Genomic DNA, 115,343 nt, shown 5'->3' with positions numbered 1-115,343 from the left:
TATTGAACCACATTAATATATTGATGCAGGAGGATGTAAACTTAGCATCTTCATTGCTGATAAGGTATTCCAAGATACTGCGCTATCAACTGGATGGCAGCAAAAACAGCAAGGTAAGCATAGCGGAGGAGGTTCAATTTCTAAAAGACTTCATTGAGATAGAAAAAGTGAGATGGGGAAATGAGCTGGCCATCAATTGTTCGTGGAAGATCGAGGATAACCATAAAGCATTTCCTCCCTTATTATTAATCACCTTTATTGAAAACGCCTTCAAGCATGTGGCCCGGGGAATTTCAGAAATGGTTTATGTAAACATAACTTTTGAGCAAATAGCTGATTCAATTTGTCTAGAGGTTGAAAACTCTAAATCAGGCATTCAACAGGAAAAAGATCCCGTTTCGGGAATAGGACTGAAAAATGTGAAAAAACGTTTGGAAATTCTTTACGGAGAGCATTACGATTTGACGATCAGGGATGCTGAAACGACTTATTATACTAAACTGGTTATCAAATTATAAGTTATAAATGTTATGGGAGAAATAGTGTCTAAACAAACAAGCAACCTGCTTTTAAAGTGCCTCATTGTGGACGACGAGCCGATCGCCATAAAAGGAGTGGCTAACTTTATTAACCAACTGGATTTCCTGGAAGTTGCAGATACCTGCACCTCTGCCATGAAAGCAACGGAGATCCTGAAAACGAAGGATATTGACTTGATGTTTCTGGATATCAATATGCCAATGCTTTCGGGACTTGAATTTTTGCAGTCTTTGGATAAATCTCCCCTTACCATCTTAACCACCGCTTACTCCGAGCACGCGCTGGAAGGCTTCCGGTTGAATGTGGTAGATTACCTGGTGAAGCCTTTGGAGTTTCAGCGCTTTTTCCAGGCAGCAAACAAGGCGCTGAGCATATTCCAATCCCGTCTCATTTTGCAAAATAGCAAGGATGGGGCGGATGCCGATATGTATATCAGGCAGGGAGACACCTTTCAGAGAATTATCTGGCAGGACATTCTATTTGTGGAAGGAATGCAGAATTACCTGAAACTGCATTTTAAAGAAAAGACCTTCATTATCCATCAAACCATGACCTCCTTAGAGGAAATGCTGCCGAAAGACGCTTTTTTCAGGATACATCAATCCTACCTGATCAATACGCATAAAATTGATGCTATTTCTGGAGGACGGGTTTTTATTGACGGCAAACAGCTCCCTATTTCACGCTACAGAAAAGAAGCGCTGCTTAAAGCGGTAGTGTACATTAAGTTGATAAGCAAATGAGCAGTGGCCCCCTCCCCCGGCAGCCGCTTTTTTCGTATTTTTGACATCATGCTTACCGATCAGGCCACCTATAACCGGAAGAGGTTCAGGAACCAAATATTTATTTTTGTTATCAAGCTGCTGGTATACCTGGGACTAACCTACTTCAGCTTCAGTCAACGCGACCTGTTTAGCAAGTACCATTGGCTGGAGCGGGCTACAAACGCCCTTTCCCTGTTCCTGGGGGCCAATCTCCTGATATCCGTCGGCTGGATCGTCACCATCTTCTGGTACCTGCAAAAGCACCGCCTGCAGAAACTGACACGCGACAACTTCGTGTTGGGTATTAACCGCATTACCTCCGTGCTGAATACGGTTTTCCTCCTGGTGGCCATGCTGATCTTTTTCGGGCAGAAATTATCCGAGCTGTTCTTCAGCCTTAGCATCGCCGCGGCGGCGCTCGCCCTGCTGTCCAAGGACTATATTACGAATATGATCAATGGCCTGATCATTATGTTCTCCGATCAACTGTCGCTCGGCGACCAGATCAAGGTGAACGAATACCGGGGCAAAGTGCTGGATATTACGCTGGTGAACGTAGTACTCCAGAATGAGGATGATGATATCGTACTGATCCCCAATTCCGTGATCTTTTCCTCTATGGTGATCAACCAAAGTAAACAGAACATCAAAAAGCTGACCATAGAGTTTGAGCTGGACTTAAAGCACCACATCTCTCCCGAGATAATAGAGAAAGAGCTGAAGACCGTGCTGCTTCCTTTTTCCAGCAACATAACAGACAGCAGCTTTTCACTGAAGATACTGGAGATAAAGAAAGATGCCGTACACTACAAGATACAGTTCCTGATGCCGCGGCCGGATAAAGAAACCGAGCGCAAAATAAAACGGCTGCTGAACAGCACTATCCTTTCCTTTTCCGGCAGGGAGGTGAATACCCACCAGGATGCGGATTAATAGCAGGTATTTAACTATAAAAACCTCCACATGAAGTTCCTTTCCCTCCAACCCTTTGTTCCTTCAGGAAGCGACTTTGAAAAATCAAAGCAGCTCTTCCTGGCATTAGGGTTCAACATCAGCTTTGAAGCCCCGGGCTATGCCGGCTTTGAGAAAGATGAATGCAGGTTCATCCTGCAGCATTATGACGCGCCCGAATTTGCGCAGAACTTTATGCTGACCGTCCGGGTGGAAAATGCCAGCGCCTTCAGAAGCTTTGTTCTGGAGCAGCAATTGCCGGAAAAGTTTGGTATCCGTGTGGGCGACGTTAAGCAACAACCTTACGGCAAAGAAGTAAATATCATAGATGTGGCAGGCGTATGCTGGCATTTTGTTGAATAGCGGCTACTCTTTCCCCTCCACCAAAAACTGCCGCAGCACGCTTAACATCGGGTAAGCGGTATTGGCATTGGTAAAAGCCACGTAGCCCATTTTCAGGTCCTTATACACCTCAAAATGGCACCTGAAATCGCCATTGTTCCCGCCATGGCCAAAAGATTTACCGAAGGGCGTTTCCCGTATCTCCAGGCTCATACCCATATAGGCAGGGATGGCCGGTTTTTCTTCCCCGGGATCATAATTGAAATCGGATTGTTTCTGCAACATGGTATGGTAGGTCTCCGCGTTCAATCCTTTTTGCTCCAGCAGGTACAGCATAAACCTGGTAAAGATACGGGCCTCCGTATGCATGGAATAAGCCATACCAGGGGATGCCGGCAATTCATCATAAACGGGGAGCATATCAAAATGCCCGTTGGCGACCATCTGTTTCAGGGAATCATTCCTCGAAAAGAACGTATGATAAAGCCCCACCGGCTGTATCACCTCCTCCTGTAAAACCTGCTCCACCTTCTTCCCGGTAATTTTTTCCACCACCATTTTCAGGTACTCAAAGCCTTCGCCGGAATAATTATATTTTGTACCGGGGGTGAACAGCAGGTTCAGTTTCCCGTCCTTATTCATCCATCGCCAGTTGGGGAAGCCGGTACGATGCGTGAGCACATGCCTGGCCGTTATCAGCTTATAACGCTCATCGTAAGCGATGTCTTCATAGGGTAAGTAGAGATAGAGCGGCTTGTCCAGGTCAATGACCCCACGCTCCGCCAGCCTCTGTACCGCAAAAGCAAACACCGGTTTGGTAACGGAAGCTGCTTCGAAAAGCGTGTGCTCGTCTACTTTCTCGCCGGTAAAAGTGTTCCGGACACCATATGTTTTATAGTACACCAATCGCCCGTCCTTTATCAGCGCAAGTGAAACGCCGGGGATCTGGTAGTACTTTTGATAGGTGGTTATAAAATGATCCACCTTACCGGCGCTGGCCGGCCCGAAATCATGGAGAACGCCTTTATCCGGGATCAGGTCCGGTACCGGGGTGCCGGCAATGGCAAGCCCGGGAGCGGGATTCATCTGCCCCGTTTTCGCCGAAATTACCAGGGGGGTAGCCTGCCCAAGCGCATACACATTTTTCCCGCTTTGGAAATAGCTATCCGGCAGGCGTATCTCGTATTCGCCACCCGGTACTTCCACGGAATAGTTGCCCATGCTATCCAGGCCGGCAGCTACCCAGCAGGCCGGGTTTTGCACCGCATGCAAACGGACCTGCCCCGGCAACGGCTCTTTCATGGGCCGGTCCCAGTTGACTTTCCCGGCAACGGTGGCCAGCTTTTCATCAGCAGGCAACAACATCACATCTCCCAGGCTGTTGGGGTTCCTGAACTTATAACCCCCTTTGCCCCAACCGGTAAAAGAAAAGCTGCCGTCTCCATCCTTGTCAAACACCAGGAAATCAAAACCCACCGATTTTCCTACCGCCATCTGCTCACCCAGGTCAATGCGCCATTCATAGTAGCGTACATGGCCCTTCCTGGCAAAGCCCACCTCCGCAATATCCCAGGAGGCGCTCCGGGCAAAGGGGTCGTACATGGCCTGGTTCGTGTTGCGCAGTTTTTTGCTGTACATAAACGAGGCCACTCCGGAACCGAAAGGCAGGTGCCGCGCGTCAATACTCAACTCCAGCCCGTCCTGGGTGTCAAAGCGGACATTTTTAGTGGTGTCTTCTATAAAATCGTTGTCCGTTACGGTAAAAGCAATATATAAAGAGCGCTCCTCCAGCCGGTAGCCCAGTTGAAAAAAGCCGCTGAAATCAGCACCATCTGCAGGGCCCGTTTCCGATATATTCGTTTTGATCTGGTATTTAACAGTTGTTTGCGGCCAGTCGGAGAGATCGCCGTCCACAGTTATTTTACCAAGGGGGTAGGCATAAGCCACTTTGCCATTATGGGCCAGCAAAGATTGGCAGAGCAGGAGACATAGTGCAAAGAGGCCAACTGGTTTTACCGGTAGTTTTAACATATACCGTTATTTAGGGGATGAATGAATATAATAATGACGGGACGAACGGCCAATAGTTGCATGACCGGGCTGATTAAATTTTTCCCTTTTGCGTAACATCTTTTCCCAATCGGAGATAAAACTCCCCCTCCGCCACCGCACCTTTGCACGCTAAAACCGCCCCCTTATGAAATATCTTGCTACCAGCTTCCTGCTGCTGATAAGCGCTGCTGCGCTGGCGCAACAACAGGACACCATCGCCCGGAAGAAGGCGCTCCGGGCCGTAGAGGTCACCGGTAAAACCCGGCTCCGCAAAGCGAAGGAACAGGCTTTTACCATCACCGCCGTGGATGCCCGGCAACTGCACAATACCACCAGCAACATCAACCAGGTGCTGAACCGTACCAGCGGTGTCCGTATCCGCGAAGAAGGCGGGCTGGGGTCTACCTACAGCTTCTCGCTCAACGGCTTTACCGGCAAACAGGTAAAGTTCTTCCTGGACGGCGTGCCCATGGACAACTTCGGCTCCTCGCTTACGCTGAACAACCTGCCGGTAAATATGGCGGAACGGATAGAAGTGTACAAAGGCGTAGTGCCCATCCACCTGGGCTCCGATGCGCTGGGCGGCGCGGTGAACGTGATCACCAACCAGCATATAAAAAAGTACCTGGACGTATCCTACAGCTACGGCTCCTTTAACACGCACCTGGCTTCGCTGAATGCGCGTCATACTACCAGCAGCGGTCTTATGATCAACGTCAGCGCCTTTCATAACTACTCCGATAACAGCTATAAAGTGAACGTAGAGATCCCTGACCCGGAAACCGGCATCTTTGGCCCGGAGCAGAAAGTGCGCCGCTTCCACGATGCCTACCGCTCTACCATGGGACAGGTGGAGCTGGGCGTGGTGAATAAAAAATATGCAGACAAGCTGCTCTTTGGCCTCATAGCCGCCGATAACCGGAAAGAGCTGCAAACCGGCATCAGCATGGACCAGGTGGCGGGCATGGCTTTCAATACCAGCCAGTCCTTCATTCCTACCTTCAAATACCGGAAGGAAAACCTGTTTACGGAAGGGCTTACGCTGGTAGCCAACGCCAACTACAGCTTTGTAAAGGCGGGCATTACAGATACCAGCTCCCGCAAATACGACTGGTATGGCAACTATACCCCCAAATCTTCCAGCAGCACCTCCGGGGAGATCTACTATAACAAAACACTGTTCCGGTTCAGGGACCGCAATGCCTTTGCCATGGCTAACCTCAGCTATGCCCTGGGGCAGCACGCCTTCAGCCTGAACCATACCTACAACCGTTTCCGCCGGCAGGGCGAAGATCCCATCAGCAAATATCCCATCCCCTTCTCGGAGCCTAATATCATCAGCAAGCATGTGTCCGGGCTGGCTTATACCTATACCGCTGCGGATAACCGCTGGAGCGCTACCGTATTCGGGAAGCTCTTCAGCCAGTCTGCCAGTACCGTAAATGCGGAATGGGGCGGATATGAGCCGTTGCAGGCCAGCTACACCAAAGCCGGTTACGGCGCGGCCGCCACTTTCCATGTATTCCCCTGGGCGCAGCTAAAAGCGTCCTATGAAAATACCTGGCGCATGCCGGAAGGGGAAGAGATGTTCGGGAACGGGCTGCTGCTGGTCAATAACCCGGCCCTGAAACCGGAGCACAGCCATAACATCAACGCGGGGCTGCTGCTGATCAAAACGCTGGGGCTGCACAGGCTGGAAGGGGAAGTGAACTACATCTACCGCAAAGCCGGCGATTTCATCCGGCTGGAATCCGATGGCCAGATCAGCCGCTACAGCAACCTGGACAGCGTGCGCACCAGCGGCGTGGAATGGACCGTGAAATATGTGTACAACAAGGCCTTCTCCTTTGAGCTGAACGGTACCTACCAGAATACGCTGAACGTAAAGGAATTTGACAAGGGCATCCGCAACTATACTTACTGGGACCGCCTGCCCAATACGCCTTACCTCTTCGGCAACCTGGACCTGGGCTACCGCTTCAGCAATGTGCTGCGCAGCGGCAATGTGCTGTCGCTGAACGCAGGCGCCACCTTCGTGGAGGAATTCTACCTCTACTGGCCCAGCCAGGGCAGCGCCGGCAGCAAGTTCATCATCCCGGAGCAGTTCACGCAGCACGCAGGCGTCACCTATTCCATGCAGAACGGGAAATACAATGTTTCCTTTGCCTGCACCAACCTGTCCGACGCCAGGGTGTATGACAACTTCAAGCTGCAAAAGCCCGGCCGCGCCTTCAATGTAAAACTCAGATATTTCCTGCATTAGTCAATACAATCCGCAACCCATGAGATCTTTATACTACCTCCCGGCACTAGTCCTTTTACTGGCAGTTACCGGCTGTTACAAACCGAAATCCTTTCCCCGCGCCACGGCAGGCAATTATATTGTTGCCCTGCGCACCAACGGTCCCAGCGGCACTTCCGACTACCTGCTGACGGTAGACGGAATAGATAATGACTCTACTGTTATTTCCGCGGCCGGCAACGGCATTGAGCAACTGGGCTGGTGCTACTTCAGCGCTACAGCCAATGCTGCTTTCAGCTTTAACTATGGATCGCCCAACATAGGCACGGCCTACGGCATCAGCGGCAGCAACGGGCTCACGGAAAAAGGCAGCTTTTCCTTTGACCGGATGGACTGCTTTGCTACTGCGGACGCCAGCTCGCTGATAGCCATCGGCGCACCCTGGGGCGGCGGCTCCTATGATTGCGAGATACATGTGGTAGATGACATTTCCGTGGGCATTGTAAAACGGAAGATCAGCCCCCTGTACCGCATGTCTGCGAATGACACCCTTAACAAATGGCCTTCTTCCATCGTCGTAAATGATGGGAAGATGTATGTTTCCTTCTACCCGCTGGAGGGCGTTTCCTGGGAAACGGCGGAAACGGACACCGCTTTTGTCAGCATCTACACCTATCCCGGCCTGGATTCTCTCACCACCATCAAGGATACCCGCACCGGCCCCATAGGCTACTACGGCAATCCTGTAAGCATGGTAAAGGCGGAGAACGGGGATATTTACACCATTTCCCCGAACTCTTACGCGGCCGGCTATACGCAGGTAACCAAACCCTCCGGCATACTTCGCATCAGGAACGGGCAACTGCAATTTGACGATAGCTATTTCTTTGATGTGGAAGCCGCTACCGGCGGGGGCAAGCTGCTCTCCGCACATTACGCGGGCAACGGCCTGCTGGTAGGGCAAATGGTGATACCGGGCGAGGATACGCAAACGAATTTATGGGGCGCCCTTACCCCCACCACGCCCATCTGCAAGCTGGTGGTAGTGGATGTCTATAACAAAACCGTAACGGATGTAAGCGGCGTGCCCCTGCACGGCGGGCAGTTCTCCACACCGGCTTTCGTGGAAGAAGGCCTGGTATACTTTTCCATTACCTCCACTGTTGCCGGCGAAGCGCGGGTGTACGTAGTAGACCCGGTAACCGCTACGGCAAAGAAGGGCGCCAAAATTGAAGGGGTAGAGCTGCCCGGGATATTCAAGGTGGCTAAATAAACGGGATGGACGGCACTTTATAATTCAGCCCGTTGGTGGTGCCGCAGGTAACGTCAATGGTCACCCCGGTTATTTTCCCGGCGCTGTCCGATGCCAGGAAAACGGCCACATTGGCGATATCTTCCATCAGGGGCAGCTTTTTAAGCATGGTGTCTTCTTCCAGTTTCCGGATGAAATCTTTGGTGGCTTCACTGGCATTGGCCAGGGCTTCCGTGAAAGGCCGGGAATCCGGCGAGCCGGCGGAACGGATGTTCACTACCCGCACGCCATGCGCACCCAGCTCCGATGCCAGGTCCCTTGAAAAGCTTTCAATAGCGCAGCAGGCCGGCCCAAACCCGCCCACCATAGGATACCCGATACCGCCGGGCGTAGCTGTAATAGAGAGGATCACGCCGGTACCCTGCTGCATCATCACCCGGCCGGCAGCCGTGGCGGTGATGAACTGGGTTTCCATGGCAATGTTTACCGGGCGTATGAAATCCGCCAGCGCCATCTCCACCAGCGGCGTATCCTGCGTGTCCTGCAGGCCAATGGCGTTGAACGATATGTCTACCTTACCTGCTTCTTCTACCACGGAGGCCATATGCCCGTTCACCGCCTTTTCATCCATTGCATCCAGGGTAGCCACCGTGGCCCTGCCCCCTGCATGGTGAATGTCATCCGCTACTTTTTGCAATGGTGCAAAGGTGCGCCCGGTAAGGAACACATGCGCGCCCGCACGGGCAAAGGCACGGGCCACCGCCCCTCCTATGGAGCCGCCAGCCCCGTAAATGACCGCAGTTTTACTGGCAAGTATCATACAACAGGTATTTTTGCAAACTTAGGTGTAAAGCGCCTGTTGGGTGGTCCGCAAAAAAGACATTTTAGGGGGGTATTCCTGCATTTTCCTATACCCCGAACGGGTAGGTTTCCGGTACTTCCGCGCCTTTGGGATGCAGGTGGAAAGGATGCAGGGCGCTGGTCTGATCCAGGTAGATAAAAGCATTGTACCGTTCTGACAGCACCGAAGGCACATAATTCCCGCTTTCCCGTTCCGGGTCATACACCACGCCAATCGCGCGATGCCCCGTGCGTTGGCGGAACACCCTGCCCGGCTCCTCTGTAAAAAGCAGGTAGCAATCACTACCGGGCTCACGATGCAGCACCTCCTCAATGCTGCCTTCCCTGGCCGGCGGCATTTCCATTTCCCGCATGGGCGCGCCCCATGCTGATCCGGCTATCACGGCGCCCTGGTAGCCGCCGAAGCCGGCCAGGTACACATTGGCCTCGCCATATTCATCCCTGGCCAACTGGCCGATGTTCACCATACCGGCGCGCGCCATATCTGTGGCCCTGGCATCGCCAATATGGGTATTGTGCGCCCACACGATCCCTTTTGCCAGGGGGCCATGGAATAACAACAGCCGCTCCAGCGTTTCCATCATATGCCGGTCCCGGATGTTCCAGCTTTCGTTGCCAAAGCCTATCATGCTGCTGTAGTACTTTTCCGCATTCACAGCTATCAGCGCGTTCTGTTCGGTATTGAAACCGGCTTCCCGGTCGCCGTCCAGGAACTGGGCCTTTAGCCGGATCTCCGTTAAAAGCGCTATCACCTCATCCCGGCAGTTATGATCGTTGAGCGAAAAGCGGGCGTATAAATGTTCGTTCTCTCCAAAAGGCTCAAAACAGGCCATGGCTTTCTTCACCGATTGCGCCGCCTGCCGGTCCTCCTTTTCCAGGTACCCCATCATGGCATGCATGGAGTCCCAGAGGCTGTACACGTCCAGCCCGTAAAAGCCTACCCTTTCCTCCACGGGCAGGTGGCTGTTGTGCTCCCTTAGCCATTCCGCCAGGGCGGCTATTTCCCAGTTGGCCCACATCCAGGCAGGCCAGCGGTCAAACGACCGCAATATGGGCCGGATGTCTGTACCGGCATCTGCATAACCTTTTACATAGCGGTTAATGCGGTAGCAATCCGGCCAGTCGCCTTCCACGGCAATGAACCGGAAACCCTTTTCCTGGATCAGCTTTTTGGAGATAGCGGTGCGCCAGGTGTAGTATTCATGGGTGCCGTGCGTGGCTTCCCCCAGCATCACGATCTTGCTGTCCGCGATATCATTCAGCAGCGGCTCCAGGCCGGCTGTGTCCGTTAAGGTATGCATAGCGTTGTTTTTAGGAACAATGCCGCAAGGATTGTACCCGGGTGCTGTCACAAAATAAAAAGGGCCGCTTTCGCGGCCCTTCCTGTTATATATCTTTTCAGACGGTTCACTTCGTTTTAGCAGCGGTAGCTGTTTTAGCTTTGGCTGTTGTTTTGGCTTTTGCATCAGCAGTTTTCTGGGTAGCTGTACCGTTGTCTTTTTTTGCCCTGGCATCCTCCTTTTTAGCCGGGAGCTTGGCCGGCGGGGGGAATTTGGATTTATCGGCAGCAGCGGTCCTTTCCTCCAGGGTCATTTGCACGGATGCTTTCAGTATCTCATCCTTCTCGTTCATGAACTGCTTCATTTTATCATTGGGCACGCGCAGGTCGTAGCTGTTATCCGGGCCGGCCATTGTTTTGGCAAAGTCCGGGTTCAGGCGGCTCAGCTCTGCCAACTCCATGTCCAGTTTCCTGGCGATCACTTCCAGGCGGTATTTGCCGGTGATGTTGAACTCCACGGTATTGAACATATCGTCCTCCGTAAGGGGAGCAGGCTCCGGTTGCGTTACTTTCGCCGCTGCAGTTACAGTAGGCTTTTTATCGTCGTCATCGCCCACGCCAAAGAAGTTATTGAAGCGGTCCAGGATGTAACCGGTGGCTATGAATTTGTACACATGGTTCCGGGATTCGGAGGGCAGGAAATATTGTATGCCCCAGAAATCGGAACGGCCGCTGGCCCTCATGGCGCGCTGTACGCCGCCGGCGCCGCAGTTGTAAGCGGCTACCACCAGCAACCAGTCGTCAAACTGCTGGTACAGCTCATTCAGGTACCTGGCTGCAGCCAGGGTGGACTTGTAGAAGTCCCTTCTCTCATCCACTCTTTTGCTCACGCTCAGGCCAAACAGGCGGGCGGTGCCGGACATGAACTGCCATGCGCCTACCGCGCCTACACGGGAACGGGCATTGGTATTGAAGCTGGATTCGATAACGGCCAGGTATTTCATTTCTTCAGGGATACCATGTTCCCGGAAGATCTTTTCGATCGTTACGAAATAGCGTTCACCCCTTTCCAGCATGATCTGCAGGTGCTGGCTGTACCGGGTAGCGTAGGTATTGATGTAGCCTGCCACCAGGTTATTGTTGATCTGCTCATATACTTTCGGGCTCCTGATGCTGGAAGGCAGGCTTTTGGCAGCCCGCTTCACCGCTGCAGAAGTGGTGGAGGTATATGATACGATGGTATCCTTGGGTAACCGCACCTTGTCACTGTTCAGGATAGCGGTATCCGGTGCTGCCACCCGGGGGGCAACCATCTCTTTAGATACCACATTGCCATCTGCCGCGGATGCACTAAGCACGCCTATTGCTGGCAACAGCAGTAGTAAAAAGACTTTCCTCATACACATTTTTATTTCAAACAATTTAATTCCTTACTGCGATCTGTTCGCAACATCTGCATAACGTGGTCCGCAACACTCAACAAATTCACTTCATCAAATTGCCTGGTGATGATCTGCACACCAAAGGGCATTCCATTTGAATGCCGCCGCAAAGGTACGGAAATTGCCGGTACTCCTGCAAGATTGGCCAGTACCGTATAAATATCCGCCAGGTACATAGCAATGGGGTCTGATGTCTTCTCCCCGATTTTAAAGGCCGTAGAGGGAACCGTTGGCATTAAAATAGCATCGTACGCTGATAGAATCTCCGATAATTTGTCCACTACCAACCGTCTCACCTGCTGTGCTTTCGTATAGTAAGCATCGTAATAACCCGCGCTCAATACAAAAGTGCCTAGTAATATACGGCGTTTTACCTCTTTCCCAAAGCCCTCGGACCTGCTTTTTTTATAAAATTCCGCCAGGTCCAGGTCCTGCTGGCCTGTTCTGTGGCCATATTTGACCCCGTCATAACGGGACAGGTTAGAAGAGGCTTCTGCCGTTGTAAGCACATAATAGGCAGGCACTACATAGTCCAGGTAGGCAAAATCCGCCGCCGTTACACTGTGGCCGGCAGCTTCCAGTTCCTCAAAAAAGCTGGTAAACGCTCCCCTCATCTCCGTATCCAGGCCCTCATGGTGCAATGCATCCTTTAAATACGCTAATTTATAGGATTTATTGTGCGACGGACGGAATTGAAAATCAGGAACTTCCTGTTGAGCTGCCGTGCTATCATAATCGTCCGGGCCTGCTATGACCTGTAATACGGCAGCCACATCCGCAATATTCCTGCCAAAAATGCCAATCTGGTCAAAAGAAGAAGCATAGGCAATGAGGCCATGCCGGGAAATACGGCCGTAGGTAGGTTTCAGCCCTACAATGCCGCAAAAATCGGCCGGCTGCCGTACGGAGCCGCCAGTATCGCTACCCAGGCTCACCTGGCACAGGCCCGCCTGTACCGCCACCGCCGATCCACCGGAGGAGCCGCCCGGTACGCGGGTGGTATCCTCGGCATTCAGCACCGGGCCAAAAGCAGAGTTCTCGTTGGTGGAGCCCATGGCAAACTCGTCGCAGTTCAGGTTACCTATAATAATGGCGTCCGCTGCCAGCAACCTTTCGATAGCCGTAGCGGAGTAAAGGGAGGTAAAGCCTTCCAGGATACGGGAGGCGGCGCTCACCTTGTGGCCTTTGTAACAGATAACATCCTTATTGCCAACGATAACGCCCGCCAGGGGGCCTAGCTGCTCCCCGTTGCGGATACGGGCATCCAGCGCAGCGGCCCTTTCCAGGGCCTCTGTTTCATATACTTCCAGGAAGGCATTCAAATGCCCTGCCCTGGCTATTTTTTCCAGGTAATAACGTACCTGGTCCGTACAGGTGGTGCTGCCGGCGTATAATGCTTCGTGAAAAGACGATATACTGCTGAATTCAGACAATGCCAAACCAGTTAATTCTTTAATGTTAAAATGCTGCAGGTACAGGTTGAACTACCTCAACAAATTAACCATCCTGAAAGTGAGTGATAACCAAATAAAGCCGGGAATTACTTCTTGGCGTCAGTAGTGGAAGGCTGTTGCTCCTTCATGCCTTCTTCTATCTCCTGGCGCACGTTGTTCTTTGCATCATTGAACTCGCGGATACCCTTGCCGAGACCACGCATTAATTCGGGAATTTTTCTCCCGCCAAACAGCAGCAATACCACCAGTGCGATCAGAATTAATTCGGTCATACCCAGGTCCTGGAACAATAAAAGAGGTGATTTTACAAAAACGGCAGTCATTTTCTCAGTTTTTAAAAGTTCAGCTAACAAAGATAGTCGATATAATCGGTTTTTCCGCCGGCCCGGCACTAGTTTAAGTAGATTTTAACCCTTGTGCCCGGCCGGCTGCTACCGGCTGAAAAAGAAGAACGGGAACCGTTAAAAACGGTCCCCGTTCACTAATTTCCCTGTATTTTATACTAAACCCTTTTTTCCTTAATACGCGCTTTCTTACCGGCGCGGCTACGCAGGTAGTACAGCTTGGCCCTTCTTACCCTACCTACCTTGTTCAATACAATTGAATCAATGTTGGGAGAGAAATAAGGGAACAGACGCTCTACACCTACCCCGTCAGATATCTTCCTTACTGTGAAAGAGGCCGTAAAACCGGTACCCTGGATCTTTACAACATCCCCCTTGAAGGACTGGATCCTTTCCTTGTTACCTTCCACAATTTTATAGTTGACGGTGACATTATCACCGGCTTTGAATTTCGGAAATTCCTTTTTTGCTGTCAGTTGCTCGTGAACAAACGAAATAGCGTTCATCTTTCAATTATTTATGGGAGGGCAAAGGTAAACAACAAAATCCAAAATCCAAAATCCAAATCCCAAAAAATCGAAATTCCAAATCCCAAAATCCAAACAGGAGTGGTGCGCCGGTAAAGCATAAGTCTCCTTTCAAAGCCTGGCCTAATTTTGGAATTTGGAATTTTATTTTTTGGGATTTCCCAACAAATCCGGCCTCCGCTGCCGGGTCCGCTCCAGGGACTGCTCATGCCGCCACTCCTCGATCTTCCGGTGGTCGCCGCTCAACAGCACATCCGGCACCTTCCAGCCCCGGTACTCCTCCGGCCGGGTGTATACCGGCGGGGCCAGCAGGTTGTCCTGGAAGGAGTCAAAAAGGGCGGAGGTCTCGTCATTCAGCACCCCCGGTATCAGCCGGCCAATGGCGTCCACCAGTACGGCAGCCGCCAGCTCCCCGCCGGACAGCACAAAATCGCCGATGGATATTTCCCGGGTAATGAAGTGCTCCCGTATCCGTTCGTCAATTCCCTTGTAATGGCCGCAGAGCAGCAGCAGGTTCCCCTTCAGGGACAGTTGGTTGGCCATGGGCTGGTTCAGGGTCTCCCCGTCCGGTGTGAGGTAGATGATCTCGTCGTAGCTTACCTGCGCCTGCAGATGCTCAATGGCCCTTACCACCGGCTCCATCATCATTACCATGCCGGCGCCGCCTCCAAACTGGTAGTCGTCCACCTGCTGGTGCTTGAAGGTAGAGAAATCCCGCAGGTTGTGCACGTGTATCTCCAGCAGCCCTTTTGCCTGGGCCCGCTTCAGGATGGAGTGGGAAAAAGGGCTTTCCAGCAGGCCGGGTTGTACGGTAATAATGTCTATGCGCATCTGAAAGCGTTTAAGATCAGCTATTTAAGTAAATATCCAGCAGTCCCTCCGGCAACTGCAGGTGCACCACCTGCGCCTTTTGGTCCACTTTTACCAGGGACTGCTCGTTAAGCGGCAGCAGGGCTTCCTTGCCCCGGATGGTCACTTTGGCCAGCACCTGCATGGGCATTTCTATCACTTCTTCGATCGTGCCCAGCACGCCCTCCTGCGCATCCTGCACGGTAAAGCCCAGGAGGGACAGCGGGGCGGAGGTGGCCGCCTGCTGCTTGAAGTCGGCTTCCCCCAGGTATACGGCCTGCTGCACCAGCTTTTGGGCCGCTTCCTTCGTATCCACACCTTCCAGCTTTACGTAAACGTGCTCATGGTCCTTTGCGCTGGTTTTCTGCACAAAATAAGGGATGAAGCTGTTCTTCCGCTCCTCCAGGAAAATGGCCTCCACCCCTTTCAGGGCGGACCTTTTTCCCAGGCTGTGCCGGAGTATCAGCTCGCCCTGCAGGCCAAAAGTGGCTACCAGCCTCCCGATGCTGAAATAATTGTTCATATGCTGTACCTGGCTGCCGCCTGGCGGCGGCTTTAAAAAAAAGGGAAATATTTGCGGACAAATATTTCCCTTCTACAGATATTTTTAAGCAAATGGCTTATGCTTCGGCATTGCCGCCTTCAGCAGGCGCATCTTCCACTCTCTTCACAATAGGCGTGATTGCTCTCGCCCGTTTGTGGGTGTCGCGGCGGGCAGCTACCTTCTGCTCGTGCTCAGCCTGCCATTGCTCAAATTTCTTGTAAGCGGTAGGTTCGTCAAACAGACCTAATTTTACCCCTCTCAACAGGTGCTTCAGGTACAGCACTCCCTTGAAAGAAAGGATTCTCCTTACCGTATCGGTAGGCTGGGCGCCTTTCTGCAACCAGCGCAGCGCTTTCTCCGTATCAATATTGATAGAAGCGGGAACGGTCAGGGGATTGTAGGTACCGATCTTCTGGATGAATTTTCCATCTCTGGGGGCGCGTGCGTCGGCCACTACAATGAAATAAAAAGGTCTTTTCTTCGCGCCATGTCTTTGTAATCTGATCTTTACTGGCATAAATAAATCGAGTTATTTTTTTGCGAGTTAAAAAATATTATAGGGGGGCAAATTTAATGCATTAATCGGGAATGTCAAAATATTTGTGCTAAAACGTTGAAACACTGATGCTAAACGTTTCCGGGTTAGCACATTTATATTACATTTAGCGGCCCAATGCTTTCAGTCCTTTTCCACCCGCCCCCATTTTGTTCATCATCTTCATCATCTGCCGCATCTGGTCAAACTGCTTCATGAACTGGTTCACGTCCTGGATCTCTTTACCGGCGCCTTTGGCAATACGCTTGCGGCGGCTGCCGTCAATCACATCCGGGTTATTGCGCTCATAGGGCGTCATGGAGCCTATCATGGCTTCTATGCCCTTGAACGCGTCGTCGCTGATGTCAATATCCTTGATGGCCTTACCTACCCCGGGTATCATGCCCATCAGGTCTTTCAGGTTACCCATCTTCTTGATCTGCTGCAACTGTTCGCGGAAGTCCTCAAAATCAAACTGATTCTGGCGGATCTTCTTTTCCAGCTTCTTGGCCTGCTCCTCGTTGAACTGCGCCTGCGCCCGCTCCACCAGGGTGGTGATATCGCCCATGCCCAGTATACGCTGGGCCATACGCTCGGGGTAGAACACGTCCAGCGTATCCAGCTTTTCGCCCATGCTCACGAACTTGATGGGCTTTTCCACGGTGTACTTGATGGTCAGCGCCGCACCACCACGGGTATCGCCGTCCAGCTTGGTAAGCACCACGCCGCTGAAGTCCAGCCGGTCGTTAAAGGCTTTGGCCGTGTTCACGGCGTCCTGGCCGGTCATGGAGTCCACTACGAACAGGATCTCGTTGGGCTTTACGGCCTGGCGGATGTTGGCCACCTCGGTCATCATCGCCTCGTCCACGGCCAGGCGGCCGGCCGTATCTATGATAATTACGTTATTCCCCTGCTGTTTGGCCTCGCGGATGGCATTTTCCGCTATCTGCACGGCATTTTTGTTCTCCGGCTCACTGTATACCGGCACATCTATCTGGCTGCCCAGCACTTTCAACTGGTCAATGGCCGCCGGGCGGTAAATATCAGCCGCTACCAGCAAAGGTTTCTTTCCTTTCTTGGTTTTGAGGTAGTTGGCCAGCTTGCCGGAAAAGGTGGTTTTACCGGAGCCCTGCAGGCCGGCTATCAGGATGATGGTAGGGGTAGCCTTCAGCTCCAGTTCCGCGGCTTCGCCGCCCATCAGGGCCGCCAGCTCGTCCTTCACGATCTTGACCATCAGTTGCCCGGGGGAGATGGCGGTGAGCACTTTTTCACCCTGGGCCTTTTCCTTTACTTTATCGGTAAATTCTTTGGCTATTTTATAGTTAACATCCGCATCTACCAGCGCGCGGCGTATTTCCTTTACAGTGCTGGCCACATTGATCTCGGATATGCGGCCTTCCCCTTTCAACTGTTTGAACGCCGATTCCAGCCTTTCTGATAATGATTCAAACATCTAAGTTGTGCTTTGTTTTTGTTACACTTCAAAGTTAAGCTATTCAGGCCTGACAGGTCACTTAAAACCTGCCGGAGCCCGCAAAAAAAATGGTGAATACCTGGATATTCACCATTTTGGAAGTGCAAATGTATAATTTTTCCACAGAAAGCAAAACGCCTCCGGGAGGGGCTGTCAGGCTAAAACCATTTAGCCTTGTCAGCTACCTAAATAATTTCTGAGCAGCTTGCTCCGGGAGGTGGTACGCAGCTTGGTAATAGCTTTGTCCTTGATCTGGCGCACCCGCTCGCGGGTCAACCCGAATTTTTCACCAATATCTTCCAGCGACATAGGATGTTCTACGGCAATACCGAAGTACAGCATGATCACATCTTTCTGGCGGTCTGTTAATGTAGAAAGTGAGCGCTCTATTTCCCGGCGCAGGGAGTCGTGATGGTCCAGCTCTTCATCGGCGCTGTTGGCGTTGGGATTTTCCAGCACATCCAGCAGGGAATTGTCTTCCCCGTCAATGAAGGGCGCGTCCATGGATACGTGGCGGGCGGCTACCCCCAGGGTGGCCTCCACTTCTTCCGTATTGATCTCCAGTATGGTAGCCAGTTCGTCCGGAGAGGGCTCGCGCTCGAACTCCTGTTCCAGTTGAGAATAGGCTTTGCTGATCTTGTTGCTCAGCCCCACCTTGTTGAGCGGCAGCCGCACAATGCGCGATTGTTCGGCCAGCGCCTGCAGGATGGACTGACGGATCCACCAAACGGCGTAAGAGATGAACTTGAACCCGCGGGTTTCATCAAAACGCTGGGCGGCTTTTATAAGGCCCAGATTACCTTCATTAATGAGATCACTGAGCGACAGGCCCTGGTTCTGATACTGTTTAGCTACGGAAACCACAAAGCGCAGGTTGGCTTTTGTGAGCTTTTCCAGTGCCCGTTGGTCACCCTGTTTGATACGGATGGCCAGGTTCACCTCTTCTTCCGGCGTAATCAGATCGACTTTTCCAATTTCCTGCAAGTACTTCTCCAGGGATTGTGACTCCCTGTTAGTAATCGACTTAGTGATCTTGAGTTGGCGCATTGACATAGAGTCGGAACAGTTACAGGTTATTAATAAAAAGTTAATTTTTTGACGAATGCCAGACAAAAATAACTTTTTTTAGATACCGCCCAAAAAAAATGTTTACTTGTTGAATCCTTTTTAAGCAAAATCGATTGACTATTCGTTAGCTGCTACCAATGGCTTCAGGGGCTTCATTTCCGGTCCAAAAGTGTCTAATTGACTCTTTATCAACGCGAATATATTACCATTTCTTATAATAGTATTGATTTTTATAAACCATCAAATAAATACATGAATTCATTAAAAAAAAACAGTAAATTATTTTGACAGAATAAATATTTTTCTATAATTGCAGCCGGATGATATTGATTTACTAATTACTATGAGCGATGTCAAAGAAAGTGCAATATGAGTTGGAATACCCGGTACGGTGCTCACCCAGTATCTTATACGAATTCCTTTCCACTCCCGCAGGCTTGCAGGAATGGTTTGCCGATAAAGTAGACTTCAGGGACAATGTTTTTTCCTTTTCCTGGAATGGTAGCACAGAGGAGGCGGAAGTGCTGGAACAGGAAGAAGAAGAGTTTATTCGTTTACGTTGGTTAAATGCCCCCAGCGGAGAATTTTTCGAATTCCGCATCCAGATATCAGAAGTTACCAATGAAACCATCCTGGTCGTGAAAGATTTTGCTGAAAAAAGAGAAATTGCAGACCAGAGCCAGCTTTGGGACTACCAGGTAAAAGACCTCTTTCACCGTATCGGCAATTAAACCAATTAATAATTAAGAATGAATAGTTAATAATAACAGGAACACTGCTGTTTCAATACAACACCGGCCTTACGACCATTATTAATTGTTCATTATTAATTACCCTGTTTGTAGCACCCGTAAAAGTGTAGCATAGCACGCCACCACTTCAGGTATTACTTTTTCCCACATTTCCAGCGCAAAAGGCCTGGCCAGCTTAATAAAGCTCCCCTGCTCCACCAGCGCTATCCATTCCTGCGGCGCCAGCGCGGCCACCGGGGTATAATTCCCGTTCTCGAAATCGTGCTGCCAGGGATCTTCCTGCCGGTATACCTGCAGGCCCGCCGCTGCCAGTTGCGCATGCCCCGCAGCCAGGGCCGGCGCATACCTTGCTTTTGCCGTACCTGCCAGGTGCAGGGTGCAACTGAAGTAATGCCCCCACCAGAACATGGTGCGGAAGGCAAACACCGCTTCCCGCTCAAAATGCCGCGGGTAATCCAGTATCACATAAGGCAATTCTTTATAACGCTCCCCCTTTGATATTTTGGCGCCCTGCTGCAGGCACCGCTCCGGGAAGGAAAACATGCCGGTAACCGCATGTGCGGCCAGTTGCTGCTGCAACTGCCCCAGCAGCTCCATCACCTTCTGTATCACACTGTTCTTGCGATAGATCCAGGCGGCATCAAAGGCTACCTGCTGTTCTTCCGGTGTAAGTAAAAAATTTTTCATATTATTAACGGTACCGTAACCGTTCCCGCTGTTCCGGCTACGGTAAATCGTAGTAAATTTGCAGACCGCGGATCAGACCTGACAGGCTTCAAAAAACCTGTCGGGCCTTTCAAAATTAATCATCTGGTAGTGAAAAAGCTCGATAAGCTCGTAATAAAAACATTCCTCGGTCCGTTCGTGGCCACCTTCTTTGTCACCTGGTTCGTACTGCTGATGCAGTTCCTGTGGAAATACATAGACGACCTGGTGGGCAAGGGGCTGGACCTCCATATTATACTGGAGCTTATCACCTATACCAGCGCCAGCCTCATTACCCTGGCCCTGCCCCTGGCAGTGCTGCTGTCTTCCATTATGACCTTCGGCAACCTGGGGGAGAGCTTTGAGCTGGTGGCGCTGAAATCGTCCGGCATATCGCTGCTGCGCTTTATCCGCCCCCTGCTCTTCGTTTGTATCGGCATCGGCATACTGGCCTTCCTTTTTGCCAACTATGTAATACCCGTAGCCAACCTTCGCGCCAAGTCCTTATTATACGATATCACCAATTCCAAACCGGCCTTTAACATTAAAGCCGGCGTGTTTTACAGCGATATACCCGGCTACACCATCAAGGTGGCCCGCAAGGAAAAAGACAACCGCACCATTCACCAGGTGATGATCTTTGACCAGACCGGGGGCGGCGGCACCGGGGCGGACAAGCTGATACTGGCGGAAAAAGGCACCATGGAGCTGTCTGCCAACAAGCGCTTCCTCTACTTTGTGCTGAATGACGGCTGGCGCTATGAAGAGCGTAACATGCGCGGGTCCAACGTACCGGGAGAGCTGATCCGCATGGGTTTCAAGGAATATAAAAAAGCATTTGACCTCAGTTCCTTTACCTTCAGCCGCCTGGATATGGACCTCTTTGCCTCCAACCAGCAGATGCTGAACATCCGCCAGTTGGACAAGGCTATTGACTCCCTGAAAAAAGAGGAAGCCCTGTTCAGCCGCACGGTGAATGCGTACGTAACCTCCCGTTACCCCTTCTTTAAATGGAAGGATACCGGCTGGCTGGCCTCCGCCCCGCCCCTGCCGGTAAAGCAGTTTATAGACGTGATCCCGCAAAAGAACCTGCGCTATGTGCTGGACCGCGCGGACCAGAGCATACGGGAAACCTCCAGCAACCTGGAAAGCACCGCCAAGGAGTATGCGGACAAGCACTCCATTATGCTGCTGCACAAGGTGGAATGGCAGCGCAAGTTCACGCTGGCCTTTGCCTGTATCGTCATGTTCCTGATTGGCGCCCCCCTGGGCTCCATTATCCGCAAAGGCGGCCTGGGCACCCCGCTGGTATTTGCCGTGATCTTTTTTGTTATATTTAATATCTTTTTCATGGTGGGGGAGAAAATGGCGCGCAAGGACGTGCTCACCACCTGGGCGGGAATGTGGCTTTCCAACATAGCGCTGATGCCTATTGCAGCTTTTTTGATCTACAAAGCCATGAATGATTCGCAATTATTCAATAAAGAGTTTTATTTTAGGATATTCCAGATCATAAAAAAGTTCTTAAAAAAGTTTAAGAAGCAACCTACAACTTAAAACGTTCTACTTTGAAAACGTTCGTTACACTGTTAAGAAGGAACGCCTGGTTCTTTCTTCCGCTACTGGTATGGATACTGGTAGGCGCTGTTTTGCAGAGCATTTTTACCCGCGAGGAGCTGTTCATGGGCATTAATCACTCATGCTGCCCGTTTGTAGATGTGTTGATGACGGGCTTTACCTACCTGGCAGACGGGATTGTTTTCGGCGCGGTGCTGCTGTACCTCCTGGTGGCCCGGAAGTTCCGTCCCTTCCTGATAGGGCTGACCACTGTACTAACGGAAACGGTTATTGTACAGGTGATGAAGCGCACCATTGACGCGCCCCGGCCTTTAGGCTATTTCCAGGACCCTTCCCTGCTGCACCTGGTAAAATGGATGCCGCCGCACTATAACCACAGCTTTCCCTCCGGCCATGCCGCCTGCGCTTTTGCGCTCTTCTGCTACCTGGCGCTGATTGACAACAACAAGAAGCGGGGCGCGTTGTTTATGGGGGTAGCCCTGGCAGCGGCCTATTCCCGCGTATACCTGGCGCAGCATTTCTTCCAGGATATTTACATTGGCAGCATTATTGGCGCTGCTACAAGTTTTGTGGTATACAGTTTGTTCGAGTACAGGAACCTCACCAAAACACCGGAGCTTTGCCCGCAGGCGGCCATGGAAGCCGAAGCAGCGCTGCTGGCAGAGGCCCAGCCGGGATAATGAAGGTTGCGTTGGTGCATGGGGGAAACGGTCCGGCAATTCGCCGGATCTGCATAATAGTTTATGGGATCGTTAAATAAATCCGGTAATTCGCCGTTAAACACCATAAGCTGTTCTACTGTTTAAACCATAAACCACGAACCTGACCCGATGAGATACCTCCCGATTGCCATAGTAGCAGGCCTCCTGTTTATTCCTTTCCTGGGATCCGTGCACCTGCTGGACCCGCTGGAAACCGGTTCGGCGGAGGCAGCACGCGAGATGCTGGCAAGCGGCAATTACTTCCTGGTACAACTGGACTTTCAGCCCGTTTATGATCAATACCCCCTGTTTATATGGATGCAGGCCGGCAGCATGGCCCTGCTGGGCGTGAGTGAGTTCGCCGCCCGCTTCCCGGCTGCCGTTACGGGTATTATTACCCTGCTTACCCTTTACGGGATCGGTAAAAGACTGGCCGGGCCCCAGTTGGGAGTGTGGTGGGCGCTGGTGCATGCCGGCTCCTGGCTGCTGCAGGCCGGGTACCGGCTGGGGCTGGCAGATACCATATTCAATTACCTGTTCCTGCTCTCCGTATACTTTGCCTACCGCACCGGCTTTTATGCCAAAGCTTCCCGTATGGCCGCGCTAAGCGGTATTTGCCTGGGGCTGGCCGTGCTGGCCAAAGGACCGGTAGCCATACTGCTGAGCCTCCTTACCCTGCTGGTATACTGGGTGGCCAGCAAGGGCAAGACCGGTATCCGGACAGGGAGCCTGGTATTAATATTATTCATAGCCTGCCTGCCCATAACGCTGTGGCTCTGCTATACCGGCTACCAGTACGGCTGGCAACATGCAGGCGCCTTTTTACGGCAGCAGGTGACGGGGCTGCCAGGCGCCTGGTATGCCGATACCTTTTATTACTGGATATGGCTGCCGGGCTGCTTCCCCGCCAGTATTTTCCTGTTCAGCTACCTGCAGGGGCGCAGGAAACGGTCGGTGTACAAATCTCCCCTGCCCATGGAGCTAAAGGGTTTCCGGATGTGGATGTGGTCGCTGTTCTGGGTAGTGCTGCTGTTGTGGCCCTCCTCCCTTAGCTTTCTGCCGCTGTCCTTCCTGGCTGCCAGGCAGGTATACCGGATCACGGACGGACGGCACGTACTGCCGGGGTGGAACATTGTATTGCTGCTGTTCACAGGCATTATCCTGGGCATGGCCATGGCGGCCATTCCCCTGGCAGGCGTGTATAGGGATACGCTGCTGCCCTATATAACGGACCGGTTCCTGCGGGCGCTGGTGCAGGCAGATGTACCCTGGAGCATCTGGGAAACCGCTTATGGCCTGTTGTATATTATATTGATAGTCCTGAGCGGGGTATGGTTGTTCAGGAGAAGGTACCAGGGCGGGCTGCTGTGCCTTTTTATCAGCACCATGGCCGCCGTACAGGTAACGCTGCTGCAACTGCTGCCCAAAATAGAAGCGCATACGCAAAGGGCGGCCGTCAGTTTTTTCCGGTCTTTTGAAGGGAAGGACGTGTACATCAAACCACTGCGCTATACTACTTATGCGCCTCTTTTTTATGGTAAAAAACGGCCGGCGGCCGGCAGCGGCTATTACCGGGAAACATGGCTTTTGAACGGGCGGGTGGACCGGCCAGCCTATTTTGTATGCCGTAACAAGGATAGCGAACCGTACCGCCACCACCCCAACCTGGAGGTGGTGGGGGAACAGAACGGTTTTATATTTTTCAGAAGAAAATAAAGGATACGACCTTATTTCATGGCCATATCATAATGCTTTTCCACTTCAGGCCAGTTCACCACGTTCCAGAACGCTTCTATATATTCAGGCCGGCGGTTCTGGTGCTTCAGGTAATAAGCGTGCTCCCATACATCGATCCCTAATATGGGCAGCCCTCTTTCCTTCACGATCTGGTGCATCAGCGGGTTGTCCTGGTTGGGTGTAGACACCACGGACAGCTTTTTGGACGGCGTTACGATCAGCCAGGCCCAGCCGGAGCCGAATACGCCTTTGGCGGCGTCACTGAACTTTTGCTGGAAAGTGTCCCAGGAGCCGAAAGCGCCGTTGATAGCAGTTTTCAGCTTGTCGGAAGGCGTAGTTTTTTCCGGCGACATCCAGGTCCAGAACAGGGAGTGATTGTAGTGCCCGCCCCCGTTATTACGTATAGCCTTGTCCTTTGCCGTTACTTTATTCAGTATCTGTTCCAGGCTGAGGCTGGCAAAAGAAGTGCCCTGCACCGCATCGTTCAGCTTCTTTACATAACCACCGTGGTGTTTGTCATGGTGAATCTCCATGGTCAGTTTGTCAATGTTGGGCTCCAGGGCATCAAAGGCATAAGGCAAAGGAGGCAGTTCAAATGGAGCTTTGGGTCCTGTTGCCAGAGCGGCAGTAGTACGGGCAGGTGAAGCGGCCAGTACGCTGGTTGGATTGCTTAATGCAGCCACCCCTGCAAGGCCGGCCAGCTTGATGAATTCTCTCTTATCCATATCAATAGTATTGAGATTGATGATATAATCGCTTTTTGAAGCATCTGCAAAGCTACGCAGGCAAGGGGAGTAAAGCTACAAATATTACACCACTTATTTAAGTAAGCGGCTGGTAGCCGGCCGCACAATCCTTGCTCAGCAATAGGCGGAATAAAAAAATTCCTTATGATTTATTGTCAAAATAATATTATTTTACCAGTACCTTCATGTGAAGAAAAGTTGACGACATAACTATTCTGGTATAACAATGAGACTATTTATCCCGGGCGGTGCCTGCTGTAAGCACAGTAGCGCAATTTGTTACTCCTGCCCAAGCAGCCTGACTATGAGTAAATGCCGACAAACGTATGTCATGAGCTACCACCGGTTAGAAAATGATTTGCTGACAGATATCACCTCCTTAAGATATCATTTTTCTTAAGCGGTGTTTTACGTATTTGAACTGTAGCAGGAGGAAGCGATATAGCAGCGCACGGGTTTACCGGGATTTAATAATTAAAAGCATTCCTATACATGCTTAAGGTAAGAGTATTCAGGGCAATTGATTATCCCGAAGAATGTATGCAGTACATCAACGGGCACAGAAAAGTACTGGAATCGTACGGGGTAACAAAAGTTACCTCGGCCAGTATTGACTGGATGTATGAACCGTATGCCTACCTGATTACCGTTACCTCTGAAGACGGGCAAAAAGTGTATGGCGGGTGCCGGATACAACTGGGCGGCGGCAGCATTCCCCTCCCCATAGAAACCGCCATCAATAATATGGATACGCGGATCTTCGACATGGTAAAGAACCTGCAGAGCCAGGGCGGCACCGGGGAATTCTGCGGCCTGTGGAACTCCCGGGAAGTAGCGGGATGGGGTGTGGGCAGCATCGTGCTGTTCCGGGTCGTAAACGCCGTGCTCAGCCAGCTCCCGGTTACCAGTTTCCTGGCCTTTTGCGCACAAACCACTTTCAGGAACTGCAGCAAAACCGGCTATAAGATAATGACCGATATCGGCAACCAGGGCACCTTCTACTATCCCAAGGAAGACCTGATCGCAACCGCCATGATACTCACCGACCCCTGGGAGCAGCGCAGCGCACATCCCGAAGAAAGGGAAAAAATAATGCACCTGCGTAACAATCCCGTGCAGACGGTTGTTGAAAAAGGGCCCAAGGGAGAAATGCTGCTGGACTATGACCTGCGCATTATGCGCGCCCACCAGCACGACAGCCTACTTGTGCAATAACAAAGCGCCATTTGAATATATGAACCTGATAGATGAAAAGTACCTGACAGCAAGCAAGGACCAGGACCAACGGGCCGTTCTTTTCTTCCGTTTACAACACCCGCCACAGCAGGAAGCTCTCCGGGAACTGCTGCACACCCATCCCCACATCCGGGTACATGACACCATCCGGCAGCAACTGAAGGAGCTGATCAAAACAAGGCACCCGGCAGAAAAATTGTCTGAAGAACAATTACAGCAAAAGATAACCGCCCATGCCGGCGCCGGCTCCCTGGATGCCTACGGCGTTTGGGTGTACTATCCCTGGTCGCAGCGGCTGGTGCACCTGCTGGACGAAGCGGAGTTCGTGGAAATGCGCACCAGCCGGAACCAGCACAAGATCACCGCGGAAGAGATACAACGGCTGGCTACCAAAAAGATCGGCATCATCGGGCTTTCCGTGGGCCAGTCCGCCGCCCTTACCCTGGCCATGGAAAGGGTGTGCGGGGAGCTGCGGATCGCTGACTTTGACACGCTGGACCTCAGTAACCTGAACCGGCTGCGCGCCGGCGTCCATAACATAGGCCTGCCCAAAACCACCATAGTAGCCCGGGAAATAGCCGAGCTGGACCCTTTCCTCAAAGTCACCTGTTTTGACGAAGGCATTACGGAAAGCAACATCGCATCCTTTTTAACCGGCAACGGCCGCCTGGATGTGCTGGTGGAGGAATGCGACAGCCTGGACATCAAAATACTGAGCCGGCAGCAGGCCCGGGCGGCGCGCATGCCCGTGATCATGGAGACTTCCGACAGGGGCATGATGGACATTGAACGGTTTGACCAGGAACCCGATCGCCCCATTTTGCACGGAAAAGTGCAGGAAACCTTATCTTACAGCAGTATCCGGCAGTTCAGCGGGGAAGAGCGCATGCGGCTGGTCTATGATATATTGGACTACGATAATATATCAGACAAGCTGAAGCACTCCATTGGGGAAATAGGCCGGAGCATTACCACCTGGCCGCAACTGGCTTCTGCAGTGGCGTTGGGAGGAGCGATGGTGGCCCACGTGTGCCGGGAGATCTGCCTGGATCGCCCGATGCCTTCAGGCCGGTACTATGTAGACCCGGACCAGGTTTTTTAAACAGCAACTTTACTTTACCGCCGCATGAAGCGCCACCTTATTATATCACTGGTATTATCCCTGCTGCTGTGCAGCTATCAGGCTGCCCGGGCGGACACGATCACCATTACCCCGCAGCAGCCCCTGCAACTGGCGGTATACGGCCAGATGGAATACCTGCTGGACCCGGAAGGTTCCCTGCAGATCAATGATGTGCTGGCCAGCCGTAAATTCCAGCCGATCGATAAACAGATACCCAATTTCGCCATCACACCCAACACGGTATGGCTGCGTTTCACGGTGGCCAATCAAACCCCGGAAAATACCCTGAAGCTGGATATCACCTATCCCATACTGGACAAGATAGATTACTATTTCCCGGTGGGCGACGGGCGGTACGGCGTAGTGCAGAGCGGCGACCTCCGGCCCTTTAAGCAGCGGCCCTACAATCACCAGAATTTTGTTTTCGACCTGAATGTGCCTTCCGGCGGGGCTAAAACATTTCTCTTCCGTATCCAGAGCAAAGAGCCCATCCTGGTGCCCACCTACATTGGCACAGAAAGGGAGATACTCGCCAAGCTCAATAATGACGACCTGTTCCTGGCCATCTACATAGGGGTGATACTGGTCATGATCTTTTACAACATCTTTATCTTTTTCACCACCCGCGACTGGAGCTATTTCTACTACATCTTCTATATATTCACCGTGGGCTTTACCCAGGTATGCCTGCAGGGCTTCGGGTACCGCTACTGGTGGCATGAGAACCGGTTTTTAACCGAGCAGAGCGTGCAATGGGGAGGGGTGCTGTCCGGCATAGGCGTACTGCTGTTTGTAAAGAACTTCCTGCATGTAAAGGAGCGCGCCCCCCGGGCCCACAAGCTGTTCTGGTTTTTCATCATCGCCTACTGCGGTGCGCTGGTGCTGTCCTTAATGGGCCAGCTTTCCGCCGCCTATGGCCTGATAGACCTGCTGGCGCTGTCCGTGGTGATCTTCATACTGATATTCGGTATCATACAGGCCCGCAGGTACCGGCTGGCCAGGATATTTATAGCCGCCTGGTTCGTATTCATATCCGCTATTATCATATTTGTACTGAAAGATGTAGGCGTGATACCTTATAATATGTTCACCAGCCATATCCTGCTCATTGGCTCCGCCGTGGAAGTAGTGCTGCTGTCCTTTGCGCTGGCGGACCGTATCAACACCTACAAGAAGGAGAAGGAGGAATCGCAGGCCCATGCGCTGAAGGTATCCCAGGAGAACGAACAACTGGTGCGCGAGCAGAACGTTGTACTGGAAAGAAAGGTAAACGAGCGCACACAGGCCCTGCAAAAGTCCAATAATGAGCTGAACGTGGCCCTTACCAGCCTGAAGGAAGCCCAGACGCAACTGGTGGAAAAGGAAAAAATGGCCTCCCTGGGTCAGCTCACCGCCGGCATTGCCCATGAGATCAACAACCCGATCAATTTTGTGACCTCCAACATCAAGCCCCTGAAGCTGGATATTGAGGACATCAAGACCCTGCTGCACAAATACGACCAGTTGGAGCAGGTGCCGGACCTGCAGCACGCTTTCCGGGAAATAGCGGACTACAAGAAGCAAATAGACATCGATTATATACATGAAGAGATATCCGACCTGATAAAGGGCATAGAGGACGGCGCCGTGCGTACCGCCGAGATCGTAAAAGGGCTGCGCACCTTCAGCCGCCTGGATGAAAGTGATGTGAAGTCCGTGGACCTTCATGAAGGGCTGGACTCCACACTGGTGCTGCTGCGCAACAATATTCCGCCGAATGTAAAAGTGATCAAACAATACGGCGACCTGCCCAAGATAGAGTGCTACGCCGGCAAGGTCAACCAGGTGTTCATGAACATTATTACCAATGCCCTGAACGCCATGAAAAGCAAAGGCACCCATACGGAGGAGTGCCTGACCATTACCACCCGGCAGGAAAACAACAACACCGCCGTGATCAGCATTAGGGATACCGGCTCCGGCATGACGCCCGAGGTAAAGGAAAAGATATTCGATCCCTTTTTCACCACCAAAGACGTGGGAGAAGGCACCGGTTTGGGATTGTCTATTGTTTTTAGTATTATTGAAAAACACAACGGGCGTATCGTGGTAAACACGGCTCCCGGGGAAGGAGCGGAATTTGTTATATATTTACCATTCAAAATAACTAGTCAGCCGACGACTTAACAGCATCCCTGAATGAAACCGAGCATAATAAACTTTTCCTGCAACTGCGCGTATGAATGCGAGGTTCCATCTGACCGATACAAAGATATTATGTAACAGATGAAAGAGAACCGTATCAGGATATTGTACATCGATGATGAAGTTCATAACCTCAACGCTTTCAGAGCCAGTTTTCGTAGAAGTTATGAGATATACACTGCCAGTTCCGCACAGGAAGGCAAGCTGCTCTTAAAGAGTATAGATGTACATATCATTATCGCAGATCAGAAAATGCCTGTTTCTACCGGCGTGGATTTCTTCAGTGAGATCAAGGATCAACTGCCGGACCCCATCCGTATACTGCTTACCGGTTATACGGATGTGGAAGATATTATTGAAGCCATCAATAAAGGGCATATTTTTTCCTATGTAAAGAAGCCCTGGGACGAATACGAGTTGCATAACACCATCAGCAACGCGTTTGAGATGTACCAGGCCCGCAAGCAACTGAAGGAAAAGATCACCGAACTGGAGAAGATAAATGATGAGCTGAACCGGTTCATCTACTCCACCTCGCACGACCTCCGCTCCCCCCTGATGTCTGTACTGGGTATTATCAACCTGGCCCGCCTGGATAATTCCGTAAAAGACCCCAACGGCTATGTGGACATGATAGAGTCCTGCATCCTCAAGTTGGACGGCTTCATCCAGAAGATCATCGAGTACTACCGGAATTCCCGGCTGGACGTAGAGTACGAAAAGATCGACTTCGACAGTCTTTTGCAGGAGTGCATTGCCGCCTTCAAGCCCCAGAACACCGCCATTGAATTCCAGCTAAATATTGACCAACCTGTTGATTTTAAAGGAGATACATTCCGCATCAGCGTTATCCTGAATAACCTGATCTCGAATGCCGTTAAATACCAGAAGCCCGATGAGGCCAATCCCAAGGTGAACCTGACCGTGAAAGTGGAACCGCATAAGGCTACCATCTGGATAGAGGATAACGGCATTGGCATCCTGAGCGAGCACCTGAACAATATCTTTAAGATGTTTTTCCGCTCGAAAAACAACAACAAGCCGGGAAGCGGGATAGGTCTGTATATTGTGAAGGAAGCGCTGAACAAGATCGGCGGCACGATCAATGTGGAGTCCAAATACGGTGAAGGCACCCAGTTTGAAATAACTATTCCCAACAGAAATGATTTCGATTCCTGACTTACGCATCATCCTGGTCGATGATAATGAGATTGATCTCCTGCTGCATGAAAAGCTGATCACGCTGCAGCAGATCAGCAGGACCGTACTTTCTTTTTCCAGCGCCAATAAGGCCCTGGAATTCCTGTCGTCCAACATCAGCCTGCACCGCATTCCGCCTACCATTATACTGCTGGACATCCAGATGCCGGAAATGGACGGCTTCGAGTTCCTGCAGGCGTTTGACAGCTACCCCTCCAAGATCAAGTCCCAATGCCATATTGTAATGGTATCCTCTTCCCTGGATTATGGGGATATTAACCGCACCAATGCCAACCCCCTGGTTGTAAAACTGCTCAAGAAGCCCCTGCTGGCAAAGGACCTGAAGGAGACCGTAGGGGAAATATTCAAAGACTTTTAGACATAAAAAAAGGTTCAACCATATAGTTGAACCCTTTTGGGTGGAGGATATCGGACTCGAACCGATCACCTCAAACATGCCATGCTTGCGCTCTACCAGATGAGCTAATCCCCCGTTTTTGTGTTTTGGGAGTGCAAATATAAAATAATAAAAACAAATTTTCCTAATTTTTGTTAGCTAGAGAAGATACTTAATATCTGATCTGAAAAGTGATGTTTTATTTACGAATTTTAATTGTGTTTTCTCCTTTTTAACAAAACCTTTTGAAATTGTGGAAAACATTCTATAGGTTAGCTACTCAATTATCTCGATACCTTTTGTGGAATAAGTGTAGATTAAACAAGAACAAAACTAAACGCAACGTAACTGGGAGAATTTAGGTTATTCATTCAACCAAGTAGTTAGAGAAACAAAAGTGGACAACGTAAACATGTGCCCGTCACCTGGGTATTATCATTAACCAATTATATCAACAAAAAAGCTATGCAAAGATCGTTTTTTGTATGTACGATCCTGTTCCTCCTATGCGCCTTTACGGCCATAGCGCAGGAGAAAAAGTCGGTTTCGGGCACCGTACTGGATGAAAAAGGAAGTCCGCTAATCGGGGTAAGTGTACAGGAAAAAGGCACTACCCATGGCACCCTTACCGATGCAGAGGGTAAATTTGAATTACAGGTTGCTCCTGCAGCAACGCTGATTATTTCCTACATTGGTTACCAGCGCCAGGAAGTACCTGCCGCCGGTTCTCCTTTTAACATCCGGCTGGCAACAGATGCCACAGGACTGAACGAAGTAGTGGTGACCGCCATGGGTATCAAGCGTGAAACACGCGCTTTAGGCTACGCCATGAGCACGGTGAGCTCCAAGGAGATCGTCCAGGCCGGTAGCCCCAACTTCGCTTCCGCCCTGTATGGTAAAGCAGCCGGCGTAAAGGTGGTGACCGCACCAGGCGGCGCTGCCAGCGGTGTGTCTGTACAGGTGAGGGGCGTATCCTCTATCAACCTGAGCACGCAACCGTTGTATGTAGTAGACGGGGTACCCATCAGGAACTTTAACGATCCGACTACCAATTCCTTCGGCACTACCAATAACCGTATTGATGGTAATGGCGTGCTGGACATCAACCCGGAGGATATTGAAAGCATGAGCATCCTGAAAGGTGCCAGCGCCAGTGCCCTGTATGGCTCCGAAGCGACCAACGGCGTAGTGGTGATCACCACCAAGAAAGGGTCCGCCAGCCGCGGCCTGGGCGTGGATGTAAACTACACTTACACACTGGAACAACTGGCCAACGGCCTGGAATACCAAAACGAATATGGCCCGGGTTATGACATTGTGACCAATGTAAGCAATGGTATTACCCCCCGCCTCGATGGATGGGTAGAGAATCCCGATGGCTCCTTACGCCCCAACTACCGGGCTTATGGCATGTTCGGTCCCAAGTTCGATGGCCGGGAAGTAACGTATTGGGATGGCAGCACCCGCCAGTACCTGGCCCAGAAAGACAACTACAAGGATTTCTATAATACCGGCTTCAACTCTATCCTGAACGTGGCCCTGTCCAACGGATCGGATAAAGGCAATTACCGCTTTTCCTATACCCGTATGGACTATAAGAGCATTCTGCCGGGCAGCAACCTGTTCAAAAACAACTTCAACTTCAACGGTACGCTGAAGTTGAATGACCGGGTAAGCGTGGACCTCGTGTCTTCTTATAACTACAACTTTACGCACAACCGCCCGGAGCAGATGAGCAACGTATTTGCTTCCTTCGACGGTTTCTTCAGCCCGTTTGACGACATGAGCGTTTTCAAGAACAAGTACATGACCTCCAATGGCTACAAATACGTAAGGTTTGATAACAACCAGTACGACCAGGACGAAAAGATCCTCTACAGCATCCGGCCCTATAACCTGCTGGATTACTTGTGGAACAACCTGCGGAACAGCTATGACGAGTCCCAGCACCGCTTTATCAACAGCGCCACGCTGAACGTTTCCCTGCTGGACAACCTCCGCTTCAGGGGCCGTGTGGGCGTGGACTACACCAGCCTGGACATGACCACGGAACAGTATAATGAAAGGCCGGCTGCCCTGGGCTACAGCGGCAAATACGGCGTAGGCTCCCGGAAAAATACTTCCCTGTACGGCGACGCCTTGCTGATCTACAGCCCCAAGCTGACCAATGACCTGTCCCTGACAGCTACCGGTGGCGTTACAGGTCGCAGGCAACGTTATGCTTACCAGAACAGCGAAAGCACCAACGGCCTGGTAAATGAGAACTGGTTCAGCCTGAGCAACTCTGCGGGCAACATCAATGCCACCAGCGCCCGTGCAGAGCAACTGGATGTGGCCGGTTTCGGTATCCTGAACCTGAACTACCGGGACTTCCTGTATGTAGAAGGTACCGGCCGCTACGAAGGTACTTCCACGCTGCCCCCGGCTGTAAACAACTACTTCTACCCATCTGTGAACGCCGGCTTCATATTGTCTGAAGTAGTAAAACTGCCTTCTTTCATGGATTATGCCAAGCTGCGGGCTTCTTATAGCCTGGTAGGTAACCACCCTACCCTGTACCAGGCTAACGTGGCATATACCCAGTACCAGATAGCTTATAACGATGGTAGCCTGATATACCAGCAGCCGCGTCATAACGAGTTCGGCAACAACGACCTGAAATCCGAAAGGAAAAGGGAAATAGAATTTGGCCTGGAGGCACGCTTCCTGGAAAACCGGTTAAGCGTGGACCTGAGCTACTATAACAACAAGGTGACCAACCAGATCATGTTTGCCTCCACCTCCCCCTCTACCGGCGCTACTTCCGGCCTGGTAAATGCGGGCGACCTGGCCAACTATGGTTTTGAAGGCGCCATCAGCGCAAGGCCCATCCAGTCCAAAAACGTGAACTGGAGCACCCGCTTCAACTTTGCCATGAACAAGAACAAAGTGCTTTCCTTTGCTGCAGGCATCAGCTCCTACACGGAGAACGTGGAAGGCGGCGGCTACCTGATCGTACGCTCTGAACCAGGTGATGCGCTGGGCAATATTTATGTACATCCCCGGAATATGGATGACAAAGGCAACTACATCGTGAATGACGCCGGTTATTACACCAACAACACCAGCGAGTACAAATATGTAGGCAACATTATGCCGAAAGTTGTGGGCGGTTTCTCCAACACGGTTTCCTACAAGAATTTCTCAATGGACCTGACGCTGGATTACCGCTTTGGCGGCAAACTGATATCTATTCCCACCTACTACCAGATAGGCGCCGGCAAGCTGGAAAGCACCCTGCAATACAGGGATGCAGCCAGCGGCGGTATTGCTTATGACGTAATAGATGGCGCCACCGGTAATTTCCAGGCCAATCCGAACGGCGCTTTCCATGACGGCATGATACTGCCCGGCGTAACGGAAAACGGCGAGGTGAACACCAAAGTGATCAGCGCTCCGGGTTACTACTTCAACAACTTTGAATGGAGGGGCAACGGCGACTACTCCGCTGCTGTATTTGACAACAGCTACATCAAGTTCCGTGAGATCGTGCTGAGCTACAACATGCCCAAGCGCATTGCAGACAAGCTGCACTTCCAGGGCCTGCAATTCTCCCTGATCGGCCGCAACCTGTTCTATATCTATAAATCAGTACCGCATGGCCTGGACCCGGAAGTAGCTGTAGGTTCCCGCTGGCTGAGCCAGGGTATGGACAATGGCACCGTTGGCCCTACCAGGAGCCTGGGCGCCAGCATTCGTGCCAGCTTCTAATTTAACGAGTTGCTCAATTTATTTAAAAAAGAAATCACTAACGGATGAAACGACTTCTGATAAATACAACGATCCTCGTACTGCTGGCGGGCACTTTCAGCGCCTGTAAGCGGCAACTGGAGGAGAATTACCTGAATCCTGAGCTAACGACTACAGGATCGATGAGTAAGCTGTTTACCGGCATGTTCATTAACAAACGGATACACCCCAGCTACTGGGACTACTATACGTTCATCATGCCCACAACGGCTGCCTATAGCCAGATGACGGCCCTGGCGCCGCTCACGCAGATGTACGTACCGTCACTGGACTACACCGGCGGCCGCTGGACGGATTTCTATAACGGCAGCCTGGGTACGGACTATAACTACAGTGGTCCGGGCATCCTGAACAGCTACCGGGAAATGCAGACCTCTTATAATGCACTGACCCCGGCGCAGCAGCAGTTGCAGGAAGTGTTCCTCAAAGTGGCCGAGGTAGTGCTGTATGACCAGACCAGCCAGATGGTGGACCTGTGGGGGGATATTCCTTTCTTCAACGCCAGCTCCCTCAATACGGACCGTATCGTGGAACCGGCTCCTTTTGACGATGCCAAAACCATCTACGATACGCTGATCACTAACCTGAAAGCGCTGAACACTTATTTCGCCACCGCCACGCTGGATCCCAGCATATCATCCGAGCTCACGGCAGCAGACCCGATCTTCAGGGGCGACCTGTCCAAGTGGCAACGGTATGCCAACTCCCTGCGCCTGCGCCTGTTAATGCGCATCTCCAACACGGATGAAGGCACGGCCCAGGCGGCCGTAACGGAAATGCTGGCAGACCCGGCTACCTACCCGCTGATCTCCGATAATTCAGATAATGCCGCCCTGTGGATGAGCAATCCCACGCTGCGCAGCGATATGCGGGATGCGCTTAGCGGAAGCCCCTTTGCACCTTCCTTCCTGCTGGACACCCTTATGCTGACTAATGATGATCCGCGCACAGAAGTGTACTGGGATCCGAATGCAGACAATGGCTGGAAAAGCTTCCCCTACAACGGTACCAGCGCCCAGTATGACGCGCGGGGCTTTGCTACCTACGATTCCGCTACTTTCTTCTATAACTATAATGTGCCCGGCGTGCTTTTCACCGCTGCAGAAGCCAGCTTCCTGAAAGCAGAAGCTTATGAAAGGTGGAGCCTGGGTGCCGCCCAGACAGAGTACGAGAACGGCATCAACCAGTCCATCGCTTTCTACTACGACATTTACCACAGGCGTGTAGCCCGCGACGGCTCCGGCGATTGGGCGGAACTGACCGATCCTACCGCGGAGGAGATCAATGACTACCTGGCTAAACCGGCCATTGCCTACACCGGTACTACTACCCAGAAGCTGGCGAAGATCTACACCCAGAAATGGGAGCATTTCTTCATCCTGCAGGCAGGCCAGGCCTGGGCAGAATACCGCAGAACCGGCTACCCGGCCCTGCAGTTCGCTACTTCCAGCTATTCCGGCGGGCAGCGCCCCCCGGTACGCCTGGTGTACCCGACCATCGAAACCCTGTACAATCCCAACTATTCCGCTGTACAGGCCCAGGATACCCGCGATACCCGCATCTTCTGGGATCAGAACTAAAACATCTGGCAGTATATAACCAAAAGCCGGCTCCGTGGAGCCGGCTTTTTTCGTATTTTTACCTGTACCAATATAAGCGTGCTTGCTATCCGTGCAATTCCCAACAAGTGTCTTATACCATGAAATTGTTCATCCAACACCTTTTTAAGCGATTGTATATGCTAACTATTGCAGCACTGGCCTTTCTGATCCTTAGCTGTAATAAAGGCGAAGCCCCACAGGGAAGCGTCAACCCACCGGGCAATCCGCCGGGTAATCCTCCCGTGGGCAAGGTATACACGCTCACCCCCGACGCTAATGGCCGCCTGAGCATCGACGACAGCAACCGGCAGTATAAACCGGGCGATGTGCTGCTCCTCAAAGGGAACTTTTCCAGCATTTACTTTACCAACCTGAGCGGGTCTGCATCGGCGCCCATTATTATCCGGAACCCCTCCGGGGCGGTTACCAGTATCGGCAATCCCAACTGGAACGGCGGTTCCTGGGCAGAAGGGCTAACCTTCACCAACTGTCATCATATCGTGGTAGGCGGGGAAAAAAGCCGGTCGGAATTCGTGATCCGTGGCTCCACCGGGTCGGGCCGGGCGGCCTACTTCGACCTGATACTGCGGGCGCATACGGATAACGTGGAGATCAGGAACCTCACCATCACCGGCGGTGGCACCGGCATCTGGGCCAAAACAGACCCGGTAAAGAACGATCCCTCCACCTGGTATCCCAACTCGCAGATGGAGCACCTCTCCATACATAACGTGGAGATCAGCGGCACCCACAACGAGGCCATGTACATTGGCCACACAGCCACCTACTGGGACCTGACGGCCGGCCTCTCCTACTATGGCACCCCGGCCAATTTTACGCCCGGGCATGAATACGTGCAGCCCATTAAGTGGCATGACGTGAAGATCTATGACAATTACGTGCATGACATCGGGGCCGATGGTATACAAACCGCTGCCATCGACCGGCTGGAGATCTATAATAATGAAGTCACCAACTGGGCCACCCAGCATAATTCCGCACATAACGGCGGTATTCTGGTAGGCGGCCGCACTACCAATACCAATACCCACGACAACTACGTGCATGACGGTTGGGGAGAATTGCTACAGTTTTATGGCTCCGGCGAGAACGGGTCCACACATATCATCCACAATAATCTTTTCCGCGATAACCAGGTGAACAATGATGGTGTAAGCCTGCGCGGCTCCGACAATGCCATTGTGCAGATCACCAACAACACCATTGCCAAAACCGGGGGCGTAAGCCTGCGCGTTAACGGCTATAACGGCCGCATGATACAACCACAGGTGATCCGGGACAATGCCCTGATACAGCCCAGAACAGGCGGATCGCCCCTTACTGCCAACGCCTATATCTATACGGAAGGCGGCGCCACCGTAACAGAAGGAAGCGGCGGCAACGCCAACGTGAAGCTGCCTACTGTGGCCGAAGCGGGCGTGGACGTTAATAATTATTACCAGCCGCGGCCCGGCTCCCCGCTATCCGGTTCCGGTTACCGGCGAAATGGCTAGCGCTAAATGCAACGGCTATATGCTACCGCGGGATTTTTTTTAAAAAATAATTAAAAATCTTAAAAGTTACTTTTTCTTATATATATACAAAAAATCAATTCACTACGCGCTCGCGCTCCTCCTGTTATATGCCCGCCTGTTTCCGCGGCACAAAGCCTGCTTCCCGCATAACATTCATTATAACGCAGTTGTACAAACGAAAAGAAGATAATATTCTCAGATAACTTCCGTTTTTTTGCTGTCACAATTTTTAAACGGGGGGAGTTACCATACGCTCCACAACATTAACATTGCCAACTTGCAGAATGCCAATAGATGTCATGTGCACATGATTAATTGTCATTGCAACAGCTATGCAATTTCATAAAGGACAAACCATATAATCTGAAAAACCATGAGAGTAACAAATCGCCAGCTTTATGCAGGGAGACTATTCTTGCCCTTTGTAGCCGCAGCCACCCTCTTTGTTGCGAGCTGTAAAAAGAATGAAGTAACCGACACTGTAGTACCTGACACCGCAACAGATTCCGTTAAAACGGAATTGACCGGCAGGCAGTTTGTACTGACACCAGACACCTATGGCCGGTTAAGCATCAACAACAGCAACAATTATTACAAACCGGGAGATGTACTGATCCTGAAAGGCAATTTTTCAGCCGTGTACTTTTACAACCTGAGTGGCTCCTCATCAGCGCCTATCATTATCCGCAATCCCACCGGGGCAGTTACCACCATTGGTAATACCAGTTGGGCCGGCGGTTCCTGGGCGGAGGCCGTTACCTTCACCAATTGCCATTATATTAAGCTGGGAGGCGAAAAGAGCAAAAAGGAATTCCTGATCAAAGGTTCTACACAATCCGCCAGGCAGGCCTATTTTGACGTGATACTGCGCGCGCACACAGACAATTTCGAGATCCGGAACATCACCATCACCGGCGGCGGTACCGGCATCTGGGCCAAAACAGATCCCGCAAAGGATGATGCCAGCACCTGGCACCCGAACTCGCAGATGAACAACCTGTCCATCCATGACTGCGAGATCAGCGGTACCTACAACGAAGCCATGTACATCGGTCACACCGCCACCTACTGGGACCTGACCTCCGGCCTGGGCTACAACGGGCCTACTTCCGGCTTCACCAGCGGACACAAATACGTACAGCCTATCAAATGGTACAACGTAAAGATCTATAACAACTATGTGCATGACAATGGCGCCGACGGTATCCAGACCGCTGCCACTGACAGGCTGGAGATCTATAACAATGAAGTGAAGAACTGGGCTATGCAGCACAACCCTGCCCATAACGGCGGTATCCTGATCGGCGGGCGCGTTACCAACAGCAACACGCATGACAACTATGTGCATGATGGCTGGGGAGAACTGATGCAGTTCTACGGCTCCGGCGCTTTCGGCCAGCACCACAAGATCCACAACAACCTGTTCCGCGACAACCAGGGCTATCATGATGGGGTGAGCCTGCGGGGTACAGACAATGCCCAGGTGGATATTACCAATAACACCATTGCCAACACCGGTGGCGTAAGCCTGCGTATCAACGGTTACGACCGGCGGAGCATCCTGCCGAATATCGTGAATGCCAATGCTTTCATACGCCCTAAAACAGCGGGAGGCGCTATCTATGCCAATGCCTATATCTATACGGAAGGCGGCGGCACCTATCAGGAAGGCACCGGCACCCTGGCGAATGTGAAAGTAGCCACGCTGGCTGCCGCGCTGGTGGATATCAATAATTATTACCTGCCCAAAGCCGGCTCTCCATTAGGCACTGCCGGATACAGGAAAAAATAGGAAGTAAGAAGTTGGAAGCAGGAAGTAGGAGATATAGCAACTTCATACTTCCTGCTTCTTATTTCCAGAATCCCTGCGCTTTGATCTGCGCGCCACTATATCCTTTTCCCCTCAGCCATTGCCGTAGCCGGGTTACCATGGGAATATGCCCCACCAGGTAAAAGACCGTATCACGGTGAAACTGTTGGCCGGCCGCCCATTGTACCAGCGCTTCCCCACTATGCCTGTCCTGCCCGGCCACCGGCTCCAGGGTGCTGAAATCACAAAAGTATTCTCCGGATGCATCCAGTTGTGACGCATTGGCAAATGCAACGGCTCCCCTGATTGAAAGGGAATTGACCGCCAGTTGCCGCAGTGCGTAAAAATGCCCGATGGCGCTTTCATCGCCCAGCAGCACCAGGTGTGCATCACTTACGGGCCGGTGAGGTGTGGAGGCTATGCCGGCATAGGTAACGGTATCTCCCGGCTGTAGGGTAGCGGCCCAACGGACGCCCGCCCCCTCGTGTCCTGCATCAATGATCAGTGTGCACGTTTCCGTGCCGGCATCCCAGCCGCAGGGGGAATAATCACGGTACGCCCAATCTCCTACCCGGCATTTCATGTGCTGAACATGGCTCCACCTGGCCATATTCACACCGGGCAGGTGAAGGTCCGCCTCTATGATAGCAGCGGGGGCCCAGGTGCGAACAGCCAGCACCCGGCCTGTTCTGGCTATCTTTTGCTCTATCAGCGTAATGGCTTTACGCTTTATCAACTGTATTGCGCTTTCCATAAATAACGATTATGCATAAATGAATATGCAAAACAACAACATCGTGCTGCCCTGGAAAGAGACAATACATGGCAAAAACCGGATTATTCGCGGTAACGATCCCGGTACTCACCGGGGGTGAGGCCCACCACTTTTTTGAACAGCCGGGAGAAATAGGTTGGGTCGTCGTACCCCAACTGGTAGGCAATTTCCTTGACGCTTAAACGGGTATAGTATAACAGGCGCCTGGCCTCCTGCATGGTTTCCTGCTGTATCCAGTAGCTGACCGGGAAGCCGGTGCTGGCCTTTACAGTCTCATTGAGGTAGGAAAGGGAGCGATTCATTTTGCGGGCATAGTCCGCCGGGCTTTTCATGGTCTTATATTCCGCCGCCAGCAGTTGCCGGAAAGCGGCGGTAATAGCCGCTCCGCGTAGGGCCTGCTTGTCACGGCCCTTGTATTCGGTGTACACCCCGGCTGTCATACCAGCAAGGGCAGCGACCAGCGAGTGTAAGACCGGCCTGGAAAACGGCGCCGCAGCGGCCGAACGGGATTGCTCCAGCAGGCGGCATAAGCCGCTGAAAGCCTCCAGTTGCTTCCCGCTAAGGGGCGCAGGTCCCTTATGCACGTTGTCGTTCAGTACGGGCTGATAAAGCTCGCCCACCAGCAGGCTGGATGCTGCTACAAACCACCCGCTGGCTTTGGCGGAATCAATATACTGGTGCACCTGCCCCGGCAGCACGTAAAAAATAGCCGGCCCGGTCACCTCCTGTACCTGGAAATCCACCATAATCCGGGTGAAGCCGGTTTCCAGCAGGATAAAAATGTGATGATCATCCCGGTGAGCGCCCATGCCGTCCCGGATCACCCGGCTCTTTACATCATCCACGAAATGTATTTCCAGGCCTACCGGACTGCGGTCTTCCAGGCTATGAACAGGTATCGCTTGCTTTTGGCGTGAAGGCATATACAAAACAACATTTTTTTTACCTGACCGGCGGCAGTTTATTTAAACTAGTAACATGCCGCCCCGTTTAGCGGGGCCATCCCTTAGCAATATTAGTAGATTCCGGGGAATGGATTGTCGGAACGGGCGGATTTGGCTAAACTTACATGACCATATCTATGCAGCCAACTGTATACAGTAGCTATTTATCGCCTGCCTGCAAAACCATGCAAGATGAAGAACCTGGACACCACCTTTCTTAACGGATTAAGATTCGTACTGGCGCTATGGGTAGCGCTGGGGCATTTTTACAAATACATCGGGGGCGCGGCATTCGTGAAGATACCGGTGCTCGGCAACATCCTCATGACCAACGGGCCTGCAGTAGACGGGTTTATGGTCATTACCGGCTTTTTGATGATGTACCAGTACCTTAAAAGGGAAGAGGAAGAGCCGCCTTCGGAAGCGGGCACTTTCCGGAAATTCTGGCTGAGAAGGCTGTTCCGGCTTTACCCGCTGTACTTTGTAGCGTTGATAGCGGCCTATAATTTTTTCCAATATAATTACGACAGCGTATACTTCAATTACCATTACTTCACCGGCAGGGAAGCGCACTTTACTACCACTTATAACCCTGCCGCCTATCCTACTTTCAGCGATCTGCTGCTGCACCTCACGTTCCTGCATGGGCTGCTGCCCGGCGTGAACACCAGCATACTGGGACCGGCCTGGAGCCTCTCGCTGGAAATGCAGTTCTACATGCTGTTCCCCTTGCTGTTCCTGCTGTTCTTTAAGAACGGGCAGGTGGTAAAACAGCGGATGGTGCAGCTCATTCTCTTTTCCCTGGTGGCGGTCATCGCCGTGGAAAAACTATTCGGCACCTGGGCGGGCGGCGGCCGGATCATCAGTTTCCAGGCGCCCTCGCTGCTGTTCTATTCCCTGCATTACTTCCTGCTGGGCATGTTGCTGGCCGCCTACCTCCAGGGCCGGGCAAAGCTGTTCCACCTCGCTGCCTGGACGCTGATCATACTCCCGTTTACTGGCCCACTAACGGTAATGACTATACTGAGTATTGTGATCCTGCTGTTCTCGGGGGAGATAAAAAAGTATGCCCATCCCGGCATCAGCGCGGTCATAGAAGGGATCAAGCGGGCGCTGTCCGGTAAGGTGGGCGCTTTTGGCGCCGATGTATCCTACTCGCTTTACCTCATACACATGATCGTGATGCCGGGCGTCATCCGCATGGTGATAACCTATGCGCCCTTTGGCAAAATAGCCAATGCGGTAATCGCCTGTATCCTTTTCCTGGCGGCCAACCTGCTGATCTCCTATGCGCTTTACCTGTGGATAGAAAAGCCTTTTATTGCGCTGGGCAAACGGTTTATCAAAGCAGGCTGGCGCATACCGAAGGCGGCCGCCTGAAAAAAAGCGGGCCTCCCTTACAGGAGGCCCGCCGGTAGTATATAAAAAACAATTACAGGATGAATAGCTTGCGGGCGGTCTGGGTCACGTTATTACGGTTCAGCACCTGCACCACGTACAGCCCGCCGGAAATGCCGGCACCATAGTTCACCGCGATGGTCTGGCGTTTGGAGCCTACCCTTACGGCTTTGCTTACCACCACTTTACCGTCCATATCCACCAACTGGATGATATAATCTCCTTTATCCAGGGCATTGAAAGCTACATTGAACGTATTGCCCGCCAGCGGTACAGGGTTGGGCCAGATATTGATATTACTGCTGTCCGCGCCCATGCTGCCCGGCGTAATGGCAATGGGCGTAATGTCTTTTTTATCCTGGAACAGCAGGTTGGCGCTGGCCAGGTCAGATGCGTTGAACACGTCGTTACGTTTGTTGGGAATGGCGGTGGCTTTCAGGCTGGACATATCCAGCAGGAAATATCCCTGCTTATAGGTAGAGCAGCTCAATACCACCTGCCCGTTGTCATCCACGGCGGCGCCATTGGTGTAAAAGCCCTGCGGTAATCCCTGTATGATGCCGGTGTAGGTGGCTTCCAGGCTGTTCACGTCTATCTTGAACACCCGGTTATAAAGGTTTACCAGGTACAGGTAGCCGTACTTGTCGGCTACCAGGTCGCCGCCCCAGCCGGTGCAAAAGGAATGGATGGAGTTTTGCCCGTTGGTGGCCGCATCTTTCAGGCTGCCCAGGTCGCGGAACTGCACCTGCTGCCCGGTGGTGGCAAAAACAAAAAAGTGCTCCGCATCATTGGTCAGCGCATAGCCGTTGCCGTCTGCGCCGATCACCATGCGGCTGATATTGTTCTCTTCGGGGTGGCTGATGAACGGATCGTTTACCCGCAGGTCCGCTACTTTTATGGGAGCAGCATTATTGCTGTTCAGGTTCACGGCATACAGCTCGTTGGTATGCATGGTAGCAAAGAACAGGCGATGCGTGGTGTTGTCAAAAGCGCAGGCGGCTACTTTGCCGGCATGGTTCTTAGCGGTTTGCACGCCGGGCGCCGCAGCCGGCGCTTTGCCCAGGCGGTTGACGGCAGCGCCGTCATTCATATCTATCAGTCGCAGCACGTTCCAGTTCAGGCCGCCGATAGTGTCTGCAGTAACGGCGTAGGCATTGCCCTGCCGCTGCTGCGCCACTGCAGCGCAACATAAGAATATGCCGCATGTAAAGCTGAAAAAAGTAGGGAATTTGCGTAAAGTTACGGTTTTCATATAGGTTATAATTTGGGTCTATAAAAGTTACGACAAATTTTCGATTTTCCATCCCATTTTAGTGGTGGTTCGTCCCATTTTCCATCCGCACTTGCTATAGATCGCTATCATTGCTGAAAGTTTTAACAATGATCCCTTTCAAGAAACTAGAATTTGGCGCCGCTACGGCCATCTTCCTGCTATTGCTGTTCCCCCTGCTATACCAGAGCGTTAACCATAACGTATTTGAGCTGCAGCGGATCTACGGTCACAAGTTTCACCAATACCACCAGGTATTTGACTACTATATCCATTATGTGCTGCCGCTGCTGGCGCACATTACCATTGTATACGCCGCCTTTCTTTTCCTGAATATGCTGGTAGTGCCCAGGTTCCTGGAACAGCAGCGCTGGCTGCCCGGCCTCTTACTGGTTGTGGTAACGCTGGCGCTGGTGTTTCTGGGGATCATGGTAGCCTACTCCTACCGCTATGGCTACCTGCTCGGTGTATACAGCTCTGTAAAAGGCGCGCATATGTACTTTGCCAAATCGGCCTTTATTACCACGGCGTTCTATGCTATTATTTACGTGGTGTACTACGCCGGGCGGCACATCTATTTTCAATACCTGCACGGCCGCCCGCGGATTGCGAATGAGCGGGTGCTCATAGGGGCGGTCTGGCTGGCGCTGCTGGTATTTGCGCTGGGCATCCGTTCCCGCGAGCTTTTCCTGGTGCTTTTATGCGGCGGGCCTTATTATGCGGCTGTTTTTTACATCTGGTACAACCGGGTGTTCCCGCAGTATGAGCAGGCGCACCATCGCAAGCTGATCCTGTGGAGGGACATCCTGTTCTCCTCGCTGGCTACCGGGCTCGTTGTATACCTCCTGGCGCTGGTGCTTACCCGTTACCGCCCGGAAATGATATTCGTGTTGATGCTATGCATGTTCCTGGTGCAGTTGGTGGCGCTGCTGCCCCTGGCCTGGTGGCTTTACACTACCGGGGAAGACCGCAAAGCCGCTATGCTGAACCTGCAGATGGCGCTGGGCCATTCCGCCGCTAACCTGGATTTCCTGCGCTCGCAGATCAACCCCCATTTCCTGTTCAATGCCCTGAACACCCTCTATGGCAGCGCGCTGCAGGAAAATGCGGTGAACACCAGCGAAGGCATCCAGCGGCTGGGAGATATGATGCGCTTTATGCTGGATGAAAATCACCAGGAAAAGATATCCCTGCACAAGGAAGTAGCCTACCTGCACAATTATATCGCCCTGCAGCGGCTGCGCACACAGGCGTCGCCGGACATACAGATAGATGTGAACATAGATGAAACACACTGCCATCACAACATAGCGCCCATGCTGCTGATCCCCTTCGTGGAAAACGCCTTCAAACACGGTATCAGCCTGCGCAAGCGCTCAAAGATCGCTATCTCCCTCTCCTGCGATGCGCAGCATATTTATTTTGACGCCTACAATACCACGCATCCCCGGCCGGAAAATGATACGGCCCCGGAAGGCAGGGGTATTGGGCTGAGCAATGTAAAGAACCGGCTGGCGCTGTTGTACCCGGACCGGCATGAGCTGAATATACGGCAAACCGCTACTGAATATTTTGTGCACCTGACCATTACCGTGGGCAGATAAAAACGAACGAATGGAGCAATCACCACCTATTACTACGCCGGCAGCAGACGGGATAAGCAGGTTCCTCTGGTGGCTGGCGGCCGCAGATGCAAACATATTAAAGGAATGCCGTACAGACCGGGAGCGGTACCGGATCATCGGCATATCGGTACTGGTTACCTGGCTGTTTGCCACCCTGGCCTGGGGCTACTTCTTTTCCACCGTAACAGATGATGAGTTGGTTGTGGCAGGACTGGCGTTTTTCTTTGGTTTTGCCATCCTGTCTATTGACCGCAGCCTGATAGCGGCCATGTCGGGCTCAGGCCACCGGAAGTTCCTACCGGTGGCCTTTCGTTTACTCCTGGCCCTCACCATTGGCCTGTTCATTTCCCAGCCCATTGTGCTCATGCTCTTCCAGCGGGATATACAGGCACAACTTGTGCTGGACCGGCAGGGCAAACTGGAAAAATTCCGCGGGGAGCTGGCCGCGCTGAACGCGGAGCACAAGGCCACCCTGCAAGGCGACCTGCAGCAATGGGAGCAACAGCTACAGCAGAAAACCGCGCAGGTAAAAGCCTATAAGGACGATTATATAAAAGAAACAGACGGCACCGGCGGTACCGGCCAGGTAGGCGCGTCCAGCATAGCCCGCATTAAAAAAACAGAATACCTGAAAGCGGAGCAGGAGCTGGCAACCTTGCAGCGCGAGCTGGCGCCCCGGCAGCAGGAACGGCAGGAAGGGCTGGCGGAAATGTGGCAGGAGAACCGGGTAAAGGAGCAGGCTTATATGGCTACACTGACGGATGGATTCCTGGCGCAAACGGAGGCGCTGCAAACGCTTACGGAGGAGCACCCGCCGCTGCGGCAGCGCTATCGCCTGATCGTGCTGATCATTACCCTGATAGAGATCATGCCGCTGCTTAGCAAGCTGCTGATGCCCAAAGGCGAATATGATAAGCTGATGGACTATAATAATGTTTATCTTGGATACCGGAAAAACAATGTGGTATGACCTTAACCGCCATTGCCATTGATGATGAACCGGTAGCATTGTCTGTGATAAAAGCGCATGCGGCCAAAGTGCCGTTCCTGGAAATGAAGGGCTGCTTCACCAATGCCTTTGAAGCCATGGAACATCTGAACAAGGAAAGCACGGACCTGCTGTTCCTGGACATCCGGATGCCAGACATCTCCGGCATTGATCTCCTCACCAGCCTGTCCAACCCGCCCATGGTGGTTTTCACTACCGCCTATTCCGAGCATGCGGTACAGAGCTTTGAGCTGGACGCTATTGACTACCTGCTGAAGCCCTTTTCCCTGACCCGCTTCCTGAAAGCCTGCAATAAAGCGCATTACCTGCTGCAGTTAAAACAGCAGCATACGACCGCCGGGGAAGCACCGGACCATATATTCATCAAGAGCGGTTATGAGCAGTGCAAGGTGCGGCTGGATGATATCCTGTACCTGGAAAGCGCCGGCAATTATGTAAATTTTGTACTGAAGGACCGTAAGATACTGGCCCGCCTCTCCATGCAGGAAGCGCTGGCCCTGCTGCCGGGTGAGCTGTTTACCCGCGTGCACCGCTTTTTTATAGTAGCCAACAGCAAGGTGGAGCGCATAGACCGTAATTACCTGTACCTGCCGCAGGCCAGCATCAGCATAGGCGCGGCCTATGCTGATGCTGTGAACAGGATCTGGAATGGCGAAGCCGGCTGAGGCGGTTACTCCTGCGTGCAATTCACCATCCAGCGCACGCCAAAACGGTCTGTGAGCTGACCGAACAGCGCGCCCCAGAATTGTTTTTCCAGCGGCATCGTGACCTGCCCGCCTTCCGCTAGTTGCCCGAACACTTTTTTGGCGGCCGCTTCATCCGTGAGCCCGATGCTGAGTGTTACATTATTCCCCTCACCAGGCTCCTGGCCGGGAAAAACATCGCAGGCCATGAAGCGGTTATTGCCAAAGCGGAACTGCGCATGCAGCACCTGCTGCTTGTGGTCCTCCGGCACCGGCATGGGCGCGCTGTCATAGCGGTTCAGTTGTTCAATTTCCCCGTTAAATACCTGGCGATAGGCGTTCAGCGCCGCTTCACAGTTGCCTGCAAAGTGCAGGTAGGGGATCAGTTGCATGTCTGTATTTGGCATAATAATGCGTTTTACGGCAAAATTATGGCAACGCCTGCCGTTGAAAATTGTACGATTTCGACAACGTGTTGTTGCGTTTATTGCACGGTTTTAACCGGTTGTTCCGCAGCGGTGCATGTTCCCATCAGCATGGCGTATGCCAGCACATGGTCCTCCATAGCGGCTTCCACGGTTTCCCGCTCTGTGGCGGCAGGCAGGTCCAGCACCGTGTCCAGCGCATATAACCGGAACCAGTAGTGATGGGTGCCGGCAAAGTATTTAGGGCAGGGGCCTTCGTAGCCGAAACTATGGTTATTGGCCAGCCCCTCCATTCCGCCCGCCGGGATGGAATTTTCCGCCACCATGGTGGTGCTGGCCGGTATGTTGAACACCATCCAGTGGGTCCAGGGTTTGGGAGTGGCGTCCGTATCTTCAAAAATAAGCACCAGGCTCAGCGTGCCGGCGGGAATGCCATGAAACTCCAGGGGAGGGTTTACATTAGCCCCCAGGCAGGTGTACCTTTGCGGAATGGGTTGCTGGTGGTCAAAAACGCTGGTAATGTTCATAATGCATGGTTTTATGGAGGAGACGCGCAAAAAGTGTGCGTGGTTACCACAGACCCCTACCTGCATTTTTTTAATTCCCAAAAAATAATACCTTTGCAGACCTTTTCCCTGTTGGGAGAAACAGGACATCACTGCGGGTGTGGTGAAATTGGTAGACACGCCAGACTTAGGATCTGGTGCTTCACGGCATGGGGGTTCGAGTCCCTCCACCCGCACCGGTTAATTATCAACGAGTCAGAAAGGCCGCAATGAGCGGCCTTTTTCATTGTAGCGCAACAAACCTAATGCTCTTATTTTGACTACTTTGTAATCACATCTACTTCAGCATATCCTATATCATTGTTGCCCTTCGTATTACTCAAAGCCCTGAGCCTGATATAGCGGGCCTTTACAGCTTCAAACTTTTTGATTTGCTCCAAAGGATTGTTCTTAATGTTGGAGAATTCGCCCTGATCTACCAGTGCCCATTCTTCATTGTCCCCCGAAACATAAAACTGGTAGCGGGTAATGATGCCTGGCCCTCCAATCCCCTGGTCAGGAAAGTATCTAAAGCCGCATAGATCTTGCTCGCTACCCAGGTCGATGACCAGGTCAACAGGCATTTTCATGTTATTACTTTGATGCCATGCTGTAGCAGGGTTGCCATCCAGGATGGCGTATGCCTTTTCATCGTCCGTTCCCATAATTTTCCAGCTTTTCCGGGAGATGTCGAATCTTTCATGGCACACAGGGCTGCTTTTGCCCGAAATGGGATCATAAGCTATGGCCTTTACCTCCACTTTCCCTTCTGTTGGAAAGGGCCCGGTATACTTACCCGATTTCGCGGTGGGCGTGCTGCCATCCAGGGTATAGTAAACCACCGACTCCCCGTCAACCGGGGTGATGGTTATCTCACCGGGTTGATTCCTGGTAATAGCTGGAACATCCAGGATTTGCGGTGCATGGTAAATTCCAATATTAGCAATTACGGGGCAGCTTTTCGAAGCGGTGATATTGAAACGGACCTGTGTTGCCTTTACGCTTGGTAAACGAAGGATACGCTTATACCCGATAGTGGTTGCCCTTGCCAGCTCCTTCCAGTCCCCATCCACCAGCGCTTCAACCGAAAAGGCTTTCACGCGTTGCCCAAGGCGGATATATTCCTGTGCCAGGAAACGGTTGAACGTGGTGGGCTTACCAAGATCTATTGTTAATGAAGCGTTCGTTACACCATCATCTGTGGCCCAATAAGTATCTTTATTACCATCAAGGGCCTTAGCTGCTCCAAATTCCAGGGCATTTCCACGGGCGTTCGATGCTTTTGCTTTCGCCCCTGCAGCAAGATCTGCTGCAAATGCTTCCTTCACTGCCTCGGCAAATCCCAGCGCTGCTTTTTCATCATTCGGATGGATCAGCCCATTGGGCATAATCGGAAAGTTGAGCAATAATGTGCCATTGCGTCCAATAGCGTTATAATAGGTTTCCATTAACCGGGGCACTGTTTTTACTTTGGCGTCTTCGTTCGGATGGTAGAACCATTCCGGTCTTATGGAAGTATTTACCTCAGCAGGCACCCAGGCATTTCCGTTTTCTAAACCGTGATGCAACATGTTCCATTCCACTTCACCTGTTGCGTTTAGTAAACTCCAGTTGGTTTCACCCACCCAACCGCCTTCGGTGCCTACCCAGCGCAGGTCTCCCCTGTCGCCGCCATCGTTCCATATTACACAATCAGGCTGTAGCCTGCGGATCAGCTTATAAGTATTCCGCCAGTCATAGTAGGTAGTGCGGTCAATCGTGCGCGTTTCATTAGCGCCGCCATAATATCCTGAGCCACCGTTAGCTCCGTCAAACCACACTTCAAAAATTGGCCCATAGCTGGTAAGCAGCTCGGTGAGCTGGTTCCTGAAGTAGGTGATATATTCCGGCTTTCCATAATCCGGGTGATTCCTGTCCCAGGGCGACAAATATATGCCCAATTTCAGGCCGTATTCCTTGCAGGCATCAGCCAGTTGCCGGACCACGTCTCCCTTGCCATTTTTCCATGGAGCATTTTTCACGGAATAGTCCGTATATTTTGAAGGCCAGAGGCAAAAACCGCTATGGTGCTTGGCGGTAATGATTATTCCTTTCATACCCGCTTCTTTGCAAATGCGGGCCCACTGGCGGCAATCCAGCGCCGATGGGTTAAACAGGCTGATATCTTCATTTCCATAACCCCAGGACTGGTCTGTGTAGGTGTTCAATGAAAAATGGACAAAAGCATAGTATTCCATCTCCTGCCACCTCATTTGATTTTCTGTTGGAACAGGGCCAAAAGAAGCCGGGGCTTTTACCTGGCCAAAGCTAATACTGGTGGAAGCCAGTATTAGCAACCACGTCATTATGCTATTCATTTTCATCTAATTCACTTTGATAATCTTGCCTGTTTCCAACCAGCTTATACCTTCTACCCGGACTATATATGTGCCGGGTTTCAGGGAAGCCCCCATTGACAGCAAGTTTGAAGCGGACGGGCTTTCAATCGCTTCAACCTGCTTGCCGGCGATGTCAAATATGATAACACGCTCTACTTCTTCCGGCTTGTCAACAATCATTCTGAATGTTGACGTGAAGGGGTTCGGATATAACAGCACCCGGTCATTTTCCGGCTCCGGCATTTGCCTGGTTAGTGGCATATCCACGACATTTGCCCTTCGCGGCTGCCCAACGGGCGTTATTATCCACTGTTGATTGCTGCTACTGCTTTCTCCCCATTGACCTAGATCTGCACCATTGCCTGCCTGGCCCAGCCCATCGAGATACAGCCCTGTAGCGCGGTTCCTGAGCTTAACATAATTACCGGAAGCAACCTGCTGCCATTGCTGATTATAGCTGCTGCTACTGTTCCATTGCCCTGCCAGCGCGCCATTGGTTGTCCTGCCCATACCATCAAGATACAAACCGGAAGCAATATTTTTAAGCTTTATATAATTCCCGGCTGTTTCTACAGACCACTAGCTGCGCATTACTACCGCTGTTTCCCCACTGCCCGGCATTGGAACCATCAGCATACCGGTACATCCCGTCCACCAGCAATTCTGTAGCGCGGTTGGTCAAAGTAACATAGCCAGGGGCAGCCATGCCGGCGCCCTGCAGGATGGCATCTATTACCTCCTGGTCCAGCACAGTACCAGTGCTGCGGTCATAGATGCCCATATTCGTGTCCCAGCAAAACGTGATAATTCCCCTGCTGGTTGCCGAATTTACCACATACCTGTAATAATGCAGCCTTGAAGCCAGGTGGAGCGCCTGGTCTGATGGCGGGCTAAGATTTCTTTTCGCTGCCGCATATTCTCCAAGGATAACCGGTATGCCGTTATCGATAAATTTAGCTTTCATCAGCCCAAAGCAGTAGTCTGCATAGCTTTCTTCCCCCCAGGTAGCGTTACGGTTCACATCGGTTGCAGAGTGGTAGCCATTGCCCCAGTAATAAAACATGCTACCCCAACTGGCATCCTCACTCATCAATGTAAATTGATAGGGGGAGTAATAATGCACCTCTACCATCAGGCGATTGGCAATCCAGTCTGTTGGCAGGGTATTCATCAGGGCATTGGTCTTCTCAATATCCGTTGACGGCCCCTGGATAATGAGCGTACGGGAGCTGTTATTACCCCCTGTTGCACGCACCGCATCGATAAATGTCTGGTGGTATGATAACAAAACAGACATTCCTGTTGCATCCTCCACATTGGGCTCATTGGCGCCGGCAAAAAGCAAATGCTCATCATAATCTTTAAAGTAATTGGCTATCTGCGTCCAGTAATTTTGCTGCTTCGCATTTACAGCCGCCTGTGCTGCAGTGGTGACATTATTTTCAAGCCAGCCGCCATCCCAGTGAATGTTAAGGATCACATACAGGTTGTCATTTATGCAATAATCCACTACCTGTTTTACGCGGGCCATCCATGCCGGGTCGATCACGCCGTTGGTGGCATGGCAGTCCCATGCACAGGGCAGCCGCACAGTGTTGAACCCGGACGCTTTCACAGCATCAATGGTAGCCTGGGAGGTGATAGCCCCGCCCCATACCGTTTCTCCGCAAATAGCCTCGAGCGTATTACCCATGTTCCAGCCCACCTTCATTTCACCGGCTATAGACTGGGCAGTTGGTAATTGTGCCCATGCGCCTATGGATATTAAGAGCGCAATAAGCAAACTGGCAAAAAAAGGGTTTCTCCCGTATAGTAACTGCAATACGCCTTTTTTAATCTTTTTACGTAGCATATGCAAAAATTTTAGAGCTTAATGAGATTGAGAAAGTAAACATCGTTTTCACGCATCTCCAGTTCCTCCGAAAAAGTGCCCCTGTCCTTTATCGTGATGATCTCCCTGGAAACGGGGGACCCGTCGTTTTGCTGCTTTATTTGCGCCACCTGCTGCCTGCCAAGCTGTGCCGGCTTTCCCAGGGACAGGTAAGTTGAATAAGCATCGTTGCAATGGTAGCCTACCTTATATAACTCCAGCGCATAAGTTCCCGCAGGTACGTTTGCAATGCTGATCTTCAATTTCCCTTTCGATTTTGAAGGAAGGTCGCGGATATAGTATTGCTGGTTGTGCACGGAATCACCGGGATGCGTATTAGTAAAATCCCAAACCAATGCCTGTATGTTTCCCGTGGAATCCCTGCAAACCCATGAAGCGGTATCCTTATTCACCAGTTCAGTATCTCCCAACTGGTTCATAAACTGGTAGGCATAGAACACCGGTTTATTAATCCCCTGGATGGTCAGCATGCCGAAACCGCCGTGAAAAGGCGTAAAACGGGGGCCGGGCTCTTCGAAAATATCCGTGAACACCCAATAGGACATCGAGTTAGCGGCCTTGCCCACCTGCTTCAATTTCTGCAGTACGTATGCCGCTTCATGATAGCTGTCATGGATAGGATCGGCCGGGGTATAGGATGCGCTCCATTCGGTGTAATGCAACTCCAGGTACGGCATGGGCGATGCGGCAATCTCCTTACGCGACTGCAGCACATCCCCGCTGAGGCTCGCCGGGTTCTTGTCGAGCACCGTGCCTGAATGGCCAAACTCGTCCAGGTACCCCTGCTTTACGCCGTATGCATGGGTGCTGATAAAATCTATGGGCACATTATTCCTGCGGCAATATTCGATCATTTCTGGCTCCCAGGCAGCGCCGGCTGTTCCCGGCCCGCCAACGCGATAGGATGCGTTGACGCTTTTAATAGCTTTAACGGCGTGTGAATACAGCTTGAAATACTCCTCCTGCGTACCTGCCCAGAAACCATCCAGGTTAGGCTCGTTCCAGACTTCAAAATACCAGGTCTTTACTTCGTCCGCGCCGTAACGTGCGGTGAAATGCCGGGTAAGGTCCGCTATTAATGCGCCCCATTTTTCGTAATCTTTCGGAGGAGTGACGTTGCCCCGCCACCAGAAAATTGTTTTGGAGCCACTGGCCAGCGCGGAAGGCATAAAGCCCAGCTCGACAAAAGGCTTTATCCCTATGCTTTGCAAAAAGTCGAATAACGCGTCAATATACATATAGTTGTAAACCGGGTTACCCTTACTATCCTCTGTGTATACCGCCATATCATCCGTTAAAAGACCATGCATACGGATATACCTGAAACCACATTCCTTTCTCACATAAGCAAGCTGCTGCTGCCAATCGGCCCGGAGGCCTTCATTGGCGCGGCCTGCGCCAACACATTCATTGAACATGGTGTTAAGCGGGCCCGCTGCCCTGTTGAAGTCAATGTTGATTACCCGTCCGGGAACGGCCGGGTTGTCCCGGTTGGCAGTCTGGGCAACCAGTTCCCCGGAAACGGACGAAAGCAGGAGCACCCACAGTAATAGCATTTTTCTCATTCCTTAAACAATTTTTACCTTTCTTATAATGATTCCTTCCAAACCAGCACGCCTCCTGGTGGCAATATCTTTTCTCCCACCAGTATGCCGGCTGTTGCGGCCAGGTTCATGGCATAGTTATCCGAAGAATAGTTTACCGCCACATAAAAACCATCCCGCCAGTAAACATATACGCCAGGCGGGTAATGCTCCGTGGTGGCGCCTGCGCTGGTATAAATATCATGCAGCACCTCCTCTTCCAGCTTCGAATCATCCGTATCCACACCAATGTAGGTTACGGAGCCTTTACCGATCCTGTGTTTCACCACGGCTGCTTTCCCTTTATAAAACTGGTTGTCAAAAACAGCAAGGGGTTCCGCATCTTTACCCGGCGCCAGCAGATCGGCCCAGTTGTTCCAGGCATAATGGCGCGATTGCATAAGGATATCTCCTTTGGCGTGGTCCGGCAGCATGTCGCTTGCTTCTACACGCGCCCCTATCAACCCGGATAAAGGGGCCGCCCATCCGGCTTCCCAGAAGTGTCCCATACGATCTTTGACGGCAGTACGGCAGGTAATGATCAGATGCCCTCCCTGTGCGGCATATGCACGCCATTTGCCTACCAGGGCGCTATCCGCCATTTCGTATGCAGGCACAATTACAAATTTGTATTTGGACAGATCCGCCGTTTCCGGTATGACATCTACGGGGGCGCCGAATGATCTGGCTATTTCGAGGAATTTCAGCGGGTAGTTCCAGGCGTCCCATTGCTGCGCCTGTTTCTGCCGGTCAATAGTCCAGAAATTTTCAAGATCCCAGAGAACCGCTGTTGACCGGGCGGCCAGTTTCTCAGGCATGGCGGCGCCCGGCTTATATTGTTTCCGTAATGCATTGATTTCTTTCATGAACTGCATATAGTCCTCCCCACCCGGCGAGGGTGTTACGCCATCTGTTTGTATTGCGCCGGCATGGTATTGCTCTGCGCTATAATTAACCTGGCGAAACCGGTAGGAACTGGCCAACTTTCCACCTGCTGCAAAAGTGTGGTACAGCCACATGCGCACGGCGCCGGGTAAAAGCAGCGGGTTATAACTACCCCAGTTTACCGGGCCGGGCTGGATCTCCATTACGCCGGATACGCCTCCAACAGACTTATAGTAGGCGGCAGCAAACAGGATAACACGGCTATTGCCTAACCTGAATCCAAGGTCCCCGATATTATTGCTCCCTCCATTAGGATAAGCCGTATAGGTCGCAAAATCGAGCAGCCTTGTCCGCCGCGGATCTGCCCCGGTGGAAACCGCCGTATAATTGGTCGTAATAAATTGTTGCTTTGAAATATGGCTCCGTAAAATGCCTGCCTGGAAATCCAGGAATGCGGCCTGTGCGTCTGCCGAGTACCTTTTAAAATCGAGCAAGGCATGCGGGTTGTTGCCCCACCAGCCTACCAGGGAGGTGTTGGGAATAATAACCTGGTCAAAGCTATTGTACCACTGGCTCCAGAAGGCTGTTCCCCAGGCGGCATTTAACGCGTCAATTGTTTTGTATTTGTCCTTCAGCCATTCCCGGAACGCTTCCTGCGAAGAGGGACTGTAGTCCGGTTTGGCGTCCGGTTCATTATCGAGCTGCCACCCGATTACCTGCTTATGCCGGCCGTATCGTTCGGCCATTTTTGTCACAATTGTTGCCACATACCTGCGATAGACGGGATTGACGATAGACGCTAATCCGCGCGTGCCATGCTCGCCGCGTATATAATGACCATCCATCACAAAAGTTTCAGGGTAATTTGCCCGCATCCATGCAGGGGTGGTAGCCGAGGGGGTGCACAGCAGCACTTTCAGGTTGTACCTGGCGCAGAGGTCGATCACCTTGTCAAGCCAGGCAAATTCAAAGGTTCCCTCCGCTGGCTCCATTTTAAACCAGGCAAACTCGGCCAGGTGCACAAACTCAAAACCCATACCGGCAATTTTCCTGATATCACGTTCCCACTGGTTTTCGTTCCAGTGCTCGGGATAGTAATAGATGCCTGTTGTAATAAGATCTTTTTCAGGGAAAAAGCGGCCGGCTTCCTGCGACTTTGCACGCGATCCTGCGATCAGTATGGTTAGTATAAAAAGTATTATGCCTTTATTCATCTAAGATATTTTTCCTATTTAGCACCAGCGATGATGGCATCTATCGTACGTTGATCAAGCACGGTATTGTTACGCCTGTCCAATGCCCCTCCTGTGTCCCAGAAAAAGGGTTTTACACCGTTGGCAACCGCCTGCCTGGTCACGTAGGTCAACCAATGATCCACCGCATCGTTATGAGTGTCCAGGTCTTTGGGAACATACGAACTGTTGCCACGGCGGTAAGCGCCGTATTCGCCCATTATAACAGGAATTCCTTTGTCAGTGAATTTCGTCTTCATCTTGCTGAAGGAGCTGTTTACATCGTTCTCTTCTCCCCAGGTAGCATTCCGGTCCGGTTCCAGGGTAGAATGATGTCCGGCGCCCCAGTAATAGAACATTTTACCCCAATCCGCATCGCCGTTCATCAGCAAACAGAACTGGGAAGGAGTGTAGTAGTGCACCTCTACCATCATGCGATTGCTCACGGCATCTGCAGGAAGGCTGTTCATCAGGTTACTGGTTTTTTCAATATCCGTTGACGGCCCCTGCACCACCAGCACCCGGTAACTGTTCCTGCCGCCGGTGGAGCGGACTGCATCTATAAAGGTTTGATGATAGCTGTTGAGTATTCCCATTTGTTCAGCATTCTCCACGGGAGGTTCATTGGCGCTTGCAAACATCAGGTGCTCATCAAAATCGCGCATCGTTGTGGCGATCTGCTCCCAGTAAGCTTTCTGTCTGGCATTAACGGAATCCTGCTTAGCCTTGTTAATATTGTCATCCAGCCAGCCGCCATCCCAGTGGATATTGAGTAAAACATACATATCGTTATCAACACAATATTGCACCACCTGCTTTACCCGGTTGAGCCAGGTGTCCTCTATTCTGGCGGTAGTTTCATCGGCATACTGGTCCCACGCGCAAGGCAGGCGAATGGCATTGAACCCCTGCTGTTTTACAAACCGGACATAGCTTTCGGTAATCAGGGGATTGCCCCAGGCGGTTTCCCCGCCAATAGCTTCCAGGGTATTCCCGATATTCCAGCCCAGTTTGAATCTGGCCGCCAGTTGAACAGCATTGCTTCCCATGCCGCTGGAGTCGGCCGGTTTGGGCGATATGTTGTAGCCGGGATATATGTGGCTGGCTTGCGAAACCGTAATCCGCCGGACCTGGCCGTTTTGCATGCTTACCTCCAGCACCGCGGAACGGGTGGCGCCTGTGGCATTGGCCACCGCGGTTAGCTGCACGGTGGTGCTGCTATTGCCGGCTGCCTGGCTTAGCTGCAACCAGGCAGAAGCAGGATTGCTGATATACCATTGGGCATTGCTGGTGATAGTCAGATCGGAGGAGCCCCCGTCTGCCTGGAAAGTAATTTCAGCTAAAGAAACCGACAGTTCAGGCGTAACGGCATCCTTTTTATTGCAGTATGCGGACAGTACCGCTGTAATGATAAGCCCGATAAACGCATATCCTCTTCTGATGTTCATGGTCATTGTATTTAATTAAGTTGGCATTATTTGATCTTCACCACCCTGATATTATCAATGGCGGCGTGTAAACCGGAAGCGGAAGGCGCCGCAGAAAAATTCTTGGTGTGGATATTGACCGCTCCGTTGCCGGAGCTGCCCAGCAAGATGGCCAGGCTTGCAGCGGCCGTACCTTTGCCGTCATTGGTCCTGAACATCGACAACGGAATGCTTACTGTACGCCAGCCTTTTGTGGTAAAAGGAGCCACAGCGCCATTGGCGCCCTGCCACGGCTCATAGCGGGCCATATAATCAAATCCGTAACCTTTTACTACATAAATGGAAGTACCACTCCAGGGGCCGGGAACGTTGATCTCGAACTTAAAGGCATAGTCGTCAACAGGAAGTCCTAAACTGTCGGCAGGGAGCCACTGTACGTCATTGGTGTTTATACTCCGCTGCGGGTTCCACCAGTTACCGTCACCGGGGGGAAGCACCTCATTGCTCAGCACCGCGTAGCTGCCCCTGTTGCCGGGAAAATTGACGCTGCCGCTTTCAATGTTGGTCCCCCAGCTAAAAGTATTTATATCATCAAAATTACAGAGGACGCCCGTTGTCGCATCGTTTACGTTGAAGACGGTGGAAGCAGTGCCGGATTTGGTGGTGACCACTACCGGTCCGCTTTGTGAAAGCGCCGGTAATACAAACCCGACGGAGGTGCCATCGCCGGCAGTAGCATATTCAGTGACCGGCGTACCGGCAAAAGTTATTGCTTCTATAAAAAATAAATTCCCCCCATAGATGTAAACGGAATCGCCCTCATTCGCATTCTCGTTGGAAATGCCGGTGATAGTGGGCGGCGGAGCCACAATACCGAATGTAAAAGTGGTAGCCCCATGCCGGGTAACGTAGCGGATAGTGTTCAGGTCTTCTGCAGATACGGACGGGAACGGTATTACAGCAGGCACCATCACCGCGGCACTGGTATCGGAAAACATCACGCTGTTAATGGCGGCAGGCACCCCGTTGAAAGATACCTGTACGGCATCCTTCAGGTTATGCCCCACCAACACGATCCATTGACCGGTAGTGATGGAATGAACAAGGGTGTCTGCAGGCCAAGCTGCATAATTCCTGACACTTTTTATGACAGGAGCGCCTTCGGTCACCTCCTTCTTACAGGCGGATTGCATACATGCAAAAACCGCGGCAAGGGCAGCAAACAGCAAGCTCCTGTATGCCTGGTGGAATATTATTTTACGCACGGTATAATATTTTTAGCGGTTCTTAATAATAGGATGCCGGAGGCTCCATCAATTTCGGGTTGGCGGTAATTTCAGCAGAAGGTATCGGGAACGTGAAACTTTGAATAGTTGCAGGCGTAATAACACCATACGGGGCGGCGGGCGTTAAAACGCCATCCGGGAGGGTAAACGTCACACGTTGTTCCCCGTTTAATTTGCTGATTGCCTTGGCCGGGTTGTAATAAGATAACCTCACCAGGTCTATCCAGTACTGCCCCTCTCCTGCCAGCTCAATCCTTCTTTCATTCAGCAGGGTATCGGCATCTATCATAGTGGCCGGAGCAATGCCAGCCCTTTCCCGGACCTTGTTAAAGTAAAGCAGCGCTTCGCCGTCGCTGGTAGCGCCGCTGTTCCCCAGTATTGCTTCCGCATAAATGAGGTAAACGTCCGCCAGCCTTAATAAAGCATTATGCTCTGTAGAGGAGGTTTGGGTCATAGTAGGCGCATTATTATCCTTGTTCGTACCGATAATATGCTTCTTCAATCCACAGTCCCCCGTAAAGGTATACCCTCCGCCCGCTGCGTTCAACTCCGGGTAGTAATCACCATTGATCATAAAGGTGGCCTTACGCCTTACAGAATCCGCCGTGGTGTAGAGCTGGTACATATCTACGGTTGGACCAATATTAAACCAGCCGGCCTGGCCATTCGCAGATATTTCCGTACCTCCCGGAGAGTAGATCTGCAGCATATTACCTTCCAGCCAGGCAGCGCCCGGAGCCCATTGCAATGCAAACAATGATTCCGGGTTATCGTTAAACTGCGTCTTAAAAAGGTCCGCATAATTAGCTAACAGCGCCAGTCCGCTGTTCTTACACACATTTCCCGCATATTTTCTTGCACTGTCCAGGTAAGCCTGGTCCCTGGCGCCTCCCTGCTGGTTTAACCCGGCTACCGTCAGGTACACCTTGCTTAGCATACCCTGTGCGGACCAGGTCGTCACCCTGCCGGCGGCATCGGCAGCGGGAAGATTTTCAGCGGCAAAGGTCAGGTCATTGATAGTGAATTTAAATACGTCTTCCGTTTTTATGCGGTTGAGCAGCGGAGATATTACCAGCTTGCTGTTGTCTTCAATGATGGGTACGGCCCCCCACAACACCGCGAGGTTATAATAGGCAAACCCGCGTATAAACCGCGCCTCCGCAATAGCAGCCTGCTTATCCTTATCTGGAATCGTATTAGCCGCCTTTTGCGTGATGGCCTGAATGGTGACATTGCAATGTGCAATGATGTTATACATCGCTTTCCAATTGGCCACCATGATCCCGTTCAGGCCCGTAACGGTAAACGTATTCAACTGCACGGCATCTCCCCAGTAGCCAACCGCCATGTTCCCGCTAAGCACTTCACCAACCGGTAAATAACAGGTATAGTTCCAATCTCCCCAGGGGCTGCCGGCATACAACGCAGCAGTAGCCAACCTGAGATCTTCGGGCGTCTGGTAAAAATTATCAGCGCTTATCTGCGACAGGGGCGGACGATCCAGGAAACTTTTGGAGCACCCTGCCATCACCATCACCATTAACAGGAAAGCGATTGTTTTCGCCAATATTGGTTTCATAACTATTTATATTAAACAGATGAATATTTTATTTGCCCAATTTGATGTTAGCACCCAGGGTAAACACCCGGGGCTGTGGATAATAACCTCCGTCAACGCCGGCGGTCAAGGGGTCCCATGACCCGATCTCGGGGTCCATGCCCTTGTAATTTGTAATGATGAAAGCATTTGAAACATTGAAGTAAACCCTCAGATATTTAATGTTGGCCCTGGCAATCAGCTTTTCAGGGAGGGCATATCCTAAAGAGATCGTCTTACAGCGCAAAAAGCTCCCATTTTCCACGAACTTGTCGGAGTTCCGGTTATTATCATTGGTATTATCATTTCTAATTCCCACAATCCTGGTGTCCGGGTTGGTCACCTGTACATTGTCAATATCCGTAGCAGATCCATTCGGGTCAATCAGCGTCAGTTTTGCGTAGTTCATGAGTGACCGGAGATACCCAAAGCTTGTTCCCGGGTATTCCCCGTTTACCCGAAGCTGGTTGAATACTTTATTACCGATGTTGGCCGTAAAAAACAGATTCAGATCGAAATTCTTGTACGAGAAGGTGTTGTTTAAACCCAACTGGTACTTAGGGATGGGAGAACCGAGAAACGTTTGATCATGCTCATTAATAACGCCATCCCCGTTAAAGTCTTTAAACTTCAGGTCGCCATACCAGATACTGCCCCCGGCAGCCCCTACCGGCAGCGGCACGCCATTTTTTGTGGGCAATGCATGGGTCTTAAAATCTTCTTTCGTGGCAAATACACCTCCGTCTATAACATACCCGTAAAACTCGCCAATAGACCTGCCCACTACCGTTTTGCTGTACTGCCTGTCCAGTGAAGCGCCATCCGTATTGAGCTTCAGCACTTCGTTAATATTGCGGGAAACTGTTACGTCCGTTTTCCAGGTAAAGTTTTTGCTTTTAATATTGGTAGCACTGATCCTAAAGTCAAAACCCTTGTTATTAACTGACCCGATGTTGACGTACGGGGCATCCAGCGAGCCCGGCGCCCAGCCGATAGCCGTACCGGAATACAATGGCAAAGGGATCTGCATTACGAGACCATCGGTCCTGCGATTGTAAAAATCTACGGAGAAATTCAGCCTCCAGTTAAAAAGCGTGCCATCCAGCCCTATGTTTGCGTACTTTGTTTTCTCCCACTGCACATAAGGGTTCCCCACGTTCAGGGTAAGCTGTGCAATGCCCGTCAGCCCGGTAGCAACCGTGCCCAGGGTGGATGTATAGGCATAGTCCCGGATGTTCTGGTTATTCGTTAAACCATAACCCAGCCGCAGCTTTAATTCGTTGATCGCTTTAACGGGCTGCAGCAGTTTTTCGTTATTTAATTTCCAGGCAAATGCTCCCGAGTAGGTTGTTACCCAGCGGTTTTCAGGAGCAAATTTTGAAGACCCGTCTGCCCGGACATTGGCGGTAAACAGGTATTTATCATTGATGCCGAGGTTTATACGGCCAAAATATGATTCCTGGGCGCTTTGCCCTTTGGTCCCGGCATTGGTGGCGGTAGTAGGATCACCGCTGCTGATTACCTGCACATTGTTGGAAGGAAAATTCGTTCGGCCTGCAGTGGAACTTTCATTAGTGTTCAATTGCGCTTCATGTCCTAACAGCACATTTGCATTGTACTTGTTTTTAAACAAATGTGAATAGGTCAAAAAGTTCCTTATGGTTGTAAATACGGTTTCTGAAAAATTATAAGACGCACTGTTATTGTTGTTCTTTACAAGACCAAATGTATAGGAAGGGTTAAACCGGTCTTCCGTTGCCATGGAATAGGTCATGGTCGCTTCATTCCGGAGGGTAAGATCCTTTGTAAAGAAGATTTCCGCATAGGCGTTCCCAAAAAGCTGGTTCCTTTTTACCTGGTCTTTATTAATAAGGGCTATCGCATACGGGTTCACCGTACTATTCACCCAGCCATTCGGGTTATAGGCCCCTCCCCAGCTTCCGTCCTCGTTTTTTACCGCTATATCCGGCGTCTGGCTTAATGCCGTATTGATTACATTAGAGCTTGTTGAATTTACATTTTCCTTGATATTAACAAGTTGCAGGCTGGTGCCGATCTTTAACCAATTGGTGGTTTTATTGTCCAGGTTCAGCCTTAGCGAGATCCTGCGAAAGTCGGACCCGAGGGCAATACCTTCCTGTTTAAAATAAGAGCCGGACAGCAGGTACTGTGTTCTGGTATCTCCCCCGTTTACGCTCAGCGTATGGTTGTACATCGGCGCATTTCTGAAAAGCTCTTTCTGCCAGTCGGTGCCTTCACCCAGGTAGCTGGGATTTACGAATTCGGGCCGCGTATCAAATCCCCAGCCTAACCCGGTATTTCTTTCATTGATAAAAGCTGCATACTCCCTTAAATTCATCACCGGCAACTTTTTAGGTATTTGCTGGTAGCCAGCATACATGTCATAGGTAATGCTCGGTGGAGCCACCTGTCCTCTCCTGGTGGTTATTACTATTACGCCATTTGTTGCCTGGGAACCATAGATCGCCGTTGCAGATGCGTCTTTCAGCACATCAATGGACTCAATTTCAGCAGGATTGAGACCCGCCAGCGGATTAACGCCGGTACCCAATGTGGCGGTGCCGCCAATAATAACCCCATCAATTACGTACATAGGCGCGCTTCCACCAAAAGAGGACAGGCCGCGGATCTGTACAGACACGGCTCCACCTGGTTGACCTGATATTTGTTGAGCCACTAAGCCCGGCACCTTGCCCTGTAAGGCCTGGTCCAGGGTAACGGGCTGTGTTTTCCGGAGCTCATCGCCCGTAACGGAGGATATGGCGCCGGTAACGTCCTTCCGTTTTGTTTTGCCATAGCCAATCACCACCACATCTTCCAGTTGAGCAACACTTTCCGCCAGGCTTATTTGAATGGCGCTGTTTGCCCCTACAACTACCTCCTTCCTGAGATATCCTATCATGGTCACTACCAGCACATCGCCGGTTGAAGCGGCAATGGAAAATTTCCCGGTTTCATCGGCAATAGTGAAGCGATTGGTATTTTTTACCATTACCGATGCCCCGGGAATCGGGGTGGCGGCCTGCTGGCTGAGAACCGTACCGCTGATCTTTCCCGTCTGGGCAAAGGTGTTGGCGCCCGGGATAAAGACAGACAAAATACCCCATAGCAGCAAGAATCCGGTACGAACAGTTTTGGTTGGTTGCTTTCGTGATGGGACTGTTATACAGTCAGGTAAATCTGCCATTAAGGCATAGGGTGGCGCAGCGGACCGCAGGCCAAACAGCGGCAATTGTAGTTTCATATACGTGGATTAAGTGCTGTAAAACTATTGCCATGTTATTTAAAACCGGGGGGCTGAATGTTTCAAACTAGGGGTACGATTGTTACAAACAACTGGTATTCAACAAGGTTCCGGGGTAAAAAGGTCTTTACACCCCTTTGTCTTTCCGGTTTGCCACATATTGCGAGGGCGGCATTCCGAATTCTTCCTTGAAGAACCTGGTGAAGATCTTGGGGTTATTGAATCCTACCTCGTAGGCAATTTCGGCAACAGACATTCCACTTTTATCTAATAACTGGGCCGCTCTTTTCAGCCGGATGGAGCGGATGAACTCCAGGGGCGACCTCCCGGTAAGCGAAAGGATCTTTCTATATAAGGTAACGCGGCTCATGTACATTTCCCGGCTCAGGTCCTCTACCGAAAACGCCGGGTTATCCATGTTCTTTTCCACAATTTCCAGGGCCTGTTTCAGGAACTTTTCGTCTACGGGCGTGATGGTTACTTCTCCCGGGTTCACCTCAATTTGCATCTGGAACCTTTTCTGCAGCAATTTTTGCTGTGCCAACAGGTTCCTGATCCGGGAAGCCAGTATCTCAAAAGTGAAAGGTTTGGTGATATAGTCGTTTACCCCCGCTTTCAACCCCTCCAGTTGTTTCTCTTCGCTTCCCATAGCGGTCAGGAGAATGACGGGAATATGGGCGGTAAGCGTTTCGTTCTTAATTTTCCAGGTCAGTTCAACCCCGTCCATTAGGGGCATCATGATGTCGCTCACAACCAGGTCCGGGTTCAACTGTTTTATCTTCTCCCAACCTTCCTTTCCGTTTGCAGCTTCTTCAACATGGTATTGTTCTTTCAGGTTGTCCTTTAAATAAAAGCGCAGATCCTCGTTGTCTTCCACCAGGACGATCGTTTTCCTCTTACCGGCTTTCCGGCTTTCCGGCAACTCAGTTGGTGCGGCGCCCTCTGCCGGTGCTATGCTGGCGGCAGCCCTGGCGGAAGGCTCATACACTTTCTTTGCCGGAAGCAGCACTGTAAAGCAGGCCCCCTGTTCCGGCTCGCTTTTTACGGTGATGATACCGTTATGCAGCCTTACAAATTCTTTTGTGATGGCCAGGCCAATGCCGGTTCCCTGGTTTACCATGCTTTCGGGCACATCCGTTTGAAAGAACCGTTCAAATATCTTTTCATGCTGATCGGCGGGAATTCCAATGCCTGTGTCCTTGACTTCAATGGCCAGCGTTCCATCCGCTTCATCATTTACCGGCGGGTTATATGTAAGATGAATGCCCACCATGCCGTTGTCATGGGTATATTTAAACGCATTGGAAAGCAGGTTGAATAAGATCTTTTCCACCTTATCCTTGTCAAAATAAATTTCCAGGCGGTCAATGTCAGATGAAAATGAAAACCGGATATGCTTCTTTTCCGCAATATCCTCAAAAGTGTGGCTAATGTCCCTGCTAAACCTAATAATATCGCCTATCGAGGGATGCAGCTTTACTTCCTGCACCTCCATCTTCCTGAAATCGAGCAATTGATTCACGAGGTTCAATAAGCGTTTCGTATTGCGCTGCATCAGGCTAAGCTGCTTTTTCTGCTCCTCATCGGTAATTTGCCTGATCATCCTGTCCAGCGGAGCAATGATCAGGCTTAATGGGGTACGAAGCTCATGGCTCACATTAGTAAAGAATTTTGTCTTCAATTGTTCCAATACATGCGCCCTTTCGGCTTCCCTGCGTTGTTGCTGCACCTCAAAGCGCATACGTATTCTGTCTAAAGTAATGCGCCGGGCAAGTAAGAACAGCCCTGCAGCAATCAAAGCATAAATCACATATGCAATAGGTGTTCGCCAGAATGGCGGCTCAATATTGACCTGCAAGGTTTTAACTCCGCTCCAGGAGCCATCCCTGTTCAAAACTTTTACTTTAAAAACATAATGGCCGGGGTTAAGATTGGTATAAGTGGCCCTTCTCTGGTTGCCGTTGGCATACAACCAGCCTGTGTTAAAGCCTTCCAGCATGTACGCATATCTATCACGGGCGCTGTGGGCAAAATCGAGCGAGGCAAATTCAATAGAGAAAACATTCTCCCGGTATTGCAGGTCAATGCGTTGCAGCCGCGGCAAAGATTTTTCCAGGAGCACCCGGTTATTGATCCATGCTCCCGGCTCAACATCTTCATTCAGGATCTGCAGCCCGGTGAAAACAATTTCAGGATGGTGAACGGGCTTTTTTATTTTATCCGGATCAATGATATTAAAACCGGAAGGCCCGCCGAATATCAATTCGCCCGCCCTTGTTCTGAGCGCGGCATTATCATTGAATTCCCGGCTCTGCAGGTTGTTCATCTCATCGTAAGTAGTAACGGAAAAGCTAAGCCGGTTTCCTTTCTGTTCCGGGATGGCGTTACACAACCCGTTAGGCGTGGACAGCCAAAGCGTTTGATGATTGTCTTCAAGAATATTCAATATCAGGTTATCGGGCAAGCCATCAGCGATAGTGAATACCTGGAAATTTTTCTCCCGGTCATTAAACAGGTTCAAACCTTCCCGGGTTCCCACCCAGATCCGCCCCTTGCTGTCTTCTACAAGACAGATGACATTATTATTGCTTAAGCTGTTCTTGTCCTTTGTATGCTGGTATAAGACCGGGGAGGTATTATGCTTTTCAAAAACGGCTACCCCGGCATTTGATCCAATCCACAAATTGCCTTTTTTATCCTGTATGATCGCAGCAATATAATCGCCCGGCCTGCCCTTATAGTGGTTAAACCGGCTTTTCTTTTTGTCAAAACGGTCCAGGCCGCCGCCCAGCGTGCCTACCCATAAATGCTCGTCCCTGTCTTCAAACAGCTCCCACACCCTGTCATCTGCCAGGCTGGAAGTATCCTTATCATCATGCCTGTAATGCGTGAATTGCTTTCCGTCAAAACGATCAAGACCGCCCATGTAAGTGCCAATCCAGAGCACGCCGCTGTGATCGATCCACAGGCTTACAATTACGTTATTACTCAGGCTGTTTTTATTGTTGTCATCGTGCAGGTATTGTTTGAAGACATTATTCTTCCGGTCAAAATAAATTAACCCGCCGCCATTGGAGCCAATCCAGATATTACCTGACTTGTCTTCAGCAAAGCAGTTTACATCATCATATTGCAGGCTCCCGGTATTCAATTCCTGGTGATAGTAATGCGGGAATTGTACGATGTTGCTGTTTAAATAATTTACGCCCTGCTTGTAGGTGCCCAGCCACATAATCCCGTTATCATCCATGTACAGGGTAGTGATGGTGTTCTGGCTAAGGCTTTTGGGCTCTTTGGGATCATTCAGCAGGTAACTGGTTTTGAAATTTTTTTTCTTGTCGATCAGCGTCACTCCGCCATGGTCCGTTCCTACCCAGATCAGGCCACTGCTATCCTGGACGATCCGGCTTACCACGTATGAGCTCAACCTGGACGGAAACGAATTTTCATCGAACCGCCGGAGCGTACTATCCTGCGGTTGAAAAAGAAAAGCGCCGTAGGTATAACACCATATCCAGACATCTCCATCACTATCTATAAAAAGACTGTTGTGATTGTCTCCCTTATTTTGTCTTTGTAAGGCAGTGCTGGAGAAAATAACTTTCCCGGTTTTTATGTCATATTCCTGCAGAAAGCCGTTTTGATACACCAACCATAGCTTTTCATCCTGTGTTTCATTAAGGGAGGTAATTCTTCCCGGATGCTGCCCCGTATGGAGTGGCCTGGCCTCTTTTTCAGTAACGGAATACAAATATGCCCCCTTGTCGTCGTAAAGGAACCAGTACCTGCCGTTGTTTCCTTTTACAATACCCGAGATCATACCGGAAGGCAAACCAAGCGAGTGCAAATAGCTATCATAATCGGCATCAAATTTTTCTGTGTCCGGGTTATAGATACAATATCCCCCTATTGTCGTCACCCACATCTTTCCATCAGGGAGCTCGTATAATGCCAGGACATTATTATCCGGGAGGGAAGCGCTGTCATTATGTTTTTTACGAAATACCTTGCACGAATAACCGTCATACCGGTTAAGGCCAGACAAGGTGCCGAACCATAAGAAGCCGTTGGGATCTTTTAGTATGGCATTGACCCGGTTGTGTGAAAGACCTGTATAAGTATTAAGCTTGGAAAAATTATAATACTTGCTTTGCGCAAAAGCCGGAAGCGATTGCAACAGCATAACAATCCAAATAAAAAAACGCATCACAACGTGTTTAACCCAGGGAAACCTGCACTATGCGGCACAGCCATCCCGTCCTATTTCCTACAAAATAAGTGATTAATAGGGAATTGTATAAAAAATCGATCTATGTTTATTTTCGATCCCGGTTCCACATTTAATACTTATTTTTATTTTCACTTCCACGTTTATGAGTGAGTGCTTCATTGATATTATCCAATTACAGCGGAATGTGGCCACCGCCAGGGACATTGAATCCTACGGCAAGCTGTTCCGGCACTTTCACCGGCCGCTTACCCGCTTTGCGGCAGCTATCGTAAAGTCCAATGAGTCCGCCGAAGAGATCTACTCCGACATTATGCTGAAAATATGGGAACTGGGGCCGGCTTTGAATAATATTGAAAACCTGCAGGTCTACCTTTTTATCAGTGTAAAGCATGCCTCCCTCAACTATATCGCTAAATATTATAAAGTAAATACGATTGATATTGAATCCATTGACCTGAACCTTCCCTATGAAATGGACCCGGAGCAAACCTTCCTGCAGGCAGAGCTGCAGCGGAAAATTGCACTGGCCGTAAAAGCATTGCCCAACAAATGCCAACTGGTGTACAAGCTCATTAAGGAAGACGGCTGCAGCTACAGGGAGGTAGCAGAGATCCTCCATATTTCCATCAACACCGTAGAGGGGCATATGACCACCGCCCTCAAAAAGATCAGCCAGGCGCTCCGCTTTTACCTGCACCCCCATAATAATTAGTAATGTATTTTAAAACTACACCACCCGTTAAAAGCTGTTGTGAGGAAACAAGAGACAAATTTTGGGAGGAAAGACCTTGCCTGAATAGCGGTCGCCCGCTACCTAATATAACCGGTGCAATCCCGATGCGGTATTCATCGAAGAGATTATCGTTTACAAAAGTCTCGGAGAGGTTTGCACTGCCGAATACATACATGTCTCTGCCGCCCTGTTCTTTCAGTTTTCGGATCTCAGCAGCAGCTTTTCCCTTTATTAAAGTAGTATTATTCCAGTCTGCCGACTGCAATGTGCTGGAAAAAACTATCTTGGGTATTTTGTTCATGAGGTCGGCTATTTCTCCTTCGGCCTTTGTCCAATGAGCTGCCATACCTTCATACGTTACACGTCCAAAAACAAGATAGTCCGCTGAATGTAATTGTTCAATACTTAGTTTGTGAAGTTCTTCTCCCCAAATGGCACTATGAAGAGACAAGTCCCAATTTTGATTTCCTTCAAAATAACCGTCAAGGGTGATGATATTCCACATTATCAGCTTTCTCATGTTTTAATGTGTTTAAGTCTGTCAAAGTATAATTGTTTACTGTCCTGGTTTCGCCACGTCTCATAAATATATACAATAATCTTTCGCTGTTTGGGTCAAGGCGCCCAAACGGCCGGATAGCAACCGGCAGCTATTCAAAAATGGACTCAAAATTTCAAAGATCAAACATGCTTTATCTTTTTAATAGCGCAACACGTTAATTATTAATTTTTTTTCTCCCCGACCGGTGGTAACGCACCATTTTCCTGTCCTTACTATTACAGGGGGATATTTCCTGCCTGGAAAACCACGATGTCTGAAGAACGATTTTTAAAACTATTGAACAGGAAAATAGCCGGGGAGGCCACCATCCAGGAGCTGGAAGAGCTGGAGCAACTGCTGAAAACGCGCCCGGAATGGCAGAAAATGGCCGACCTCCTGCTTACCGGGCCACCGGCCCCCTCCCCTGAACATACCCATGCCGCAGAAGCTGCTTTTGCCGCCCAACTGGTAAAAATGCAATTGCGCGGCCTGGTTGAAACACCGGCTGCCGACTTACCCGCCCGGCGCAGGAAAAAATGGATATGGATACCTGCAGCCACCCTGCTGGTAGCGGTGGCCATTTACGGGGGCGTCCTCCTGCTCCGGCAGCCGGCGCCCGAAACCCTGGCCACCAATGAAATGGTAACGCCACCCAAAGCCCGTTCCGCCGTTAAGCTGCCGGATGGCACCCGCGTATGGCTCAATGCCAGCAGCCGGCTGACCTATAACGAGGAATACGGGAAGGAAAAACGGGAGGTCAGGCTTACCGGGGAAGCTTTCTTTGACGTGGCGGAATTGGCGGACAAGCCTTTCATTGTGCATACTGCCGTAATGGACATCACCGTGCTGGGCACCGCCTTCAACGTAAAGGCCTACCCGGATGACAAAAGCACGGCGGCCAGCCTGATCCGCGGCAGCATAGCCGTTACCATCAAAAACAGGGCTAAGGACAGGATCACCTTGCAGCCCGATGAAAAACTGGTAGTGGACAATGGCATTACCCGCCTGGAGACAATCCCGCCTGCCGGCGCCGGCAGGCAAACCCTGGTAGCCGTCAACAAACTGGCTTATAACCCGGCAGACAGTACGCTGGATGAAACACAATGGATGCACAACAAGCTGGTATTCCGCGATGAATCTTTCAGGGAACTGGCCGCCAGGATGGAAAGATGGTACGGGGTCACCATTGATATTACAGACCCGCAGCTACAGGAAAAAAGGCTCAGCGGCAGCTTTGAACAGGAAACAATAGAACAGGCCATCGAAGCGCTCACCATCACCACACCTTTCAGGTTTAAGAAAACAGGGGACAAAATAGTTATTTACCGTTAATGCCTATACGTTATGATGCTTTATAACACATCGTGATGGCCCGGATGCAAAAGCGGGACTCCGTTGCCGCGGAATCCCGCCGGGCCAATAATTACTGGTACAAACTCCGGAGAGGGAGGATTTTCATTATTAACCTTCAATTGAAAGTATGAAAAAAATTGAAAACGGGGGTGTTCTTTCTGCATGCCCGGGACCGTTAAAGATTCTACTTGTTATGAAACTGACGCTAGTCTTGCTGACCGCCTGTCTGCAAGTTGCAGCCAACACTTTTTCCCAGGGTAAGATCACCCTGAAAATGGAAACATCGGACATCAGGAAAGTGCTGTTCGCCATCGAAAAGAAAAGCAGCTACCGTTTCCTCTTTGATGAAGCCATGATCAAAGGGAAACCGCCTGTAAGCATAAACGTGGAGAACGCCGACATTAACGAAGCATTGGGCCAGGCGCTGCACAATACCGGTATCGCCTACAAGGTGCTGAACACCAACCTGGTGGTGCTGAAAGAAGCCGCCACCGCCGCGGATATCCAGGAAGTGCGGGTGACCGGCCGGGTTACCGATGCCGCCGGTACACCCCTGCCGGGCGTAACCATCGCCATTAAAGGCAGCAACATGGGCACCACCACGGGCGATGACGGCAGCTACGCCATTACCGTGCCGGACGGCGCCGTGCTGGTGTTCAGCTACGTGGGATTTGCCACCCAGGAGGAAACCGTGGGCGGCCGCACCTCCATTAATGTTACCCTGCAGCCTTCCGCCACCAGCCTGGATGAAGCGGTGGTAGTAGGTTACGGCACCCTGCGCAGAAGCCAGGTAGTAGGCTCCGTAGCGAAGGTAGACGGAAAAGAGCTGGCGAAGCAGCCGGTGCTCACCGCCTCACAGGCCCTGCAGGGCAAGGCCTCCGGCATACAGATCATTGCGCCCGGCGATCCCGGCTCGCAACCGCAGGTCAGGATCAGGGGCACCAACACCGTTTCCGGCGATGCCAACCCGGTATACGTGGTGGACGGCGTGATCACGGACAACATCACCAGCATCAACACCATGGACATTGCATCCGTGGAAGTGCTGAAGGATGCCGCCTCCCAGGCCATTTACGGATCGCGGGCGGCCAACGGCGTGATCCTCATCACCACCAAGAAAGGAACAACCGGCCGGCTGAGGGTAGACCTGAACGCTTATACCGGCATACGATCCATGACCTCCAAGGTTAAAATGGCCGATGCCCGCACCTATGCCCAATACACCAATGAAGCCAGGGGCTATGACAACCAGGAGCCCATGTTCCCGGACCTGGATGCGCTGGAATATAATACCGACTGGTTTGACGAAGTGACCCGCGCCGGGCTGCTGCAGAACTACAACGTATCCATGAGCGGCGGCTCCGAAAAGACCACCTATTACTTCAGCGCCGGCTACTTCAGTGACGATGGCATTGTAAGGAACGAAAACTATGAACGGGCCAATTTCCGGCTGAACAATGCCTATAAAATAGCGCCATTCCTGGAATTCGGGCATAACCTGAACATGAGCGTTACCCGCTCCAAAAACAAGCCCAGTCCTTTTAATGACGCTTACCGCAATGCACCCACCACCCCGGTAAGGTTCCCGAACGGGGATTACGGGTTGCTGGAGGGCCTGAGCGTGGCCAACCCGGTAAAGGCCAATGAGCAGCAGGACCATACCAATAAAAGAATTCGTTTGCAGGGCGATGTATATGCCCTGCTGAAACCGGTGAAGCATCTTTCCATACGCAGCAGCTTCAGCTTCAACCGGAGCAATTACGATAACCTGAATTATAATTACGCCTATGACCCCATCAGCATAGGTACAGATAATATTTCCAGCCTGGAAGTGGAAGACGGCAAGTCGTTCTATTATAACTTCGATAACAATGCTACCTATCACCGCACCCTGGCCGGCAGGCACGAGATCATCGCTACCCTGGGGTATTCCGCCGAGCGCAACACCAGCAGCCGGCTGATTGTACGTGGCAACAATGTGCCGCCGCAATCCAACCTGTGGTACATGGAATATGCAGATCCCACTTCTGTGCAACTGGTAGAGAACGATGGCACACTGGTACAAAGGGCCAGCCTGTACAGCCGCCTCACCTACACCTTCGATAATAAATACAACCTGAGCGGCGTGCTGCGCCGCGACGGCTCCAGCAATTTCCCGGTCAATAACAAATGGGGGACCTTCTACTCCATCGGCGGCTCCTGGGTAGTCTCCCGCGAAAGGTTCATGCAAAATCAAAAACTGTTTGACGAGCTGAGAATACGCGCCGGCTACGGCAAGCTGGGGAATGACCGGGTGCCATCACCGGTAGCCAGCTTAAGCCCGGTATCACAACTGGACAATTACTGGTTTGGCGGAAACGGCTACCCCATTGTGCCGGGTATTTCCATTGTAGAGTTAAGGGATGCCACGGTTTCCTGGGAAGAAACAAAAGGAATAGATGCCGGCCTGGAATTTACCATGCTGCGGCAAAGGCTGAGCGGCGAGGTCACCTATTACAACAAGCTGTCCAATGTATACATCCCCGTGACCCTGGTGGCGCTGGCGGGGGATAAGAGTAATGATGTTTTCTCCCGTGCGGCGGATGTGCGCAACAAAGGCGTGGAGATCAGCCTGAACTGGAGTGATCAGGCCAGCGAAAACTTCAGCTATCACGCCGGCTTCAATGTTACCTTCAACAGGAATAATGTAGAAAAGGTACAGGGCTCCCTGCAGTTGAAAGGCGGCAGCCTGGGCAACGGCGAAGTGGTGACCAATACCGTGGAGGGTGAGGAAGTAGGCAGCTTCTGGGTATACGAGGTAACCGGCATCTTTAAAACCCAGGAGGAAGTGGATGCCACCAAGGCAAAGATCACCGGCTCCAAGCCGGGCGATTTCCAGTACCGGGACGTGAACAATGACGGCGTGCTGAATGACCTGGACCGGATGTTCGTAGGCTCTTACCAGCCCAGGACCTATTTTGGCCTGAATGCGGGCTTTAACTGGAAACAACTGGATTTTTCCGTTGACTGCTACGGCAATACCGGCAACAAAATATACAACGGCAAAAAAGCCATCCGTATCGGTAATGACAATATTGAAGCGGCCAGGGCGGAAAACCGCTGGACACCGGATAACATTAACGGCACCCAGCCCCGCGCTTCCAATACCATCCCCAAGCCATCCACTTACTACGTGGAGTCCGGCGATTTCTTCCGGATCAATAACGTCACCCTGGGATATAGCCTGCCTGCACAGCAATGGAACATCGGCATCAGCGCCCTGCGGGTGTACGCCTCCGCGCAAAACCCGTTCATCGCTAAAAAGTACAGCGGCTTCACGCCCGAGCTGCCGGGGCTGAACAATAGCAATAACAGCCTGAGCGCCGGTATTGAAACGGGCATTTATCCTGTGAGCACTACCTATATGTTCGGTGTAAATGTATCCTTCTAAAAAAAATGCAGATGAAGATGAAACTATTATCATATATCACATACTGCGCAGGCGCCTTACTGTTACTGAACGCCTGCAGCAAAAGCTGGCTCAACCCGGCAGTGCCCGGCGAACTGGTTACAACAGACAGTACTTTCCTGGACCCGGCCAATGCAGAGAAATTTGTGAATGCCTGCTATACGCAACTGCTCACCTGGGAGCAGTCCAGCTTTTCCTGGATCGGCGTTACCAGCATTACTTCCGACGATGCGGACAAAGGCAGCGCGCCCGGCGACCTGGGCACGGACAAGGACCAGTTGGACAATTTCACGTATACCGCCACCACGCCTTCCATCGCTACCGTGTGGAAAAGCAATTCCCAGGGCATTTCCCGCTGCAACCAGGCGCTGGCCAACGTGCCTCAATTTGACACTTCCGCCGCGCTGAAAAGCCGGTTGCGGGGAGAGGCGCTGTTCCTGCGCGCATTTTATTATTTCAACATGGTAAGGACCTTTGGCGAAGTGCCCATTGTAGATACCGTGATCGATGCTAACAACCCGGCCGACCTGGAAAAGATCAACGACCGCCGGCCGGTACCGGAAGTGTATGCCCTGATAGAAAGGGATCTGCAGGAGGCGCTGGCCCTGCTGCCCAACAAGGAGCAGTATGATCCCAAAGACCTGGGCCGGGCTACCAAAGGGGCCGCCGCCGCCCTGCTGGCAAAAGTGAGCCTGTACCAGCAAAAATGGGATGCAGTGCTGACCCTTACGGATAATATCATGAGCGGCGCCTACGGTAGCTATGCCCTGGTACCGGATTACACCACCATCTGGCGGGAGGTAGGAGAGAACAGCCCCGAGTCCCTGTTCGAAATCCAAAGCAAAGGTACCGTGCCTTTTGCCGCCGTGCAGCAATATTCCGTTGTGCAATCCATACGCGGCGGCACTTTTAATGACGGTGCGGTAGTGCTCACCGGCTGGGGCTTTAACTCCGTGAGCGAAGACCTCTACAATGCCTATGAGCCCGGCGATGTGCGCAGGAATGCCACTATCATGAGCATTGGCGATACGCTTTTTGACGGCGTGGTGATCATCAATGCTGTTAGCAAACGTTACAACTACAAAGCCTACGTGAGCAGAACAATGGAGTCTTACGGGGATAATAACGATAAGGTAAACAAGAACATCCGCGTGTTGCGCATGGGAGAAATATACCTGATGAACGCGGAAGCAGCCAATGAGCTGGGACAGACCGCCAAAGCGCAAACGGCCCTGAATGCCGTAAGGCAACGGGCCGGGCTGGCCAATACCACTGCCGCCAGCCAGGCGGACCTGCGCAACGCCATCTGGCAGGAACGCCGGGTGGAGCTGGCCATGGAGCATGACCGCTTCTACGACCTGGTACGGCAGGGCCGCGCCGGCACCGTATTGAGAGCGCATGGCAAAGACTTTGTGGATGGCAAGCACGAGGTATTCCCCGTGCCCCAGAGCGAGATCTACGCCAGCAGCGGAAAACTCACGCAGAACAATGGTTATTAGCACAATAATTGCGGCAAATCCTTATTCAACCACGTAATAACACCTGACTACATAATGCAGAAACACATTTTTCCGACCATGCTTATGACTGCGCTGCTGTTGCCGGTATTATTCTCCTGCAACCAGCAGCAAACGGCTGAACAAACAGATCAGCAGGAACAAGCCACCGATTCCATCAGCACGGATTCCCTGTACACGCTGGTGCAGGAACGCACTTTCCAGTACTTCTGGGACGGGGCGGAACCGAACAGCGGCCTGGCCCGCGAGCGCTTTCACGTAGATGGCGAGTACCCGCAAAATGACAAGCACATCGTCACATCCGGCGGAGGCGGCTTTGGCGTAATGGCGATCCTCGTGGGCATTGAGCGCGGCTTCATTACCCGCGAAGAAGGCCGGCAGCGCCTGGATAAAATAGTGCGCTTCCTGGAAACGTCCGACCGCTTTCACGGCGCATGGCCGCACTGGTGGAACGGGGAAACCGGCAAGGTAAAACCGTTCAGCCCTAAAGACAACGGCGGCGACCTGGTGGAAACCTCTTTCATGTTACAGGGGCTGCTGTGCGTAAGACAATATTTCCGGGACGGCAACGCGGAAGAAAAGGAGCTGGCGGCCAGGATAGACAAGCTTTGGAAGGAGGTGGACTTTAACTGGTACCGCAACGGTAAAAACGTGCTGTACTGGCACTGGAGCCCGGATCATGCCTGGGCCATGAATTTCCCGGTACAGGGTTATAATGAATGCCTCATCATGTACGTACTGGCCGCCTCCTCTCCCACGCACGGCGTGCCCGCTGCCGTATACCACGAAGGTTGGGCCAGGAACGGCGCTATCAATGCCACCACTACCCAGTTCGGCTACACGCTGCACCTGAAGCACAATGGGGCGGAGGAATACGGCGGTCCCCTGTTCTGGGCGCACTATTCCTACCTGGGCCTGGACCCGCGCGGGCTGAAGGACAGGTATGCCAACTACTGGGAGGAGAACACCAACCAGACCCTCATCAACCGGGCCTGGTGCGTGGAAAACCCGAACGGCTTCAAAGGCTATGGCCCGGAAAGCTGGGGCCTTACTTCCAGCTACTCCGTAAAGGGATATGCCGGCCATGCGCCCGGTCCCAAGCGGGACCGCGGCGTGATCTCGCCCACCGCCGCCCTTTCATCCATGCCCTACACACCGGAATACTCCCAACAGGCCATGCGCCACTGGTATGAAACACTGCGGGATAAAGTTTGGGGCCCCTACGGGTTTTACGATGCCTTCAGCGAAACGGACAACTGGTATCCGCAGCGCTACCTGGCCATTGACCAGGGCCCTATCGTGGTGATGATGGAGAATCACCGTACCGGGTTGCTCTGGAACCTGTTCATGAGCTGCCCGGAAATACAGGCCGGCCTGAAAAAACTGGGGTTTGAAAGCCCGCATTTGAAATAACCGAAATACAGGAATTACGACATGCGAAAAGTTATGAAACACCGGGCATGGCTGCTGGCAGCAGTCATGCTTTTACCCGCCCTCCCCTTACTGGCGCAGCAGGGGAAAAAGGCACCCATGAACATCATTTTTATCCTGTCGGACGATCACCGGTATGATGCCATGGGCTTCATGCACACCATTGAAGGACTGCAAACCCCCGGTATGGACCGCATGGCGCGGGAAGGCGCGCACCTGCGGAACGCCTTCGTGTCCACCGCACTTTGCTCGCCCAGCCGCGCCTCTATCCTGACCGGGCAGTATGCGCATACCCATACCGTGGTGGACAATGATTCTCCCATGCCGGACAACCTCGTGTTCTTCCCGCAGTACATGCAAAAGCAGGGATACCAGACCGCCTTTTTTGGCAAATGGCACATGGGGAATACCGGCGATCAGCCGCAACCCGGCTTTGACCACTGGGAGAGCTTCCAGGGCCAGGGCACCTATTACAACCCGGTGCTCAACATTGACGGCAAACGGATCAAGCAGCCGGAAGGCAGCTATACTACGGACCTGCTGACAGCGCACACCATTGAATGGCTGAACAAACGCAACAAGCAAAAGCCGTTCTTCGTATACCTGTCCCATAAAGGCGTGCATGCCGAATTTAAGCCGGCCAAACGGCATGAAGGCAAGTACGCCAACATTCCCATTGTATGCCCGCCTTCCATGTACCTCACGGTAACGGACAGCAGCAAGTCCTTTGGTACGCACACCGCCCCGGCCACGCCCGTCAATTACCGCGATATTCCGCAATGGGTGCGCCGCCAGCGCTACAGTTGGCATGGCGTGGACTACATGTACCATGGCACCATTGTTTTTGACGACTTCTACCGCCGTTACCTGGAAACCCTGCAGGCCGTGGATGAAAGCGTGGAAAGAGTGCTGGACTGGGTAAAGGAACAGGGCCTGGAAGAAAACACGATGGTGGTGTACATGGGCGACAATGGCTTTTCCTTTGGCGAGCATGGCCTGATAGACAAACGGCACGCCTATGAAGAGTCCATGCGCGTGCCGCTGCTGTGCTGGGCGCCGGGACTGGTAAAAGCCGGCACCCGGATACCCGAGATCATTATGAACATTGACATCGCGCCTACCTTCCTGGACCTGGCAGGTATTCCCAAACCGGCGCAGATGCAGGGGCAATCCTTCACGGAGCTGCTGCGCGGCCACCAGGCCCCCTGGCGCGACAAAGTGTTCTATGAATACTACTGGGAGGCTGCTTTCCCGCAAACGCCCACCATATTTGCCGTGCGCACCGGCAAATACAAGTACATCTACAATCACGGGCTATGGGATATCAATGAGCTGTATGACATGGAGAAAGATCCTTACGAAATGAATAACCTGATCCGCAACAAAGCATACGAGCAAACCGGCAAGGAGCTGCGAAGCGCTTTGTTTAACTGGCTGGACAGCACCAGGGGACTACTGATACCACTAAAAAAGCCGGCAGGCACAAGATTCGACAACTTATACAGGGGAACATATTAATGTTCCCTTTTTTTAATAGCTGTTCCTATGCGTACTGCAGGTGGGTACAGTAATTGTGCAAAAATACTGGCTACAAAACCATATTCATTCACCTGAAAAACGTTCAAAAATGGCTATCGTAAAAGTAATTGAGCTGATTGCATCGTCTGAAAAAGGTATTGAGGACGCCATACAAAACGCTGTGGCAGAGGCATCCAGGACTATTCACAATATTGATTCTGTGTTTGTAAAGGACATTAAGGTGCACGTAAAGGACGGGAAGATCACCACCTACGGGTTGATCTGTAAAGTGTCCTTCCGGCTGGATGAGCAGGAAAGGGCGCAAAAGCATTAGCCCGGCCCGCTTATGGCGCTTTATACCCAATCAGAGGATTTTGAAACCCAGTAAAATTTTATTGTCATGAACTTTGAGAAATATGCTCCCGAAGCCAACAGCTTTGTAAAGGAGATCGCCATGGAACTGGGGCCTAACCAGGATACCGACCAGGCTTACCGGGTCATGAAAGCGGTGTTTCGCACCCTGCGGGAAATACTGACGCCGGAGGAGTCTGCGCACCTGATCGCCCAGTTGCCGCTCATGCTCAAAGCCGTGTATATTGATGGCTGGAATTTCCAGGCAAAGAACAGGATCCGCTCCATGGACGCCTTCCTGGCATGCCTGCGCTCCAAAGATGAAATGGCGGCGCCCCGGGATTTTGGCAACGATGAAACGGCCAAGACGCATGTAAAGATCGTGCTGGGTGTGCTCCAGCGCCATGTAAGCGCCGGCGAGATCATGGATGTGCTGAACCAGTTCCCGGGCGAGCTGTCCGAGCTATGGCTGGCCCCGGCCAAAAACGTATAAAGGCATTACCTGCCGATGGAGATAAAAGCCGGCAGGCGCATGGCCTGCCGGCCTTTCCTTTTGCCCTTTCCCGCCCCGGAAAATTTTGCAAATAATTTGCAATCAAACTTCGTCTAAACGCACTATCTTCGCGCTTCGGTAAAAACTGCGGTAGTTTATTACCATTTTTTTTAATACATATTTGTCATAAAGGCGCTGAGTCACAGGTTATTCCTTTCCCGACTGCCATTCCTTCGTGCTTTTGTGACTTCATGGCAGAAAATCAAACGAGGAATCATTATTGCTTCATACTGAACATTTTTATTAATTAATTATGGCAACCGTTACCAGAGAAAACATCGGTTTATTGAATGATAAGATCACTGTGAAAGTGAACCAGGAAGATTACCTTCCTAATTTTGACAAAGCGGTAAAGCAATTCAGCAAGGCCGCTAATATACCCGGCTTCCGCAAAGGAATGGTGCCGGCTGGTATGGTAAAAAAGATGCATGGCCAGGCGCTTTTTGCAGATGAAGTGCTGAAAACCGTGGAAAAAGAACTGATGGGCTACCTCCAGAACGAAAAACTGGACATTTTTGCCCAACCCCTCTCCCTGGACAAGGAATCCAAGCAACTGGACTATAGCAAACCCGAAGAATACGCCTTTGATTTTGAAGTAGGGCTGAAACCCGCTTTTGAAGTATCCCCGCTGGAATCCGGCAAAACCACCCTGACCCGCTATAAAATAAAGGCTACCGATAAAGAGGTGGACGAAGAAGTGCAGCGCCTGCAGCTCAAAGGCGGCAACATGACCGAGCCGGAAGCCATTGATAATGAGGATAATGTGCTGAACGTGGAGTTCGAGGAGACCGACGCGGAAGGCAATGTGATAGAAGGCGGCATTAAAAAGGACAATTCCCTGCTGCTGAAATACTTCTCCCCCGCCCTGCAGGAGCAGTTGAAAGGCCGGAAAAAAGACGACAGCATCGTGTTCCAACTGGCTGATTCCTTTGACCCCGAAAGGCTGGCCTGGATACTTAAAGACCTGGGCTTTGCAGAAGATGACCAGGAAGCTGCCAAAAAATACTTCAGGCTTACCATTACCAAAGTGGGCCTGATCGAAAAGCGCGAGCTGAACGAAGACTTCTTCAAGGAGATCTATCCCAACGAAGAGATCACTACCGAGGAGGCTTTCCGCGCCAAACTGAAAGAAGAGATAGAGAAATACTGGGATACCGAAAGCCGTAATCGCCTGCACAACGACCTGTTTGAGGTGCTGGTGCACGAAACGCCCATGGAACTGCCCAAAGATTTCCTGAAACGCTGGCTGCAAACCGGCAGTGAAAAACCGAAAACTGCCGAGGAAGCCGAAAAAGAATATCCCAACTTTGACCACCAGCTAAGGTGGACGCTCATTAGCGACAAACTGATCCGCGATAATAAACTGGAAGTATCCTTCGAGGAGCTGAGAGAAGGCGCCAAGCAGAAATTGCTGGGCTACTACGGCGCCGGCGCCGCCCTGGACGGAGCAGAATGGCTGGACAGCTACCTGGACCGCCTGATGCAGGATGAAAAATTTGTGGATCAGACCTATCGCGAAATGGTTACGCAGAAACTGTTTGATTGGGCGGAAACCAAGGTGGAACTGAAGGAAGAGGAAATAACAGCCGAAGAATTTGCTAAATTACCTCATAAACATCACCATCATGAACATTAATAACGAATTCAGAAAATATGCGATCCAGCATCGCGGAATCAGCAGCCTGGTAGTAGATAGCTATGCCCGTCATCAGATCAATTCACTGACGCCCTACATTATCGAGGAGCGACCGATGAACGTGGCTACCATGGACGTGTTCTCCCGCCTGATGATGGACCGTATCATATTCCTGGGCGACCCGATCAATGACTATGTAGCGAATGTGGTGACCGCCCAGCTCCTGTTCCTGGAATCAACAGACCGCACCCGTGATGTGCAAATGTACATTAACAGCCCCGGCGGTAGTGTTTATGCAGGTTTAGGTATATATGACACCATGCAGATCATTGCCCCGGATGTAGCCACTATCTGTACCGGTATGGCCGCCTCCTTCGGCGCAGTGCTGCTGGTAGCCGGCGTAAAGGGCAAACGCACCGCCCTGAAGCACGCCCGCGTAATGATCCACCAGCCCCACGGCGGCGCTGAGGGCCAGACCTCCGATATCGAGATCACCGCCCGCGAATTTGTGAAGCTGAAAAAGGAGTTGAACGAGATCATTGCCACCCACTGCGGACAGCCGTTCAAAAAAGTGGAGAAAGACTCTGACCGCGACTACTGGATGACGGCCGATGAAGCCAAGGAATACGGCATTATTGACGACGTGCTGGACCGGAACCCGAGGAAGAAACAGGAAAATAACCCGCAATAACACGCGGCAGCCTATTTCCAATATAGGATGAAACGGAGGAAGGGAAGCCCCCTTTCTCCGTTTCTCCTTTTTTCCTATTTTACCTAACTTTGTAGGCTCACGCTAGCATAGGCTTCATATCCCATCCGACATGAAACGGGACCAAAAGTCAACTGTGAAATAAATATCATTAATATTAACAGATGAAAGAATCCAAAATACGCTGTTCCTTCTGTAACCGTTCCAAAGACGAGGTACAGATACTGATTGCCGGCGCAGAAGGCCACATTTGCGAAAACTGTGTGGCAAATGCCCAGGAGATCATAGAACAGGAGCTGTTCCAGCACAGCAAGAAAGCCCCCTCCCATTTTGTGCCCAAGGTGGCCAAGCCCGTGGAGATCAAGCGCTTCCTGGATGAATACGTGATAGGCCAGGACGATGCGAAGAAGATACTGGCCGTGGCGGTGTACAACCACTACAAGCGCCTGAACCAGCAGATCGGGGAAGACGAGGTGGAAATAGAAAAATCCAACATCGTAATGGTAGGCGAGACCGGTACGGGCAAAACCCTGCTGGCCAAATCCATTGCCAAGCTGCTGAACGTGCCCTTCACTATTGTGGACGCAACCGTATTTACCGAGGCCGGCTATGTGGGCGAAGATGTGGAAAGCATCCTGACCCGCCTGCTGCAGGTTTGTAACTATGATGTGGAAGCTGCCGAAAGAGGCATTGTTTATATAGACGAGATCGACAAGATAGCCCGCAAGAGTGACAATCCTTCCATTACCCGCGATGTGAGCGGCGAAGGCGTACAGCAGGGCCTGCTGAAGCTGCTGGAAGGCACCGAGGTGCTGGTGCCACCGCAGGGCGGCCGCAAGCACCCGGAGCAGAAGCTGATCAAGGTAAATACCCAGAATATCCTCTTCATCTGCGGCGGCGCTTTTGACGGCGTGGACAAGATCATCAGCAGAAGGGTGCAAACCCATTCCATCGGCTTTACAGTGGACAAGGAGCGGGAAGAAGAGAACAAGAAACACATCCTGCGCTATGTAAACTCGCAGGACCTGAAAGCCTTCGGCCTTATTCCAGAGCTGCTGGGCCGCCTGCCCGTGGTGACCTACCTGAACTCCCTGGACCGGGATGCGCTGAAAGCCATCCTCACCCAGCCCAGGAATGCCCTGATCAAGCAATACCAAAAGCTGTTCAAGGTGGAAGGCATAGACCTGAGCATAGACGCTGAAGCCATTGATTATATCGTGGACAAGGCCACGGAATTCAAGCTGGGTGCGCGCGGCCTTCGCTCCATCTGTGAAGTGGTGATGAGCGACGCCATGTTCCACCTGCCCTCTACAGAGGAAAAAGTGTTCCTGCTCACCAAGGCATATGCCCAGGAAAGACTGGAACAGTCTACATTAACTAAACTGAAAGTAGCTTAATCCGTTAATATGCAGGAACTGATCCAACAACTCCAGGAAAAGGCAGGACTGAACGCAGAACAGGCCACCAAAGCCATTGAAGTGGTGCGGGAATTTGTAAAAAGCAAAGTGCCGCCCTTTATCGGTGAAACGGTAGACAAATGGTTTGCGGGCATAGACGGGCAGGAACAGCCGCCTAAAAATCCGCAACCTTCTGATGATTTCCTGGACGGATAAGCGGCTAAAACGAGGTATAAAATAACACACAAATAAAAAAGCATCCTGTTTCAGCAGGATGCTTTTTCGATTGCGTAAAGGTGTTTCAATCGTGTGTTTTTTGGGTTTAGGTTGATAAAAGGTAAAGAGTGATTGACTTAACCCAAATTTAACATTCCTTTTTCAAATTTCCATCACACAAAAGGGTTAATATTCATTTTTTTGTCAAAACCCACCACCGGTAACCCACGATCTCTTTTTTTACATTATAGGGCTTTAGAATATATACTTTGTTGACAGGAAGTTGGATGTCTGCTCACTCACGATCCTGTTGATCAGCGCTTTGTTCTCTTCCGTTTGTTTGGTGGCCACCATGGAGCGGATAGAGAACGCCCGCAGCGCATCCGGCACGCTTAAGGTGGCTTCCGCGCTGTCCTTACGCCCGGTGAAGGGGAAAGTGTCCGGCCCGCGCTGGCACTGGCAGTTGATATTCACCCGGCTCACCTGGTTCACCAGCGGGTCTATCAGCGAGGCCAGCTCGGAAGCATTGTTGGTGAACAGGCTTACCTGCTGCCCGTGCTCGGAATGGATCAGGTATTCTATCGGCGTATTGATATCGTCAAAGGGCAATACAGGTATTACGGGGCCGAACTGCTCTTCGTGGTACAGCTTCATGCGGTCATTCACCGGATATACAATAGCCGGGAACACCAGCGATTCGTAAGCGGCGCCGCCATGCGGGTTGATCACCGTAGCACCGTTGGCAATGGCGTCCTCCAGGCAGCTTTTCAGGTATTTGGGCTTTTGCGGCTCCGGCAAAGGGGTGAGGAATACATCCTTTTCCCAGGGCATGCCTACTTTCAGTTTGCCTACCGCTTCACTCAGCTTATCCAGGAACACCTGGGCAATGCGGCGCTGCACAAAAATGATCTTCAGCGCCGTGCAACGCTGGCCGTTGAACGAAAGAGAGCCCAGCACGCATTCTTTCACCGCCAGGTCAATATCCGCTTTATCGGTAACAATGGCGGCGTTCTTGGCGTCCAGGCCCAGGATGGCGCGCAGGCGGTTTACCTTGGGGTGCATTTTCTTGAGCTGGTTGGCCACCTTGCTGGAGCCGATCAGCGTAAGCACGTTTATTTTACCGGATTCCATCAGCGGCTGGATGATCACGTTGCCGCGCCCGTAAATGGTATTGACCACGCCCCTGGGAAAGCAGCTACGGAAAGCCTCCAGCAGCGGGTAATGCAGCAGCGTACCGTGCTTGGGAGGTTTGAACAGTAAAGTATTGCCCATAATGAGGGCCGGTATCAGGGTGGTAAAGGTTTCGTTCAGCGGGTAGTTGAAAGGCCCCATGCACAGCACTACGCCCAGGGGGGAACGCCGAATCTGGCCGATGATGCCCTGCTGTATCTCAAAGCGGGAAGAGTTGCGGTCCAGGTCCTTCAATGCGTCTATGGTAGCGTGTATGTACTCCACCGTGCGGTCAAATTCCTTCACGGAATCTGCATAGGACTTGCCGATCTCCCACATGATGAGCTTCACCACTTCGGCCTTTTGCGCTATCATTTTGCCGGTGAATTTCTCCACGCAGGCAATTCTTTCGGACACCGGCATGGTAGGCCATACGCCGCGGCCATCGTTGTAAGCGGCCAGCGCATCGTCCAGGGAAGCCATGGCTTCCTTTGCGCTGCACAGCGGGTAGGAGCCAATCACCTTTCGTTCCAGGCCATTGGCTGTGCGGATACCAATGGGAGAAACAACGGTGTGCACGTCACCGTTCCAGGATCTCATTTCACCACCGGACAGGTATTCGCGCTGGTGAATTTCCTCCGGCAGGCGGTATTCCTCCGGCACCTCATCCGCGGTGGCCGGGAAAAGCTGTTCTAATTGTTCTTCAAAACTCATGGGAATCTAAAGCAATTAATAATAAATAATAAACGTAACACAAGTATTTCATTGAAACAATAGTGCTGCGAATAATTATTAATTGTTAATTACTAGCTTAAGTAAATCAAGTTAATACGCTTGTATTAATACGTCCGCCGGAATATGTAACTTTTCTGTAAGCTTACGGATCATAGCCAGATTCAATTTTCTTTTTCCTGAAAGTATCTCTGATTTTCTGGAACGATACCCTAAAACTTCTGATAGCTCCGCTTCCGACATGTTCATTTGCTCCAACCGGAATTTAATAGCTTCTATAGGATTCGGCTTGGGAACAGGATAATGCTCATTTTCATATTCCTTGATCAGAATAGAGAGGATTTCCAGTTCATCGGATTCCTTTGAATCTGGTATAATATCTTTTTGCATCAGCGCGTAAGTGCGGGCCAGTGCATCTTCGTATTGTTGATTATTCTTTATTGGTTTTAACATAACTTACTTTTTTTGCATCTACTTTGTCATATTGAGAATGTGTACCAAACCACACTACAAATACTATTTTCAGTCGGTATTCAATATCCACTATTAACCGGTAAGCATTTCCATGAATATTGAACACAACTCTTTTATCAGTCAGAATAGAAGCGTTCCGATATTGGGCTTTCAATTCATTAGGGCTATTCCAATTGGCAGCATCCACTTCTTCATACCATGATAACAATGATTGTTCTGCGTGCGGAAATTCCCTCCAATATTCCTTTAATGTTTTTACAGCAATAACTCTCATTTGCAAATATACAACAAATGTTACCAATTTGGTAACATTTGTTTTTAATATTAAATATTTCCAATGTATGACAACTTATTACCCCCGCATCGCTTCCCTTGCAATCACTATTTTCTGTATTTCGGAAGTGCCTTCGCCAATGGTGCACAGCTTGGCGTCGCGGTAGTATTTTTCCACGGGAAAATCCTTCGTATAGCCATAGCCGCCAAATATCTGCACGGCGTCATTGGCAACCTTCACGGCCACTTCAGAGGCATAGTACTTGGCCATGGCGGCCTGTTTGGTGGCTACCTGCCCACGTTGCTTCAGGTCCGCAGCCTGCATGGTGAGCAGCTCGGCGGCGGCTATCTGCGTGGCCATATCCGCCAGCTTAAAGGAAACGCCCTGGAAGCTGGCAATGGGCTGGTCAAACTGGTGGCGCTCCTGGGCGTATTGCAGCGCCGCATCGTAAGCGCCTTTGGCAATGCCCAGCGAAAGGGCGGCAATGGAAATACGGCCGCCATCCAGCACCTTCATGGACTGTATGAAACCCTCTCCCACCTGGCCCAGCATGTTGGCGGCAGGCAGGCGGCAGTTGTCAAATATCATTTCGGCGGTTTCGGAGGCGCGCATGCCCAGCTTGTTCTCCTTCTTTCCGCCGCTGAAACCGGGCGTGCCTTTTTCCACCACGAAGGCCGTCATCCCGTGGCTGTCGCGCACCTCGCCGGTGCGGGCCACCACTACGGCCACATCGCAGCTTCTGCCATGCGTGATCCAGCATTTGGTGCCGTTAAGCACCCATTCATCGCCCTCCTGCTTTGCCACGCATTTCATATTCATGGCATCGGAGCCGGTATTGGGCTCGGTAAGGCCCCAGGCGCCTATCCACTCCGCCGTGGCCAGCCTGGGAAGGTATTTCTGTTTCTGCTCTTCATTACCGAATTGAAGGATATGGCCGGTGCACAGGGAATTATGAGCGGCCACGCTGAGCCCTATGGCGCCGCAAAAACGGGCGATCTCACTTATTACCGTTACATACTCGGGATAACCAAAGCCGCTGCCCTTGTACTGCCCGGGCACCAGCACGCCCATCAGGCCCAGCTCGCCCAAGTGGCGGAACAGGGGCAGGGGAAAGGTCTGCGCTTCGTCCCATTCCATTACATGCGGTTGTATATGCGTTTTTCCGAAATCGCGGATCATTTGTGCAATCTGTTGTTGCATCTCCGTAGGCTGAAAGTTCATAAATGGGGAATTTAGGTTTAGCAGCTAAAAGCTGATATATTTTTCAAGTTTACGATAAATACTATCATCCACCAATGGAATGTTCTGCAACTGCTCCGGCCGGCTGAAAGGCCCGTGAACACTGCGGTACTTCACGATCAGGCGGGCCAGTTTATAACGTATGTATGGATGTTTTGCCAAAGACTGCTCATCCATCTCATTGATATCCAGTTTTTTTAGAGAAACACTACCCAGGCGCAGGGAAGGTTGAATTTTTTTAAATGTGCTGTCGGGCAAGCCGTAGGTTTCCGCTATCTGCGCAATGGCATGAAAGCCGCCCAGCTTCTCCCGGAAGCGCACAATACGGGCCGCCAGCACGGGACCGATGCCCGGCAGCGCCTCCCAGGCGGCGGAATCCGCTTGGTTAATATCTACGATCACCGGCTTGCGGGCGTGCCAGGTCCGTTTGTAGGCCGGGTACTCCCTGTGGCGGGGCACGCTATCGCGGTAAAAAGGAAGCTGGTACCCGCCCGCCCGCTCTGGCCGCGCTTTTCCGGCCCGGTAACGGCGGGCGGTAAACGATGCGCTTTCCGCCGCCTTTGCCTTTGCCAGTTGCTGCCGGAAAGCCGCTACATCCGCCAGGAATACGCTGTCCGTTTCCACCTTTACCGGCGCATAGGCTTCCCAGGCCAGCGGCAGGCCTATGCAGCTACCTGTCAGCAATAACAGCACCAGGATGCCGGTGCGTTCCCGTTTTGTAAATTCGAAATACGCGCGAAAGGGTTGCCTGTCCATAAAAAGGGGGCAAATTAGGCGGAAATGCAGTTGGGCAGCGTTAATCAAATACTAATGGGAAATTCCAAATCCCAAATTCCGAATTCCAAAGTCCAAATCCCAAACGGGATGGCAGGCCTCCAATAATACTGAAATGCAAGCGGTAATTGGGACAACGCCTTCTAGTTTGGAATTTGGACTTTGGGATTTGGAATTTCTAACTCCAGTCCATCATAGGCCAGGGCCATGCCGGCCGGCAGCTCGCGGCATACTTCCTCATGCCGCCCCATCTGGTGGCTGATGTGCGTAAAGTACACCTGCGGCACTTTCAGCTCCTGCGCCAGGGCAACGGCTTCATCCAGGGTAAAATGCGAAATGTGCTTTTCCCTGCGCAGGGCGTTGAGCACCAGCACCTGCGAGCCTTTTATCTTTTCCTTCTCTTCCTCCGCTACAAAGTTGGCGTCTGTAATGTAGGTGAAATCGCCGAAGCGGAAGCCCAGCACCGGCATTTTATAATGCATGACCTGTACGGGCATAATGGGGAAGCCCTTTACGCTGAAAGCCTCGTCTGAAATGGTTTGCAGGTTCAGCTCCGGTATGCCGGGATATTTGAAATCAGCAAAGGCGTAGGCAAATTCCCGCATGATTACGTTCTGCGAAAAATCCGTGGCGTAGATATCAATAGGCTTTTGCTGGAAATAGTTAAAGGCCCGTATGTCGTCCATACCGGCAATATGATCTTTATGGGAATGGGTGATGAGCACGGCTTCCAGGTGCTGCACCTTTGCGCGCAGCATCTGGTAACGGAAATCAGGCGTGGTGTCCACTACAATATTGCCTACCTCTGTCTCTACCAGTATACTGCTCCGTAAACGATTATCCTTTGGGTCTGCAGAGGTGCAAACCCGGCAATTGCAGGCAATTACCGGCACTCCCTGCGATGTGCCTGTTCCGAGAAAAGTGATCTTCATATTTATGCCGGTTCTTCATTGGCGGGAGGTAAAGGTTCCTGTCCACCGGGGTTTTCCGCATCTGTAACATTCCTGTTCTCCTGCACCTGCTTGTACAGCTTCAGGGAGTCCGGGCTCAGCAGGGTGGCGTCCAGTTGCAGGGAGGAAAGGATATCCAGCAGGGTGTTGATGCGCCCTTCCAGGTTCAGGAACTTGTTGATCACCACCACTTTCTTATGCTCCAGTATGCAGTACCCGGAATTGAAGGTGCCCTTCTCAAAGCGAAGCACGTACTTTGCCTCCTCGAAGATCTTTTCCAGCCGGGACAGGTTGCCGGGTGTGATTTTAATGTTCATCCTGCAAAAATAACTATTAATGCGGACATCACTTACTTACCAGCCTGGCTACCGGCACGATCATTTCTTCCAGCGATATGCCGCCGTGCTGGAAAGTATTGCGGTAATAGTTCACAAAGTAATTGTAGTTGTTGGGATAGCACAGGTAGCCGTCTTCACGGGCAAAGATATACGAGGAGTTTACGTTGGGCTTGGGCAGTCCCGCCTCACGCGGGTCGCGAAAGGCCAGCACCTCCTTGGGATCGTAGTTCAGGTTGCGCCCGTGCTTGTAGCGCAGGTTGGTAGTGGTCTGCTTGTCGCCGATCACCTTTACCGGCGTTTTTACCCGCACGCTGCCATGGTCCGTCGCCACAATGAGGTTGATCTTCCGGTCTGCCAGGCGCTTGAGGGCCTGGTGCAGGGGGGAGTGCTCAAACCAACTGGCGGTGATGGACCGGTAGGAGGTTTCATCGCCGGCCAGCTCTTTCAGCACCTCCATTTCTGTGCGGGCATGGCTCATCATATCCACGAAATTGTACACCACCACGTTCAGCGGGTAGTCCAGCAGGTTGTGAATATTGTTCACCAGGTGCTGCCCGTCGTTATGGTTAATGACCTTGGTGTAGGAAAAACGGGCGTCCACCTTCAGCCGTTTCAACTGCGCGGCAAAAAATTCCTCTTCGTACAGGTTCTTCCCGCCTTCTTCATCATCATTCTTCCACTGCACGGGGAATTGCCGTTCAATATCTACCGGCAGCATGCCGGCAAAAATGGCGTTGCGGCTGTATTGCGTAGAGGTAGGCAGTATGCTGTAAAAAGTATCTTCCTCCACCAGGCGGAACGACTCCTGGAACACCGGCTGTATAGCCTTCCACTGGTCGTAGCGCAGGTTGTCTATCAGGATGAAAAAGTTAGGCACCTCGCTGTCCAGGTTGGGGATCAGCTTATCCCGCACCAGGGTATGTGACATCACCGGGGCGTCGGTTGATTTGGGATGCACCCAGTCCGCATAGTTGCGGCTGATGAATTTTGCAAATTCTGTATTGGCTTCCGCCTTCTGGGTGTTGAACACTTCCAGCAGCTCGGGGCTGTTGGCCTTGCTCATCTCTATTTCCCAGTACACCAGCTTTTTATAGGTGTCCATCCATTCCTGGTGGTCCTGGTTGGAGCTGAGGGCCATGAACAGGGTACGGAACTCCTGTTGGTAGGCGCTGGTAGTTTTTTCCGCCACCAGGCGTTTATTGTCAATGATCTTTTTTAAGGAAAGTAATACCTGATTGGGATTCACCGGTTTAATGAGGTAATCGGTGATCTGGCGGCCAATGGCGTCGTCCATCACGTTCTCCGCCTCGTTCTTGGTGATCATCACCACCGGTATCTGCTGGTCTATTTCCTTGATCTTGCCCAGGGTTTCCAGGCCGGTAATGCCGGGCATGGACTCGTCCAGCAGCACCACGTCCACTACCTGCTCTTTCAGGAATTCCAGCGCATCGTACCCGTTGGTGAGGGCAGATACCCTGTAGCCTTTATTTTCCAGGAAAAGTATTTGGGATTTCAGTGAATCGATTTCATCATCTACCCAGAGTATATTTATTTGGCTCATGTAAAAGAATTGACAAATTAGGAATGGTTACACCGGCGGAAACAGGCCGAAAGGAACAAGTTCCCCATTTTCCGGCAAAAATCATTCCCCGGATATCTCAATTATTTGTTAAAACGGGGGAGACAGATGCAACAGTACAGAAAACAAGCGTTTACTGGTGTAACATATAGGGGTATTTACTTCGTTAAACGTCTATACATTAGAAAAAGTTACGGATTGAAACCGGAACGCGTGCTATCTGACTTATTAAAAAGACATATATATATACAGATGAAAGCGTAGCTTTGTAGATAGCTAAAGCGAGATTAATGCAATGACGGAGCGCAAGCGTAAGATCATCAACGATCCGGTATATGGTTTCATAACAATAGATCATCCTTTGATCTTTAACCTTGTTTCCCATCCGTACTATCAGCGGTTACGCCGTATCCATCAAATGGCCCTGGCCCACCTGGTATACCCGGGCGCCATGCATACGCGCTTCCACCATAGCATGGGCGCCTATCATTTAATGAGCTGGGCATTGCAGGAGCTGCAGGGAAAAGGGGTACACATCAGCCGGGAGGAGGAAGTGGCCGCCAAAATGGCCATCCTGCTGCATGATATAGGTCACGGGCCTTACTCGCACGCGCTGGAAAAGGATATTGTGGAAGGGGTATCGCACGAAGCGATCGGGCGCTGGCTGATGGAGGACCTGAACCAGCAGATGAAAGGAGCGCTGAGCCTTACGCTGGATATCTTTAATGACCGCTACCATAAGAAGTTCCTGCACCAGTTGGTTTCCAGCCAGTTGGATGTGGACCGGATGGATTACCTGAACCGCGACAGCTTTTATACCGGGGTATCGGAGGGCGTGATCGGCTATGACCGGATCATCAAGATGCTGACAGTGCACAACGGGGAACTGATGGTGGAGGAAAAAGGTATTTATTCCATAGAAAAGTTCATTGTGGCAAGGCGCTTGATGTATTGGCAGGTGTACCTGCATAAAACGGTGCTCAGTGCCGAGAATATGCTGGTCAAGATCCTGTGCCGGGCCAAGGAGCTGGCGCTGAAGGGAGTCAGCCTGTTTGCCTCTCCCGCGCTGCAATACTTTCTGTATCATACTATTACGGCCGACAATTTTGAGCGGGAGCCGGATACACTGCAACAGTTTTGCCTGCTGGATGACTACGATATCATGGGTGCCGTAAAAGTATGGGCCGAACATGAGGACAAAGTGTTATCCTTGCTATGCAAATGGTTGATAAACAGGAAATTATTTAAATGCATTCTCAGTAATGAGGTCTTTTCCGGGGATGCTGTGGCCCTGCTGAAAGAGCAGGTAAAACAGCAATGGGGGGTAAAGGAGACAGAACTGGATTATTTTGTTTTTACGGGAACAGCCAGCCTGCGGGCGTACAACATCGCAGATGAAAAAATTAACATTCTTTTCAAGGACGGTACAGTGAAAGATATATCGTCCATAGACAACGCTTTGATCAGCCACACGTTGGCGATACCCGTAAAAAAATTCTACATTTGTCATCCAAAAATATAGGTAAGCAACGTTTTATAAGGAATTAAAATGTTAAAGAATAAAATTATACAATCCGGTGGGGGCCTAATAGGTAACTTTATAAATTTTAACTATGCAGTTTAGCGCAGTACAATTAGCTACCATGTTGGATGGTAAGCTGGAGGGAAACCCGGAAGTTAAGGTGAGCAACATTGCCAAGATTGAAGAGGCCGGCGATGGTATGCTCAGCTTTATTGCCAATCCTAAATATGAAGAGTTCATATATACCACCCAGGCGTCCATTCTTATTGTAAATGAGAACCTGGTGATAGAGCGGCCCATAAAGCCCACGCTGATACGGGTGAAGGACGCTTACAGCAGCTTTGCCCTGCTGCTGGAAAAATACAAGCAAATGGTGGGCAACAAAACCGGGGTGCAGCAGCCCTCGCATATACCCGCATCCGTAAAAATGGGGGAGCACGTTTTCGTAGGCGCATTTGCGTACCTGGGCGAGAACGTGGTGCTGGGCAACAATGTAAAGGTATACCCCGGCGTATACCTGGGCGATAACGTGATCGTGAATGACGACGCCGTGATCTACCCCGGCGTAAAAGTATATGATAACTGCGTGCTGGGCCGACGGGTAATACTGCACGCCGGCTGCGTAATAGGCGGCGACGGCTTTGGCTTCGCGCCCCAGCCGGACGGCTCCTACAAAAAAGTGCCGCAGATAGGTAACGTAGTGATACATGACGACGTGGAAATAGGCGCCAATACCACCATAGACCGCGCCACCATGGGCTCCACCATCATCCGCAAGGGCGTAAAGCTGGACAACCTGATACAGGTGGCCCATAACGTGGATATCGGCACCAATACGGTGATCGCCGCCCAGACAGGGGTGTCCGGCAGCACCAAAATAGGCCAGAACTGCGTAATAGGCGGGCAGGTAGGCATGGTAGGCCACATACACATAGCAGATAATACCAAAATAAACGCACAAAGCGGTTTGTCTAAGTCCATCACGGACCCAAACACCTCCCTGAACGGCTCCCCGGCGTTCGATTATAAAAGTTCACTGAAAAGTCAGGCAATTTTTAGAAATTTGCCGGACCTTGAAAAAAGGGTGAAGGAGCTGGAAGATATGGTAAAACAACTCCTCTCGGAGCGAGAGGGCGTTTGAAGGACATAGTAGACAAACAGTTATAAATTATGATGGAAAATCAAGAGTCGCAGAACCAACATACGCTGACAGGACCAGTAACCATCTCAGGTGTTGGTTTGCACACGGGAGCGCAAGTAAATATGACCCTGAAACCGGCCCCTCCCGGGTTCGGTATCAAGTTTCAACGTATAGACCTGCCGGAACAGCCGATCGTGAAAGCGGACGTGGACTACGTGGTAGACACCACCCGCAGCACCACCCTGGAGCACAACGGCGCCCGGGTAAGCACCATTGAGCACATCATGGCGGCCCTGGCCGGCACCGGTGTGGACAATGTACTGATAGAGCTGAACGGCCCCGAAGTGCCCATTATGGACGGCAGCTCCCAACCTTTCATCGAAGTAATAGACGAAGCAGGCGTACAGGAACAGGACGCCAAAAAGATCTATTACTCCCTGGATACCAATATCTCCTACTACGATGAAGTAAAGAAGGTGGAAATGGTGGCCCTGCCCGCGGTAGACTACCGGATCACCTGCCTGATAGATTTCAACTCTCCCGTACTGGGCACCCAGCACGCCAACCTCAAAGGCATGCAGGAGTTCAGGAAGGAAATAGCCGGCAGCCGTACCTTCTGCTTCCTGCATGAGCTGGAATACCAGTTGTCCCTCAACCTCATCAAAGGCGGGGATATTAACAACGCCATCGTGGTGGTAGACCGCCCGGTAACGGAAGAGGAGTTGCAGCGGCTGGCCAAGGCCTTCAAGCGCGACAACATCTCCGTACAGCGGGAAGGCATCCTGAACAACATACAGTTGCGCTACCCCAATGAACCGGCCCGGCACAAGCTGCTGGACGTGGTAGGCGACCTGAACCTGATAGGCTTCCCCATCAAGGCGCATATCATTGCCAACCGCCCGGGCCATGCCTCCAACGTGGAATTTGCCAGAAAGATCAAACAATATATCAAGAAGAACAGGCATGCGCGGGATATTCCCATCTATGATCCCAACCAGCCTGCGATATTTGACCTGCGCCGTATAGAAAGGACGCTGCCCCACCGCTACCCCTTCCTGCTGGTGGACAAGATCATCGACCTTTCCGATACACAGGTGGTAGGCATCAAGAATGTAACGTTTAACGAGTATTTCTTCCAGGGGCATTTTCCCGGTAACCCGGTAATGCCCGGCGTGCTGCAGATTGAAGCGCTGGCACAGGCAGGCGGTATCCTGGCCCTAAACACCGTGCCCGATCCTGAAAACTATGATACGTACTTCCTGAAAATAGACAACTGCAAATTCAAGCAGAAAGTAACACCGGGAGATACCATGATCCTGAAAATGGAGCTGCTCAGCCCCATCAGGAGAGGTATAGTAGAAATGCGGGGTACCGTATTCGTTGGTAATAAAGTAGTAACAGAGGCAGACCTGGTAGCACAAATCATTAAAACAAGAGGAGGCAAATAACAGCATGATCCACCCGCTAACGTACATTCATCCCGACGCCAAAGTGGCGCCTAATGTAAAAATTGATCCGTTCACCGTTATACATAAGAACGTAGAAATAGGGGAAGGTACCTGGATAGGCTCCAACGTTACTATCATGGAAGGCGCCCGTATCGGCAAGAACTGCCGCATATTCCCGGGATCTGTTATTTCCGCCATTCCGCAGGACCTGAAATTTGCGGGTGAGGACACCACTGTGGAAATAGGCGATAACACCACCATCCGCGAGTTCGTGACTATCAACCGTGGCACCAGGGACCGCTGGAAGACCGTGATCGGCAACAACTGCCTGATCATGGCCTACTGCCATATTGCGCATGACTGCGAAGTAGGCGATCACTGTATTTTCTCCAACAATACCACCCTGGCGGGTCACATCACCGTTGGCAACCATGTGGTGCTGGCCGGTATGGTGGCCGTACACCAGTTCTGTAAAATAGGCGACCACGCCTTTGTAACCGGCGGCTCGCTGGTGCGCAAGGATGTGCCGCCCTATGTAAAAGCCGCCCGTGAGCCCCTCTCCTACGTGGGCGTCAATTCCATCGGGCTCAAGCGCCGCGGCTTCTCTATTGACAAGATCAATCACATCCTGGACATTTACCGCGTGATATTTGTGAAAGGCTACAACGTGTCCAAAGCGATCAGTATCATTGAAGCGGAATTTCCGGCTACTGACGAGCGTGACGAGATCCTTTCCTTTATCCGTGAGTCCGGCCGGGGTGTGATGAAAGGATATACCACCCGTAACAATGACGATCTCGCTTAACCAGGCAGGCAAGCGTTTTAACTACGACTGGATCTTCCGCCGTATCTCGTTCACTTTCCAGGAAGGCGGACGCTATGCCATACTGGGCCCTAACGGATCTGGAAAATCCACCTTATTACAGGTTATCAGCGGGCACCTGCATCACAATGAAGGTACCGTTAACTATAGCATAGCGGAAAAGCCCATCGAGCCCGATGCGTTTTTCCGCTATTGCGCTATTGCGGCTCCCTACCTGGAGCTGGTAGAGGAGTTTACCCTGGCGGAAAGCATACAGTTCCATTTACAGTTCAAATCCTTCCTGCCAGGTTTCACTGCCCGGGAAATAGCTGGTATAGCGGGGTTGGAGCATGCCATGCACAAGCAGATCCGCTATTTTTCCTCCGGTATGAAACAGCGTATCAAGCTGGCCCTGTCCATTTTTTCCGATGTACCTGTGCTGTTGCTGGACGAGCCCTGTACCAACCTGGATGCTGCCGGCGTGCAACTGTACCAGCAGCTCATCGAGGCCCACTGCGGCAACCGGCTGCTGATCGTCAGCTCCAATGACGAACAGGAGTATTATATGTGCCCGGAGCGGATCAACATAGTTGATTATAAGTAAAAAGGAAAAATATTTTTCATCATGAAAACTGCCGGCAAAAAAGTCATCAACGGGTGGGCCATGTACGACTGGGCCAACTCGGTGTACAACCTGGTGATCACCACTACCTTTTTCCCTATTTACTTCACAGAAGTTACCAAAGACTATTTCAGAGGCGAGCTGATCCCCTTCTTTGGCGTGCAGTTCGTGAACTCCGCCTTATATGACTATGCTTCTGCGGCGGCCTACCTGCTGATAGCGCTGCTCTCCCCCATCCTCTCCTCCATAGCGGATACGCGGGGCAACAAAAAACGTTTCCTGCTGGCCTTTACGCTGCTGGGCAGCATTTCCTGCTGCAGCCTGTTCTGGTTTTACGGCAGCAACGTGGAGTACGGCACGCTGTGCTTCCTGCTGGCCACCGTAGGCTACTGCGGCGGGCTGGTGTTCTACAACTCCTACCTACCGGAAATAGCGGCGCCGGAAGACCGCGACCGTATCAGCGCCAAAGGCTTTGCCCTGGGTTACATTGGCAGCGTGATCCTGCAACTGGTAGGGTTTGCGCTGGTGGCCCTGGAGCCTTTCGGGCTGAGCGGCACCGCCCCTGTAAGGGTTACCTTCCTGCTGGTGGGCATCTGGTGGCTGGGCTTTGCGCTGTTCAGCCTCAGCCGCTTACCGGCGTCCAAAGCCACCGTGCAAACGCACTATGCCAGCGCTTTTACAGAAGGCTTTGCGGAGCTGCGGAAAGTATATGCGCAGGTACGCGTAATGCCGGTGCTGAAAAGGTTCCTGCGCGGCTTCTTCTTTTTCAGCATGGGCGTGCAAACCGTTATGCTGGCCGCTACGCTTTTTGGCAGCAAGGAGCTGAACCTGCCTTCCACCAACCTGATCATAGCCGTAGTGGTGATACAACTGGTAGCGGTGCTGGGCGCCTGGGGCATTGCCCGGCTGTCCGGCAGGTTTGGCAACTTACGTGTACTGATAGGCGTTATAATAGTATGGCTGGGCATCTGCATAGCCGGCTACCGGATGCAGACCGCCATGGACTTTTACATACTGGCCGCCGTGGTAGGGCTGGTCATGGGCGGCGTACAGTCCCTGAGCCGCTCCACCTACGCCAAACTGATGCCCGAAACGGAAGATACCACCTCCTTCTTCAGCTATTATGACGTAACGGAAAAGCTGGCCATTGTAGTAGGCATGTTCAGCTTCGGCTATATTGAGGAGCTGACCGGCAGCATGCGCAACTCCGTGCTGGCATTGATGTTATTCTTTGCCATCGGGCTGGCATGGATCATTTCAGCACTGCTGAAGAGTAAGAAGATGGAAGCAGGAAGTACGATGTAAGAGATATGAAGCAAGATGTAGGAATTTTGCTGTAATTTTAAATACTTATTACACATCATACATCATACTTCTTACTTCATGGAGCTTCATACTATAGATACGGGCTTTTTCAAACTGGACGGCGGCGCCATGTTCGGCGTAGTACCCAAAAGCATCTGGCAAAAACTGAACCCCGCCGATGATAACAATATGTGCACCTGGGCCATGCGCTGCCTGCTGATAGCCGACGGCAAACGGCTGATACTGGTGGACAACGGCATCGGCAACAAGCAGGACGCGAAATTTTTCAGCTATTACTATTTACACGGGGATGCCACGCTGGACAAATCACTGGCGGCGCACGGCTTTCACCGGGATGATATTACCGACGTATTCCTGACCCACCTGCACTTTGACCACTGCGGCGGCAGCATTGTGCGCGAGGGCGACAGGCTGGTGCCCGCATTTAAAAACGCCGTATACTGGAGCAACCGGGAGCACTGGCAATGGGCTACCCAGCCCAATGACCGGGAAAAAGCCTCCTTCCTGAAAGAGAACATCCTGCCCATACAGGAAAGCGGGCAGTTGCAGTTCATAGACCGGCAGGAAGGCGTGGCTTTTACGGAGAATATGTCCATCCGCTTCGTAAACGGGCACACGGACGCCATGATGCTGCCGCAGATCCGGTATAAAGACCATACGCTGGTGTTTATGGCAGACCTGCTGCCTTCCCTGGGCCACCTGCCCATTCCCTATGTAATGGCTTACGATATGTTTCCGCTGACCACCCTGCAGGAAAAAAAGCACTTTTTACAGGAAGCGCTTAACAACCGCTACATCCTTTTCTTTGAGCATGACCCTACAGTGGAATGCTGCACCCTGCAGCAGACAGAAAAAGGCATCCGTGCGGGAGAAATATTTGCCCTGAAGGACGTATGATAACACGGTCCCGCCCGATCTGACAGAATGACATTTCCCACGCTCCCTGCATGTATTTTGATGTATCCTCCCCGAAAAAGGAGCTGATCATTATGTCTATTCATCTTACACCTGATAATAAATTGAAGAAACTGATCGTAGTAGGCGACCGGGTGCTGATAAAACCCACCAAACCCAATGAGCGTACGGATTCCGGGTTATACCTGCCGCCGGGCGTGCAGGAACGGGAAAAGGTACAGCAGGGCTACGTGATAAAAACCGGCCCGGGCTATGCCATTCCTATACCCGCGGAAGAGACCGAAGCCTGGAAACCGGAAGAGGAAAAAGTGAAATATATTCCCCTGCAGGCGCGGGAAGGCGACCTGGCCATTTTCCTGCTCAGCGGCTCTACAGAGATCGTATACCAGGGAGAAAAGTACTTTATCGTGCCCCAGGGCGCCATCTTAATGCTGGAAAGAGAAGAAGAACTGTAATCCCGCTATTCCTCCGGCGAGCACTGCAAAAAAATTTGCGCTATCTTCAAAAAAAATTTTGATGTCATGGCAAATACAGCAAGTTTCCTGGAGTGCATTAAGGAGGGTTATACCTTTAAAGGCGAACATTTTAAACTGGGCTGCGCCATGCTGGATGGCGAGGTGGTGGCCGGTGCGGATGTAGCGCTGCCCCTGAAAACGCTGAACAGGCATGGGCTTATTGCCGGGGCTACCGGCACCGGTAAAACCAAAACGCTGCAGATCATAGCCGAAGGGCTGAGCGATGCCAGTGTACCCGTGCTGCTGATGGATATAAAAGGCGACCTGAGCGGCATAGCAGCAGCAGGCAGCGCCAACAGCAAGATAGCGGAACGCTACCAGCAGATCGGCAGTGAGTGGAAGCCCGCCGCCTACCCGGTGGAGCTGCTGTCCCTCAGCCAGGATAAAGGCGTACGTTTACGCGCTACCGTGAGCGAGTTCGGGCCGGTGCTGCTGTCCAAAATACTGGAGCTGAACGATACGCAGTCCGGGCTGGTAGCCATGATATTCAAATACTGCGATGACAGCCGGCTGCCCCTGCTGGACCTGAAAGATTTCAAAAAAGTATTGCAATATGTGAGCGCTGAAGGCAAAGCGGAACTGGAAAAGGATTACGGCAAAATATCCACCACTTCCGCCGGCACCATCCTGCGGAAAGTGATCGAGCTGGAGCAACAGGGCGCCGGCCTCTTCTTTGGCGAAAAATCCTTCGAGGTGGACGACCTGCTGCGCATCAGCGACGACGGGCGCGGCATGATCTCTATCGTGCGGGTAACGGATCTGCAGGACCGACCCAAACTGTTCTCTACCTTCATGCTAAGTCTGCTGGCCGAGCTCTACGCCACCCTCCCGGAAGAAGGCGATATGGACAAGCCCAAGCTGGTAATGTTCATTGACGAGGCCCATCTTATTTTCCAGGAAGCCAACGACGCCCTGCTGCAGCAGATAGAGACCATTGTAAAGCTGATACGCTCCAAGGGCGTCGGTATTTTCTTCTGCACGCAAAACCCGATGGATGTACCCGCCTCCGTGCTGGGGCAACTGGGCTTAAAAGTGCAGCATGCCCTGCGCGCCTTTACCGCAAAAGACCGCAAGACCATTAAACAAACGGCGGAGAACTATCCCCTCTCCGATTTCTATAAAACCGATGAGCTGCTCACGCAGATCGGCATCGGAGAAGCGCTCATTACCTGCCTGAATGAAAAAGGCATTCCCACCCCGCTGGCTGCTACCATGCTTACCTCTCCCCGCTCCCGCATGGATGTGCTGACAGATGCGGAGATGAATGACGTGCTCAGTAATTCCCGACTGGCCCGGAAGTACAACCAGGAGATAGACAGTGAAAGCGCTTATGAAATGCTCACGGAAAAGCTGAACGAAGCCGCGGAAAGATCTGCAGCGGAACCTGCGTCCGCCAAAAGAGGCCGGCAGAAAGAAGAAAAAGGCATCCTGGAAAGCGTGCTGGACAGCCCGGTAGCCAGGCAGGTAGCCCGCACCGCCGCCAGCACCCTTACCCGCAGCCTGCTGGGCGCGTTGGGCCTGGGCGGCAGGAGCCGGAAAAAGAGCAGTTGGTTTTAGCGCGTTCATAACCGCGCTGCCCGTACTTGCATTTACGATACTGCCGTTATATCTTACGGAACGAAAGCAACAAAACCCATTTGATCAACAGCACTAAATCATTTACAGTATTATGGACAGGATCATCAAAACAGGCGTTTGTTCCTATGGCATGTCAGGACAGATATTCCACGTTCCCTTTCTGCATGTGCATGCCGGGTTTGAATTTACCGCAGTAGTGGAAAGAAGCAAGCACCTGGCGCAGCAGCAATATCCTAACGTAAAGGTATATACGAGCGTGGAGGACATGCTGAAGGATGCTTCCCTGGAGCTGATCGTGGTCAATACTCCCAACTATACCCACTATGGTTACGCCAAAGCCGCCCTGGAAGCCGGCAAGCACGTGATCGTGGAAAAACCGTTCACCGTTACCGCCGCGGAAGGTGTGGAGCTGGCAGCATTGGCAAAGGAGAAGGGATTATTTCTCAGCGTATACCAGAACCGGCGCTATGACAGCGATTACAAGATCACCCGGGAAATAGTAAGCTCCGGTTTGCTGGGCGATATCCTGGAAGCGGAGATCCATTATGACCGTTTTAAAGAAGAGCTGAGCTATAAAAAACACAAGGAAGTAGCCAACCCCGGCACCGGCTCCCTGTACGACCTGGGCGCACATATCATAGACCAGGCCCTGCTGCTGTTTGGCATGCCCAAAAGCCTTTGGGCCGATATCCGTGTCATCCGCCGGGACTCCGTTGTGGATGATTACTTTGAGCTGGTGCTGTATTATGATCAGCTAAGGGTGCGACTCAAATGCAGCTACCTGGTAAGGGAGCCCCTGCCCTCCTACCAGATCCATGGGCGCATTGGCTCTTTTATCAAAACCAAATCCGATGTACAGGAAGCCATGCTGCAAAAAGGGCTGCTGCCCGGCACGCCGGACTGGGGCGCAGAAGCGCCTTATGAATGGGGCCTGCTGCATACGGAAAAGGACGGCAAGGTGCTGAAGCAGTACCTCCCCTCACCCAACGGCAACTACATGGAATACTACCAGGGAATTTATGATGCATTGGTAAATGGTGCAGACAACCCGGTACCGGCAGCGGATGGATTACGCATTATCCAGGTGATAGAAGCGGCATTCAGAAGCAGTAAGGAAAGAAAGGTAGTAGACCTGTAATCAGCCCCTTCTCAGGGTTCCATCCTTATCACGTATCACTTTTTCTTCCGAGACCAGGAACTGCAGCACATCCAGCAGGCGGTCCTCCCGGACGCCGGGCAACTGCTGCAGCAATGCCGGCAGGCTCATAGGCTGTTGCAGTTGCTGCGCCACCATGCCGGCTATCCGCTCAAATTCCGGCCCGTTCAGCGGGGCGGTCCTGTTCTTTGCGCAGATATCGCAAATACCGCAGGCGGCGGCCGTTTGCTCTCCAAAGTAGGCTACCAGGGATTGCGTGCGGCAGGTATCCGTGTTGCGGATGTAGCGGATCATAGCTTCCAGCCTTTCTTCGTAGGCTCGTTTCCGTTCGTTCACCTGTTCCATGTTAATACGCAGGTGCTGCGCCTGCAGCCGTTCCTGTAAGAAACACAACTGCGGCTCGTCCTTCCGGGGCCGGTAGCGTATAATGCCGCGCTGGTGCAGTTGCTGCAACTGCTCCGTTACCTGCTCCACGCTGAGGCGCAGGATGCGGCCCAACTGCTTTTCAAAGATGCGCACCTCATTGTCAAATATCCCTTCGTAGGTGCGCAGCAGGGTTTTCATTAAAGGCTCCAGTGCCGGCTGCGCCGCTTCTACGGCGTACAGGGTCTCTTTATTGACGATGAACATGGCCCTGGAAGGCAGGTATACGCTCTCGCTCAACTGCAGGATGCCCTCCTGCTCCATGATGTGGATGGCGCTGTAAGCCACCGTAATATGCAACTGGAACTGTTTGACAAAGGAGTTGATATCAAAATCATAGTACAGGCCTTCCGCGCTGCCCACCGGCACCTGCAGGTAGTTAACGATGCACTGGTACACATGCTTGATTTCCGGCAGGGTGGGAAACTGCAGCGGCACCCGGTCGCGCAGGTCCTGCAGCTCCGGTTCGCTGTACAGGAGCACGGCATAGGCCTTCTGCTCATCCCGGCCGGCGCGGCCGGCTTCCTGGTAATAGGCTTCCGGGCTCTCCGGCACGTCGTGGTGTATCACCACCCTTACATCCGGCTTGTCTATGCCCATGCCAAAGGCGTTGGTGCATACTATTACGCGTACCTGGCCGCTGATCCAGGCTTCCTGCCGGGCCGTCCTTTCTTCAGGAGGCAGGCCGGCGTGATAATAGTCTGCCCGGATACCCTGCAACTGCAGCAGCTCCGCTACCTGCTTTGTACGCCGGCGATTACGGCAGTACACAATGGCGCTGCCCGGCACCCGGTCCAGGATATGCTTCAGCTTTTCGGGCCGGTTGTCTTCCGCTATTACGCTGTAGGAAAGATTGGCGCGCACAAAGCTGCGGGTAAATACCGCCGCCTGGCGCATGGCCAGTTTGTCGCAAATATCTGCCTGCACCCGGGCGGTGGCCGTGGCGGTCAGCGCCAGCACCGGGGCCTGTGGAAAATGGCTGCGAATATCGGCGATCTGCAGGTAGGCCGGCCGGAAATCATAGCCCCACTGGGATATGCAGTGGGCTTCATCCACCGCCAGCAGGCTCACGGGCATTCCGTCGCAATACTCCAGGAAACGGCGGCTCTGCAACCTTTCCGGCGATACGTACAGGAATTTATATTTTCCCCGCCGCGCACTTTCCAGCAATTGCTCCACTTCCCGGATGGTCAGCCCCGCATAAATGGCCGCCGCCGCAATGCCACGCTTCTGCAGGTTGGCTACCTGGTCGCGCATGAGCGCTATCAGCGGGGTCACTACCAGGCACAGGCCTTCCCGCATCAGGGCCGGTACCTGGAAGCAGATGGATTTACCGCCGCCGGTGGGCATTAATGCCAGCGTGTCTTTGCCGGCCAGTATGGATTGGATGATCTCCTCCTGCAGAGGACGGAATTGGGTATGGCCCCAGTATTGGCGTAGTATGGAGACGGGTGTGGTCACAGGTGCAAAGAAAAAGAAAAAAGGGGAATGCCTTACATCACCCGCTTATACCTTAACCGCACGGAGTTTACGGCCAGCACTACATCAGAAACCGCCATAATGCCAGCGCCCACTATCGGGTTCAGGAAGCCCAGCGCAGCTACGGGAATGGCCACCACGTTATAGATGAAGGCCCAGAAAAGGTTCTGCTTAATAGTAAGATAAGTATGCTTTCCCAGGCCCAGCGCCAGGGGCAGCGCTGCCAGGCTGTTGTTGAGCAGCACCACGTTGGCGCTCTGCATGGCCACGTGGGTGGCATCGCTAAGGGATACGCCGATGGTGGCTTTTGCGAGCGCCGGAGCGTCGTTAATGCCATCGCCCACCATGGCCACCGGCGCCTGCTGCATCAGCGCGTCTATCCGCTGCAGCTTTTGTTCGGGGCTATGTGCGGCGTATACCTGTTGAATGCCCACCTTCTGCGCCAGCTCCCGGCATTTACGCTCGGTATCGCCGCTGAGCAGTACCGGCTCAATACCGGCCCGCTGCAGGGTTTGTACGGCGCTGGCGGCGTCCGGTCTTAATTCATCGGTAAAATCTATCCAGCCGGCCAGCTCGCCGTTGCGCAGCAGGTAAATGTTATGGCTGTCGTCCGTAGTTACTTCCTGCGCCATTAAATAGGAGCCCAGTTGCCACTGGTTGCCGGCGGCGTCCTGCGCCTGCATGCCGCGCCCTTTGTACTCGCGCACCTGCTGCAGCGGCAGTTCCCCGCTGCCTTTCCATTGCGCGGTAATGGAGCGTGCGATGGGATGGGAAGAATATTTCTCCAGGCTGTAAACGGTCTTTCTGAATGCATCTTCCGTCATGTTAAAATACCGGTAGTCCTTCAGTTGCAGCTTGCCGGTAGTGAGCGTGCCTGTTTTATCAAACACCACGTAGCGGATGTTCCGGAAGGCTTCCAGCGTTTGCGCGCCTTTGATCAATATGCCATTGCGCGCCGCGCGGCCCAGCCCCACCATCACGGCAGCGGGCGTAGCCAGCCCCATGGCGCAGGGACAGGCAATCACCAATACGGCTATACTACGCATGATAGCCTGTCCGGCGGGTATGCTACCGATCAGCCACCAGCCCAGGAAAGTGACCAGCGCAATGCCCAGCACGGCCGGTACAAAAATGGCGCTGATACGGTCCGCCAGCCGCTGCATGGGCGGCTTGCTGCCCTGGGCCTGCTTTACCAGCTCTATGATGTAGGACAGCACGGTATCCTTGCCGGTGGCCGTTACAAACATTTTCAGGGAGCCGTCTTCCAGTATGGTGCCGCCTATTACTTTATCTTTTTCGCGGCGGGCCACCGGCATGCTTTCACCCGTGATCATGGATTCATTCACCGTACCGCCGCCCCAGTAAATAGTGCCGTCCATCGGTATCTTGTCGCCGCTGTTCACCAGCACGCGGTCTCCCGGCCGCAGGTCCTGGTTGTTCACTTCACGGATATGTTCATGGCCATGATCGTCCGAGATCAGGCGGGCGGTGGTGACCTGCATTTTGGCCAGGGCCGTAATGGCCGTGGTGGTTTGCTTCACGGACTTTTCTTCCAGCAGGTTGCCCAGGAATACCAGGGTGATGATGGCGGCCGCGGTTTCATAGAACATATAATCCGGGCCCAGTTGCTGCAGGGTGCCCGTCAGGCTGTAGCCGTACGCAGCCATTGCGCCCAGGGTGATCAGCACGTCCATATTGGCCATGCCATTGGCCAGCGAGCGCCAGGCGCTGCGCCCGAAATGCCACATCCCCATACAAAATACGGGGGTGGACAGGGCCAGTTGCACCCAGGGATTATGCAGCCAGGGCCACTGCACCCACATGTGCAGCAGCAGGGGAGCGGTAAATACCAGGCAGCAATAAAACTTAAAAAGCAGGGAGTTGAAGAATGCGCTGGCAGGGGCCTGTTCATCGGGCCGCACTACCTGGTAGCCCAGGTCATTGATGCCTTTCAGCACTTCTTCAGAGTCTGCTCCGGCGGGCAGGGCAAAGCTCAGCTCCTCGGTGGCAAAGCTCACCTGCACATCCTGCATCCCCTTGTTCTCCAGGTACCGGGATACGGTCAACGCACAACTGGTGCAGTTCATTCCTTTTACCTTACAACTGATCGTTTCCATAATATTCCATTGATCTTTTCAACCTTGCCCCCTCCCTTAACAAAATTAGATACTGGATCAAAACGGTGGTAAAATATTAATGCAACGGAGGTGCAGATGCACGCATCCGCACATTTCCGTAACTTTGCGGATGCACTGGACATTCACAGAACCGGAGCTGCCGCAGATCGCACAGGCATTCTGGGCCCACTTTAAGGAGCAGCGGGTATTCACCCTGGAAGGAGAAATGGGCGCCGGGAAAACCACCTTTATCAAAGCCCTCTGCGCCGCCAAAGGCGTGGAAGACGCTACCGCCAGCCCCACCTTTGCCATTATCAATCAATATGTTTATCATAACGGCCAGGAACAATTGCATACCATTTACCACCTGGACCTTTACCGCCTGCGGGATGAAGAGGAAGCCATTGCGGCGGGCATAGAGGACACCTTGTACCAGGAGGAGGCCGTTTGTTTCGTGGAGTGGCCCGGTATTATAACCCGCCTGCTGCCGAAGGATACGGTGAACCTGCACCTGGAGGTGCTGCCCGACCAGCGGCGGCGGCTGACCGTACAATAGAAAGATGTGACAACATGTATTGAATTTCAAACTATTATAACCCTACGCCCGGAACAGGAATCTTTAAATAACTTATCTTTGAATAAGATGTAATTTCACAGAACAATTTTGACACGAATTATGGAGCAAAGGCAAAAACCTGTTGTGAGTGCTGGCTTTACTTATTCACCGATGGAGGAAACGCTGGATATTCCGCAAAAAAATTCCCGTTTATTCATCGGTATCCCAAAAGAAACCTCTTTCCAGGAAAACCGGATTGCCTTAACGCCCGACGCAGTAAGCATTCTGGCCAGCAATGGGCACCATATAGTGGTGGAGCATAAAGCCGGCGACGGGTCACATTACTACGATACTGACTACTCTGAAGCAGGAGCTGAAATTGTTTACGATAAAAAGGAAGTATACAAGGCGGAGATCATCGTAAAATCCGCTCCCCTCAACGATGAAGAAATAGAGCTGCTGCACCCGCACCAGATCGTGATATCCCCCATCCACCTGGCAGCGCTGAAAGCCCACCAGGTGCAAAAGATGATGGACAAGCGCATTACCCTGCTGTCATTTGAGAACCTGAAAGATGATGCCGGTACCTACCCTATCGTAAGGGCCATGAGCGAAATAGCCGGCGGCGCCGTGATGCTGATAGCCGGGCAGTACCTCAGCAACGGCAATAAGGGCAAGGGCATGCTGCTGGGGGGCGTTACCGGCATCCCGCCCACCAAGGTGGTGATCATAGGCGCCGGCATTGTAGGCGAGTTTGCCGCCCGCACCGCCCTGGCGCTGGGCGCCTCCGTAAAGGTGTTTGACAACAACATCTACAAGCTGAAACGCCTGCAGAACAACATCGGCGTACGTGTATTCACCTCTGTTATACAACCCAAAGTGCTGGCGGAGCAACTGCGTAATGCCGATGTAGCCGTAGGCGCGCTATCATCCCAGAGCGGACGCACGCCCATAGTGGTGTCTGAATCCATGGTGAGCAATATGAAGGCCGGCTCTGTGATCGTGGACGTGAGCATAGACCGGGGCGGCTGTTTTGAAACCTCCGATATCACCACGCATGAAAACCCCGTTTTCAAGAAATATGATGTGCTCCATTACTGCGTGCCCAACATCCCCTCGGGCTTTGCACGCACCGCCTCGGAGGCCATCAGCAATGTGCTGATGCCCCTGCTGCTGGAAGCCGCAGACGATGGCGGCTTTGAGAACCTGGTATGGATAAAGCGGGGCGTGCGCAACGGCATTTACCTGTACAAGGGCGCGCTCACCAACTATCACCTGAGCGAGAAATTCAAGCTGAAGTATACGGACCTGGAGCTGTTGCTGGCGGTGAAAGGGTAAAGTAATGTGCAGCGAACCTGCACGCTAGATCCTGACCCTTACTACCCCCTGCCAGGAGCGTATGCCGGTCCCCAGCGCATTATAAGGGGAAAAGCCATTGGTACGGGCATGGCGGGCTTCCACCTGGAATCTTCCGTATTGCACACCCAGGCCGCCGAATATGCTGCCTTCATGCTTCCTGGGACCATCTATGGCCTCGCTGTCCCGGTAGCCCTCCCGGAACCGCTTGTTCTCATTTTCCGACAATACCACGGCATTCCCCCATCCAACATTCACAAAGGGCCTTACCCTGCCTTTGGGATACACATAACGGAACATCACATTCAGTTGCAGGTAGGTGAATTTCAGGTCTACCTGCTCCACCGGCTGGCCCCTGGCGCCAATACGTTCGCCGCTGGCATCCTGCGTTTTATAGTACAGTTCTGCGCCCAGCCAGTATTGCTGGCGTTGGCGGCTGCAGGGAATGTCCAGGAAAAGACCGGGCAGCACACTGGCCGATGAAGTGTAGGGCATCCTGGCCAGGGGATGGTCCCCGGTAAAACGGATGGTGTTGGCAGAGAAGCCTGCCAGCACTCCCCAGCGGACGCTGCTTTTTTCCGTTTGCTTTATGGTCAGCGCTGTTGAAGGCTGCCTGCAGCGGTGATACGCCGCAAAAAGCTCCCGCAGGTTATTTTCACGGTAGCTGGCCCTGCTGGCGCGCTTGGCAATAGAGGGGCAATCGCCAAAGAGCAGGTATAGCTGCTGCTGGTAATGGTTCAACGTGAGAATTGCCGAGCTGCTGCCCGGCGCTTTTTTCCGCAGCACCTGCAGCTCCTGCACCGGCTGGCCTTCGGCATCATACACGTAGTGATAGCGGTCATGCTCATCCATATACACATACAGGTTATACACGCCCTGTACAATGTTCAGCAGGAACACGGTATCTTCCAGGTGCTCCCTTTCATCCGTTGCCAGCAGGCGGTCAATGCTCTCATCGGTAATATCCAGCTTTACCGGCCGGCTTACATACAGTTCGTTTGCCGGCAGTATTAGAAAACCCCGTATGTCCAATGGCGTAAAGGTTTGCTCCGCCGCGGACAGATCTTTTCTAAAATGAATGGATTCGGGTGCTTTCCGCCAGTTGCGGTAATCTACCAGGCCCCGCAGGGAGTCGCTTTCCGGGGTAATAATAATGGCAGGTACATAATTTTTCTGCGCCGCTGCCTGCAGCGTGCACAGGATTAACAAGCAGGTAACTAAACGTTTCATAGATATAAGGTGAACAAGTATTTACGCATCCAGTTTGTATCCCATTGCAATGGCCACCAGGATAATAATGCCTACCACAATGCGGTAGTAGCCCCATATCCGGAAACCATATTTTTTCAGGGAGTCAATGAAGAATTTAATAGCAAGAATGGCTACGATAAAAGCCACCACGTTGCCGATCAGTAACAGTTTCAGGTTCTCGGGGTGGGCGGTGAGCAGCTCATGCCCCTTCAGCAGCTTGTAGCCCGTGGCGGCCGCCATGGTGGGCACTGCCAGGAAGAAGGAGAACTCCGCCGCCACGTTGCGGGTCAGCTTTTGCTGCATACCGCCTATAATGGAGGCGGCGCTGCGGCTTACGCCGGGGATCATGGCAATGCATTGCCAGAAACCAATGCGCAGGGCTTTGAACACATCTATTTTCTCGTCGGTATCCACCTGGGGGTGCATGAACCAATTGTCTACGAACAACAGCACAATACCGCCCAGCAGCAGCGAAATGCCCACTACCAGCGGGCTTTCCAGCAGGGCGTCTATCTTGTCGCTGAAAAGGTAACCGATGATCAGCGCCGGCATCACCGCAATGACCAGCTTTACATAGAAATTCAGGCGGTTCTTGTCAAACACCAGGAACTTTTTCCAGTACAGCACCACTACGGCCAGGATAGCTCCCAGTTGTATGCATACTTCAAACAGCTTGGTGAATTCGTCCTTGGTATCGCCCCCCAGCAGGTAATTGGTGATGATCATGTGCCCGGTGGATGAGACCGGTAAAAATTCAGTCAATCCTTCTACAATAGCTATGATAATAGCGTCAAATGTGGTCATTCGTAACAGATATGGATAGATGGTCAGGCTTTCGGTTTCCGCATAATGGCATAGATCTCTGTCAGCAGGCCCAATACAATCACAATGGGCGCCAGGGTGATCCTGCGAAAGCTGTAAACTTCTTCCGGTTTAAACGTATTGGGATCGCCGTTGGAACCGCCCAGCATCAGCAAAAAGCCGATAACGATCAGCACCAGGCCGACTATCATGAATTTGAAGTTATCTTTTGCAAACACGGGCCGGCTCTCTGCCATGGCTTTCTCTGCCGGTTTAGTTTCTTTGACCATATAATACAGTTAAATTAGGGTGCTTAATACAGATCATCCAGTTTCAGGCGCAAATACTTCATTACGGACCGGTGGGTGCTGATCAGCGAGATACAGATACCGATAATGATCATACCCAGGAACAGGACCGTGATCATGAAATAATCCCGCAGCCCGCTCAGCTCCGGCAGCCACTGGTCGGCAAAATAGATCAGGCCCAGCAGGCCGGCGATGGCGATCACCGCGCTCAGCGCGCCGTTAATGATGCTGCGTATGTCAAACGGCTTGGCAATGAACCAGCGGGTGGCGCCCACCATTTGCATGGTCTTGATCAGGAAACGGTTGCTGAACATGGCCAGCCGGATGGTATTATCTATCAGCACGATCACCACCAGGGCCAGCAGCGCGCTGATAGCCAGCATTACGAAGCCGATCTTGCGCACGTTCTCATTCAGCTTGTCCACCAGCAGGCGCTGGTAGGAAATTTCCCGTACAACAGGCTGGCTGGTCAGGTGCTTTTCGATGGCCCGCAGGCTGTCCGCATTTACATAGCTGGCATTGGCCTTGATGTTAATGCTGGCATATAAGGGATTGTACTCCAAGAGGTTAATGAAGTCCTCACCGAACTCCTTCTTAAAACGCTCCGCAGCCATATCCTTGGATACATATTCTATTGACTTTACATAAGGCTTTTGGGCGATGGAATCCCGCAGGGCCTTTGCCTGCTCCTCTTTCACGTTATCCCGCAAAACCACCTGCACTTCTATGCTTTCTTTAAAATAAGCGCTCAGCCTGTTGGCATGGATAATGATCAGGCCCAGGGTGCCCAGCAGGAACAATACCAGGGCTACGCCGATGATAGAGTACAGGTAGGATGGTTTGGATTTCTTTGCTGATGATTTTCCCGGTTGCGCCATTAAACCTAGAGTTTATCGGCGAAAATAATAAAAATTGACAGTTATGTTTAATTTTGCCAATCCCAACAGATTTTTTTAACAAAATGGAATACAACTACAGGGATATAGAGAAAAAATGGCAGGAGCACTGGAAGCAGACCAATGCTTACCGGGTAAGTAACAACCCCTCCAGGCCCAAGTGTTATGTGCTGGACATGTTCCCCTACCCCTCCGGTGCGGGGCTGCATGTGGGCCATCCGCTGGGCTATATTGCCTCCGATATATACGCGCGTTATAAACGGCTGAAAGGCTTTAACGTGCTGCACCCCATGGGATATGACGCCTTTGGCCTGCCGGCCGAGGAATACGCCCGGGAAACAGGGCAGCACCCCGCCGTAACCACTGCGCAGAATATAGACGCTTTCCGCAGGCAACTGGAGCATATCGGCTTCTGCTTTGACTGGGAGCGCGAGATCCGCACTTCCGACCCGGCCTATTATAAATGGACCCAGTGGATCTTCCTGCAACTGTTTGACAGTTGGTACAACCGGAAGACCCAGCGGGCCGAGCGCATTGCTGCGCTTACTGCCCTCTTTGAACAACAGGGCAATGCCGGCCATGAATGCCCCGGCGACCGCACCCTGCAGTTTACTGCCGCGGAGTGGAAAAGCTATGACGAAACCCGGCAGCGGGAAATACTGATGCACTACCGCCTGGCCTACCTGGCCCATGCGGAGGTGAACTGGTGCCCGGCGCTGGGCACCGTGCTGGCCAACGATGAGGTGGTGAACGGCGTGAGCGAGCGCGGCGGCCACCCCGTGATCAAGAAGAAAATGCGGCAGTGGTTCCTGCGCATCACAGAATACGCCAACCGCCTGCTGGAAGGCCTGGAGCGTGTAGACTATAGCGAGGCCCTGAAGGAAATGCAGCGCAACTGGATCGGTAAAAGCCAGGGAGCGGAGATCAAATTCCAAATCCCAAATCCCAAATCCCAAAGTCCAGATCCCAAAGTCCAGAATGGGGGCGCTGAATTTGCGGTAACCGTATACACCACCCGCCCGGATACGATATTCGGCGTGGACTTTATGGTGCTGGCCCCGGAACATGAGCTGGTATCCCGGATCACGACCGCGGAGCTGCGCGCCGATGTGGAGAAATACCTGGACTACGTGCAAAGCCGCTCCGAGCGGGAACGGCTGGCCGAGGTAAAACAGATCACCGGCTGCTTTACCGGCGCCTATGCGCTCAACCCCTTCAATGGGCGGCCCATACCGGTATGGATATCAGAATACGTGCTGGCCGGCTACGGCACCGGCGCCATTATGGCCGTGCCCTGCGGGGACCAGCGCGATTTCCTGTTTGCCAAACACTTCAACATTCCCATTACCAACATCATTGGCGACGCCTTTAACGGCGAAGAGGCCAATCCCACCAAGGACGCCGTGCTGCAGCACAGCGACTTCCTGGACGGGATGGACATGAAAACCGCCATGGGCCTGGTAGCCGATAAAGTAGAGGAACTGGGCATCGGCAAGCGGCAGATCAATTATAAGATGCGGGACGCCGGCTTCAGCCGCCAGCGCTACTGGGGCGAGCCTTTCCCGATCATATACAAAGACGGGATTGCTTATCCTGCAGACGAAAAGGAGCTGCCGGTGGAGCTGCCCTTCATCGAGGACTATAAACCGGGCGAGGACGGGGAAGGCCCGCTGGCCAATGTAACGGACTGGGTGAACCTGGCCCCCGGCATACGCCGTGAAACCAATACCATGCCCGGCTATGCCGGCAGTAGCTGGTACTTCCTCCGCTACATGGACCCGCATAACGACAACGCTTTTGCGGACCGGGCAGCTACCGACTACTGGAACCAGGTAGATGTGTACATTGGCGGTACGGAACATGCCGTAGGCCACCTGCTGTACTCCCGCATGTGGACCAAGGCCCTGCACGACCTCGGTTACATCGGCTTTGACGAGCCGTATAAAAAGATCATTAACCAGGGCATGATAGGCGGCAGCTCCCGCCTGGTATACCGCATACGCGGCACCAATACCTTTGTATCGCAAGGGATAAAGGACCAGTACGAAACAGACGAGCTGCACGTGGATGTGAACATCGTGGACGGTACAGAACTGGACATCGCTGCCTTCCGTAAATGGCGCACCGACTACCAGGATGCGGAGTTCATTCTGGAGGACGGCAAGTACATTTGCGGCACGCTGCTGGAAAAAATGAGCAAGCGTTTGTTCAACACCGTTAACCCGGACGACATCGTGGAAAAGTACGGCGCAGATACATTCCGCATGTACGAGATGTTCCTGGGGCCGGTAGAGCAGTCCAAACCCTGGGAAACCAAGGGTATTGAGGGCGTGCACCGCTTCCTGAAAAAACTGTGGCGCCTCTACGTGGATGAGCAGAAGGGCCTGATCGTAAAGGATACGCCCGCCACGCCCGAAGAGCTGAAGGTGCTGCACAAAACCATCCAGAAGATAGACGGCGATACCAGCAGCTTCTCCTACAATACGGCCGTCAGCCAGTTCATGATCTGCCTGAACGAGCTCACCTCCCTGAAATGCAGCAAGCGCAGCATACTGGAGCCGCTGCTGGTGCTGCTGGCGCCCTTTGCACCGCACGTATGCGAGGAGCTGTGGCATTTGCTGGGGAATACCACCAGCATACTGGACGCTGCCTACCCGGTTTTTGACGAGCAGTATGTGAAGGAAAGCACCTTTACCTACCCGGTGGCCATCAACGGTAAAACCCGTACCGAAATGGGCTTTGCCCTGGATGCAGACAATGCCTCCATTGAGCAGGAAGTGCTGGCCAACGAGGTGGTACAGAAATGGATGGAAGGGAAGCAATTGAAAAAGGTAGTGATCGTAAAAGGAAGAATGATCAACGTAGTGGTTTAAAATAGTTATGAAAGCAATAAAAAATGCCACACCTGGCGTGTGGCATTTTTGTTGCATCCACGTTTACATAAATTTAATACAGGAGCCTGCCTCCTTCAACGCACACGTCATTATTTTTACCGCTTAATCGGTTCTTAAATTATGAAGAAAACATGCTTACTCCTCCTGCTGCTGCTTGCTGCAGGCAGCGCCGCAATGGCACAGACGCCCTTAACCGTCATGACCTTTAATATCCGTTACAACACGGCATCCGACAGCCTGGATGCATGGCCTTACCGCAAGGATAAAGTAGCCGGCACCGTGCTTTTTTATGAAACAGACCTGCTGGGCGTGCAGGAAGCCCTGTACGACCAGATAACAGACCTGCAGCAGCGCCTGCCGCAGTATAAGCACACCGGCGTAGGACGGGACGACGGGAAGACCAAAGGCGAATTTTCCGCTATTTTTTATGACACTACCCGCCTGCAACTGCTGCAGAGCGAAACCTTCTGGCTGTCCGCCACCCCGCAGGTGCCAGGCAGCAAAGGCTGGGACGCGGCCATTACCCGCATTGTCACCTGGGGCAAGTTCCGGGACAAAAAGACCAACAAGGTATTCTTCCATTTTAATACGCATTTTGACCACCGGGGAGAAGTGGCCCGCAGGGAAAGCGCGCATCTGCTGCTGAAACAGGTGCATGCCATAGCCGGCAAAACACCGGCTGTCATTACCGGCGACTTTAACGCCACCCCGGATGATGAGCCGATCAAAGTGATTATGGATAACAGCGATCCACTGCATTTTACAGACAGCAAAGCCCTCAGCCAAACGCCGCATTTTGGCCCGGAGGGCACCTTTAACGGGTTCAGGCATGGGGAAAGAGGGACCCAACCCATTGACTATATATTCCTGAAAGGGAAATTCCGCGTGCTGCGGCATGCCACGCTCTCCAACACCTGGGGTGGCCGCTTTGCATCCGACCATTTCGCGGTGCTCAGCAGCTTAGTGATGGAGTAAGGGTGAAAAGTGAATAGTGAAAGGTGAATGGACTGGAAATAGAACATAACGCAATCATTCACCTTTCACTATTCACATTTCACTTCCTCAATCTCTTTTGTGCTCTGCGCGCATACAGCCTTCCAGCCCTTCTTTCACCTTCTTGCCGGTCTTGTCATTTACATGAACATTGATCACCAGTTCGCCGCCGCTGAAAGAGCCGGTAAAGTCACCGATCTGCAGCTTGGCCATCACTACTTTCAGGTCCAGTTGCAGCTTACCCTTAA

Annotated in this window: 94 protein-coding genes and 2 tRNA genes (2 of these 96 only partly in view); 50 read left to right on the top strand and 46 right to left on the bottom strand. The window is 51.9% G+C overall.

What is annotated here, in order from left to right:
* The 4 genes from LX66_RS08685 to LX66_RS08670 form a co-directional block, all read left to right on the top strand.
* Positions 1–518, top strand: the 3' portion of a protein-coding gene (locus LX66_RS08685; RefSeq protein ID WP_145711852.1) for a sensor histidine kinase. 499 nt of this gene lie to the left of the window's left edge; only the last 518 of its 1,017 coding nucleotides appear in the window; its start codon lies off the left edge, out of view; it ends in the stop codon at positions 516–518.
* A gap of 66 nt (positions 519–584) precedes the next feature.
* Positions 585–1,283 (top strand): LytR/AlgR family response regulator transcription factor, encoded by a 699-nt coding sequence (locus LX66_RS08680; RefSeq protein ID WP_211366078.1) that lies wholly within the window; start codon positions 585–587, stop codon positions 1,281–1,283.
* Between the two features lie 48 nt (positions 1,284–1,331).
* Positions 1,332–2,237: a mechanosensitive ion channel family protein gene (locus LX66_RS08675; protein ID WP_145711847.1), complete on the top strand. Its 906-nt coding sequence runs from the start codon at positions 1,332–1,334 to the stop codon at positions 2,235–2,237.
* A gap of 30 nt (positions 2,238–2,267) precedes the next feature.
* A complete protein-coding gene (locus LX66_RS08670) occupies positions 2,268–2,618 on the top strand; it encodes a VOC family protein (protein ID WP_145711845.1) in 351 nt (116 codons plus the stop codon).
* Between the two features lie 3 nt (positions 2,619–2,621).
* Here the strand turns inward: LX66_RS08670 and LX66_RS08665 are convergent, their stop codons facing one another.
* Entirely contained in the window at positions 2,622–4,628 is a 2,007-nt protein-coding gene (locus tag LX66_RS08665) for a serine hydrolase (RefSeq protein ID WP_145711843.1), read from the bottom strand.
* Positions 4,629–4,794: 166 nt separating this feature from the next.
* On the opposite strand from LX66_RS08665, the gene LX66_RS08660 reads away from it, so the two are divergent.
* Positions 4,795–6,912 (top strand): TonB-dependent receptor domain-containing protein, encoded by a 2,118-nt coding sequence (locus tag LX66_RS08660; RefSeq protein WP_145711841.1) that lies wholly within the window; start codon positions 4,795–4,797, stop codon positions 6,910–6,912.
* A 19-nt stretch (positions 6,913–6,931) separates the two neighbouring features.
* Positions 6,932–8,164, top strand: a complete 1,233-nt coding sequence (locus LX66_RS08655) for a DUF4374 domain-containing protein (protein WP_145711839.1) — start codon at positions 6,932–6,934, stop codon at positions 8,162–8,164.
* Here LX66_RS08655 and LX66_RS08650 read toward each other — a convergent pair.
* From LX66_RS08650 to LX66_RS08600, 11 genes are all read right to left on the bottom strand, one after another.
* A complete protein-coding gene (locus LX66_RS08650; RefSeq protein ID WP_145711837.1) occupies positions 8,157–8,963 on the bottom strand; it encodes an SDR family NAD(P)-dependent oxidoreductase in 807 nt (268 codons plus the stop codon). The genes LX66_RS08655 and LX66_RS08650 overlap by 8 nt on opposite strands.
* A gap of 88 nt (positions 8,964–9,051) precedes the next feature.
* On the bottom strand, positions 9,052–10,305 hold the full coding sequence (locus tag LX66_RS08645; RefSeq protein ID WP_145711835.1) for an erythromycin esterase family protein: 1,254 nt from the start codon (positions 10,303–10,305) through the stop codon (positions 9,052–9,054).
* A 106-nt stretch (positions 10,306–10,411) separates the two neighbouring features.
* On the bottom strand, positions 10,412–11,683 hold the full coding sequence (locus tag LX66_RS08640) for a lytic transglycosylase domain-containing protein (RefSeq protein WP_158642576.1): 1,272 nt from the start codon (positions 11,681–11,683) through the stop codon (positions 10,412–10,414).
* Positions 11,684–11,691: 8 nt separating this feature from the next.
* A complete protein-coding gene (gene gatA / locus LX66_RS08635) occupies positions 11,692–13,158 on the bottom strand; it encodes an Asp-tRNA(Asn)/Glu-tRNA(Gln) amidotransferase subunit GatA (RefSeq protein WP_145712107.1) in 1,467 nt (488 codons plus the stop codon).
* Positions 13,159–13,265: 107 nt separating this feature from the next.
* Entirely contained in the window at positions 13,266–13,502 is a 237-nt protein-coding gene (locus LX66_RS08630) for a Sec-independent protein translocase subunit TatA/TatB (RefSeq protein WP_145711830.1), read from the bottom strand.
* A 179-nt stretch (positions 13,503–13,681) separates the two neighbouring features.
* Positions 13,682–14,029 carry a 50S ribosomal protein L19 gene (gene rplS, locus LX66_RS08625; protein WP_145711828.1) on the bottom strand — a complete coding sequence of 116 codons (348 nt, stop codon included), beginning with the start codon at positions 14,027–14,029 and terminating at the stop codon, positions 13,682–13,684.
* 165 nt (positions 14,030–14,194) lie between these two features.
* Positions 14,195–14,881, bottom strand: a complete 687-nt coding sequence (gene trmD / locus LX66_RS08620; protein WP_145711827.1) for a tRNA (guanosine(37)-N1)-methyltransferase TrmD — start codon at positions 14,879–14,881, stop codon at positions 14,195–14,197.
* Between the two features lie 16 nt (positions 14,882–14,897).
* The gene (rimM, locus tag LX66_RS08615; RefSeq protein ID WP_145711825.1) at positions 14,898–15,422 is read right to left on the bottom strand and encodes a ribosome maturation factor RimM; all 525 of its coding nucleotides are present in this window, start codon (positions 15,420–15,422) and stop codon (positions 14,898–14,900) included.
* 97 nt (positions 15,423–15,519) lie between these two features.
* Complete coding sequence (gene rpsP, locus LX66_RS28715) at positions 15,520–15,960, bottom strand: 30S ribosomal protein S16 (RefSeq protein ID WP_145711823.1); 441 nt, start codon at positions 15,958–15,960, stop codon at positions 15,520–15,522.
* Positions 15,961–16,105: 145 nt separating this feature from the next.
* Positions 16,106–17,431: a signal recognition particle protein gene (gene ffh, locus LX66_RS08605; RefSeq protein WP_145711822.1), complete on the bottom strand. Its 1,326-nt coding sequence runs from the start codon at positions 17,429–17,431 to the stop codon at positions 16,106–16,108.
* A gap of 198 nt (positions 17,432–17,629) precedes the next feature.
* The gene (locus tag LX66_RS08600; protein WP_211366075.1) at positions 17,630–18,505 is read right to left on the bottom strand and encodes a sigma-70 family RNA polymerase sigma factor; all 876 of its coding nucleotides are present in this window, start codon (positions 18,503–18,505) and stop codon (positions 17,630–17,632) included.
* Between the two features lie 365 nt (positions 18,506–18,870).
* Here LX66_RS08600 and LX66_RS08595 point away from each other — a divergent pair, with 365 nt between their 5' ends.
* Positions 18,871–19,251, top strand: a complete 381-nt coding sequence (locus LX66_RS08595; protein ID WP_145711819.1) for an START-like domain-containing protein — start codon at positions 18,871–18,873, stop codon at positions 19,249–19,251.
* 99 nt (positions 19,252–19,350) lie between these two features.
* On the opposite strand, the gene LX66_RS08590 is transcribed toward LX66_RS08595, so the two are convergent.
* On the bottom strand, positions 19,351–19,959 hold the full coding sequence (locus tag LX66_RS08590; protein WP_145711817.1) for a hypothetical protein: 609 nt from the start codon (positions 19,957–19,959) through the stop codon (positions 19,351–19,353).
* A 129-nt stretch (positions 19,960–20,088) separates the two neighbouring features.
* Here LX66_RS08590 and LX66_RS08585 point away from each other — a divergent pair, with 129 nt between their 5' ends.
* From LX66_RS08585 to LX66_RS08575, 3 genes are all read left to right on the top strand, one after another.
* Complete coding sequence (locus LX66_RS08585; RefSeq protein WP_145711815.1) at positions 20,089–21,534, top strand: LptF/LptG family permease; 1,446 nt, start codon at positions 20,089–20,091, stop codon at positions 21,532–21,534.
* An 11-nt stretch (positions 21,535–21,545) separates the two neighbouring features.
* Positions 21,546–22,235, top strand: a complete 690-nt coding sequence (locus LX66_RS08580) for a phosphatase PAP2 family protein (RefSeq protein ID WP_145711813.1) — start codon at positions 21,546–21,548, stop codon at positions 22,233–22,235.
* 150 nt (positions 22,236–22,385) lie between these two features.
* Positions 22,386–23,972, top strand: a complete 1,587-nt coding sequence (locus LX66_RS08575; protein ID WP_145711811.1) for an ArnT family glycosyltransferase — start codon at positions 22,386–22,388, stop codon at positions 23,970–23,972.
* Between the two features lie 11 nt (positions 23,973–23,983).
* Here LX66_RS08575 and LX66_RS08570 read toward each other — a convergent pair whose 3' ends face one another.
* Positions 23,984–24,718 carry a superoxide dismutase gene (locus LX66_RS08570; RefSeq protein WP_145711809.1) on the bottom strand — a complete coding sequence of 245 codons (735 nt, stop codon included), beginning with the start codon at positions 24,716–24,718 and terminating at the stop codon, positions 23,984–23,986.
* Between the two features lie 513 nt (positions 24,719–25,231).
* On the opposite strand from LX66_RS08570, the gene LX66_RS08565 reads away from it, so the two are divergent.
* The 5 genes from LX66_RS08565 to LX66_RS08545 all read left to right on the top strand — a co-directional run bounded on the left by LX66_RS08565 (position 25,232) and on the right by LX66_RS08545 (position 30,861).
* On the top strand, positions 25,232–25,954 hold the full coding sequence (locus LX66_RS08565) for a hypothetical protein (RefSeq protein WP_145711807.1): 723 nt from the start codon (positions 25,232–25,234) through the stop codon (positions 25,952–25,954).
* 19 nt (positions 25,955–25,973) lie between these two features.
* Entirely contained in the window at positions 25,974–27,077 is a 1,104-nt protein-coding gene (locus LX66_RS08560; RefSeq protein WP_145711805.1) for an Rv1355c family protein, read from the top strand.
* A gap of 24 nt (positions 27,078–27,101) precedes the next feature.
* Positions 27,102–29,264 (top strand): sensor histidine kinase, encoded by a 2,163-nt coding sequence (locus LX66_RS08555; protein ID WP_145711802.1) that lies wholly within the window; start codon positions 27,102–27,104, stop codon positions 29,262–29,264.
* Positions 29,265–29,363: 99 nt separating this feature from the next.
* Complete coding sequence (locus tag LX66_RS08550) at positions 29,364–30,461, top strand: ATP-binding response regulator (RefSeq protein ID WP_145711800.1); 1,098 nt, start codon at positions 29,364–29,366, stop codon at positions 30,459–30,461.
* Positions 30,445–30,861 carry a response regulator gene (locus LX66_RS08545; protein WP_145711798.1) on the top strand — a complete coding sequence of 139 codons (417 nt, stop codon included), beginning with the start codon at positions 30,445–30,447 and terminating at the stop codon, positions 30,859–30,861. Before LX66_RS08550 ends, LX66_RS08545 begins: the two co-directional genes overlap by 17 nt.
* A 41-nt stretch (positions 30,862–30,902) precedes the next feature.
* On the opposite strand, the gene LX66_RS08540 is transcribed toward LX66_RS08545, so the two are convergent.
* A tRNA-Ala gene (locus tag LX66_RS08540) sits at positions 30,903–30,975 on the bottom strand.
* 369 nt (positions 30,976–31,344) lie between these two features.
* Between LX66_RS08540 and LX66_RS08535 the strand changes: the two genes are divergently transcribed.
* The 4 genes from LX66_RS08535 (at position 31,345) to LX66_RS08520 (ending at position 39,596) form a co-directional block, all read left to right on the top strand.
* On the top strand, positions 31,345–34,629 hold the full coding sequence (locus LX66_RS08535) for a SusC/RagA family TonB-linked outer membrane protein (protein ID WP_145711796.1): 3,285 nt from the start codon (positions 31,345–31,347) through the stop codon (positions 34,627–34,629).
* 44 nt (positions 34,630–34,673) lie between these two features.
* Positions 34,674–36,248, top strand: a complete 1,575-nt coding sequence (locus LX66_RS08530) for a SusD/RagB family nutrient-binding outer membrane lipoprotein (protein ID WP_145711794.1) — start codon at positions 34,674–34,676, stop codon at positions 36,246–36,248.
* Positions 36,249–36,406: 158 nt separating this feature from the next.
* Positions 36,407–37,783 (top strand): right-handed parallel beta-helix repeat-containing protein, encoded by a 1,377-nt coding sequence (locus LX66_RS08525; RefSeq protein WP_145711792.1) that lies wholly within the window; start codon positions 36,407–36,409, stop codon positions 37,781–37,783.
* A gap of 394 nt (positions 37,784–38,177) precedes the next feature.
* Positions 38,178–39,596 (top strand): right-handed parallel beta-helix repeat-containing protein, encoded by a 1,419-nt coding sequence (locus LX66_RS08520; protein ID WP_145711790.1) that lies wholly within the window; start codon positions 38,178–38,180, stop codon positions 39,594–39,596.
* A 58-nt stretch (positions 39,597–39,654) separates the two neighbouring features.
* Here the strand turns inward: LX66_RS08520 and LX66_RS08515 are convergent, their stop codons facing one another.
* The gene (locus LX66_RS08515; RefSeq protein WP_145711788.1) at positions 39,655–40,368 is read right to left on the bottom strand and encodes an SIP domain-containing protein; all 714 of its coding nucleotides are present in this window, start codon (positions 40,366–40,368) and stop codon (positions 39,655–39,657) included.
* An 83-nt stretch (positions 40,369–40,451) separates the two neighbouring features.
* On the bottom strand, positions 40,452–41,312 hold the full coding sequence (locus LX66_RS08510) for a helix-turn-helix domain-containing protein (protein WP_145711785.1): 861 nt from the start codon (positions 41,310–41,312) through the stop codon (positions 40,452–40,454).
* Between the two features lie 213 nt (positions 41,313–41,525).
* Here LX66_RS08510 and LX66_RS08505 point away from each other — a divergent pair, with 213 nt between their 5' ends.
* Positions 41,526–42,713, top strand: coding sequence for an acyltransferase family protein (locus tag LX66_RS08505; RefSeq protein ID WP_145711783.1), 1,188 nt, complete (start codon positions 41,526–41,528; stop codon positions 42,711–42,713).
* A 52-nt stretch (positions 42,714–42,765) separates the two neighbouring features.
* Here LX66_RS08505 and LX66_RS08500 read toward each other — a convergent pair whose 3' ends face one another.
* Positions 42,766–43,983 carry a T9SS type A sorting domain-containing protein gene (locus LX66_RS08500; protein WP_145711781.1) on the bottom strand — a complete coding sequence of 406 codons (1,218 nt, stop codon included), beginning with the start codon at positions 43,981–43,983 and terminating at the stop codon, positions 42,766–42,768.
* A 128-nt stretch (positions 43,984–44,111) separates the two neighbouring features.
* Between LX66_RS08500 and LX66_RS08495 the strand changes: the two genes are divergently transcribed.
* From LX66_RS08495 to LX66_RS08485, 3 genes are read left to right on the top strand one after another with little or no spacing between them, the layout of a single operon-like run.
* Complete coding sequence (locus LX66_RS08495) at positions 44,112–45,605, top strand: sensor histidine kinase (protein WP_145711779.1); 1,494 nt, start codon at positions 44,112–44,114, stop codon at positions 45,603–45,605.
* A 10-nt stretch (positions 45,606–45,615) separates the two neighbouring features.
* A complete protein-coding gene (locus LX66_RS08490) occupies positions 45,616–46,596 on the top strand; it encodes a DUF4407 domain-containing protein (protein WP_145711778.1) in 981 nt (326 codons plus the stop codon).
* Positions 46,593–47,300, top strand: coding sequence for a LytR/AlgR family response regulator transcription factor (locus LX66_RS08485; protein ID WP_145711776.1), 708 nt, complete (start codon positions 46,593–46,595; stop codon positions 47,298–47,300). Before LX66_RS08490 ends, LX66_RS08485 begins: the two co-directional genes overlap by 4 nt.
* A 5-nt stretch (positions 47,301–47,305) precedes the next feature.
* On the opposite strand, the gene LX66_RS08480 is transcribed toward LX66_RS08485, so the two are convergent.
* Complete coding sequence (locus tag LX66_RS08480; protein WP_145711774.1) at positions 47,306–47,725, bottom strand: VOC family protein; 420 nt, start codon at positions 47,723–47,725, stop codon at positions 47,306–47,308.
* A gap of 77 nt (positions 47,726–47,802) precedes the next feature.
* On the bottom strand, positions 47,803–48,270 hold the full coding sequence (locus LX66_RS08475) for a YbhB/YbcL family Raf kinase inhibitor-like protein (protein ID WP_145711771.1): 468 nt from the start codon (positions 48,268–48,270) through the stop codon (positions 47,803–47,805).
* Between the two features lie 133 nt (positions 48,271–48,403).
* Here LX66_RS08475 and LX66_RS08470 point away from each other — a divergent pair.
* A tRNA-Leu gene (locus tag LX66_RS08470) sits at positions 48,404–48,485 on the top strand.
* Between the two features lie 84 nt (positions 48,486–48,569).
* Here LX66_RS08470 and LX66_RS08465 read toward each other — a convergent pair.
* The 10 genes from LX66_RS08465 to LX66_RS08420 all read right to left on the bottom strand — a co-directional run bounded on the left by LX66_RS08465 (position 48,570) and on the right by LX66_RS08420 (position 68,015).
* A complete protein-coding gene (locus LX66_RS08465) occupies positions 48,570–50,633 on the bottom strand; it encodes an alpha-L-fucosidase (RefSeq protein ID WP_244620338.1) in 2,064 nt (687 codons plus the stop codon).
* An 18-nt stretch (positions 50,634–50,651) separates the two neighbouring features.
* A complete protein-coding gene (locus LX66_RS08460; protein WP_317130566.1) occupies positions 50,652–51,191 on the bottom strand; it encodes an RICIN domain-containing protein in 540 nt (179 codons plus the stop codon).
* Positions 51,192–51,207: 16 nt separating this feature from the next.
* Positions 51,208–52,518, bottom strand: coding sequence for a glycoside hydrolase family 5 protein (locus LX66_RS08455; RefSeq protein ID WP_145711767.1), 1,311 nt, complete (start codon positions 52,516–52,518; stop codon positions 51,208–51,210).
* A gap of 11 nt (positions 52,519–52,529) precedes the next feature.
* On the bottom strand, positions 52,530–54,122 hold the full coding sequence (locus LX66_RS08450; protein ID WP_145711765.1) for a GH39 family glycosyl hydrolase: 1,593 nt from the start codon (positions 54,120–54,122) through the stop codon (positions 52,530–52,532).
* Between the two features lie 23 nt (positions 54,123–54,145).
* Positions 54,146–56,239 carry a beta-galactosidase gene (locus LX66_RS08445; RefSeq protein WP_145711764.1) on the bottom strand — a complete coding sequence of 698 codons (2,094 nt, stop codon included), beginning with the start codon at positions 56,237–56,239 and terminating at the stop codon, positions 54,146–54,148.
* Positions 56,240–56,253: 14 nt separating this feature from the next.
* Positions 56,254–57,705: a cellulase family glycosylhydrolase gene (locus tag LX66_RS08440; RefSeq protein ID WP_145711762.1), complete on the bottom strand. Its 1,452-nt coding sequence runs from the start codon at positions 57,703–57,705 to the stop codon at positions 56,254–56,256.
* Positions 57,706–57,731: 26 nt separating this feature from the next.
* On the bottom strand, positions 57,732–58,949 hold the full coding sequence (locus LX66_RS08435) for a glycan-binding surface protein (protein WP_145711759.1): 1,218 nt from the start codon (positions 58,947–58,949) through the stop codon (positions 57,732–57,734).
* A gap of 22 nt (positions 58,950–58,971) precedes the next feature.
* The gene (locus LX66_RS08430; protein ID WP_145711756.1) at positions 58,972–60,549 is read right to left on the bottom strand and encodes a RagB/SusD family nutrient uptake outer membrane protein; all 1,578 of its coding nucleotides are present in this window, start codon (positions 60,547–60,549) and stop codon (positions 58,972–58,974) included.
* A gap of 28 nt (positions 60,550–60,577) precedes the next feature.
* Positions 60,578–63,685, bottom strand: coding sequence for a SusC/RagA family TonB-linked outer membrane protein (locus LX66_RS08425; RefSeq protein ID WP_244620337.1), 3,108 nt, complete (start codon positions 63,683–63,685; stop codon positions 60,578–60,580).
* A 274-nt stretch (positions 63,686–63,959) separates the two neighbouring features.
* The gene (locus tag LX66_RS08420) at positions 63,960–68,015 is read right to left on the bottom strand and encodes a hybrid sensor histidine kinase/response regulator transcription factor (protein ID WP_158642575.1); all 4,056 of its coding nucleotides are present in this window, start codon (positions 68,013–68,015) and stop codon (positions 63,960–63,962) included.
* A gap of 190 nt (positions 68,016–68,205) precedes the next feature.
* On the opposite strand from LX66_RS08420, the gene LX66_RS08415 reads away from it, so the two are divergent.
* On the top strand, positions 68,206–68,775 hold the full coding sequence (locus tag LX66_RS08415; RefSeq protein ID WP_145711751.1) for an RNA polymerase sigma-70 factor: 570 nt from the start codon (positions 68,206–68,208) through the stop codon (positions 68,773–68,775).
* Here the strand turns inward: LX66_RS08415 and LX66_RS08410 are convergent.
* Positions 68,732–69,316 (bottom strand): dihydrofolate reductase family protein, encoded by a 585-nt coding sequence (locus tag LX66_RS08410; RefSeq protein ID WP_145711749.1) that lies wholly within the window; start codon positions 69,314–69,316, stop codon positions 68,732–68,734. The genes LX66_RS08415 and LX66_RS08410 overlap by 44 nt on opposite strands.
* A 291-nt stretch (positions 69,317–69,607) precedes the next feature.
* On the opposite strand from LX66_RS08410, the gene LX66_RS08405 reads away from it, so the two are divergent.
* From LX66_RS08405 to LX66_RS08355, 11 genes are all read left to right on the top strand, one after another.
* The gene (locus LX66_RS08405; RefSeq protein ID WP_145711746.1) at positions 69,608–70,669 is read left to right on the top strand and encodes a FecR family protein; all 1,062 of its coding nucleotides are present in this window, start codon (positions 69,608–69,610) and stop codon (positions 70,667–70,669) included.
* Positions 70,670–70,883: 214 nt separating this feature from the next.
* The gene (locus LX66_RS08400; protein ID WP_158642574.1) at positions 70,884–74,120 is read left to right on the top strand and encodes a TonB-dependent receptor; all 3,237 of its coding nucleotides are present in this window, start codon (positions 70,884–70,886) and stop codon (positions 74,118–74,120) included.
* A 17-nt stretch (positions 74,121–74,137) separates the two neighbouring features.
* Complete coding sequence (locus LX66_RS08395) at positions 74,138–75,637, top strand: RagB/SusD family nutrient uptake outer membrane protein (protein WP_211366072.1); 1,500 nt, start codon at positions 74,138–74,140, stop codon at positions 75,635–75,637.
* Positions 75,638–75,691: 54 nt separating this feature from the next.
* Positions 75,692–77,068, top strand: coding sequence for a glucoamylase family protein (locus tag LX66_RS08390; RefSeq protein WP_145711738.1), 1,377 nt, complete (start codon positions 75,692–75,694; stop codon positions 77,066–77,068).
* 21 nt (positions 77,069–77,089) lie between these two features.
* Complete coding sequence (locus tag LX66_RS08385) at positions 77,090–78,604, top strand: sulfatase family protein (RefSeq protein ID WP_211366068.1); 1,515 nt, start codon at positions 77,090–77,092, stop codon at positions 78,602–78,604.
* A gap of 109 nt (positions 78,605–78,713) precedes the next feature.
* Positions 78,714–78,938 (top strand): dodecin family protein, encoded by a 225-nt coding sequence (locus tag LX66_RS08380; protein ID WP_145711735.1) that lies wholly within the window; start codon positions 78,714–78,716, stop codon positions 78,936–78,938.
* A gap of 66 nt (positions 78,939–79,004) precedes the next feature.
* A complete protein-coding gene (locus LX66_RS08375) occupies positions 79,005–79,448 on the top strand; it encodes a DUF2267 domain-containing protein (protein ID WP_145711733.1) in 444 nt (147 codons plus the stop codon).
* Positions 79,449–79,761: 313 nt separating this feature from the next.
* Complete coding sequence (tig, locus tag LX66_RS08370) at positions 79,762–81,144, top strand: trigger factor (RefSeq protein WP_145711730.1); 1,383 nt, start codon at positions 79,762–79,764, stop codon at positions 81,142–81,144.
* The gene (gene clpP / locus LX66_RS08365; RefSeq protein WP_145711726.1) at positions 81,134–81,835 is read left to right on the top strand and encodes an ATP-dependent Clp endopeptidase proteolytic subunit ClpP; all 702 of its coding nucleotides are present in this window, start codon (positions 81,134–81,136) and stop codon (positions 81,833–81,835) included. The genes tig and clpP overlap by 11 nt, the downstream gene beginning before the upstream one ends.
* Before the next feature lie 182 nt (positions 81,836–82,017).
* Entirely contained in the window at positions 82,018–83,250 is a 1,233-nt protein-coding gene (clpX, locus tag LX66_RS08360) for an ATP-dependent Clp protease ATP-binding subunit ClpX (protein WP_145711723.1), read from the top strand.
* 9 nt (positions 83,251–83,259) lie between these two features.
* Positions 83,260–83,466 carry a hypothetical protein gene (locus tag LX66_RS08355; RefSeq protein WP_145711720.1) on the top strand — a complete coding sequence of 69 codons (207 nt, stop codon included), beginning with the start codon at positions 83,260–83,262 and terminating at the stop codon, positions 83,464–83,466.
* Between the two features lie 255 nt (positions 83,467–83,721).
* Here the strand turns inward: LX66_RS08355 and LX66_RS08350 are convergent, their stop codons facing one another.
* From LX66_RS08350 to porX, 8 genes are all read right to left on the bottom strand, one after another.
* Entirely contained in the window at positions 83,722–85,350 is a 1,629-nt protein-coding gene (locus LX66_RS08350; protein WP_145711717.1) for an NADP-dependent glyceraldehyde-3-phosphate dehydrogenase, read from the bottom strand.
* A gap of 111 nt (positions 85,351–85,461) precedes the next feature.
* Positions 85,462–85,821 (bottom strand): helix-turn-helix domain-containing protein, encoded by a 360-nt coding sequence (locus LX66_RS08345; protein WP_145711714.1) that lies wholly within the window; start codon positions 85,819–85,821, stop codon positions 85,462–85,464.
* On the bottom strand, positions 85,799–86,116 hold the full coding sequence (locus LX66_RS08340) for a type II toxin-antitoxin system HigB family toxin (RefSeq protein WP_145711711.1): 318 nt from the start codon (positions 86,114–86,116) through the stop codon (positions 85,799–85,801). The genes LX66_RS08345 and LX66_RS08340 overlap by 23 nt, the downstream gene beginning before the upstream one ends.
* Positions 86,117–86,194: 78 nt before the next feature.
* Positions 86,195–87,337: an acyl-CoA dehydrogenase family protein gene (locus tag LX66_RS08335; protein WP_145711709.1), complete on the bottom strand. Its 1,143-nt coding sequence runs from the start codon at positions 87,335–87,337 to the stop codon at positions 86,195–86,197.
* Between the two features lie 24 nt (positions 87,338–87,361).
* Positions 87,362–88,111, bottom strand: coding sequence for a ComEA family DNA-binding protein (locus LX66_RS08330; protein ID WP_145711706.1), 750 nt, complete (start codon positions 88,109–88,111; stop codon positions 87,362–87,364).
* A 161-nt stretch (positions 88,112–88,272) separates the two neighbouring features.
* Entirely contained in the window at positions 88,273–89,061 is a 789-nt protein-coding gene (locus tag LX66_RS08325; RefSeq protein WP_145711704.1) for an MBL fold metallo-hydrolase, read from the bottom strand.
* Positions 89,062–89,063: 2 nt separating this feature from the next.
* The gene (locus LX66_RS08320; protein ID WP_145711701.1) at positions 89,064–89,396 is read right to left on the bottom strand and encodes a hypothetical protein; all 333 of its coding nucleotides are present in this window, start codon (positions 89,394–89,396) and stop codon (positions 89,064–89,066) included.
* A 28-nt stretch (positions 89,397–89,424) separates the two neighbouring features.
* Positions 89,425–90,978 carry a T9SS response regulator signal transducer PorX gene (porX, locus tag LX66_RS08315; RefSeq protein WP_145711699.1) on the bottom strand — a complete coding sequence of 518 codons (1,554 nt, stop codon included), beginning with the start codon at positions 90,976–90,978 and terminating at the stop codon, positions 89,425–89,427.
* 313 nt (positions 90,979–91,291) lie between these two features.
* Between porX and LX66_RS08310 the strand changes: the two genes are divergently transcribed.
* From LX66_RS08310 to LX66_RS08265, 10 genes are all read left to right on the top strand, one after another.
* Positions 91,292–92,518 carry an HD domain-containing protein gene (locus tag LX66_RS08310; protein ID WP_145711697.1) on the top strand — a complete coding sequence of 409 codons (1,227 nt, stop codon included), beginning with the start codon at positions 91,292–91,294 and terminating at the stop codon, positions 92,516–92,518.
* Between the two features lie 91 nt (positions 92,519–92,609).
* Entirely contained in the window at positions 92,610–93,659 is a 1,050-nt protein-coding gene (lpxD, locus tag LX66_RS08305) for a UDP-3-O-(3-hydroxymyristoyl)glucosamine N-acyltransferase (RefSeq protein ID WP_145711694.1), read from the top strand.
* 29 nt (positions 93,660–93,688) lie between these two features.
* The gene (locus tag LX66_RS08300) at positions 93,689–95,107 is read left to right on the top strand and encodes a bifunctional UDP-3-O-[3-hydroxymyristoyl] N-acetylglucosamine deacetylase/3-hydroxyacyl-ACP dehydratase (protein ID WP_145711692.1); all 1,419 of its coding nucleotides are present in this window, start codon (positions 93,689–93,691) and stop codon (positions 95,105–95,107) included.
* 4 nt (positions 95,108–95,111) lie between these two features.
* Positions 95,112–95,912 (top strand): acyl-ACP--UDP-N-acetylglucosamine O-acyltransferase, encoded by an 801-nt coding sequence (gene lpxA, locus LX66_RS08295; protein ID WP_145711689.1) that lies wholly within the window; start codon positions 95,112–95,114, stop codon positions 95,910–95,912.
* The gene (locus LX66_RS08290) at positions 95,896–96,513 is read left to right on the top strand and encodes an ABC transporter ATP-binding protein (protein ID WP_145711687.1); all 618 of its coding nucleotides are present in this window, start codon (positions 95,896–95,898) and stop codon (positions 96,511–96,513) included. Before lpxA ends, LX66_RS08290 begins: the two co-directional genes overlap by 17 nt.
* A gap of 21 nt (positions 96,514–96,534) precedes the next feature.
* Positions 96,535–97,836, top strand: a complete 1,302-nt coding sequence (locus tag LX66_RS08285) for an MFS transporter (RefSeq protein WP_145711684.1) — start codon at positions 96,535–96,537, stop codon at positions 97,834–97,836.
* Positions 97,837–97,914: 78 nt separating this feature from the next.
* Positions 97,915–98,754 carry an MBL fold metallo-hydrolase gene (locus LX66_RS08280; protein ID WP_145711682.1) on the top strand — a complete coding sequence of 280 codons (840 nt, stop codon included), beginning with the start codon at positions 97,915–97,917 and terminating at the stop codon, positions 98,752–98,754.
* A gap of 92 nt (positions 98,755–98,846) precedes the next feature.
* On the top strand, positions 98,847–99,227 hold the full coding sequence (locus LX66_RS08275; protein ID WP_244620335.1) for a co-chaperone GroES: 381 nt from the start codon (positions 98,847–98,849) through the stop codon (positions 99,225–99,227).
* 66 nt (positions 99,228–99,293) lie between these two features.
* Positions 99,294–100,844, top strand: a complete 1,551-nt coding sequence (locus tag LX66_RS08270) for a helicase HerA-like domain-containing protein (RefSeq protein WP_145711679.1) — start codon at positions 99,294–99,296, stop codon at positions 100,842–100,844.
* Positions 100,845–100,956: 112 nt separating this feature from the next.
* Complete coding sequence (locus LX66_RS08265; protein WP_145711676.1) at positions 100,957–102,003, top strand: Gfo/Idh/MocA family oxidoreductase; 1,047 nt, start codon at positions 100,957–100,959, stop codon at positions 102,001–102,003.
* On the opposite strand, the gene LX66_RS08260 is transcribed toward LX66_RS08265, so the two are convergent.
* Together LX66_RS08260 and LX66_RS08255 are read right to left on the bottom strand one after the other, a co-directional pair.
* The gene (locus LX66_RS08260; RefSeq protein ID WP_145711673.1) at positions 102,004–103,905 is read right to left on the bottom strand and encodes a RecQ family ATP-dependent DNA helicase; all 1,902 of its coding nucleotides are present in this window, start codon (positions 103,903–103,905) and stop codon (positions 102,004–102,006) included. It abuts the gene before it with no gap.
* Positions 103,906–103,937: 32 nt separating this feature from the next.
* Positions 103,938–106,040 (bottom strand): heavy metal translocating P-type ATPase, encoded by a 2,103-nt coding sequence (locus LX66_RS08255; RefSeq protein ID WP_145711671.1) that lies wholly within the window; start codon positions 106,038–106,040, stop codon positions 103,938–103,940.
* Between the two features lie 130 nt (positions 106,041–106,170).
* On the opposite strand from LX66_RS08255, the gene tsaE reads away from it, so the two are divergent.
* Positions 106,171–106,596 (top strand): tRNA (adenosine(37)-N6)-threonylcarbamoyltransferase complex ATPase subunit type 1 TsaE, encoded by a 426-nt coding sequence (tsaE, locus tag LX66_RS08250; protein WP_145711668.1) that lies wholly within the window; start codon positions 106,171–106,173, stop codon positions 106,594–106,596.
* Positions 106,597–106,740: 144 nt separating this feature from the next.
* Positions 106,741–107,934 carry an alanine dehydrogenase gene (locus tag LX66_RS08245; RefSeq protein ID WP_244620334.1) on the top strand — a complete coding sequence of 398 codons (1,194 nt, stop codon included), beginning with the start codon at positions 106,741–106,743 and terminating at the stop codon, positions 107,932–107,934.
* A 24-nt stretch (positions 107,935–107,958) separates the two neighbouring features.
* Here the strand turns inward: LX66_RS08245 and LX66_RS08240 are convergent, their stop codons facing one another.
* From LX66_RS08240 to LX66_RS08225, 4 genes are read right to left on the bottom strand one after another with little or no spacing between them, the layout of a single operon-like run.
* A complete protein-coding gene (locus LX66_RS08240) occupies positions 107,959–109,182 on the bottom strand; it encodes an outer membrane beta-barrel protein (RefSeq protein WP_145711664.1) in 1,224 nt (407 codons plus the stop codon).
* 21 nt (positions 109,183–109,203) lie between these two features.
* A complete protein-coding gene (locus LX66_RS08235; protein WP_145711661.1) occupies positions 109,204–110,007 on the bottom strand; it encodes an undecaprenyl-diphosphate phosphatase in 804 nt (267 codons plus the stop codon).
* 23 nt (positions 110,008–110,030) lie between these two features.
* Positions 110,031–110,294 carry a DUF3098 domain-containing protein gene (locus LX66_RS08230; RefSeq protein ID WP_145711658.1) on the bottom strand — a complete coding sequence of 88 codons (264 nt, stop codon included), beginning with the start codon at positions 110,292–110,294 and terminating at the stop codon, positions 110,031–110,033.
* 23 nt (positions 110,295–110,317) lie between these two features.
* Positions 110,318–111,190: a cell division protein FtsX gene (locus tag LX66_RS08225; protein WP_145711655.1), complete on the bottom strand. Its 873-nt coding sequence runs from the start codon at positions 111,188–111,190 to the stop codon at positions 110,318–110,320.
* An 83-nt stretch (positions 111,191–111,273) separates the two neighbouring features.
* On the opposite strand from LX66_RS08225, the gene leuS reads away from it, so the two are divergent.
* Positions 111,274–114,081 carry a leucine--tRNA ligase gene (leuS, locus tag LX66_RS08220; protein WP_145711653.1) on the top strand — a complete coding sequence of 936 codons (2,808 nt, stop codon included), beginning with the start codon at positions 111,274–111,276 and terminating at the stop codon, positions 114,079–114,081.
* A 141-nt stretch (positions 114,082–114,222) separates the two neighbouring features.
* A complete protein-coding gene (locus tag LX66_RS08215) occupies positions 114,223–115,077 on the top strand; it encodes an endonuclease/exonuclease/phosphatase family protein (RefSeq protein ID WP_145711652.1) in 855 nt (284 codons plus the stop codon).
* An 87-nt stretch (positions 115,078–115,164) separates the two neighbouring features.
* On the opposite strand, the gene LX66_RS08210 is transcribed toward LX66_RS08215, so the two are convergent.
* Positions 115,165–115,343: the end of a hypothetical protein gene (locus tag LX66_RS08210; protein WP_145711650.1), read on the bottom strand. It continues 577 nt past the right edge of the window; only the last 179 of its 756 coding nucleotides appear in the window; its start codon lies beyond the right edge, outside the window; it ends in the stop codon at positions 115,165–115,167.

Origin of the sequence: Chitinophaga japonensis (assembly GCF_007830125.1) — a bacterium.
GTDB classification, from domain to species: domain Bacteria; phylum Bacteroidota; class Bacteroidia; order Chitinophagales; family Chitinophagaceae; genus Chitinophaga; species Chitinophaga japonensis.
The sequence above is the reverse complement of the archived record's forward strand: the minus strand, read 5'-3'. Positions and strand labels throughout refer to the sequence as shown.

What these genes read in the sequence shown, in the direction of transcription:
- LX66_RS08235 (WP_145711661.1), bottom strand. Translation starts at nt 110,007, where the DNA reads ATGACCACATTTGACGCTATTATCATAGCTATTGTAGAAGGATTGACT.
- LX66_RS08400 (WP_158642574.1), top strand. Translation starts at nt 70,884, where the DNA reads ATGAAACTGACGCTAGTCTTGCTGACCGCCTGTCTGCAAGTTGCAGCC.
- LX66_RS08375 (WP_145711733.1), top strand. Translation starts at nt 79,005, where the DNA reads ATGAACTTTGAGAAATATGCTCCCGAAGCCAACAGCTTTGTAAAGGAG.
- LX66_RS08385 (WP_211366068.1), top strand. Translation starts at nt 77,090, where the DNA reads ATGCGAAAAGTTATGAAACACCGGGCATGGCTGCTGGCAGCAGTCATG.
- LX66_RS08665 (WP_145711843.1), bottom strand. Translation starts at nt 4,628, where the DNA reads ATGTTAAAACTACCGGTAAAACCAGTTGGCCTCTTTGCACTATGTCTC.
- LX66_RS08445 (WP_145711764.1), bottom strand. Translation starts at nt 56,239, where the DNA reads ATGAATAAAGGCATAATACTTTTTATACTAACCATACTGATCGCAGGA.
- clpX (WP_145711723.1), top strand. Translation starts at nt 82,018, where the DNA reads ATGAAAGAATCCAAAATACGCTGTTCCTTCTGTAACCGTTCCAAAGAC.
- LX66_RS08545 (WP_145711798.1), top strand. Translation starts at nt 30,445, where the DNA reads ATGATTTCGATTCCTGACTTACGCATCATCCTGGTCGATGATAATGAG.
- LX66_RS08490 (WP_145711778.1), top strand. Translation starts at nt 45,616, where the DNA reads ATGGAGCAATCACCACCTATTACTACGCCGGCAGCAGACGGGATAAGC.
- LX66_RS08550 (WP_145711800.1), top strand. Translation starts at nt 29,364, where the DNA reads ATGAAAGAGAACCGTATCAGGATATTGTACATCGATGATGAAGTTCAT.
- LX66_RS08590 (WP_145711817.1), bottom strand. Translation starts at nt 19,959, where the DNA reads ATGAAAAATTTTTTACTTACACCGGAAGAACAGCAGGTAGCCTTTGAT.
- LX66_RS08355 (WP_145711720.1), top strand. Translation starts at nt 83,260, where the DNA reads ATGCAGGAACTGATCCAACAACTCCAGGAAAAGGCAGGACTGAACGCA.
- LX66_RS08410 (WP_145711749.1), bottom strand. Translation starts at nt 69,316, where the DNA reads ATGAGAAAGCTGATAATGTGGAATATCATCACCCTTGACGGTTATTTT.
- LX66_RS08420 (WP_158642575.1), bottom strand. Translation starts at nt 68,015, where the DNA reads ATGCTGTTGCAATCGCTTCCGGCTTTTGCGCAAAGCAAGTATTATAAT.
- rimM (WP_145711825.1), bottom strand. Translation starts at nt 15,422, where the DNA reads ATGAACAATTATTTCAGCATCGGGAGGCTGGTAGCCACTTTTGGCCTG.
- LX66_RS08285 (WP_145711684.1), top strand. Translation starts at nt 96,535, where the DNA reads ATGAAAACTGCCGGCAAAAAAGTCATCAACGGGTGGGCCATGTACGAC.
- LX66_RS08510 (WP_145711785.1), bottom strand. Translation starts at nt 41,312, where the DNA reads ATGCCTTCACGCCAAAAGCAAGCGATACCTGTTCATAGCCTGGAAGAC.
- clpP (WP_145711726.1), top strand. Translation starts at nt 81,134, where the DNA reads ATGAACATTAATAACGAATTCAGAAAATATGCGATCCAGCATCGCGGA.
- LX66_RS08415 (WP_145711751.1), top strand. Translation starts at nt 68,206, where the DNA reads ATGAGTGAGTGCTTCATTGATATTATCCAATTACAGCGGAATGTGGCC.
- LX66_RS08475 (WP_145711771.1), bottom strand. Translation starts at nt 48,270, where the DNA reads ATGAACATTACCAGCGTTTTTGACCACCAGCAACCCATTCCGCAAAGG.
- LX66_RS08310 (WP_145711697.1), top strand. Translation starts at nt 91,292, where the DNA reads ATGACGGAGCGCAAGCGTAAGATCATCAACGATCCGGTATATGGTTTC.
- LX66_RS08640 (WP_158642576.1), bottom strand. Translation starts at nt 11,683, where the DNA reads ATGAGGAAAGTCTTTTTACTACTGCTGTTGCCAGCAATAGGCGTGCTT.
- LX66_RS08645 (WP_145711835.1), bottom strand. Translation starts at nt 10,305, where the DNA reads ATGCATACCTTAACGGACACAGCCGGCCTGGAGCCGCTGCTGAATGAT.
- LX66_RS08255 (WP_145711671.1), bottom strand. Translation starts at nt 106,040, where the DNA reads ATGGAAACGATCAGTTGTAAGGTAAAAGGAATGAACTGCACCAGTTGT.
- LX66_RS08290 (WP_145711687.1), top strand. Translation starts at nt 95,896, where the DNA reads ATGACGATCTCGCTTAACCAGGCAGGCAAGCGTTTTAACTACGACTGG.
- LX66_RS08380 (WP_145711735.1), top strand. Translation starts at nt 78,714, where the DNA reads ATGGCTATCGTAAAAGTAATTGAGCTGATTGCATCGTCTGAAAAAGGT.
- LX66_RS08485 (WP_145711776.1), top strand. Translation starts at nt 46,593, where the DNA reads ATGACCTTAACCGCCATTGCCATTGATGATGAACCGGTAGCATTGTCT.
- LX66_RS08495 (WP_145711779.1), top strand. Translation starts at nt 44,112, where the DNA reads ATGATCCCTTTCAAGAAACTAGAATTTGGCGCCGCTACGGCCATCTTC.
- LX66_RS08660 (WP_145711841.1), top strand. Translation starts at nt 4,795, where the DNA reads ATGAAATATCTTGCTACCAGCTTCCTGCTGCTGATAAGCGCTGCTGCG.
- LX66_RS08560 (WP_145711805.1), top strand. Translation starts at nt 25,974, where the DNA reads ATGAACCTGATAGATGAAAAGTACCTGACAGCAAGCAAGGACCAGGAC.
- LX66_RS08240 (WP_145711664.1), bottom strand. Translation starts at nt 109,182, where the DNA reads ATGAAACGTTTAGTTACCTGCTTGTTAATCCTGTGCACGCTGCAGGCA.
- LX66_RS08535 (WP_145711796.1), top strand. Translation starts at nt 31,345, where the DNA reads ATGCAAAGATCGTTTTTTGTATGTACGATCCTGTTCCTCCTATGCGCC.
- rplS (WP_145711828.1), bottom strand. Translation starts at nt 14,029, where the DNA reads ATGAACGCTATTTCGTTTGTTCACGAGCAACTGACAGCAAAAAAGGAA.
- LX66_RS08455 (WP_145711767.1), bottom strand. Translation starts at nt 52,518, where the DNA reads ATGCTACGTAAAAAGATTAAAAAAGGCGTATTGCAGTTACTATACGGG.
- LX66_RS08390 (WP_145711738.1), top strand. Translation starts at nt 75,692, where the DNA reads ATGCAGAAACACATTTTTCCGACCATGCTTATGACTGCGCTGCTGTTG.
- porX (WP_145711699.1), bottom strand. Translation starts at nt 90,978, where the DNA reads ATGAGCCAAATAAATATACTCTGGGTAGATGATGAAATCGATTCACTG.
- LX66_RS08655 (WP_145711839.1), top strand. Translation starts at nt 6,932, where the DNA reads ATGAGATCTTTATACTACCTCCCGGCACTAGTCCTTTTACTGGCAGTT.
- lpxD (WP_145711694.1), top strand. Translation starts at nt 92,610, where the DNA reads ATGCAGTTTAGCGCAGTACAATTAGCTACCATGTTGGATGGTAAGCTG.
- LX66_RS08595 (WP_145711819.1), top strand. Translation starts at nt 18,871, where the DNA reads ATGTCAAAGAAAGTGCAATATGAGTTGGAATACCCGGTACGGTGCTCA.
- LX66_RS08345 (WP_145711714.1), bottom strand. Translation starts at nt 85,821, where the DNA reads ATGTTAAAACCAATAAAGAATAATCAACAATACGAAGATGCACTGGCC.
- LX66_RS08215 (WP_145711652.1), top strand. Translation starts at nt 114,223, where the DNA reads ATGAAGAAAACATGCTTACTCCTCCTGCTGCTGCTTGCTGCAGGCAGC.
- LX66_RS08225 (WP_145711655.1), bottom strand. Translation starts at nt 111,190, where the DNA reads ATGGCGCAACCGGGAAAATCATCAGCAAAGAAATCCAAACCATCCTAC.
- LX66_RS08570 (WP_145711809.1), bottom strand. Translation starts at nt 24,718, where the DNA reads ATGGATAAGAGAGAATTCATCAAGCTGGCCGGCCTTGCAGGGGTGGCT.
- LX66_RS08565 (WP_145711807.1), top strand. Translation starts at nt 25,232, where the DNA reads ATGCTTAAGGTAAGAGTATTCAGGGCAATTGATTATCCCGAAGAATGT.
- tig (WP_145711730.1), top strand. Translation starts at nt 79,762, where the DNA reads ATGGCAACCGTTACCAGAGAAAACATCGGTTTATTGAATGATAAGATC.
- LX66_RS08405 (WP_145711746.1), top strand. Translation starts at nt 69,608, where the DNA reads ATGTCTGAAGAACGATTTTTAAAACTATTGAACAGGAAAATAGCCGGG.
- ffh (WP_145711822.1), bottom strand. Translation starts at nt 17,431, where the DNA reads ATGTTTGAATCATTATCAGAAAGGCTGGAATCGGCGTTCAAACAGTTG.
- leuS (WP_145711653.1), top strand. Translation starts at nt 111,274, where the DNA reads ATGGAATACAACTACAGGGATATAGAGAAAAAATGGCAGGAGCACTGG.
- rpsP (WP_145711823.1), bottom strand. Translation starts at nt 15,960, where the DNA reads ATGCCAGTAAAGATCAGATTACAAAGACATGGCGCGAAGAAAAGACCT.
- LX66_RS08650 (WP_145711837.1), bottom strand. Translation starts at nt 8,963, where the DNA reads ATGATACTTGCCAGTAAAACTGCGGTCATTTACGGGGCTGGCGGCTCC.
- LX66_RS08500 (WP_145711781.1), bottom strand. Translation starts at nt 43,983, where the DNA reads ATGAAAACCGTAACTTTACGCAAATTCCCTACTTTTTTCAGCTTTACA.
- lpxA (WP_145711689.1), top strand. Translation starts at nt 95,112, where the DNA reads ATGATCCACCCGCTAACGTACATTCATCCCGACGCCAAAGTGGCGCCT.
- LX66_RS08280 (WP_145711682.1), top strand. Translation starts at nt 97,915, where the DNA reads ATGGAGCTTCATACTATAGATACGGGCTTTTTCAAACTGGACGGCGGC.
- tsaE (WP_145711668.1), top strand. Translation starts at nt 106,171, where the DNA reads ATGCACTGGACATTCACAGAACCGGAGCTGCCGCAGATCGCACAGGCA.
- LX66_RS08675 (WP_145711847.1), top strand. Translation starts at nt 1,332, where the DNA reads ATGCTTACCGATCAGGCCACCTATAACCGGAAGAGGTTCAGGAACCAA.
- LX66_RS08320 (WP_145711701.1), bottom strand. Translation starts at nt 89,396, where the DNA reads ATGAACATTAAAATCACACCCGGCAACCTGTCCCGGCTGGAAAAGATC.
- LX66_RS08430 (WP_145711756.1), bottom strand. Translation starts at nt 60,549, where the DNA reads ATGAAACCAATATTGGCGAAAACAATCGCTTTCCTGTTAATGGTGATG.
- LX66_RS08230 (WP_145711658.1), bottom strand. Translation starts at nt 110,294, where the DNA reads ATGGTCAAAGAAACTAAACCGGCAGAGAAAGCCATGGCAGAGAGCCGG.
- LX66_RS08265 (WP_145711676.1), top strand. Translation starts at nt 100,957, where the DNA reads ATGGACAGGATCATCAAAACAGGCGTTTGTTCCTATGGCATGTCAGGA.
- LX66_RS08525 (WP_145711792.1), top strand. Translation starts at nt 36,407, where the DNA reads ATGCTAACTATTGCAGCACTGGCCTTTCTGATCCTTAGCTGTAATAAA.
- LX66_RS08340 (WP_145711711.1), bottom strand. Translation starts at nt 86,116, where the DNA reads ATGAGAGTTATTGCTGTAAAAACATTAAAGGAATATTGGAGGGAATTT.
- LX66_RS08270 (WP_145711679.1), top strand. Translation starts at nt 99,294, where the DNA reads ATGGCAAATACAGCAAGTTTCCTGGAGTGCATTAAGGAGGGTTATACC.
- LX66_RS08335 (WP_145711709.1), bottom strand. Translation starts at nt 87,337, where the DNA reads ATGAACTTTCAGCCTACGGAGATGCAACAACAGATTGCACAAATGATC.
- LX66_RS08530 (WP_145711794.1), top strand. Translation starts at nt 34,674, where the DNA reads ATGAAACGACTTCTGATAAATACAACGATCCTCGTACTGCTGGCGGGC.
- LX66_RS08465 (WP_244620338.1), bottom strand. Translation starts at nt 50,633, where the DNA reads ATGACGTGGTTGCTAATACTGGCTTCCACCAGTATTAGCTTTGGCCAG.
- LX66_RS08440 (WP_145711762.1), bottom strand. Translation starts at nt 57,705, where the DNA reads ATGAACATCAGAAGAGGATATGCGTTTATCGGGCTTATCATTACAGCG.
- LX66_RS08395 (WP_211366072.1), top strand. Translation starts at nt 74,138, where the DNA reads ATGAAACTATTATCATATATCACATACTGCGCAGGCGCCTTACTGTTA.
- LX66_RS08555 (WP_145711802.1), top strand. Translation starts at nt 27,102, where the DNA reads ATGAAGCGCCACCTTATTATATCACTGGTATTATCCCTGCTGCTGTGC.
- LX66_RS08520 (WP_145711790.1), top strand. Translation starts at nt 38,178, where the DNA reads ATGAGAGTAACAAATCGCCAGCTTTATGCAGGGAGACTATTCTTGCCC.
- LX66_RS08480 (WP_145711774.1), bottom strand. Translation starts at nt 47,725, where the DNA reads ATGCCAAATACAGACATGCAACTGATCCCCTACCTGCACTTTGCAGGC.
- LX66_RS08330 (WP_145711706.1), bottom strand. Translation starts at nt 88,111, where the DNA reads ATGGACAGGCAACCCTTTCGCGCGTATTTCGAATTTACAAAACGGGAA.
- LX66_RS08275 (WP_244620335.1), top strand. Translation starts at nt 98,847, where the DNA reads ATGTCTATTCATCTTACACCTGATAATAAATTGAAGAAACTGATCGTA.
- LX66_RS08505 (WP_145711783.1), top strand. Translation starts at nt 41,526, where the DNA reads ATGAAGAACCTGGACACCACCTTTCTTAACGGATTAAGATTCGTACTG.
- LX66_RS08515 (WP_145711788.1), bottom strand. Translation starts at nt 40,368, where the DNA reads ATGGAAAGCGCAATACAGTTGATAAAGCGTAAAGCCATTACGCTGATA.
- trmD (WP_145711827.1), bottom strand. Translation starts at nt 14,881, where the DNA reads ATGCGCATAGACATTATTACCGTACAACCCGGCCTGCTGGAAAGCCCT.
- LX66_RS08450 (WP_145711765.1), bottom strand. Translation starts at nt 54,122, where the DNA reads ATGAGAAAAATGCTATTACTGTGGGTGCTCCTGCTTTCGTCCGTTTCC.
- LX66_RS08600 (WP_211366075.1), bottom strand. Translation starts at nt 18,505, where the DNA reads ATGTCAATGCGCCAACTCAAGATCACTAAGTCGATTACTAACAGGGAG.
- LX66_RS08350 (WP_145711717.1), bottom strand. Translation starts at nt 85,350, where the DNA reads ATGAGTTTTGAAGAACAATTAGAACAGCTTTTCCCGGCCACCGCGGAT.
- LX66_RS08670 (WP_145711845.1), top strand. Translation starts at nt 2,268, where the DNA reads ATGAAGTTCCTTTCCCTCCAACCCTTTGTTCCTTCAGGAAGCGACTTT.
- LX66_RS08630 (WP_145711830.1), bottom strand. Translation starts at nt 13,502, where the DNA reads ATGACTGCCGTTTTTGTAAAATCACCTCTTTTATTGTTCCAGGACCTG.
- LX66_RS08325 (WP_145711704.1), bottom strand. Translation starts at nt 89,061, where the DNA reads ATGAAGATCACTTTTCTCGGAACAGGCACATCGCAGGGAGTGCCGGTA.
- LX66_RS08300 (WP_145711692.1), top strand. Translation starts at nt 93,689, where the DNA reads ATGATGGAAAATCAAGAGTCGCAGAACCAACATACGCTGACAGGACCA.
- LX66_RS08575 (WP_145711811.1), top strand. Translation starts at nt 22,386, where the DNA reads ATGAGATACCTCCCGATTGCCATAGTAGCAGGCCTCCTGTTTATTCCT.